This window comes from Hoylesella nanceiensis DSM 19126 = JCM 15639 (assembly GCF_000379965.1).
GTDB lineage: Bacteria > Bacteroidota > Bacteroidia > Bacteroidales > Bacteroidaceae > Prevotella > Prevotella nanceiensis.
This window is the reverse complement of record NZ_KB904328.1, coordinates 173,015-288,357: the sequence shown is the minus strand read 5'-3', so window position 1 is coordinate 288,357 and position 115,343 is coordinate 173,015. Positions and strand designations below refer to the sequence as shown.

The window sequence follows — 115,343 nt, the reverse complement described above, 5'->3', positions numbered from 1 at the left end:
TGCCCAAGTCTCAGTCCCTTTGTTCTAATAGCTTTGTCGCTCTCTTCTGTTCTCTCTTTAAAACGCTCTCACGCCACCAACATTGAAGTACGGGAACCACCAACATTGTCATCGTTTGAATGAGCATTCCACCAAAAGTAGGAATGGCCATAGGCACCATAATGTCTGCTCCTTTACCCGTAGAAGATAGCACTGGCAAGAGAGCTATTAAGGTAGAAGCGGTTGTCATGGCTGCTGGTCGAATGCGTTTAAGACCTGCTTTCACCACTGTTTCAATGATTTCTTGTTTGGTTTGTGGGTTCTCTTCCTCGAAAACCTGATGGATATAGGTTCCCATCAACACGCCATCGTCGGTGGCAATACCAAATAATGCAATGAAACCAACCCACACTGCAACGCTAAGGTTAATGGTGTGGATGTCGAAAAGCGTGCGCATATTCTGTCCAGCGATAGTAAAATCCATGAACCAAGGCTGCGAATAGAGTCCAATGAGAATGAATCCGCCTGCAAATGCCACAAATACTCCCGAGAAATGAATGAGAGATGCGGTGACAGAACGGAACTGAAAATAGAGTATGAGCAAGATAATTAAGAGCGTAATAGGTATTACCCACGCCAAACGTTGTGTGGCATGAGCCTCTTGTTCGTATGTTCCTGTAAACTGATAGGTCACCCCTTTAGGCAGAACAATCTTGCCTTTAGCCACCAAGTCGTCGAGCGTTTGCTTGGCATTGTTCACCACATCTACTTCGGCTACATTGTCTTTCTTGTCGAAAGTGATGTAACCCAGTAAGAAAGTGTTCTCACTCGAAATCATAGTTGCACCCTTTTTAAACTCAATATCGGCAAGTTGTGAGAGCGGAATCTGCGTTCCGTCCGACGCACTTATCAACACATTGCCCAACGATTCGGGCTTATCTCGAAGCTCTCTTGCATACCTTACTCTTATATTAAAGCGTTCTCTGCCTTCAACAGTCGTTCCTTCCGACATGCCACCGATGGCTGTCATGAGGATATCTTGCATGTTTTGAACCTTAATTCCATATCTTGCAAGCTTCTCTCTGTTGAGCTTTATCTCTACATAAGGTGCACCTTCGGTTCTGTCATAGAACACACTTGCATGGTTAATGTTGTCGATGTGCTTCAAAGCTTGCTCGAGTTGAAGACCCGCTTTCTCAATAGATGCAAGGTCGGGGCCATACACTTTGAGTCCCATAGGAGCCTTTAAGCCTGTAGAAAGCATCACCATTCGGGTGGCAATAGGCTGAAGTTTGGGCGAACCAGTGATGCCTGGCAGTGTAGCAGCATTGCTTATTTCGTTCCAAATGTCGTCGGTTGTGTGTATTTCCTTTCTCCATTGGCGGAAATAAGAACCGCTATTGTCGGCAATTAGACTATCTTTAGGAATTATTCTAAAGCCCTTTTCGGGGTCATAAGTACCGCCTCCTTTGAGCATAAAACGTCCCTTTGAGTCGGTTTTAAAGCGTTGTCGCTGTCCCATCTCATTGAGCATGTATTCAGAACGATAGTTAATTGTGGTCTCATACATCTGTATTGGGGCTGGATCTAATGCCGAATTGGCTCTTCCCCACTTACCAACTGCCATCTCAACTTCAGGTATTGCGCTCACACGGCGGTCTATTTGTCGGCAATAGTCAATGTTCATTTGAACTCCCGAGTGTGGCATTGAGGTGGGCATAAGCATAAATGAGCCTTCATCTAACGTGGGCATGAACTCTTTTCCCGTGTTTTTCCAAACCAAAAAGCCTGCAATGAGCGTGGCAACAGGTATCGACATAAACGCCAATCGATGTGCCAAACACCAGCGAAGAATGCGTTCGTAGTAGATAACCAACAGCCATAAAAGGCCCAATATCACACCAACTATCAACGCAACAAACACTACATTCACCACAATTCCACTGTTTGCGCCTAATGGCAACCATGCTTCTGCAAGCAGATAGATGGCTAAAAGCACTGCAATGGCAATCATTATTTGATTGATTGTGATGGTTTTATTGCGCCAAGTGAAGGTGCGTTGAGGTTTTAAACGAATGAGTAGAGCACCCAATTTGCGGGGTGTTTTGAACGAAAAGACCCAATATGCCAATGTAGGAAGCACCAAAACGCCGAGTAAGAGCGATGCCACAAGGGCAATAGTTTTAGTGAATGCCAATGGATGAAACATCTTTCCTTCTTGCGCTTGCATAGCAAACACAGGGAAGAAGCTTATAATTGTGGTTGCCATAGCAGTGAAAACGGCTCCCGAAACCTCGCTAACAGCCTCTAATATCAATGTTTCTAATTCTTTTCCATATATCTCTTTGTGGGCTTTTTGAATGGGTTCGAGTCGCTTTAAGATGTTTTCCATCAACACAACTCCCACATCTACCATCACACCAATAGCGATTGCGATACCCGAAAGCGCCACAATATTGGCCTCGATGTTGGCTAATTTCATGATAATAAAGGTCATTAGCACTGCAAGAGGCAACATACTGGCAATGATTGCCGATGCTCTTAGGTTGAAAACGAGGATTAAAACCACGATAATACATATCAAGATCTCGTGAGAAAGGGCACTTTCCAAGGTTCCAATGGTTTCTTTTATCAGCTGAGTTCTATCATAAAAGGGTACAATAGTAACCTTAGATATGCTTCCATCCTTTAGTTTTTTCTCTGGTAAGCCCACCTTTAGCTCTTCAATCTTAGCCTTAACGTTATTGATAACGTGCATAGGATTACTGCCATAGCGTGCTACTACGACTCCACCTACAGCCTCTTGACCTTCTTTATCGAGTCCTCCTCGGCGGTCTGCAGGGCCAAATGTCACCTTAGCAACGTCCTTAATGCGCACCGAAACGCCATCTTTTGCCGTGATAGCAGCCTCTTCTAAGTCTTTAAGATCTTTGATATAGCCCAGTCCACGAATAAGATATTCCGCCTTATTCACCTCAAAAGTACCAGCACCCACATCTATATTGGCATCTTTCACCGCCTTCATTACAGCTGTAAGGTCTACTCCATACGCCCTCATAGCGTTGGGATCGAGGTCTACTTGATATTCTTTTTCAAATCCACCAATCGACGAAACTTCGGCAACTCCATTGGCAGAGCTAAGCGAATAGCGCACATAAAAGTCTTGAATAGTGCGTAATTCTTCAGGATTCCAACCTCCTGAGGGCTTATTTGTTTTGGTATCACGTCCTTCAAGCGTGTACCAAAACACCTGACCAAGCGCAGTTGCGTCGGGACCTAACGTGGGTTGAACACCCGAAGGCAACAGACCTGGGGGCAAAGAGTTGAGCTTTTCTAATATTCTTGACCTGCTCCAATAGAACTCAACATCATCTTCAAAGATGATATAGATGAACGACATGCCGAACATTGATGTCGAACGAATGGTCTTTACACCAGGAATTCCGAGCAAAGAAGTGGTTAAAGGATAGGTAATTTGCTCTTGAACATCTTTAGGAGAGCGTCCCATCCAGTCGGTTGCAATAATCTGTTGGTTGTCGCCTACATCGGGAATAGCGTCTACTGCCACTGGATTTCGAGGCAAAAAGCTATGCGGCAGCTCGAAGGGAGCAGTGACAACGCCTCCAATGAGGATTGCAATGAGAAGGAGAGCCGTTATTAATCGGTTCTCAATGAAATATTTAATGATTTTATTAAGCATCGTTTTATTGATATAAATGATAAATCTATCAAAGGGATATATGCCCTGTTTGCATCTCTTATAAAGATGAATTGAGGCATAAAAAAACCGTTCGTTATAAACAATTATAACTAAAACACTCGCTTAAAATAAAGGAAGAAAAGGGCATAAAGGGATATTTTTGCCCCTTGCAACATTACACACGAGCAGTGAGGGCACTGCTTGGAGGTGCTCTCAAACCACTATTTCGACTGTAATCTTGGGGGTTATAGGGCGTTCGCCACCGCTGTTTGGGTAGCGTGTTGCCCTCCTCTACAACAATAAGGGGTAGAAGTTTGTTTGCAGGAAGCGCACATATAAAGCCGTTATCTACGCTAATCAGAGGCGCAGTGTGCACCTGTTGACCTTGCATAAACTGAGAAACAACTTTATATTTATGGTGAATGGTTTTGCAATGGCTACATTGATTGTTGTCGTCCATGCAGTTTTCCATTCCCTGCACATCGTTAGTTGTAACGCTAACACCATTCACAATGACACCAACAAACATGTCACCACAATAGTGTACACCAACATTTAAGCCGGTGGTGCTCACCAATAAAAGTGAAATAATGATGTATGTGAATAAGCGTTTCAACCTAAAAACAATTTAAAATATAACGATTACAAAAATAGTAAATATCTTATTATAATATTGTTTTTTCGTTTTTTTTCTTAAAACAGAGAGATGTTTTTGATGTATGTCAAATACGTTCGATGCGAAAAGCAATGATATTGAGATGTAATAGCGTAGCTTTTGAAAGCTAATAGCATTGTTATTGCGAGCTAAAAGCATAGCTCTTGCTTACTGATTGTGTTGTGATTGATAATCAAAGAGTTAGATGAATGTTTGAAACGGATAAGATCTTTTTACTCTGTTGATGATCGAATGGAAATCAATTGAAGGTAGTTTGGAGGTAGATTTCGTCTGAAATCAATATAAAAAAGGTGTGAAGTGAAGTTCTTCTTTCATTGAAAATATTTTTCTTTCGCAGTGCTATAAATAAAAATAAGGACCACTATGCTCACGCACCAAGGTCCCTTTTTAAACTTAAAATATATTTAGTATTGAATAAAAAAATCTGTTCTTCCTTTATAAATTGCACATCCTCAGCCTTTAAAGGCACTTCGACAGCAACTTTAACTACATGTGAAATAAAGCAATCACAACAAAAACAAGAACGTGTTTTGCTGCGTTTTTATTGCATTCAACTCGAAATAAAGACCGATATATTCGCCGTTTTTCGTGGTTTTTTTGGTCAATTTCAACGTAGTAGTCTTATAAGTATATCAAATTAAAAGTAGAAACTACTGAAAAGAAAATGCACTTTTTTATAAAAAAAATAAATTTTCACCAGGTAAGGTCAGTATATGGGTCATAAAAACAGTGCAAAAATGCTATCAAATTGATAAAAAATCAAATCGCATTTTATATCGTTCAAAATTTCATTATTACGTATATTTTTTATATCTTTGCAAAGATATATTTACTGAAAAATAACATGTCAGAAAATCAAAACATAGAAAATAACTATTCAGCGAGTAACATTCAGGTGCTCGAAGGATTAGAAGCAGTTCGTAAACGACCTGCAATGTATATAGGAGACATTAGCGAAAAGGGACTACATCACCTCGTTAATGAAACAGTGGATAACTCTATTGACGAAGCAATGGCAGGTTATTGTACCGATATCGAGGTGACAATAAACGAAGATAACTCGATAACTGTGCAAGATAATGGTAGAGGTATTCCCGTAGATATGCACGAAAAGCTGCATAAGTCAGCGCTTGAAGTAGTTATGACCGTGTTACATGCGGGCGGAAAGTTTGATAAAGGCTCGTATAAAGTAAGTGGTGGACTTCATGGAGTGGGTGTTTCTTGTGTGAATGCCTTATCAACTCACATGAAATCGCAAGTATTCCGTGATGGAAAAATCTATCAACAAGAATACGAACAAGGCAAACCTCTCTACCCAGTAAAGGTAGTTGGCGAGACAACTCTTCGTGGAACACGTCAACAATTCTGGCCAGATCCAAGCATATTCACTACTACTATATATAAATGGGACATCATTTCACGTCGTATGCGTGAGCTTGCTTACTTGAATGCAGGCGTTAGAATTACTCTAACCGACTTGCGTTTAGATGAAGAAGGCAAAACACGTAGAGAGGTATTCTATGCAGAAGACGGCTTGAAAGCATTCGCAAGATATATCGATAGACACAGAACACATCTTTTCGACGATGTTATTTATCTCAAAACAGAAAAGAATAACGTGCCAATCGAAGTGGCTGTGATGTACAATACCGATTATTCTGAGAACATACACTCGTATGTTAACAACATTAATACAATCGAAGGTGGTACTCACCTCACAGGTTTTAGAATGGCTTTGACACGTACTTTGAAAGCATACGCAGACAATGACCCTGTGATTTCAAAGCAAATAGAAAAAGCAAAGATTGAGATTGCAGGCGAAGACTTCAGAGAAGGCCTCACAGCAGTGATCTCTATCAAAGTAGCAGAGCCCCAATTCGAAGGCCAAACCAAAACAAAACTGGGCAATAGTGAGGTCTCTGGCGCTGTACAACAAGCGGTTGGAGAAGCATTAGCCGATTATCTTGAGGAGCATCCAAAGGAAGCTAAGCTTATATGTGATAAGGTTATATTAGCCGCTACCGCACGTATTGCAGCCCGAAAGGCAAGAGAAAGCGTTCAAAGAAAGAACCCAATGACTGGCGGAGGCTTACCTGGTAAGTTGGCAGACTGCTCTAATAAGGATCCAAAAACATCGGAAATCTTCCTCGTTGAGGGTGATTCAGCGGGCGGTTCAGCTAAACAAGGCCGTGATAGATATAGCCAAGCGATCCTACCTTTGCGTGGAAAGATACTTAATGTCGAAAAAGTTATGTGGCATAAGGTATTCGAAAGCGAGTCGGTAATGAACATTATTCAAAGTATTGGTGTTCGTTTCGGAGTAGAAGGAGAAGACGATAAAGAAGCAAATATCGACAAGTTGCGTTACGATAAGATCATTATCATGACCGACGCCGACGTCGATGGATCGCATATCGACACCCTTATCATGACACTTTTCTATCGTTTCATGCCTAAAGTGATACAAGAAGGTCACCTTTATATTGCAACTCCACCTTTATATTTGTGCAGTTACAAGAACAAAGAGAAAGAATATTGCTACACAGAGCAGCAAAGACAGGCCTTTATTGATCGCCATACAGAAGGCAAAGACGACTCAAAGAGCATCCACGTACAACGCTATAAAGGTCTTGGAGAGATGAACCCAGAGCAATTATGGGAAACAACTATGAACCCTCAAACACGACTTTTAAAGCAAGTTACCATTGAGAATGCTGCCGATGCAGATGAAATTTTCTCAATGTTGATGGGAGATGACGTTGAACCACGTCGTGAATTTATAGAACAAAACGCTACTTATGCGAACATAGACGCATAAAAGCACACTATAACATGCCCTCTCTTACCCTCAAAGTACAGAGAGGGCATATTCGTTTCTACACCTCTTTATATAATAGTACTTGCGCCATAGCAATCTAAAAGCATTGCTTTTGCGGTGCAATCTCATTGCTTTTGACGAGTAATATCAATGCTTTTGAAGGGCAATAGCATAGCTTTCTCAGAGCAAGAGAAAAAGTTTTATAAGATAAGACAAAAGAGGATAGACAGCAAGAAAAAAACTTTTAGAAACCTACCTCAACCCTTCAACCTTTCAGTTGGAACAAAGGTGCAGTGAAAACCATCGCTGTTAAGAGTCTAAAGGCAGGTAAAGTAGATGTGAAGTGCAATAGAAAAGTGTATCAATTAACCTTCAAAGGCGCAAGAACTCAAAACATAAAGTTATAAATAACGTTCTTTTTAGAAAGGTATAGGGGCTTTTAACGGGCTTACTTGCACCTTTCTTTCAATCAATTTGTAGTGAAACAGAATTCAACTCGTGTGCAGATGTAAATCATTTGTAATGAGTTGCTTATCTAAATAGATGTAGATAGATGCGTGGTTTCGTTTGTATCATCGTTTTATTGCTCAACTCTTTCGCCCTAAAAGCGCAAGAAGGGGGCATTTATTGGATTACTCCTTCACGACAATGTTTTGCCGAAGAGGTGGTGTTTGTGCGCAATTTACCCATCGAAAGCAAGTCGTTAAAGGCAAAAATAACCATTGCAAGCGAGCAACAATTCACGCTTTTTGTCAATCAGCGCAACGTCTCTACCGCCGTGTTAGAGCCTTATCGCCCCTCGTCTCCATTGAGTGTCAAAGCCGAAAGCTACGACATCACCCACTTTTTGCACCCAGGCAACAACACCATAGCCATCGTTTGCACCCCTCAAAGCAATGCACTTTCGCAGGCAACTATCGCTGTTGATGGTGTAATAACCGACAAATGGAATCGCACCAAGCGTGTTATTAGTAACCAAGAGTGGTATTGTTTGTTTACAGGAGCATTTTGGAACGATAACGATCAATGGGTGATGAGCCAAGGAAATGTGCTTCATTCGCTTTTAGAAGACACCTCTTTTCAAATCCATTGCACGCCTGTTGTAGCCACAAAAGCTGCTTCTGCAGACTGGTTGGTGCCCAGTTGGACTCCAACTCACACCGAAACCCATTATAAAGTGGTGAAAACCCTCATTCCAAGACAGATCTATCACTCGTCAGATACGGCTCATTTCGTGTTCGATAAGCCTTTTAATGGCTTTATAAGAATTACCTTTCGAGACACTAAGTCGGGCGAATGGCTGTGTGCTAACAACGTGTTCTATAAGTGTTTAGGGGTTTACGACGAGCAACTTTCAATCAATAACGAGCGCAAGCAATATCAAGATGTAGTGATTTGGGGCGATAGTTTGTTTGCCACCTCGCAGATAACACGGGTCGAAGGACTTGCTGTTGAGCCTCAAAAGAAGGTTCTTTTTCAGCTCAGAAAGCATTAGTTCATTTGTTAAAACAAACAAAAGAAACACCATTTTTATGGCTCTCATAACGCTAAATTAGTATATTTGTAGAACAAGGGTATTTCAGTTGAAATACATCTACTAAGCCTTAACAAAGTAAGACTTTAAACATTAAGTATCAAAAATAAAGATAATAAGAATGAAATCGAAAGTAATATTGGATAACATCACGGTAGATACTATTCTAGAAAAAGGCCGATGCAGTCATATTGATCGTGACATGGTGATGCTTGAACATATCGACGACATGCCAAAAAGCAACCAACCACGCCGGATGGGTTGCCTTTTCTTAGCCATTTGTTTGCGTGGTTCAGCCTCATATACAGTGGATACCGTTCGCTATGACGTTAAAGCTAACGACCTAATCATCATCAGTGAGGGGCAAATTATCAGCGATTACACCGTCAGTCGTGATTGTATGGGTATGGCATTCATGCTTTCTCACCAGTTTTTTAACGACATAGTGAAAGACATTACCGAATTAACTTCGCTCTTCTTATTCTCAAGAACGCACCCCGTTTGTAACCTTTCATCTAACGAAGTTTATACCATTAACAGCTATTATGGCTTTATAAAGAACAAAACCGATAACACCGACCATCATTTTCGTAAGGACATCGTTCGCTCTTTGTTCACTGCTATGATCTATGACATCAGCAATGCCATTTATAGAATACAGAATTTTGGTAGCAGAAAGTATACAAGAGCCGAGGATATATTCAATAAATTCATTCGACTTGTAGAGCTTCATTTCCGCAGAGAGCGTCGAGTTAGCTGGTATGCAGATAAACTTGACATTACAGCTAAATATCTTTCAGAAAGTGTTAAGCAAGTAAGTAAGCGCACACCGAATGAGTGGATAGATAATTATGTAACCATTGCGCTGCGTGTTTTGTTGCGAAACACAAGCAAAAGTATCAAAGAAATTACCCAAGAAATGAACTTTCCGAACCAGAGTTTCTTAGGAACTTTCTTTAAAGAGCACGTTGGAATGACACCAAGTCAATATCGAAAAGGGCACAGCGAAGAATAGTTTGCAGTGCATTTAACCTTGGGTTAGAACGAAAAAATATAGTAATAGGGCGAGAAGAGCATCGATAAACGATTCTTTTCTCGCTCTCTTTTTGATGTCCTTGCTCTGTCTTTGTGGAACAGGTGGATAGACATTCATTTTCAGTGTGCGAGCCCTTGCGATGCACCTATGCCTTCCTTTTATTTGAAAAGAGGGTGAATAGGTTGTTTTGTTAACTTATTTTATCTTTTAAAGGTGGAAAGGTTGATTGCTGTTTGAAGTTGTTTTTGTGCCATTTTTACTCCTTATTTCTTTTTGTGGAGAGTGAAAAAGGAAGGCGAAAAGGGTGTGAGTGGAAGTAAAAGCGTTGCTTTTTTGAATGTAGAAGGAGAGAGGTTGAAAAGAAATGGAGGTGAGGTGAAAGAACCTTTGATGATAAATAGGCGATCAAAAGACGTAGTTCTTGTGCGATGTAAGGGTGATTTCTGCGTTCTTCTCGATAAATAAAGGTTTTTAGTGGGGTGATTTGAGACAGAAAAGGCAGTGTTTTTGTTATGAAAAAGCATCGTTTTTAGAATCGAAAAGCAATGTTATTGCACGATAAAAGCAATCCTTCTGCATTGTTTTTCGCCCTTTTTCTCTTTCCTCTTACATCGATATTGCCTTGCGCATCTTTTGAAAAATCATTCTCCTTGTTTCTCTTTTTTAAAATAAAAAGACAGAGAGTGTGTCTTGAATAAAATCAAAATTTTACGCTCTCTTTATTCTTCTTGTTTAAAATATATTAACTAATTAATAGAAAATAAGCGTTAAAATATTCTGATTGGTGGCGCAAGTGCAGTCTTGCTGTTTATCTTCTTTTGTCACTTCTTTGTAGTATTTTATAGCAAAATACACCTATTTATTGCAGATTATTCGTTATTTTTGCAATTAATACACGTGTTGTGAGTCTTTTATATCTATAAAAGGCGTGGGCAACATCGAAATAAAAACAACCTTTTTGCAAAGGTTATAAAATCCGAAAGTATGGCAACAGAAATACAAATCATCAATAAAAGCAAACATGCTCTTCCACAATATGCCACCAAACTAAGTGCTGGAATGGACCTAAGAGCCAACATCGACCAACCCATTGTGTTGCGTCCGCTCGAGAGAACCCTTGTTCCTACGGGCTTGTTTATGGCACTTCCCCCAGGAGTTGAGGCGCAAGTGCGTCCAAGAAGTGGCTTGGCTTTGAAGCATGGGATAACTGTTTTGAACACACCAGGAACCATTGATGCCGATTATAGAGGCGAGTTGATGGTGTTGTTGGTGAACTTTTCGAATGAAGATTTCGTGATTAACGACGGCGAACGCATTGCTCAGATGGTGATTGCACAACATTGTACTGCCGAATTTACGCTGGTTGAAGAACTCGATAGCACCGAACGTGGTAGCGGAGGATATGGTCATACAGGCGTGAAATAGTTGCTTTGAAAACATCACAGACACCGTTTTTAAACATAACGAACGATTTAAACCTAAAGGAGTAGCGAGAAATGAAAAAGAAAAACACTGGCTTAAAAACTCTTATTGCATTGGTTGTGCTTTTGGCAACCTGTGCTATTGAAGCGAATGCACAAGACAAAAAGACCTTAAGAAGTGAGGCCGTAGACCCCAATTCGCTATTGACCGAAAGCGAAAAGAATAGTAACTTCTACTTTCTCGACGCCGTTCGATATCATCTTAAAGCACAAGACGACTCGGCACTTGTGGCACTTAGTAAAGCAATTGAGCTGGATAGAAAAAACGAAAACGCTCTTTTTTATCGTGCAAGAATCAATGCAGAGAGCGGAAAAGATAGTCTTGCGCTCATCGATTGCGTTAAGGCTGTTGAGCTAGATCCCAACAATCGAGATTATAAAGACCTGTTGGGCTATTGCTATCTCAAACAACAAAAATTCGATAAAGCCATTCCTTTATACGAAGAAATGGTGAAAAACGATAGAAACAACACACAAACACTCAACCTATTGCTCTATATGTATCGTCAAAAAGAGCGTTACGACGATGTGTTACGCATCTTAACTGAACTCGAAAACATCAGCGGAAAGACCGAAGAATACATGCTTGCAAAGGTTCAGGTGTATGAGTTGCAAGGCAAAAAGAAAGAGGCTTACAACGTATTAAAGAAGTATGCCGAAGAGAATAAGGGCAATATCGACAACCAATTGATGGTTGCTAACTGGCTAATGAACAACGATCGCAAGAACGAAGCCTTTGCTATTTTCTCGCAGTTGTTGAAGAGTCACCCTGAAGATCCAGGCGTGTTAGAGTCGGTTTACGACTATTATGTGGCAACAAACAATGTTGCTAAGGCGCAAGAGATACAAAACGATATCCTTTTAAACGCTCAAACGCCTTATCAAACCAAAGAAAGTATCTTTAAACGCCTTCTTATTGAAAGCGAAAAGAATAAAGCTGATAGCACGGTGATGCTGAATCTGCTCGACAAGATGATTGCCGTTAATCCTAAAGATGCTCAGATTTTAGAGCTAAAGGTGGGCTATATGATTGTAAAACAAATGCCCCAAGACAGCATTAACGCTCTTTTAGAACGGGTGTTAGCCATCAGTCCGGGTAGAGATAACGTGCGTTTCGAGTTGATTAAAGATGCTTGGGATCACCAAAAGTGGGATCGTGTGATCCAATTAGCAAAAGAAGGCTTGACAAAGTCGCCCAGTTTCTTGGCTTATTACTATTTCCTTGGCTTGTCATACATACAGAAAGACCAGCCAAAAGAGGCGCTTCAAACTCTTTTAAAGGGTGTAGAACAAGTGAATAACGAAAGCGAACCAAAGGTAGTTGCAGACTTCTACTCTATCATTGGCGACCTTTATGAAAAGCAAGAGAATAGAGAAAAGGCCTTCGAAGCATACGAGAAGTGTCTTGAATGGAACCCCAATCACATCAATACGCTTAACAACTATGCTTATTTCTTAAGCGAAAAGGGTCAGGATTTGGATAAAGCTGCATCCATGAGTCTAAAGACTGTGATGGCAGAACCAAAGAATTCGACTTACTTAGACACCTATGCTTGGATCTTATTCATGCAGAAACGCTATCCAGAAGCATTGGAATATATCGAAAAAGCCGTTGCAAACGACCCTCAAGAGGGTATTAGTGCGGTGGTATTAGAGCACGCTGGAGACATCGCTTTCATGGCTAATGATGTGCAAAAAGCCCTTGGTTATTGGCAAAAAGCATTGGCAAAAGATGCCAATAACAAGCTACTTCAGCAAAAAATCAAACAAAAGAAATATATAAAAGAATAATAAAAAGAGCATTTCTACAATGGAAACGACCTGCGAAAGAGATGCTATGAAATCCTGATAACACAGGAAACGGATAAAAAAAGAAAGGTAAAGATTATGAAAGGAATAAACAATAAACAACGCAAACAACTGCAATTAAAAGCAATTACGATGTTCTCTGCGGTGTTGTTGCTTAGTGCTTGTGGCGCAAAAAAACAGCTTGTGAAAGACAATAGCACAGTGGTTGCAGTGAGCAACACCACAACTACAAACCAAGTAGCAAAGAAAGAGAACAGCGAAGCATTGCTTAAGCTTGCCTTTATACAGAAAGTTGCCGACACAAAGGTGTTTAGTGATAACATAACTGGATCGATGTCGTTCTCTTTGAACACAGGAAATAAAACCATAAACCTACCTGGTTCGATTAAAATGCGCAAGAATAAGGTTATTCGTTTGCAGCTATTTATTCCTTTATTAGGCACAGAAGTGGGTCGATTAGAGTTCACTCCCGACTACGTTCTCGTTGTAGATCGCTTGCATAGAGAATACATTAAGGGCGATTACTCACAGATAGACTTCCTTAAAGCCAATGGATTAAACTTTTATAGTCTGCAGTCTTTATTCTGGAACCAATTGCTTTTGCCAGGTCAAAACAATGTAACAGAAAGCGATTTAAAGAAGTATGACGTGAAATTAGCAAGCGATAACGCTGCTCAAAACGTTATTACTTTCTCGAAAGACAAATTCAAATACGAATGGAAAGCCGACAAAACAGACGGCAGAATAAGTGATGTTGCAGTGCAATACAATAGTGCCGACCACGGAACATCATTGCTAACATGGAAGTATAACAACTTTAAAAGCGTGGGAGTAAAGGCCTTTCCTGCTGAACAAGAGTTCCAGTTAAGCACCAATGCCATGCAAAAGCAAAAGCAGGCAACCATTAAAATATCGATGAATGAAGTAAAAACAGATAGCGATTGGGAAGAAACCACAACCCTATCAGATAAATATAAGAAGATAGAAGCACAAGACGTGTTGGGCAAAATCATGTCGGCAGGCTTTTAAAGTCAAACCCATTGCAAGGCAGAACCACAGCAACGAGCCCCAAAAATCAGGTTCGTTGGTTTGCAAAAGCCACTTTTTAAAGCACTTCTTCTTTAGATATAATAATGTAAAGACATTATAAATTAAAAATGAAAAAACAACTCTTAGCACTTCTTCTGGTTGTATTTACAATGAGTTTATCGGCGCAAACACGTCGAAAAGCAACCAATTCACGTCAGACAACCACCAAAAAAGTGACGACAAACAATAAGAAACGTACAACAACACCAAAGCGCCCTGCTGGCAAGAAGACAACAACTAAAGGCAAGGCACCCAGCTATTCAACCCCAGCCATTAAGGGGTTGCAAGCCGAACGCAATCAAATTCAACAGAAAATAAGGCAACAAGAGCAGGCATTACGTGCCAATCAAGCCGACGTTAAGAAGAGATTGCAAGACCTTTTAGTGCTCAATACACAGATAGACGAGCGCCAAAAGAACATAGAAGGCATACAAAAGGATATCCATGGCATTGATAATAATATCGGAATCCTCACTGTTCAGCTCCAAAACCTACAGAGTCAGCTCGATCAACATAAGGAAAAGTATATCAAATCGCTACAATATTCTGCCAAACATCATAATGTTCAAGAGAATATGATGTTCATTTTCAGTGCCGAAAGCTTGACACAGCTCTACAGAAGAATGCGCTTTGTGAAAGAATATGCAGCCTATCAAAAGGCACAAGGCGACATTATCAAGATGAAGCAACAGCAAATTGGCGAGAAAAACCAGCAACTAAAGGTGGTGAAAGGGCAGAAAAACACCCTACTTTATAAGGGACAGCAAGAGAAAAAGGCCTTAGAAGGACAGCAAGGCGAGCAAAAGAAGGTGGTAGCCTCATTGCAACAGCAACAAAAGACCATTCAAAGCGTCATTGCAGAACAACGCCAAAAGGACGCAGAACTCAATAAAAAGATTGATGCTCTCATTGCAGAAGAAGTGGCAAAAGCCCGTGCTCGTGCTGCAGCAGAGGCCAAACGACGTGCCGAAGCCGCTGCCGAAGCAAAACGAAAGGCTGAAGAATTGGCTCGAAAAAAGGCGGCTGCCGAAGCTGCTGCACGTGAGAATGCAAGACGAATTGCCGAAGCTAAGGCTCGAGAAGAACGCTTAAAGGCAGAAGCAAGGGCTGCAGAAAGAGCCGCAGATGCCGCTAAACGCAAAGAAGCAGAGCAGCTTGCACGTGAAGCAGAGGCTGCTCGTGTGGCCACAGAACGCAAAGCTCAGGCCGAAGAAGAGCGCAATCAAAGAGACATTTCGAATGCAAGAAAGAGCGTAGAAGATGCTCAACGCATGAATAGTGTCGACAGAATGATGAGCGGAGGCTTTGAAGCTAACAAGGGAAGACTGCCTATGCCGATCACAGGTAGCTACAGAATAGTGAGCCATTTCGGTCAATATAATGTCGAAGGACTTAAGAATGTGACCTTAGATAATAAGGGAATCAACATCTTAGGCAGCCCAGGTTGCCAAGCAAGAGCCATCTATGACGGTGAAGTGAGTGCGGTATTCGGATTCAGTGGCTCAATGGTTGTAATGGTTCGACATGGTGCTTACATCTCAGTTTATTGCAACTTGCGCTCTGTAAACGTATCGAAAGGACAGAAAGTGTCTACCCGTCAAACCTTAGGAGCAGTGGGTGCAGATAACATTTTGCAGTTCCAACTACGCCGAGAAACAGCGAAATTGAACCCCGAAGCATGGCTCGGACACTAAAATAAAAGCGCATTCGTAAAGCAATGGTATTGAGCAGGTTAGCCAAGAGCTGTGCTCATCGAAAATAAAAGCATAGCTATTGCACTGAAAAAGCATCGAGTTTGGCACCTAAAAGCAACGCTATTACAAACCAATAGCACTGCTTTTGCAAAGCTCTTTCACGTCCGTCGCAACACGGGTGCAATCATAACGAAAAATAAAAATAAAGAAATCAACAAATATGAACATAGCATTAATAGGGTATGGAAAGATGGGACACATGATAGAAGATGTGGCTCTGCAACGTGGACATCAAGTAGTTTGCAAGATAGATGTCGACAATCAAAACGATTTTGATAGCGAAGCATTTGCTAAAGCTGATGTAGCAATAGAGTTTACATCGCCCTCTACTGCCTATAATAATGTGAAAAAGGCATTCGAACACAATGTTAAAGTGGTGTCGGGAAGCACTGGTTGGTTCGAAGAACATAGAGATGAGTTAACAACTCTATGCGAAAAAGAAGGAAAAACCTTGTTTTGGGCGTCTAATTTCTCGGTTGGTGTGGCTATATTTGCAGCCCTCAACAAACGTTTAGCGCAACTAATGAACGGCTTTCCACAATACGATTGCGTGATAGAAGAAACACATCACGTTCATAAAAAAGATGCTCCTTCGGGCACAGCCATCACTCTTGCAGAGGAAATTGTGAAGCAATTAGATCGTAAGAAGCAATGGAAAAAGGGCTTATTGATTACCGAAGAGGGTGTAACAGAGCCTGATTACACCTTCACAACAAGCGATTTGCCCATCGATAGTATTCGTTTAGGCGAGGAAAATGGCACACACACCATTGCTTATGATAGCGAAGAAGATTTGATAACCATCACTCACAGTGCTCATTCTCGTAAGGGATTCGCACTCGGAGCGGTGCTTGCAGCTGAATATACTCAGCAAAATACGGGCTTATTGGGTATCAATAACCTTTTTAATTTTTAGAAAATAACACACATTCAACAAGATATTAAAAGAGAAATCATGGTTAGAAGAGAAGATAAAAAATTGAATATGAAGGTGCAATGGACTAAGTTTATTGTCGTTACACTGCTCTATTTGGCCTTTTTATACTGGGTTAAAAGTTGGTTAGGACTCATTATTGTGCCCTTTATCTACGACGCTTACATCTCAAAAAAGATTCGTTGGCAGTGGTGGAAGGATGCAGAAGCACCCGTAAGGTTCGTTATGAGCTGGGTAGATGCATTGGTGTTTGCACTCGTTGCGGTGTATTTTATCAACCAATTCTTCTTCCAAAATTACGTAATTCCTTCTTCTTCGCTCGAGAAGTCATTGCTAACAGGCGATTATCTCTTTGTAAGTAAGTTGAGTTATGGCCCCCGCATTCCTCAAACTCCATTGACTATGCCCCTCACTCAGCACACTCTTCCTTTGTTTGGTTGCAAGAGTTACATCGATGTTCCACACTGGGACTATCGTCGTGTCGATGGTCTTGGACACGTAAAGCTTAACGATATCGTTGTATTTAACTTTCCTGCGGGCGACACAATCATGAATGATTCACGCTGGCAAGCGGCAGATTACTATCAACAAGTGTATAGCTTGGGTAAGGAAATCTATGAACAAACAAGCCCAAACCCTGTTGATATTAACCTATTAAATACCGAACAGCAATATAATTTCTTTAAGGAACTATATGCAATGGGTCGCAATTACATTGCAAATCACCCTTCTGAATACGGCGATATCACTGCTCGTCCTACCGATAGACGTGAGAATTACGTGAAGAGATGTGTGGGATTGCCCGGTCAAACACTGCAAATTAAGAACCGAATTGTATATCTTAACGGTAAACCTATTAAGGAACCAGAGAATGTTCAATATACTTATTATGTGAAATTGAAGCAAACTTTGCCCGAAGAGTTGATCACTCAGCTCGGAATATCTAACGAAGATATTGCTTCTCTCAACACAAATGGTTATCTTCCACTTACCTATAAGGCTGCAAAGGTATTGGCTTCGCAAAAAGATTTGGTTGCAAGTATCCGCTTAAATACCGATACTATCACTGGAGATATCTATCCTTTGAACGCAGTTACAGGCTGGACACGAGATAACTACGGTCCTATTTGGATTCCAAAGAAGGGTTCTAGCGTTGAATTGAATATCAATAACATCGCAATATACGAGCGTCCGATTCGTGTTTACGAAGGAAACGACTTGAAAGTAATCAACGGAAAGATCTATATCAATGGCAAATTGGCTAATAAATACACCTTTAAATTAGACTATTATTGGATGATGGGCGACAATAGACATAACTCTGCAGACTCTCGTTACTGGGGTTTTGTGCCCGAAGATCACGTTGTTGGTAAGCCAATATTTATTTGGTTCTCATCTGATCCCGATAGAAATGGATTCAAAGGAATACGTTGGAACCGTATATTTAACATGGTAGACAATATTAAATAACACCTCTTTAAAATAGAAAGAGAAAAGAACAAAAGTCAGAAAGAAATACTCTTACAAGGGTGTTACACTGCCTTTTTATCATAAACCGCATGATAAACAAGTGCATTCGATTTGCTCTTATCTTTGCAATAGCGCTCTTATTGGTGTTTATTGTACGCAGATGGATGTTCACCCTCTATCTTGTTTCGGTTGAAAAGGGTTCTAAAAGCACCCAAAATACCGAGCTTGTGATGGTGAATAAGCTGCCTCTTGGCACCATTCAGCGTGGAGATAAGGTGTTGATGCACTGCAAAAACAGATATATAGGGCAGATAGTGGCCCTTCCTGGCGACACTATTACCATCGAAAAGCAGCTCTTTGTGGTGCCAGTTCGCCCACAATGTCCATGCAGTTGCTGTGTAAATGGTGGTTATCTCGTGGTGAAATGTAATGGAAAAATGCATGTTGTGTGTCGCCACGACATTGAAGGAAGGGTGAAACACCTATTATTTCTTAACTTATGAGCAAAGCAATATTATCGTCAACATACTTCGGTCCGATTCAATGGTATCAGAAATTAGTTCGCCATTCCGATTGTTTTATAGAGCAACACGAAAGCTTTGTGAAGCAAACTTACCGCAATAGATGTGTCATTGCCTCTGCCAATGGACCCTTATCACTCACCATTCCTGTTGAAAGGGGAGTGCAACCGCAAAGCAATGGCAAAACACTTATGAAAGACATGCGCATTAGTGACCATGCAAACTGGCGTCATGTGCATTGGAATGCCTTAGTTTCGGCTTATAACGACAGTCCTTTCTTTGAGTATTATGCCGACGATTTGCGCCTATTTTTTGAGAAAAAGTATCGTTTTCTCTTTGATTTTAACTGGGAGATCACCACAAAAATGTGCGAACTTCTACAAATTTCGCCCAACATTCAGCCCACAACAAGCTTTATAGAGCCATGCGATGAAAACGACTTTAGAGAGCTTATTCGACCCAAAAACGCCCCTGTTGATCCCGATTTTACATCAAAACCCTATTATCAAGTGTATCAACAGCGACACGGTTTCTTAGAGAATATGAGTATAATCGACCTCCTTTGCAACGAAGGAAACGAGTCAATACTCTACCTTATATAGCAAAACACACATTAATTTATTAAAATTTATCGTTATGGAAAATACATATGAAGAATCAGAACAATCGCTCTTAGGCATCATTTTATCTGCTTTTCTCCTCATTTTAGGCCTTGTTCTCGACGCAACCCACGTTTCTTGGTTTGCAAACACATACGTTCGTTATCTTTGGTACATTGTAGCTTTCATTCCAGTAGGCAAAGATGTGCTTCAAATGGCATTGCATTCGCTGTGGCATCGTGAGTGGATGGGCGAGCAAGTGCTGATGTCTGTGGCTGCAATAGGAGCCTTTGCCATTGGCGAATTGCCTGAAGCTGTGGCCGTGATGCTGCTCTATTGCATTGGAGAAGCATTGCAAGACAAAGCAGTTGACAAGGCAAGAGACCACATTAAGGCAATGCTTACACTGCAAACGCATGCTGTGAGGGTGTTGAAGAACGACGAATGGGTGAGCGAAAAGCCCGAGAATGTAGAGATAGGAGATGTTGTTGAGGTGCTACCAGGAGAGCAATTGGCACTCGATGGTTGTTTGATTACCAAAGAAGCAACATTGAATATGGCTGCTATAACAGGTGAGTCGGTTCCCGTTTTGGTGCAAAGTGGAAAAGAAGTATTTGCAGGTTCGATTGCCACCAACGCCAAGTTACAAGTAAAGGTCACTCGAAAAGCCGATCAATCTGCCATTGCTCGTATTATGAATATGGTGGAAGAGGCTGCCGAACGCAAGGCTCCTACCGATGTGTTTATACGTCGTTTTGCCAATAAATACACCCCAATAGTACTCATTTTGGCTCTCCTCACAGTGCTATTGCCCTTTGTTTATTCGCTCATCTCACCCCAATTCAACTACGAATTCAGTACATGGCTCCATCGTGCGTTCATCTTTTTGGTGATATCTTGCCCCTGCGCACTGGTTATCAGCGTGCCTTTAACCTATTTTGCAGGTATCGGTTCGGCTGCAAAGCGAGGTATATTGTTTAAGGGAAGTAATTTTATTGATGCCCTATCAGAGGTCGATACGGTGGTATTTGATAAGACAGGAACGCTCACAACAGGCTCTTTTAAAGTGAAAGAGTGGAGTTTCGACAATCCCAATCATCTAAAAACTGTGGCTATCATCGAGCAAAATAGCACCCATCCACTGGCAAAAGCTGTGGCAAATGGGGTAGAAACAGGCGATTATAAGGTAGAGGTTGATACCTTAAAAGAGCTTGCTGGCTATGGAATCGAAGCCCTTATTGCAGGCGAAAAGTGGCTCGTTGGAACCACAAAGCTACTCGAAAAGCACGCAATAGCTGTTCCCTCGCATCTCACTTCCTTAGCTTCTACGCTGGTTGTGTGCGCTTATAACAACGAATATGTGGGTCATATCGTGTTAGAAGATGAGTTAAAAGACGACACCGAGCATCTTGTTGAGGCCTTAAATGCCGTTGGAGTGCATAAAACGGTGGTGCTATCGGGCGACAAACAGGCTCTTGTGGAAAACATTGCGCAGAGCATTGGCATTGAAGAAGCGCACGGAAACCTTCTTCCAGAGGGCAAGGTTGCTCACTTAGAACAACTTAAAACCGACGCTAATGCTGTGGCTTTTGTGGGCGATGGCATTAACGATGCACCCGTATTAGCCGTTAGTGACGTGGGAGTTGCTATGGGAGCTATGGGTAGCGACGTTGCTATTGAAACGGCAGATGTGGTTCTTCAAACCGATAAACCAATGCTTTTAGTCACTGCCATTGCGCTAACCAAACGCATAAAGAGCGTTGTTTGGCAAAATGTGTACCTTTCTATTGGTATAAAAGTGGTGGTGATGCTACTCGGCATACTTGGAATTGCCAATATTTGGATGGCTGTTTTTGCCGATACGGGCGTTACTTTGTTAGCGGTTTTGAATGCAAGTAAACTGATTTGGCAAAAGAAATAAAAGAAGAGGGCAGTGTTTTTGCCCTCTTTTTGTTGTATAAAGGGGGCGAATGTCTTACCTTTTAAGAAGCGAGTTTAGATTCTTTTAAATCTATATCTTGTGTTTTTCTCTATCGTCTGCGCCGTTGTTGCAGGGGATTATCTCTCTTTCAATATCTTGATAGGATAGTTATTCTCCATCAATACGGCTCCTTTGTGCTCACTTTTGTGTATGGGGAGTTGGTAAGCATCACCTCTAAATAAAAGCTTTCTCACTTCTCTTGAAAATCCCTCTCAATCCTTCTCGTTTCTAATTCCATTGCTTTTAGTGTGTAAACTCAATGCAATTGGTCTGCAATCTCACTGCTTTTGCATACCAATTCCATTCCTTTTGTACGCCAATGTCTACACCCCTTAATTATAAAGGACTTGTGGGTGGTTTTCAATAGCTAATGTAGCTGACTGAAATTGCAGGGTAAAATGCTAAGAATAGAGGATAAATTGAAGGTGGAGTGATGTGAAAGTAGGCTTATTTTTATTTCCTTTTGCTACACAACTCTATGCTAAGAACATCACAAGAATTTGCGCAATGATGACTCGAACGAACATTCCTAAGGGATAAACAGTGGCATAACTCACCGCAGGAGCATCGCCTTCGATGGTGTCTGTGGCGTAAGTTAGAGCCATTGGGTTAGCCATTGCACCGCAAGTGATACCGCATACCGAGCCAAAGTCGAACTTCTTGAGTTTTAAAGCAATTGCACCTACGATCAAGATAGGCACCATTGTTAATATAGCTCCAAGCAAAAGCCAAAGCAATCCCTCTGGTCTCATCACCGTTTCGAAGAACTCTCCGCCCGCATCTAAGCCCAAACAAGCCAGATATAGCGATAAACCCATTTGTCGAAGCATTAGAGATGCGCTTCGAGTGGTGTAAGAAATGATGTGAAGACGAGAGCAAAGGGTTCCCATTATGATGCCCATTACGATTGGACCGCCTGCTATTCCAAGTCGAACAGGGGCGCTCATACCAGGTAAGTAGATAGGAATGGTTCCCAAAGCGAGTCCCAATATGATTCCAAGGAAGATGGCTCCGAGGTTGGGTTCGTTAAGAGTTTGCACCGCATTACCCACAAATCGCTCTACACGATTAAGCGCTTCGTGTTCTCCAACGATAGTAAGTCGGTCGCCATATTGCAGTCTTAGCTTCGGAGTTGCAAGTAGTTTGATGTCTCCACGTATTACTCTACTAACGTTAACGTCGTATATATTGCGTAAATGAAGACTGCCTAACTTCTTTCCATTCAATGCTCCTCGGGTCAAAACAACGACCTTTGACTCCAATTTTGTATCGATATGGTCCCAATCTATCTTCTCTTTATTCCAATCAGTATTGATCTTTTTGCCGAAAAGAGCAGTAAGAATATCAACGTCTTTGTCTGTTGTTGCCACCAAAACATTGTCTCCTAGCTTCAATTCAACATGCGAACTGGGCACAATGGGGTGTCCATCACGCCATATTCTCGATACAATAAACTTGTTAGGGGTCATTTGTCCAATCTCAATAAGCTTTTTATTGTCTATCTGTTGATTGGTAACTTCGAACTGAGCGATATAAGTATGGTCTTCATCTGCAAGCGAATGGCTTTTGAGATGATGAGGCTTTACGAACCATTTACGAAGGAGAATGAGTCCAAAGATAACGCCAATAACACCGAAAGGATAGGTTACAGCGCAGCTAAGAGCCATGCTTTTACTAGGAAAACCTAAGTGGTCGAGGGCTTGTTGGGCTGCTCCTAGGGCAGGAGTGTTGGTTACTGCACCGCTAAGAATACCCGTCATAGTGCCGATGTGTATTCCTGTTAGCTTCCAAAGCAACACTGTTAGCGCCGTACCAGCAATGATTATGGCAAGACTCCACAAGTTAAGTGACACGCCTTCGTGCCGTAATGAACCCAAAAAGTTAGGTCCTACGTATAAACCGAGTGTGTAAACGAAAAGTACTAAGCCAAAGGTTTCGGCGTAGTTAAGCATCTCTTGATTGATAGAGAGGTTGAAGTTGCCCGCAACAATGCCTGTAAAAAACACAAAGGCAACGCCTAATGATATGCCTCTTATACGTATTTTGCCGAGTATTATGCCCACGCAACAAACCAAAGAGAGCACAACTATTGTTTGAAGTGCAGAGTGTATGGTAAATAAACCATTAAGCCATTCCATTCTATTAGTTATGTATGATTCTGTGCAAAGGTAGCTTAAAGAGGATGAATGACGAAATAAAAAGTGTGATAATATCTAAAAATAGAGTGCAGATATGCTGTTTATAGAGCCAAGTTGTTAAGCAAGTATTGTTAATATCCGTTTATATTTTTGCCTATTGTCGTTCTTTTTGATGGTTGAAAACTTCTTGTTTTGAGTTGAAAAATGCTTCTTTTAAATCCCTTAAACCTTTATTTTGTATTATGATTAGAGCCAAATTGAACGAAAAGAAATGGCAAAGTAACGCTAAATAGTGAAAATATATGATTGTAATTTAAATAATATGTAAACTATAAAATAATGTAAATAAAAATTGTTTCGTATGCTTATTATACCTATCTTTGTAACAATTGATATCGAAAGGACATAAAAAGGCAGTAGAAAATAAGCTAGAGACATCATGAAACACACAGACTCTTACACCAAAAAGAGAGCTATGTGCCTTTTGTTTTAAATAGAATTTGTATACAAAAAAATATTAGTAGAATGCCGAAAGTGGAGCTTTCACCTTTTAAAGAGAGCAAAACTAAGGCGTAAAACACCAATTAAAGAAATGCTTTTGCAAAACTTTTAGTTTTGAGAAAGCCTGTAGAAAGAATAGAACAAAGCATATAATAATGCAAGAAAACCTTTACGTAGACACCGGAAAACGCAATTGTTTATCTTAGCTATTATTGTATTTGTGAGTGAAACAGCTTGCTGTAGCGTCACATCGAATATGTTTTTGTTTCGAAAACAGATTACTCTCATATCGTTGTTTCGCAGTTTTTAGACGCCAACAAGGCGGATCTTAGCTGGTAAAAGACGTTAGGAAAGAAGGCTAAAGCTTCTACTTTAATGAAAAAAAGACATAAGGAAGAAAGATTGTTAAAGGCTCGTAACACACTGTTTTAGCTGGTTTTAGGTTGTGAAAGCTATGCTATCACCAACCAGAACCTATTGAAACGTATTAAAAAAGAAAATTGCTTGAGTTGCAAAACGATAGCAATACTGTGACAAACAGTTTAATTGAAAAACAAAAAAGCAGGTAACCAATCCTGCAACACTTAATAACTCGAGATCTCGATGGCATCGAACTGAAGAGCAATTGCTATCAATGTTGCAAAACAAAGAGGCTTGTTCGCAGGACAACTCGCAAGAGATGAACCCTTAGGTTCGGTGTTCTGAAGGCATTTAACATATCATGTTAAACACCGAAAGCGGCATTTTCCACCTTGGAACTTGTCGCTTTCATCCTTTGAGGGTATGCCAACTGCCTTACCACTTCATTCTTCTTTCGTGGCAATGCTTTTTCTCTTAGGATGTAAACCATTTGTTTCTTTCTTTTGATTGAAGCTTAACCCATCTTCAACCACTTTTTAATTCGCTTAGAAAGTGCGTTTTTGATAGTCGAAAAATTACCTCTTTGCAAGTTCAACCACAATTCTTCTAAGCTGTATTTCACCTTAATTGCAGGGTTGTTCCATGCGTTCATGCGATAAATTCGGTCTTTATATGCAGTGTGCTCAATGATGTATTGGGGGTGATTGTCGAAGCTTTTGGGCTCGAATCGTTGCATGGTGAACATCTTTCTAATGCCCTTTGGCAAGGTGTTAGTTGAGCCTGTGAAGTGCGTTGAGTCGCTTGTTACACCGATGTTGTTCACCAAATTGAAGGTAGGCATAATGGCTAAGCCGTTGTTGAGCAACATAGATGCCCAGAAAATAGTTTCGTAGTGCGCCTTACCTGTTTGCTTATGGCGGTGGCACATGGATAAGAAATCGTTGCGAACATTGCGCTCTTTTACTAAATTGGTGAGCAAAGTAAGAGTCTCTTTGTTGTCTAAAAAGGTGTAATGTTCGTCCCATTGGTCGATAACTCGACGCCAAGAAGCCCAGCCCCAGATAGAGAATACAGACGTAAAGAAATAGTCTTGCGATATATCTTCGGTCTTTTCTTCAGCATTAAAGCCTGCAATCATCCACACTCGAGGGTCGTTCTCATACTTATCGAGCATGCTTTTACAAAAATGAAAGAATGCCAATGAGGGCACATCATCGTCTTCTATCACTATGCATTTGTCTACAAACGAGAACGCCCAACGCTGTGCAATGAACTCAGAAGGGTCGCAACCATAGTTCTTTTCTTGATAAAGTTGGTGCACTTCGCACTCCCAATCAATCTCACTCGCAATGCTTCTGCATGCTTCAATGCCCTCAATGTCGCCCGAATGGCGTGCTCCGTCTTGATAAAGGAACAGCTTTGAGGGCTTGGCTTTCTGCACTTGTGCAAACACTTCTTTAAACTTTTCGGGGCGATTAAAGAAGATGAGTAATACGGCTACGTCGATTTGTGAGCTTTCTTTCATTTCACTTTGAATCTGATTGTTCTATGCAAAGATAGGAATGTTTGCCTAATTATGAAAGGTTTTTCAGTCTCTTTTTGTCCCATCTCTATTGAAATGAAACCGAAGTCGAATTCCCCTGCCAATCAACAATATAGAAACATCGAAATAAAATCAATGTTTTTAGCACGCAATCTCAATGCTATTAAGGTGCAAAAGCAATGCTTTTACCATGCAAAAACATAGCTTTTATTTTGTAGTTTTATGGCACTCTTTTTGTAGATAGATAAAAGTAAAGGCACAAAAAAACAAAAATAGTGATGTTAATAGATGGTGGAACAAATAAAAAGATTAACTTTGCATAGAACTATATGGTGCTATGAAAATAATCAATGCACCGCCTTTTGCGTGCCAAAGTGCACAACGGATATGGCAAAGCCATTGAGGTTGATTTGCAAAGAGTTAGTAAACGAAACAAGAAAACAAATAAATAAAATACGATTTATAAACAATTATGGATAAACTTAGCTATGCTTTAGGCCTTGGAATAGGTCGACAATTGGCTCAAATGGGTGCCGAACAACTTAGTATTGATGATTTTGCACAAGCAATTAAAGATGTTGTGGCAGGTGGACAACTTAAACTAGACGAGGCTGAAGCACAAGTTATCGTTCAGGAATTCTTCCAAAAACAAGAAGAAAAGCAACGTGCTGCAGCTGCAGAAATGGGTAAAAAAGCTAAAGAAGAAGGCGAGAAATACCTTGCAGAAAACGCAAAGAAAGAAGGAGTTGTTACTCTTCCAAGTGGCTTGCAATATCTTGTTATCAAAGAAGGAAACGGCAAACGCCCTAAAGCTACCGACAAAGTGAAGTGCCATTACGAAGGAATGCTTGTTGATGGAACACTCTTTGACAGCTCAGTTCAACGTGGTGAACCTGCTACTTTCCCACTAAATCAAGTGATTGCAGGCTGGACTGAAGGTCTACAATTGATGACAGAAGGTTCTAAATACCGCTTCTTCATTCCTTATACTCTTGGTTATGGAGAGAGAGGTGCAGGCGCTTCTATTCCTCCTTTCGCTGCATTGGTGTTCGATGTAGAGCTTATCGAGGTTCAATAATCGCCCCACTGCTATAAAAGAGCATTTTACAAAGAAAATAAAAGCAATAAACTATAAAAAACAAATAGATCAAAATGAAAAAAATTACATTAGCTGCAGCAGCTGTATTTACAGCCATTGCATTCTCAGCATGTGGTAATTCAACTCCTAAAGCTGACCTTAAAACTGACGTAGACACATTGAGTTACGCTATGGGTGTTGCTCAAACAGGTGACTTTAAGAACGTTCTTTCTGAAAGAATGGGTGTAGATACCACTTATATCAACGAGTTTATTAAGGGTGTTAGCGATGGTGCTAACTCTGGAGACGATAAGAAAAAGGCTGCATATTATGCAGGTTTGCAAGTAGGACAGAACCTTGGTGGACGCTATGTTAAAGACATTAGCAGCCAATTGTTCGGTGGTGATAGCACAAAGACTATCTCTTTGAAGAACTTTATCGCAGGTTTCATCAACGGAGCAACAGGTAAAAACGAAATAATGGACGCTCAACGTGCTGGTGAAGTGGCTGAACGTTTGTTCAAAAAGATCCAAGGCGAAAGCAATGAAAAGCAATTCTCTGCTAACAAAAAGGCTGGTGAAGCTTTCCTTGCAGCTAACAAAAAGAAACCAGGTGTTGTGACTCTTCCTAACGGTTTGCAATATAAAGTGATCAAAGAAGGTAAAGGTGAGCTTCCAACTGATACATCAATGGTTAAGGTTAACTATGAAGGACGCACTATAGATGGTAAGGTTTTTGAAAGCAGTTACGAAAGAAAACAACCAGCAGAGTTCCGTCTTAACCAAGTAATTAAGGGTTGGACAGAAGCTATTAAGCGTATGCCTGTAGGTAGTGTATGGGAAGTTTACATCCCACAAGACTTGGCTTACGGTGGCCAAAACTCTGGTCCTATCCAACCATTCTCTGCTCTTATCTTCAAAATTGAATTGTTAGGAGTTAACGGAAAATAATCAATCATTCAATAAAAGCAATGAAAGGGACGGATACTTTTACATCCGTCCCTCTTTTAAATTATAGAAAGTCGTATAAAAGAGGTGAGCAGTTGCTATTCAAGCTCAATTCTCTTTTATTCTTTATATTTAATATCTTCATTAAAATGAAAAAGACAATTTTAGCTGTTTGTGTACTTCTTGCAGGCTTTGCAACAACAATAAGCGCAGGCAACACTAACAAAACAAATAAAAAGAACAAGACTACTGCAAACGTAGTGAAACTCACTTCTCGTGCCGACTCATTGAGTTATGCGTCTGGTTTGTTCTCAACTGGTCGCCTTATGGAGTATCTTAAGGGCCAATATGGCTTAACTGAAAACGATTTAGCAGCTTTTGTGCAAGGCTTTAAAGATGCTCGTGCAAAGCAAGGCGATAAGGCTTTCAGTGCATATAACGCAGGAGTGGCAGTGTTTAGCACCGTTCAAAACCAAGTAGTTCCCACTACTCGCAACGCATTTAAAGACTCATCAGATAGCCTTTCACTTGATCCTTTCTACCAAGGATTCGTTGCTGGGGTTCTAAAAGATAGTACATTGTTCACCTTCGACAATGCAGAAAAGTACTTTAGTGACTTTTATAAGGCTAATGAAGAGCGCAAAGTGGCTGCCGTTAAGGCCGAAAACGAGAAATGGTTGAAAGACAATGCAACCAAAGAAGGCGTGAAAACAACTGCAAGTGGTTTGCAATACAAAGTGATTACAGAAGGACATGGTGCTATTCCAAAGGCAAACGACATGGTAACAGTGAAGTATGTTGGTCGCACTATCGATGGAACAGAGTTCGATAACTCATACAAGCGCAATCCACAAGAAACCACATTTGGAGCAAGTCAGGTAATTGCTGGTTGGACAGAAGCCCTTACTATGATGCCAGTAGGAAGTAAATGGCAATTGTATATCCCTGCAGAATTGGCTTATAAAGGTAGCTCTCCAACTCCAGCTATTAAGCCTTTCTCTACTCTTATCTTTGATGTTGAATTGGTAAGAATCGAAGATAGCGGTGAAAAGAAAGCGGTTGAGCCAGCTAAAGTGCAACCAAAGAAAAAGAAATAAGAATGGGTTAGCGTTTAACCCCTATAAAAGTCACGACTCACAGTCATTGTAAGTGTTTTGCAAGACACATTGAACTACATGCTTAGTTGCGGCTTTTAAGATAATAAAAGAAAACCTCTACTTACATCAAAGGGTGTAAATAGAGGTTTTTTTGTGTTCCTAATTATTGCTTATTTCTTAATCTTATCGATCAAATCTTTAGGGAACTTGGGCATAGCTCCATGCTGAGTGCAAACAAAGGCACTTGCTTCTACAGCTAATTGGTGCGCCTCTGGAATAGCGATTCCATTGAGAATGGCAGCCGCAAAGGTTCCTGTAAACGAGTCACCAGCGCCTACTGTGTCGGCAACCTCAACCTTAGGAGTCTCTCTAAACGATAAAAGATTGGGCGCAAAGACGTAAGATCCGTTGACACCACATGTGAGAACGAGCATGTCTAAGTTATATTTTCCGAGCAATAACCAGCACTTATTCTCTATATCTAAGCCGGGATAGCCAAATAATCTACCAATCGTCACCAGCTCTTCGTCGTTGATTTTTAAGATATTAGCTTGCTTTAAAGAATTGCATATAATATCTTTTGTGTAGAAGTTTTGACGTAGATTGATGTCAAATATCTTCAAACACGACTCAGGAGTGGCCTCAATAAACTTCTGAATGGTTTGTCTACTCACGCTACTACGTTGAGCAAGCGATCCAAAGCACACGCAACTGCAATTCTTTGCCACTTCTTCTAGCTCAGGAGTAAAAGGAATATTGTCCCAAGCAACGCCTTCTTTGATATCGTATGTGGGTATACCTGCATCGTCAAGTTCCACTTGTACGCTGCCAGTAGGATAGTCTACAAGGGGCATAAGATAGTTAATTCCCTTGCTTTTCAATTCCTCAAGCGTTTCAGTTCCTAAGGAATCTTCTCCAAGAGCACTAACTGCAAGGGTGTTAAGTCCAAACTGTCCGGTGTGATAAGCAAAGTTTGCAGGGGCTCCGCCCAGCTTTTTTCCATCAGGAAGGCAATCCCATAGGGCCTCACCTAAGCCAACAATTACATTCTTCATATTTAGATTTGTATTATTTATTCGATTCTTTTGTTTCCGTATTCTTGCGCCCTTCAAACCCCATAGCAGTGCATAAAGCGTATAGAATGATTGAGGTGGAGAGCAAGAACAATTATTTTAAGGCGTGAATTTTAACCTTACAGCCCTTTGCAACCACGTTGGTATAAGGCGAAGTAGGGAACACAATGTTCGTCATAGCCATCTTTCCGTCTACGTCGAACACCTCAACACTACTCTTATCTACAAAGATTTGCAAGCCACTAATTGCGCCATAGGTGGGCGAAGTGGTAACAGCTTTAAACTCAGAGCTAAACTCTGACACTCCACTTTGGTTCCTATCCATGCTGAAAGTGCCCTTCTTGGCATCGTAAACCATCACAACCTCTTCGTTTTGGTTGTTCTTTAAGGTGATACTTGCGTTGCCTTTGATGTTGGTTACTTCGATATAAGAGGCGGGTTGCAGTTTAGTTGAAGTTTTATTGCTAAATACTGCGAATACTTCGGGCGAGGGTTTTACACTGATATAGCTTTCGCCTTGATAGCTAAAGAGTCCGAGTTCACGAGGAAGACCATTGGCAGAGCGAAACTGAAGCGTTGGAACATGGTTGCCATATTGCCAATTACTCATCCAAGGAATAGCTACAATTCTGCCATTAGGGGCGTTATTGAAAGTGACAGTGGCATATTGATCCTTTCCATAGTCGAGCCATTTGGTTACAGTTGGAGCCGATTCGCAAGTGAATTTGTGTCCATCAAAGTGCCCAACAAAATACTGTGTTGCGCTACCTCCATAGGGTCCGCCAGGGTTAATGTTACAAAGAAGTACCCATTTGTTGCCCATTTTGATTAGATCGGGGCATTCCCACACTCCATCATGATTGCCATAGCCTTCTCCGAAGTGGCTTTCAAAGGTCCAATCCTTTAGATTTTTAGACGAATAGATGCTCATTTGCTGTCCAGCAGCAAGAATTAAGTTCCACAATTGGGTGTCTTCGTTCCAAAAAACTTTAGGATCTCTAAAGTCGGGAACATTACTTGTTACAATGGGGTTGCCTGCATATTTAGTGAAAGTTTTGCCGTTGTCGAGGCTATAAGCAATGCTTTGAGTTTGTGAAGTACCTGCCGATGTGTAAAAAGCAATTACTGCATTCTTGCCAAAGCCAGCTACATTGTCTTTATCTACAACGCAACAGCCGCTATAAATTACGCCAAGTGCATCGGGTTGAATGGGAATTCCCTCGTAAGTCCAATGAATTAGGTCACGAGAAGTGCTGTGTCCCCAGTTCATATTTTCCCATTGAGATCCAAATGGATTATATTGAAAGTACAAATGCCACACTCCATCTTTATAAAAAATGCCGTTAGGGTCGTTCATCCAGCCATAAGGTGGAGTGTGATGGTATAGTGGTCGGTACTTTTCACGATTGGAAGTGTCGAAAGAGTTGGTTTCTTTCAATTCCTTCCAACAAGTGAAATGATGGATAGACCCCGTATTTTTCTTTTCTCCAGTGAATTGAATATCGAGCAAAACATCGCCTCCAAACTCGCTAACATCAAGTGGAACATAATAATCAACCTTGTTCACTGCAAGCTTACAGTTGAATTCTTTCACCACATTATTATCCTTAATGACACGGATATGCGCCAAATTTTCGCTCTCTTCCACAGGAAGTAAAACATACTTATTGGTGGTTTGAATGCGCTTCATTGCTTGAGTGTCGCTTAAAAAGGTTTGAGCATTAGCAAGAGTAGCACTTGAAAGCATGCAGAGTGCTAATGTTTTTAGTCGGTTATCCATACTGATTCTATTTTAAGTTTATTGCTTTGATATTGGCAAAGATAGTTATTTATTACAAACATTATTTATATAAACCATTTTTTATTTATTTTTTTTTGTTGAAAAAGCATTGCTATTGCTTTCTAATTGCATTGCTTTTGTGGTGTAAAAGCATAGCTATTAGGGCGTAAACTCAATGCTTTTAAATAGTGAGGCGGTGACGGCTGTTGTATACGGGTTATTGGGTTGGGAAAGAATAAAAATGCTATAAGTGTTTTACACCTTATATTATATATAGAAGTGGGATAAAAAAACTTGCCCACAAAAAGTGCAATTAGGTTTTGATGTTGCGTTAAGATTCATTGAAAAGGATCGCGATAAATTCAATATAGTTTTTATAATGTAGAGAAGAAGTTAGAAAGAATAGGAGAACAGAAATGCTTTATTGTGAATGTTTTATTGAGAATAATTTATAGAACATAACAAGAAATAAACTATTAGAAAGGTCTTCCACTTATAATATGGTTGTGGGTAGCATTCTTTTTTAGTTCCTTTCGTTTGTATATCTAAAAGCAAATGATTACATTTGCATCACTATCACATTTAAATAACACTGCTTTTACCGCCTAAACTCAATGCTTTTAGAGTGTAATCTCAATGCTTTTGGCATGCAAAAACAGTGCTTTTTAAACCTAAACAAAATATTTTGATGACACCAAAAATCACACACATCGCAACACTTCTTACGCCATGGCTCGGAGCTTTGGTTCCTTCTTCATTGGCATTGGCTCAAAACAAGGCCGATAAAGCACCACAACAAAAATACAATGTGGTGATGATTATGACCGACGACCACACTGCTCAAATGATGAGTTGTTATGACAAGCGTTATGTTAACACCCCTAATCTCGACCGAATTGCCGACAATGGTGTTAAATTCACCAATAGTTTCGTGGCCAATTCGCTATCAGGTCCAAGTAGAGCGTGTATGTTAACAGGTAAACATAGTCACAAAAATGGCTTCTTAAGCAACGAGATGAGCGTGTTTGATGGCACCCAACAGACCTTTCCTAAGCTGCTTCAAAAGGCAGGTTATCAAACAGCTATCGTCGGAAAGTGGCATCTTGAGACCCTTCCAACGGGCTTTGACTATTGGACTATATTCCCTGGACAAGGTAATTACTATAATCCTGACTTCATAACTATGAACAACGACACTGTTCGATATAAGGGATATGTAACCAATATCGTTACAGATCTCGGCTTAAACTGGCTTGAACAGCGTGATAAAGATAAGCCTTTCGTGCTTTTAATGCAACACAAAGCATGCCATAGAAACTGGCTTCCTGAGATGAAATACTTGAATGAGTATGAAGATAAGACCTTCGATATGCCCGATAACTTCGACGATAACTACGAGGGAAGAAAGGCTGCGTCGGCTCAAGAGATGCAAGTTGGCAAGCATATGGATATTATCTACGACACAAAGATGTATCTTCCAGGTCAAAAGTCACGTCTTTCAGATGGCTATGTGGGTATGCTTAGCAGAATGAGCGATGAAGAAAAGGCAGAATACTTCAAGTTATATTCTCCTCTTTCTATCGACTTCTACAGCAAAGAGCATAAAGATACAGTGGAATTGTATAAATATAAGTTCCAACGTTATATGAGAGACTATGCTAAAGTGCTTAAAACTTTCGACGATAACGTAGGTAGAGTGCTCGATTATTTAAAGCAAACAGGTCTCGATAAGAACACTATTGTGATCTATGCGTCCGACCAAGGCTTCTATATGGGAGAGCATGGATGGTTCGATAAGCGCTTTATGTACGAAGAAAGTATGCGTACTCCATTGGTAATGTCTTTGCCAAAAGAATTCAACAAACGTGGAGATGTAACCGAAATGGTGCAAAACATCGACTATGCTCCAACCATTTTGCAGTTAGCAGGCGTGAATGTGCCAAGCGATATACAAGGAGTTTCGTTGCTTCCACTATTAAAAGGACAAAAACAAAAGCACTGGAGAGATGCTCTTTACTATCATTTCCACGAATATCCCGCTGAACATGCAGTGAAAAGACATTATGGAATTAGAACAAAACGCTATAAGTTGATTCATTTCTATAACGACATCGACACTTGGGAACTATACGATTTAGAGAAAGACCCAAAAGAAATGCACAACGCTTACAACGATGCGAACATGCAACAAGTGGTGAAGAAGCTTAAAAAAGAGCTTTGGAAGCTACAAGAACAATACGATGATCCCATTCGTTTTAAGTACCCTTTGAACTAAAAAGAAATGTTGGTTGATGGCGATTACAGCAGATGTTTTTTGCAATATCTGCTCGCCTTCATCATCAGGGCAAAGCTCTTAGGCAAGAACGAACGAGAAACAACGGGCTTATACGCCTGCTTTATCTCGTTATTGAAATACAAAATGAATTTAAAGTCAATAAAATTATGACACACGAAGAACGTGCAAACGACTGGTTTGCTAACATACCCCACGGCAAAGACATCGACTTGCAAACTCGAATGGCCATTTGCGACCGAATAGGAAAGAAGCTTTTAGGAGTGTTCTTTGGTATTGTTGCAATCGAAATTTTTATACTTTATCTCATAGGAGGAGCAGAATTGCTCGAATCTATTGTTGATACTGTGAATGGACTTGGCGATAATATTCATTCAAGAGCCAGTAGAAAGGCCACCACTCTCATATTTGCTGTGATGAGTTTGCCCTTCCTTTTCCTTCCATTCTTTGCCGTATTCAAGTTCAGAAAGAAGTGGCTTATTGCCGAAGCAGAGAAGTTTCACAAGCAAAACCCAAAGTAATAGGGTAAACGCTCCTATTATTTAAGATTGAAAATAACGATTGAACGCTTTCGAAATCCATTGTTGATGGGTGTCGAAGGCGTTTTATTGTTATCTCCACCAACAACCTTTTGGGTGCCAAGTGATGCGTAACGTGTGCTGAATAAATCTATAAAATCTGTCCTTTAGCCTTTCGTTTATATTGAAAAGACTTGTTATTAGACGACTAAAGAAGTGGAACTGATATAAAACAAAAAAGCAAAAACGCTATCAAATCATTGATAATGCCTTTGCTTTTTAGTGATTCCGAAGGGGTTCGAACCCTTGACCCACAGCTTAGAAGGCTGTTGCTCTAATCCAACTGAGCTACGGAACCGCTGCAAAAGTACTAAAATAAAGGGATATAAGGGGCATAGTTTGGGGAAAGATATACGTTTGTTATAATTTTTTAACGAGATATTGTTCCATAATTACCCACTTCCTTGCTTTCATCTGCATTTCTTCTACTTGTTAGAACGAAAAACATTGTAAAATAAAAGCATTGTTATTGGGGTGCAAAAGCATTGAGATTACCTACTAAAAGCACTGCAATTAGATCCTAATTGCAGTGCTTTTGTTTCTATATAGTGCAACACTTGGTTCGCACTATGCCTCACTCTTGTCGATAAGAGCTAAAATTCCTTGTACCAAAGTGGCAGGAGTGTGTTGTATATATTCAGTGAGTTGCTCTCTGTTAGGCTTCAGTTTGCCATTAACCAAACGACTAATAACAGGATTAAAGTTACCATATAAGCCCAACATTCCAGCAATAAGCGTGCGCTTTACCTTTGCATTGGCCAAGAGAAGAGCTAATACTTGTGCCGTTTGACTATCCTTTCTGTTCAAATTCAACACGTCGTGTACAATGTAAATATCGGTTTGTTCTAATCCTTTCAACACCTTATTTACACTCTCTTTAATGGCTTCTACCTCGTTACTTGCCCTCTGTGCCACCTCGTTTTCAAGTTGGAAAGCCTGCTTAGGCACTGCTTTCTCCTTGTTATTGTGAATGACATACTGCCTAATGGTGACATAGTTTTCCATCGAATTGCTCAATTTTTTCAACTCTTCGAGCTGTTCTATCACCTTAGTAATGCGCTTTATGTTCACAAGAACCTGCTCTCTATCGGTGTTTTTGAGCGTTAATTCAATCTCTTTCAGCTCCTTTTCGATTGCTGAAACAATGTTGCTTTGTGGCGAAAGGTCGTTCAATCGCACAAAAAGACCATCTAAATAGTCTACAAGGGCAGGCAAACTCTCTGCTCCCATCAGCCATTCATAGTGCTCACTCAACTGCTTAAAGTAACCGAGAGTGGTGCTCAAAGGCTCTCTAATCAATGCTTTTTCGGTGAGGGTGATATCGTTTTGCACCTCAGTGGTAATGCCGTTGATAGGCGCAACACGTGCCATTGTGCCTTTATAGAGTGCCAATGTTTCGATAATAGCCATGGTTTGTTGAATCCAAGGCTGATTCTTTTGCACCTGATCTTTAATCGTTTCGAGGTTATCCGATGCCAAAGCGTTTTGCGATTCGAGTGTGAGTGTGTTGCGTTCGCAAGCGTTGATGGTGGCTATTTGGTTGATTTGACTTTGCAGTTTCTTAGGTAACAACATCGCAGTGTTGCGGTTTAATTGCATAATGCGTTGCGAAACGGCTGTTAATTGCTTGTTGGCTTTGCGTGCCGACAATGTTATTGCATCGAGATCGTTGCGCAATTGCTCAATATTTCCTCTGTCGCTTCGTTCTAATAGGTCGAACATCGCCTCTAAATCTTTTAGACGTTGCAACAGAATTTCTTTCGATTCGAGGTTTAACTCGGCGCTGTTTTGTCCTCTATTCTTCATGATAATCACCGCAGAAATGAGTGTTAGCAGGGCAAAGGCTGCGATAATGAGGAGAATTCGCATATTGGGTACGCTGCTATCAAAATACAACCACTTTGCATTGTCGCCCGTTTCGGCATCGAGCAACAACACACCTATGGCACTTCCCAACTGCAATTGCTGTTTAGAAACATTGCAGGCAGCGGCCTCGAACTGAATATCTGGATACAAAACATGGTGCACTTTCAAACTATTTCCTTTGCGGGTTAAAGGCAAAATGCCATTGTTCAGCACTGCATAGAATAGCGTGTCGTTCACATACAACAGCTTTTTAATTCCCTTAATGTGCTTTTGTTCATTGCTGTTTTGCATAAACACCAATCTATTGGTGGCTCCAATAAATCGTGGATTGTGCTCATCTGTAACAATAAAGTCACGCAATGCGCCCGTAGAGTCGTTGCTACTGATGGGTACAAACTTGTTATTTGTGCCATAAAACAGGCCATTATTGAGCGTAGCAATATACAAATGTGCATTGTTATCCTTTGAAAGAAAGGCGATAACATATTTGTTTTGGAAGTTATTAAGAGGCTCAATAGTTCCTTTGGGATCGATAATAAAGGCGCTATCTTGCACTCCTAAGTAGAGTTTTGTTTGCTTATCGTCGCTAAAAAGATATGAGGTGGTGATCTTTGCACAGCTTTGATAGAGGGTAGAAGGGCGTACAAAGAGTTGGTTTTTGATGTAACTTGAGCTTAAAGAGATGGTCTTTACCGAGTTGTTAGCAGTGGTATAGAACAGCTGTTTGTGGTTAGAATGAAGCTGAAGAACCGTCTCTGAGGCAGGAAGTGTGTATATTTTCTTAGCCGATAGCTCATTGTTTTTTCTGCAATACACCTCGTTTTGGGCATTGATAAAATAGCTGTTGTTTTCGTCGGAACATGCAGTTGTTATGGCTCCGTTATCATTAAACACGCTAAGATGATGCGGAATGCGCCACAAAGCGTTCTCCGTTACCAGCGTCATAAAGCCGTTTTTCGCCCCAATGGTTAAGATATTACTGCACAAAGTGGGCACTTTTCGACGCAAAGGGATGGTGATAAAGTTGTCAAGATCTTTGCTAATGGCAATGGTTTTGTTGCCTATTAAATAGTGGGTGTTGTCGATTTGTGTGTAAACAGCAGGACTAAAATCGAGCGAAACACTCTTAAATACCTGTCCTTTGATGCCTTCTTTGACGAGAGAATGATTGAGAAGGGTGTATAAAGTGTCGTTCTTAATGTGAATATATTTCACGTCTTGCTGTGCATGAAGTGCCGAAACGTGATTGGTTGGCAGGTCTATTACCAACAAACCGCTTTGCGATGCGGCTACAACAGTGTTGTTGTTATATTGCGCAAGCTTGCGAATAACCTTAGGACCCATGCAACTTGGGTCGGTTTTAGTGGGGTATAAGCGTTGAAGGGCATTGCTTTCGCTGTTAAAAGGCAGGCAGAACAAGCCGTTACTCGTTGCTACTAACAACTTGTTTTGCGTAGAAATGATGTCGTAAACTGAGTAGTTTACACCTTTAAAGGGGATAGGATAACTACTGATATAATGTAGTTTGCCTTGCAATAACTGCCATTTTTGGAGTCCTTTGTTGCGAATTCCAATCCAACAAAGCGTGTCGTTATTGGGCAAGGGCTGTACAACCACTTTGTAAATGCGGTCGTCTGAAATATCAAAATGTTGCTTTGTGTGAGCCGATATGCGCCAAACATCACCCTCAGCACTACCTATCCAGCTCATAGAATCATTCTCTTGAGAGATAGAAACAAGCTGTTCGTCGAACGATTGCTCAATTTCTCCGAGCTGAAGGTTATGGTTTTGTTCGTTACAAGCAATGAAAATTATCGTTAAGAAGAACGATAGAACGACCTTTATTGCACGTCTTTTCAGTTTCGTTGCACCACTTATTTGTTCAACGAAACGTGCTATTGAAGTATAAAGGTTCACGGGTTTCATTCTTGTTACAATGTAGTTGTTTTACTATGGATTCCTTATTTGCTTCGAAAAGCAATTAAAGTACGAGTTGTTTAGCAAACTCCCACACCACAATTCCAGCGGTTACGCTTACGTTTAGCGAGTGTTTGGTGCCCAATTGCGGTATTTCTAAACAGCTATCACTGGCATTTACCACGGCTTGTTCAACGCCTTTCACCTCGTTTCCCAATACAACTGCATAGCGTTTAGAGGCGTCTAAGCTTATTTTAGCCATGTTTTCCGATCCTTCCACCTGCTCAATTGAATACACAAAATAGCCTTGTTGCTTTAGTTCTTCAACCGCATTGAGGGTCGATTCATAGTATTTCCAGCTCACACTGTCCTCTGCTCCGAGTGCAGTTTTATGTATTTCGGCACTGGGTGGGGTAGCCGTTATGCCACATAAGTAAACAGCTTCGATTCGAAAAGCATCACAACTGCGAAACACCGAGCCTACATTATGGAGCGAACGAACATTGTCGAGCACCACAACGAGGGGTAGTTTGCGAGCTGCTTTGAACTCTTCTACCGTTAAACGGTTCATTTCTAATACGTTTAACTTGCGCATTTTATTCTGTAATCTTATGTAAAGTGTTTAGCTTTGAGCATATACTAAGGCATAAGCCTTAATGCGTTTAACCATCGAAAGGAGTCCGTTTGAACGGGTAGGAGATAGGTGTTCTTTCAAACCAATAGCGTCAATAAAGTATAAGTCGCTATCTAATATCTCTTGAGGAGTGTGATTATCGAGTACTCTAATAAGCAAAGCGATGATGCCTTTCACAATTAAAGCGTCGCTATCTGCAGTGAAATGCAATTGTGTTCCGTCGAAATCGCATTGCACCCACACTCTACTTTGACAGCCTTCGATGAGGTTTTCTTCTGTTTTATATTGGTTATCGAGTGGTGAAAGTTCGTTACCTAAGTCGATAAGCATTTGATATTTATCCATCCAATCAGCGAAATCGTTGAACTCTTCGATTACTTCGTCTTGTATTTGATTGATAGTCATACCTTTGAATATTATGCCTCAGAAAGCCTTTTGAGGTGCTTTCTGAGGAGGGTTGTTTGTGAATTATTTTCTAATTATTTTCTTTTTGTGTCGCCCTTCGCAAGTCCTTTGTTTATAAGGCTTTTGCTCTTGGGTTAGAAAAGCATTGACTTTGCAATGTAAAAGCACTGCTTTTAGGGTGTAAGTGCATTGCTTTTGGGGTGCAAACTCATAGCTTTTGCCAGACAATGTGTTATTTGGGGGCTACAGTAACGAGCTTAAACACTTTGTCGTTAGGGCGCACTTTGTCGGTAACGGGGATTGAAACGTTCCAACCTTTCTCTACCTTTTCAACTGGATTGAGGTCGTATCGAATTTCATTTGCATCGAGATACATCACTCCAGTGGTAGGTCCTGTGATCAAAATGCGTTCTCCTTTCTCTATTTCAGAAGCGGTAACAGCAATCTCTGCCACGCCTATTTTAGAGAAATATTTTACTACTTTGCCCACAAGTACTTTCTTTTCGGTGGCTGCACTACCATAGTTTTTGTTCCATTCGCCCAGCTTTTGGCCTTGATAATAGCCGTCCCAGAAGCCACGATTGAACACTTTTGATAGCTCTTCGTCCCACTTATCCTTCTTTTCTTCAGTGAAAGTGCCGTTTAATACGCTCTCAATGGCTTCTTTATAGCATGTAACTACCTTGTAAACATACTCTGGTCCACGTGCACGACCTTCGATTTTGAATACTCTTACACCTGCATCCATCATCTTATCGATGAACCTTAAGGTCTTAAGGTCTTTGGGACTCATGATGTATTGGTTATCTACTTCGAGCTCAGTGCCTGTTTCTTTGTCGGTAACAATATACGAACGACGGCACACTTGACGGCAATCTCCACGATTAGCCGAATGTGCTTCGTTGTCGATACTTAAATAACACTTGCCCGATACCGCCATACATAGTGCGCCATGGCAGAACATTTCAATGCGAACAAGCTCGCCATTAGGGCCACGAACATCGTCTTCTATAATGCGACGGTGTATCTCTGACACTTGTTCCATATTGAGTTCACGAGCCAATACCACTACATCGGCATATTGAGCATAGAACTTTAACGAATCGATATTGGTGATGTTGAGCTGTGTAGACAAGTGAACCTCAACACCAATGCTACGACAATACATAATAACTGCAACGTCGGCGGCAATAACTGCACTTACTTTTGCTTCTTTTGCAGCGTCTACTATGCGGTGCATTGTTTCGATATCACCTCCGTAAATAATAGTGTTCACGGTCAAATAGCTCTTTATTCCGTGTTCAGAACATATCGAAGCTATTTCGTGAAGATCGTCTATTGTGAAGTGATTGGCTGAATGTGAGCGCATATTTAGCTGTCCAATACCAAAGTAAATGGAGTTCGCTCCAGCCTGAATTGCTGCCATTAAGCTCTCTCTTGAGCCCACTGGCGCCATTATTTCATACTTATTTATATCCTGTTCTTTAATCATGATGTTGCAAAGTTACGTAAAACTCTTCAGTAATTGATATTTTATTACATTATTATATATAAGAAACAATGAATTATTTGTACTTTTGTGACCGTTTGAATGCTTTGTATTCGGGACTTAAAATGAAAACATCATCATTTGTTAGGATGTGACTTTAAAATGTAAAGAAATATGATTAAAAATATAATTTTCGACTTCGATGGAACGATTGGCGATTCTACTGCCTTAATTGTGCAATGCTTTCAAGATACACTTTCAGAGCTTAACTTGCGTGTTTGCACTGCTCAAGAGTGCCGAGAAACCATTGGCTTGCCCCTAAGAGCTGCCTTTGTGCAACTTGCAGGCGTTGATAAAGACATGCAAGAGCAATGTGTTGCGACCTATGAAAAGGTGTTTAGGCGTAACAATAAGCCTGGTTGTGTGCCACCTTTCGAGCATGTTATTGATACAATTCACGAGTTGGCACGTCGTGAAATACAAATGACTATCGCCACAAGTCGCCGCTCTTGGTCGGCAAAGGCTTTGCTCGAGGAAATGGAACTCATCGACTTTATGCCCTATATCCTAGGTGCAGACGAGGTTTCGAACCACAAACCGCATCCCGAACCCGTTCTAAAAACGTTAGAGGAACAGCACTTTAAGCCCGAAGAAACAATTGTTGTGGGCGACACTTGGTTTGATATTGAAATGGGAAAAAGGGCTGGTGTGCGCACTGTTGGCGTTACTTTTGGAAACGGAACGAAAGAAAGTTTAGAGCAAGCAGGCGCAACTTGGATTATAGACGACTTTGCTTTGTTGCTCGATATCATTGATAAAGAAGCATAACAAAAGAAGAACAGGCTCCTAAAGGGTCTGTTCTTCTTTTCTATGTGTCTGTTAAATCTCCTCTGTTTTATAGCCTATTAAGGTGTATAAAGCAACTGTCTCTATGTTTTTCACATTTGTTTTCTCATGCTAATAGCATGCTGTGTTTGTGGTATTTCTAACAATATTCTTCGCCTTTCTTCACTTGTACTTCTGTAACATACTTGCGAATGAGAGCCGAAGAGTCTTCTTTTTTGCATATAAGGAGCACATTGTCTTGTTCAGCAACAATGTAATCGTCGAGTCCATTGATAACTGCAAGCTTGCCTTGGGGCAGCTTTACAACGCAATTAGAGCAGTCTTCCATTAGCACATCGCTATCAATTATCACGTTATCTGTGCCGTCGTTGCTCTTTTCTTCATATATACTGTGCCATGTTCCCATATCAGCCCATCCGTAATCACACTTTAATAAATAGGTGTGCGACGCCCTTTCTAAAAGCGTTCTGTCGATAGGTATGTTGGGATATTCATAATAATTGGTTTCAAGAAAAGCCTTTTCTTCTTCTAATGTGGCGTTAGGATTCTGCTCATCTAAGGTCTTTAGCACCGTAGGAAGCAGCTTATAAGTGTTCTTTAGCAATTGTTTTGCCCTTGCAAAGAACATACCTGTGTTCCAATAAAACTCGCCACTGTCTACAAATAGCTGTGCAAATTCACGATTAGGTTTCTCTGTAAACGACTTAACGGTATAGATATCGTGGTCTACATTGTCGCCTCTTTGAATGTAACCATAGCCTGGTTCGGGTCGAGTTGGACGCACTCCCATAGCCACAATAGCCTCCTTTTTCTTCTCAATAAATGACAAAGCTTCGTGCACATTGGCTCTAAATGCGTCTTCATTGCGTATGTCTTGGTCGGAAGGAGTTACCAAAATAGTAGCTTTTTTGTCTAATTTTGTGATGCGATAAGCCGCCCATGCCACAGCAGGAGCAGTGTCTTTGCGAATGGGTTCGTCTAATATTTGATCGTCAGAGATATGAGGTAATTGTTCTTTTACAATTGAAACATATTCTCGGTAAGTGCTGATTATAATGCGATTTGCAGGTACTAAGCGAGCAAGTCGGTCGTATGTTTGTTGCAATTGCGTTCTTCCCACACCAAAGAAATCTATAAATTGCTTTGGATATTCATTCCTACTCGAAGGCCATAAGCGTTTTCCTTTGCCCCCAGCAAGTATCAAACAATATAAATGATCAATCAGTTCCATAGTAATACAAGGTTTTATTAGTGAGCAACTGCCTGTTTTTTCTTTCTTCAAAGATAGTAAAAAAATAGGAAATAGCATACTTTTTAGGGTGATAAAAAGTATAAAATACCTAATAGTTGTGATACTTTCACTTTTTTATTGGCCGTGTTTTGATTTGTTGTTTTCTGTTGATAAACTGCGAATTAGTATACCTTTTAGATCTGTCCAGCCTCTACTTGTCGCACAACTCGTTCGGTTAAGCGATCCACTCCGTTAGGATCATACTTCTTTTTGAGGCTTGCTCCGAACACCCAAGCAAAGGTTTGATAGAATCCCGCACGCACAGGTCCGAGGAAAGCCTGTATCAATCCGTAGGAAGAAGAGTTGCTTTCTCGATATATAAGCTTAATAAGTAGTTTGCCCTGACTATACGAAAGCTTCTTCATTCGAGGCGTATATTCTCGTTTAATGCTCTCTTCTACCACCTTCATGTGGGCATCTTTTGCCTTTTTATTGGGCAAAGTTTCGAGATATTCGTATGTTTCTATAATGATTTTGTTCACCTCTTTGGCAATGGGCAGCACCTTTTTTACGTTCAACACAAGACGATTATAAGCCTCACGTTGCTTTTCATTCTCGAAAACAGGTTGCGGATAAACATAAACATTATTCATTTGAATATACTGAATGCTGTCTTTTCCGTGCAAAACCTTGCCCACTTTAATCATAGGAACAAACACAGGATTGTTTAAGTCGACATCAGTTGGGGGAGGAGTGTTGTCGTCTTGCTCTTCAATTTGTGCCGAGATGGCGGTAGTGAAGAAGATAGTTATCAATAAAAATATAACTCGAAGCCTTGCCATAAACAATCAATTGTGTCTTTTCAAGACCCTTTCCGAGGGTCATTTGCGTGTGGGCAAAGGAACAATATAAATATGAAATGAGCAAATTTTTAATCGTCTTTTTTTGTGTTTTAGCACCATTTCTCGTGCTTCAATCCCCCTTTTTAATCGCATTGCTCCTGCTTTGCAACCCCAACACATAGGCCTTGAAAAAGCAATGTCATTTAGTTCTTGCGTAAAAGCAGTGCAATTGCACCTCAAAAGCATTGTTTTTAGGTTGTAAAAGCAATGTAATTGCAAGCCAAAAGCAGTCCTTTTAAGAATGGATAAGAAAGATGTTGAAAATGAATGAGATACAAAAAAGCTCTCGAATTGTTCGAGAGCTTTATCATATGTAAGGTGTTTTATGCTTCGTTTTTATGCCAAAACTTGGCCCAAAAGATAAAGTAAAAGGCAATTGCAGTGACTAATCCTGCAATAGTGTCAATGGCATAGTGAGCCTGAATATATACTGTTGCCATGCACAAGAAGGCAAAGAAGGGCATAAGTGTCCAAAACAACCAACGGTTTTGCGTGCGCCATGCCAACAACATACACACAGTTGAGATACCAACATGCGAGCTGGGGAAGGCTGCAGTGGGTCGTTCTCCCGCCTCTTTAGCACTCTCTACGAGTTGATAAAATATGCCATTGGGGTATCCCGGACTAGGAAAACAATCGGTATGTGTATTGAAATAGTGTCCAACAGCAGGGAATATGCCTTTTGAAACGCTATCCATTCCGATGGCTTTAAAGTAGAATGTGGGTCCAACCACAGGCAAAAAGTCGTATATTACATAGTAAACCATGAACGAAGCGATGATGACAAAGGCGCAACGTTGAAAGTTTTTGTAATCGTAGAAGAAATAAAATAGAACCAAAAACACCATCATTGGATAGTAAGACACATAGCCTAAATCCATTAATTCGCTAATGATGGGCGACGAAAAGACCTGAGAGAACGACACAGATGGCTGAAAACCGAAGAGCTGTTGCTCGCATGTTGCAAACCAATGGTCGAGGTTTGGGAAGATTCTATTGATCTCATAAGTGTCGGGATACCACCATGCTAAGAGCCCAAATTGCGCTAACACTCGTGCAAGTTGTGTGAGTTTGCATGGCACAAGTCTGTAAACAATCCACAAACCCATTGTCATTGCCACAATTCTAAGGCGTCCCCACAACATAGATTCAGGGTTTTCTAATCGTGTGTAGGTAAATAATATCACCAAAGTGGTGAGCACTAAATAGGCTAACACAGCCCATTCTAAAGCCAAAAGACCTTTTCTTGGCTTTGTTTCTATCTTGAATAAATCTATAATAAAATGCTTCATGAGTGTTGAAACCTATTAAATTTCGCCTCGTTCTCTATACCATTGAATGGTGAGATGAACGCCTTTTTCTAGGTTAAACGATGGATTATAACCCAATTCGTCGACAGTTGGCTCGATATTACATCGCCAATTGCGTTGTTTTAATATGTTGTATTTATCGTTATTGAGCGCAGTTATTTTGCCTGTTATGCGTGAAATGTATTCCGAAACGAATGTAACAATACGCAAAACCCATAGCGGAGCCACTATACGAAGGCACCAAGGCATACCCAATTCCTTGCGAATAAGGTCGCTAAAGTGGCGTGATGAATAAACATGACCATCAGAAATGAAATATGTTCTACCGCTTTTTCCTCGGTCAAAGGCAAGGAAAACCACTTGAACAACGTCTTGAACATACACAAAAGTGAGGTCTTGTTGCTTGTAACCCGCAGCAAAATCGATATGGTTTTTAATGCTTTTGGCCATCATGAAATAGTCTTTTTCACGTGGACCGTATACACCTGTGGGTCTAAGAATAATGTAAGGGAAATTGTTTCCTATTGAGTTGATATACTCTTCAGCGGCAAGTTTGCTTTCAGCATACGCCGTATTGGGGACAGGAACATCTGTTTCACAAATCTCTTTGTAGGGTTGTTGTTCGTGAACAGGACCGTAAACGCTTAGTGAACTGATAAAAATAAAGCGTTTAAGGGGCATCTTCAATGCAATAAGAGCATTGACAAGGTTCTTTGTTCCTTCTGTGTTTACTTTGAAAAAGTCGTCCTTATTGATGCATTTTGTGGCTCCAGCAGCATGTATTACATAGTCGAATGTGTTGTTAGCAAGCTGTTTTTTGAGCGTTTCTTCATTCGAAAGGTCAAGTTCTATAAATCTTATTCTTTCGTCACTAAGGAACTCTTTCGAGCTATTTGGGCGTATTGCAGCCCACGTTTCCATACCACGACGCAGAGATTCTTCAACAATAAAGCTGCCAATAAAGCCGCTTGCGCCTGTGATTAATACTTTCATTCTTTGCTGATTGATTGATATTTGCGGTTGCAAAGATAAACAATAATCTTGATAGAAGCAAAAAACACTGCTTTTGTTGCTTTGTTATCTCGTTCTAAATGGGGGGCTTATCCTCTCCAACCGCCTATCTATTAGGGGTGGATAGCGTTGATATCGATTTTTATTTCGCCCAGTTCTATCATGGCATTAAAGGGAGATAAGAACTCAAATTGATGCAAGTTGTGAGGTGAAATGGGACAACTTGTCAGCTTCTTTTCGTGCAATAAGCGTGTAAGCGTAGTGCCTTTGTGTAGCGGTTGTGCAGGGGTTAGATAGCGATGTCCATCGAATAGAGCCACATTACAATAAGAAGTGTCGGTGATGAGGCCGTTTTTTACAATTAAAACATCGCTTTCTTGTTGTCTCATAGCATAAAGTTCGTTGAGCAACAGTCGGTTAGTTGATTTGTAAGTATAATCTATTTCGTTGTTTTCGATGAGCTTTAGCGAAGTGATAGCACGACGATTATAAGTTTCAAATGATGTTTCTACCACCCCATTGCAATCGTAAACAATGCGTACCTTAATGGGTTCGGCTTGCAAAGGGACGTTGGGTAAGAAGTGCTCGATATGCTCCGACCACACAAGTCCAAACACTTTAGCTTGCGTTTCGATGAAACGAGCATTGTGATAGGGCAAGTTTAGGGCGCAATTGTTCACCACTTTAATCGTTTCTACATATTGGCACATAGGTTTTCTCAATCAATTCGTTATATTCTTCTTGCCATTTGCTTTGCGAAGTGATACCTCCTCCAGCCTTATAGGTCATCTTTCCGTTGTGAATGTCGATGAAACGAATCATCACAGCGCTATCAACTATGCCCTTAGAGTAGGTTCCCATCACCCCAGTATAAAAGCCTCTGTCATAGTTTTCGATGTCTTTTAGAATTTGAACCGTGCGTTCTTTGGGCGCACCCGTTATCGAACCCGCAGGCAACAGCTTAAAGATCACCGTTCCAGGTTTATCGATATAAGGTGGAAGTAGCGTGCCTTTCACCTCAGAACTGGTTTGAATAAGCGCCCCTTTGTTCGTTTTTAGCTTGTCGACATAGCGATATTGGGGCACAGACACATTGTTTGCCACCATACTAAGGTCGTTTCTTATCAGGTCAACAATCGTTGCATGCTCGGCAGTTTCCTTTTTATTGTCGAGCAATTGTTGAATGGCTGCATCGCTATCTCCTTGTATTGTGCCCTTCATAGGATAGCTTTTAATGATGTTATGGTCGATCGTAACAAAGCTTTCGGGCGAGAAACACACCATCATATCATTCACCCAGAGCTTGTATTTAGCTGTAGATGCGTTGTAGATATGCAATAAAGAAAGGTTGGTTTCAATGCCAATGGGTTGCGTGAGATTAGCAAGATAGCTGTTTCCGTGCAGAATTTGCTGTTGAAGTGCCTCCATTTTCGCCTTGTAGTCGCTGGTAGTTGGCGGACAACAGTTCCACACAATATCGTTAAAAGGAATGTTTTTTAGCTCGGTGTCGTTCCCTTTTCCGTTGAAAGAAAAGCGCAAAACAGATCTATCTATCGTGTCGATGGGCAACACAATAGCTTTCGTTGCTTGATAATTGATAACAAACAAAAAATCGATTTGACGCATAGCCAATTCGTCCATGCGCTCAATAGCCTCTTGATTATTAAGGAATTGCAGTTTGGTCGACATCTATTCTCCCTTTAAAAGGAACGTTTCTTCGCCCTTAACAGCCTCGAAGAAAGGTGCTTCTTCACGCAAAGAGATATCGTCGTAGATAAAGTCTGCCACAATAGTGTTATGTCCGTCGGGTAAGATGAGTCCCATTTTGCCGTCTTTTTGAGCAATGACAGGAATGATAGAGAGGTCGTCTGAGAATATATAAGGAGTGCGTAAGAAATCGTAGAGCGGTTGAATAAGAATGTTTCCCTTGTGGTCTTTCATCCCAAACTTGCCGTTCTCTTCGTATATTTCGTGGTATTGAACATACTTACTTTTTATTCTTTTCAAGTAGAAGTCGAACTTTTCTTTGTTCGAAAGCAATTCTTGTAAGAAGCTAAAGGTGTCGCAATAGTTGGCCATAGCACGTGCAAGCACCACTTTAAGGTCAAGTCCACTGAGCACTTTTCTATTAAAGTCGATGTAATATGCAATGGCTTCTTCTTTCTGTTCTACCGTTAAAGCTGACAAATTGTCTTCAAACTTCAGCATCATAGCTTTGCTTCCGTGCATCGCTTTGATGTATCTATGGATTTGACGAGCCATCTCATCGCAAACAAACTTATCGATTCTTTCTTGTTCAATGGGGTCGATGTATAGGTCGTTAAAGTTCTCTTGAGTAATTATCTTTGTCATATTACCTCCTTTTGGTTCAAAGGTAATGATAAAAAATGACAATCCCAAAGCATTTATTGTTTTTTCTTTATTGCTCAAACAGAATGCATTTCTTTTGTTTTAGGCGTGCGACAGCGTGGCGGTGTCAGTGTCGTTGTGTCAGAAGTGAGGTGGAGTGGGCAAGTAAAAGCAATGTTATTAGAGGGTAAAAGCATAGCTTTTGAGGTGCAAAAGGGTTGCTTTTAGCTTGCAAAGTCAATGCTTTTACAAACAAACGTCAAAGTTATTGTGTAGCAAGGAGATAGAGAAAGGTGGGCAATGGATTGAGAAGAGCGTTTGGAAAGGTAAGAAGAAGGACTTAAAAGGGAATGAAATAGGGAGCTGATGTGCAAGATACAGTCTGTGGAAGAGTGAGAAATTCAGTAGAAAAGTGTGAGGAATAGAAACCTCAAAACAAAGGAATTGGATAGAAAAGGATAGACGATAGCAATAAAAGGGGTGCCCTTCTACACTAAGAAAGGGCACCCTCTATCGGATTTATATATATTGTGTGATGAAAAATCTCAGGTTATTTTATTTACCTTTAATCATTATTAGCAGCATTTTAAAGCGCTTATCGGCTCTCAATGCGTGTGGATGATTGGCTGGCATGATGATAGTTTCGCCTGCAGTTACAGTTCTTTCCACTCCGTCAATCTTAATAACTGCCTCGCCATCGAGCACTTGTACAGTTGCATCGAATGGTGCAGAATGTTCTGAAAGTGCTTGTCCTGCGTCGAAAGCAAATAGAGTTAAGCTACCAGCATCGTTGTGTAAGAACTCTTTACTCACGATTCCGCCTTCAGAATAGTCGATCATTTCTTGTGGAATAAACTGTGTTCCTTTTTCAATTTTCTTTTCCATTTGAATGTAATTTTATTGGGTTAATCTTTTAATTAAATGCATATTGCAACCGACAAACACCGTGCCATAAATAAATGTTGATAACAAATGTTACCGTGTTTGCACTAAAACAGATTTTTATTTATATTTGCAAATAATTATGGAGAAGAAAGTTTTGAAGGCTCTTTGCAAGTGCGTGCTCTTCAATGGCATGAGTCCTGAAGAGATAACAGCATTGATTGAGCCTATAGGATATAAGCTTGTAGAATATAGTAAACGTGACATTTACTTATTAGCAGGTATGCCTTGCAAGTATGCCGACATCATTATCGAAGGCGAATTGGTTGCCCGCATGGTTAGTTTGTCGGGTAAATCGGTAGAAGTTAGCCGTCTTTATTCGGGTGATATCATTTCTCCTGCCTTCATTTTCGCTAATGATAAGAGTATGCCTGTGAGCGTTGAGACCGATAGTGCAACGCTTATTTTTAGAATGCAGCCCTCTACTTTAAAATATTTGATAGACAACTACGAGGTGATAAGAATGAACTTTATTCGCTCTTTGTCGAATATTGATGTGTTCTTAACCAAGAAAATGCGCCTATTGAGCCTGTTCACCGTTCGTGAAAAGGTGTCGTATTTCATCTTAGAAGCTGCAGGTAAACAGCAATCAGACGTTATTCGTTTGGATAAGTCACGACAAGAGATTGCCGAGAGCTTTGGAATTCAGAAGTTTTCGCTACTCCGTTGCTTATCAGAATTGGTGGATGCGGGAGCCATTAAGGTAGAAGGCAAGACCATAACCATACTCGATCGCTCTAAGATGTAGTGCTTTTTATGTGCTTTCACCCACTAAACGCCAACGAAGAGTGGCCCACTCTGCTCAATAACCCATTCGATTACACTCCACATCCCTTATGTATTAGGGCTGCAGAGCAGGTTCGTGAGGATATAAAACAACATCAGTTGTGGCACGAAGAGGTGCAAAAAGGCAAGATGTTTGGGGTTTTGTTGGTAGAAAAAGCAGATGGCGAGCGGGGCTATTTGAGTGCCTTTTCGGGTCAAATAGGCGGTTCGGGCAATTGGGAAGGATATGTTCCGCTGGTGTATAACTATTTAGAAGCAGGGCAATATTTTAAGGTTCACGAGGCAGAAATTAGTGAGGTGAATCGTAAAATAGAGGCTCTTGAATCGTCAATCGATTATCTTTCTCTTCTCAACTCACGTTCTTCTATTGAAAAAGAGGCTGAAAAGGCGATAGAAGAGCATTGCAAGCAAATGGCAAAGGCAAAGGCTTTGCGAGACGATTTGCGCCAAACCAACCTCGATTTGTGCGCTCTTGAACGACTATTGAATGAGAGTCGTTTTATGAAAGCAGAGCTAAAACGAATGAAAAAGCATTATAATGAGCGTTTAGAAGAGGTGAACTGCCAGATAAAGGCGGTTGAAAGCGAGATAGAAGTAATGAAAGCGCAACGCAAAAGTATGTCGGACGCCTTGCAAACATGGCTTTTTGAACGCTTTGAAATGCTGAACAGCAAAGGAGAAAAGCGCAATTTGATTGCTATTTTCAACGACTTTGAGCAGAAAATGCCCCCTTCTGGGTCGGGAGAATGCTGTGCTCCAAAGTTATTTCAATATGCTTTTCAACACAATATGCGCCCTTTGGCCATCGCAGAGTTTTGGGTTGGCGACTCACCTCGACAGATTATTCGACACGATGGTTATTTTTATCCTGCTTGTAAACACAAGTGTGAGCCTATATTGAGATATATGTTAGAAGGCGTTTTGATGCAAGAAGGAGCGAGAAAGCACAATGCTGAACTATCTCTTACAACGCTATTTGAGGACGAAAGCATTAGAGTGGTGGTGAAACCCAGTGGAATGCCGAGCGTTGAGGGGCACCATTCGTTGATATCGGTAGAGCAATTGATGCGCAACGAATATCCTTTAGCCGACAGTCCGTTGATTGTTCACCGCTTAGATATGGACACTTCGGGCATTATGATTATTGCTAAAACAAAGCAAGCCCATAAGTGTTTGCAAGAACAATTTGCCTTGCACCAAGTGAAAAAGCGATATATTGCAGTGTTAGAGGGCGTTTTTACGCATCAACCAACATGTGGTTGCATTGCACTTCCTTTGCTTCCGAACGTGAATGAGCGTCCGTTGCAGATGGTAGACGATGTGTATGGAAAGGAAGCAACGACCTATTATCGTGTAATAGGGGTGGAAAAGCAGCGCACAAGGGTGGCTCTTTATCCTCAAACGGGGCGCACGCATCAGCTAAGGGTGCACTGCTCGCATCGTGAAGGCTTGTCTCTTCCTATCGTGGGGGATTGTCTTTACGGAAAAAGCGACACTCGTTTGCATCTTCATGCCGCTGCCATTGCGTTGAAACATCCTGCAAATGGCAAGAGAATGGTGTTTAAATCGGCTCCACCTTTTTAAATATATAGAGAACAAGAGCTTTATTATCTTATTTAACTTTTGCGGGCAAATATCTTCTATAAAAGTGTCCTTATGTCAGAAGTTTTTCCTAATTTTACGCCATTAAACCTAGAATAATTACATCTATAACTAAAAAATAAGTCTAAAGACATGACAAAGAACAAAATGTTACTAGCCCTTTTGGCAGTAGTTTTTTTAGCTCTTCCACAGTCGTTGTGTGCTCAATTTAATTGGAAATACACAGTAGAGAAGGGCAAAATCGTTACAGAAGTTCCTAAACGAGCACCAGGTCAAACCACAGCTCTTGAGTTAAGAACACCCAAAATGCCTGTTGTTAGAGTGGGTTTTGTGGGTCTTGGAATGAGAGGACCAGGCGCAGTTGCACGCTGGATGCACATTCCTGGTATTGAAGTTGTGGCTCTTTGCGACTATGAAGCAAAGAGAGCTGAAGCTTGTCAAAAGATATTGAGAGACAATTCGATGCCTGCTGCTGCTATATATAGTGGTGAAGAGGGTTACAAAGAATTGTGCAAACGCAAGGATATCGACTTGGTTTATATCGCAACAGACTGGGATCACCACTTCCTCGTAGCGAAATGTGCTATGGAAAACGGCAAACATGCTGCTATTGAGGTGCCTTCTGCAATCAATCTTAGAGAGATTTGGACACTTATCGACTTATCTGAAAAGACTCGCTTGCACTGCGTTATGCTTGAGAATTGCTGTTACGACTTCTTCGAACTCAATTCTTTGAACATGGCTCAAAAGGGTGTTTTCGGCGAAGTTATTTATGCTCAAGGTGCTTATAAACACGAACTTTCTGCTTTCTGGAAATACTATTGGAAGAAGAATGCACAAGATAAACTTGGTTGGAGATTGGAATATAACAAGGATTATCGTGGCGACTTGTATGCAACTCACGGCCTTGGTCCTATTGCTCAGGTGTTAAATCTTCACCGTGGAGACCGCATGAGAACCTTAGTTGCTATGGATACTAAGTCTTTCAACGGTAAGAAATTGGTTGAAAAATATACTGGTGAGCCTTGCGAAAAGTTTGAAAATGGTGACCAAACAATGACGCTTATCCGCACTGAACAAGGTAAGGTGATTGAAATTCACCACAATGTGATGACTCCACAGCCATATAATAGAATGTATCAACTTACTGGTACTGAAGGATTTGCAAACAAATATCCTGTTGAAGGCTTCGCTGTTTCTGCTCAGAAGATGGAAGCTGGTGGCGTGAAACCATCTGCTGACAACTTGAGTGGTCACTCTTATTTATCTGAAAAGGATAAAAAAGCGTTGGAAGAAACATACCTTAGTCCAATAATTAAGCGTTATGGCGAGGAAGCTAAAGAGGTTGGAGGTCATGGTGGTATGGACTTTATCATGGACTCTCGTCTTGTTTACTGTCTACAAAACGGTCTTCCTATGGACATCGACGTGTATGATTTGGCTGAATGGTGCTGTCTTGGCGAGCTTGGAGCAATCTCTATGAACAATGATTTCATGCCTGTTGAAGTGCCAGACTTTACTCGTGGCGACTGGAATAAGGTGAAAGGATTCTCTCATGCTTATGCTTCTCCTGCTGATGAGGCTGCTACTATGGCGCAAGCTAAGGCTTTCACTGCTAAATTGAAGGAGAAAGGAAAACGCTATTGGGATGCTTTCGACAAGAAAAATAAGAAGAAGTAGTTTTTTATAAAACACATATTCATTAGTTTTTTAGTGATAAGGTTGCTGCTATTCACCGCAAAGGTGAAGCAGCAGCCTTTCTTTTTTATATTAATGACGCTGTGGCTTGCTTCGGTGTGTTATGGGTTTCGGTTGTAATGGCATTGCTCTTGTGTTGTAAAAGCAATGCTATTGCGCTGTAGAAGGACTGCTATTGCATTGTAAAAGTGGCGCTATTGTGTTTTAAAAGGATTGTTATTACGGGCTGAAAGGATAGCTTTTGCGGTGGAAGGGAATGTTTTCTCTTCTTTAAATATTCTTTCCATTTGTGGAAGAGAATGTCGTGGCGGTGGAAAGCTTTATCTCTTAGGATATAAAGGGTGTGGCTGTATAATTGTTAAGGGAGTCTTTAAAAGGTTTGTTGCGCTTTGATTGGAGTATAAAAGAAAAGGAGTTTGCCGTTTAAAGCAAACTCCTTTATTGTTAAATCAGATGTATTGAAACACCTAATCGTGTCTTCTTTATAGTTGAGGACCAGCTGCTACAAGAGCTTTACCAGCTTCGTTGCCTTCATATTTCTTGAAGTTCTTGATGAAACGAGCTGCTAGGTCTTCTGCCTTCTTAGTCCATTCTGCTGCATCAGCATATGTATCACGAGGATCAAGGATTTCTGTTGCAACACCTTCTAGTTGAGTTGGGATCTCGAAGTCGAAGATAGGAAGCTTCTTAGTTGGTGCAGAGTTGATGTCACCGCTAAGGATTCCGTCGATGATACCACGTGTATCCTTAATAGAAATACGCTTACCTGTACCGTTCCAACCTGTATTTACCAAGTATGCCTTAGCACCGTTCTTCTCCATTTTCTTAACTAGTTCTTCAGCATATTTTGTTGGATGCAATTCAAGGAATGCTTGACCGAAACATGCAGAGAATGTTGGAGTTGGTTCAGTAATACCTCTTTCTGTACCAGCTAGCTTAGCTGTGAAACCTGAAAGGAAGTAATATTTTGTTTGTTCTGGTGTTAAGATTGATACTGGAGGAAGCACTCCGAACGCATCAGCACTTAAGAAGATAACTTGTTTAGCTGCAGGACCTGCTGAAATAGGCTTAACAATGTTATCAATGTGGTTGATAGGATAAGATACACGAGTGTTTTCTGTTGTGCTCTTATCTGTGAAATCGATCTTACCATTAGCGTCAACTGTAACGTTTTCTAGCAATGCATCACGACGGATTGCACGATAGATGTCTGGCTCAGACTCTTTATCTAGGTTGATAACTTTAGCATAGCAACCACCTTCGAAGTTGAATACACCATTGTCATCCCATCCATGTTCGTCGTCACCGATAAGCAAACGTTTAGGATCTGTTGAAAGAGTTGTCTTACCTGTACCTGATAATCCGAAGAAGATAGCTGTGTTCTTGCCTTCCATGTCTGTGTTAGCAGAGCAGTGCATTGATGCAATACCCTTCAAAGGAAGGAAGTAGTTCATCATAGAGAACATACCTTTCTTCATTTCACCACCATACCATGTGTTCAAAATGATTTGTTCTCTTGTTGTAACATTGAATACAACAGCTGTCTCTGAGTTAAGACCTAGCTCCTTATAGTTTTCAACTTTAGCTTTAGAAGCGTTGTAAACGATGAAGTCTGGTTCTTGATCTAGTTCTTCTTGATTAGCTGGTTTGATGAACATATTTGTTACAAAGTGAGCTTGCCAAGCAACTTCCACGATGAAACGAATCTTCATTCTTGTGTCTTTATTAGCACCACAGAAACCATCAACAACGAATAAACGCTTGTTAGAAAGTTCTTTTTTAGCTAAGTCGTTAACAACATTCCAAGCTTCTTGAGATGCTGGATGGTTGTCATTTGGATACTCTGGAGTTGTCCACCATACTGTATCGTGTGATGTTGCGTCATCAACAATGAACTTATCTTTAGGAGAACGACCAGTGTAAACACCAGTTTTAACGTTCACAGCACCAAGTTCTGTCTCTTGGCCTCTTTCAAATCCTACTAAGCTTTCTTTTGTTTCTTCTTCAAACAACACTTCATATGAAGGGTTGTAAACAACTTCTGTTGTACCTGTAATACCGTACTTTTCGAGTACTGACTTGTCAAACTTTGCCATTGTTATAATGTATTTGTTTTAAAATAAAATGTTTCTACTTTGTTATTATTGTGCTACAAAGTTAGCGATTTTACCTAAACGAGCAAAGATAGAAACCATAAAATTACCCTTATTAGGCGTTTTTATTGGTTAAAGAAACTGAAAATTAGTACCTTTGCGCCCTTTTGTAAATTGTACTTGCCAAATTGATGATTTCTAATTTCAATTTATCTCTCATTTGATCTAAATTATTTCATTTTTCTGATGCCTTCATTTTGTGTTCCTAAATATATATAGGTGAAAAAGCAGAAAGATGCACTCATCATTTAAGGGCAGTCAGTCTTGCTCGACAAATGAAAAGAAATAAAAAATAGTAGTTTTCTTTTGTTTATTCTTTTATTTTGTTGTTGCAGTTCAATTTATTTTTTTTAATTTTGCATCCAATTAGGCCTATTGTAAAAAAGGACGGTCTTACCTTTTGCGACAGAATAGATTTTTAGATGATTTAAAAGTGCAAACGTGAGTTTTTGTTGTGTAATTTATGACGTAAGAACTAAGTCCTTGTGTAGCAATACGAAGCCTATCGAAGTGTATAGAAAGATATTTTAAACACCAATAAACATGAAGATAGTTAACTTAAGTGAGCAAAATTCGATCATCAACCAATACATGGCAGAGATGAGAGATGTGGATTATCAAAAGAACCGTTTCCTTTTTAGAAACAACATTCAACGCATTGGCGAGTTCGAAGCTTTTGAAATTTCAAAAACTTTAGATTATGCACCAACCAAAGTAACCACTCCTCTTGGCGAAGCTACAGTGAATTTGCCCACCGACAAGGTTGTCCTTGCAACTATATTTCGTGCTGGTTTACCTTTTCATAACGGCTTTTTAAATGTTTTCGATCATGCAGGAAACGCCTTTGTAAGTGCATATCGTGAATATACCGACGCAGAACATCACAACGTTGGTATTCATGTTGAGTACTTGGCAACACCTGATATCGACGGGAAAACATTGATTATTGCCGATCCAATGCTTGCGACAGGCGGATCGATGGAGATGGGTTACAAAGCAATTTTAACCAAAGGAACTCCTAAATGTGTGCATGTTGCGTGTGTAATTGCATGTCCAGAGGGCATAGAACACATCAGAAAGACTTTCCCCGACGCTGAAACTACCGTGTGGTGTGCAGCTATCGACGAAGGACTTAACGAGCATAAGTATATCGTTCCCGGCTTTGGTGATGCTGGAGACCTATGCTATGGCGGTAAGCTATAATTGCTTTTAGGTAAAAACAGTCGAAAAGTTATTGTGTTGTAGCTTTGTTTTAAGGGCTACAACATACACTTGTTTTTATATGTTTGACCTTCCTTCTTCTTTTATTTTGATAGAGAAAATCAATCTACGAGAAGGACATTGCAAACAAAGATATATCAACAAGCAGGGCATTTATTTCTTTATTTTGGCATGGTGTTTGATGACTTAATGATATAAACAGATTGATAATAAACCAACTAAAAGTTAATTATAAAATAAGTAATGATATGTCGAAAGTAAAGATTACCATATTTACCGACCCCTTGTGCCCTTGGTGTTGGGGAGAAGAACCCTTTTTGCGTAAGTTAGAAACCCATTTCCCACAGCAAATCGAATTCGATAGCATTATGGGAGGATTGGTAGAAGATTTAAATAAAGAGCGTCCCGAATCGCAATCAGTGAGCGATTACTATGCCAACTTTAACAAAGAGGTAGTAGAACACACCGTAGAATCAGAGAAGAAGCATCACATGCCCGTGGATATGAATGGAGTTGAGATCTATTCAGAGCAAAAAGCATCTTCTTTTCTCTCTAATATTGCCTACAAAGCAGCGCAACTTGCCGCTCCAGATCTTGCCGACTTGTTTCTCTATAACTTGCGTGCTGCAGCCTTTGCAGAGCGTAGAGACATCTTAGACGAAGGCGAATTAATGAATATTGCCGACGAAACAGGAATCGACATTGCTGCCTTTTTAGAGCACATGAACGACGGATCGGCTCAAAAGAAGTTCGAAGAAGACTTCCAATTAACCGCTTCGAGCGATATAGAATACTTCCCTACATTCTTCTTTGAATATGAAGGTAAGACCATGAAGTTGAAGAGTTATCGCACATACGAAGAGCTTTCGGCTGTCGTAAAGGCTATTTCTAAAGGCAATCTCACTCCTACAGGGGTGCAATTCACACCCGAGTCGCTCCTCACCTTTATGCAAGAGCACCCCAAGATGGCTGCAGAAGAAATTCGCTTAGCGTTCAATTTGGCAACTATTGAAGAGGTTGAGAAAGCTATTGAGCCCCTTCTTGAGTCGGGATTGTTGCAAAAGAAAACCGCAGGAACAAGCTTTTTCGTTGTTAGACCATCGAAAACTATGTCGTGCGACCTCACCACTGGCGTTTGCACTTTGGGCTAATTAGAATTAAAAAGCACTGCAATTGCAGTGTAAAAGCATTGACTTTGCATGCTAAAAGGATAGTAATTGCATGGAAATAGCAGTCCTTTTGAAATACACATCACTTGCTATGTTGTTATAAAAACAATGTAGCAAGTTTTTTTATGCCCTCTTTTCCCTTTTATTTTCTTGTCGACTGCATTTTAAGAAGAATGTCTTCTAATATATATAATAAGGTAGTTAATGTGTAATTTTTTGTTCCCTTTTTCCTTATTTGTGTTGCGTAAGGTAATTTTAAGGTAAAAAAACGCCTATAATCTTAATATTCTTAAAGTGTAATAATTATAAAGATTATGTTAAAATATTTGATATTAACTCCTTATTGTATTGGTATTGTGCAATTTAGAGTATTTATTCGTTTCTTAATTTCATTTCTTTGATTTACGTCATTCAATAATATTGTTATCTATTTTTAACTATAAAACATTTGGAAGTATTGAGTTTTTTGTTGTAATTTTGCATCGTTTTAAGGATAATTGCCCATAGAGTATGCAATTTTAATAATAAAAACTCCCTGTATAAAGAGGTTTAATGCAAAAAAAAGTAATATTTTGTATGTTTTAATAATATGCATGTAGTGTATTTTATTAAAGGGATAAAACCAGAATATGGATAGATATCAAAAGCAAAACAATATAAGTTATTAATAAAAGAAAACAAAATGAACAAAAAAGCATTTTATGTTGCTCCTACAATTCGTTTTTATGCATTCGAGGAACAACCCTTGTTGGCAGCAACAGGTATCAATGTTGGAACATCAGATCCAGTAGAAGGTTCTGAAATCGAATTCGAAGAACCTGGTAGGTAGTGAATTTTAAATTAAACAATGCCTCATTAGGCATTCAACTCAAAAATCTTATTTTATAAACAATGTAGTTTCTCACTCTTGTGTGGCTCTTTTTATTGCTAATGGCAATGAGTCTAAAGAAGAGAAGTTACTAATTTAAAGTAGAAAGAAAAAATAAACAGGGTATGAATAGAATACTAACATTAGTTGCAACAGCAGCATTCGCATTGTCGTTTGCAAGTTGTTCTGACACTATTAATGACGAAAAAGCAAGCAACAACGGCTTGCCAAAGTACGAATTAACTGTAAACGTAGGCTCACCAGAGACTCGTTCTTTAAAAGTAGACAACAATAAGGTAGTATCTTATTGGGAAGATGGAGAAAATTTCTTAGTTTATCAGGTTACAAACCCTGATACTCGCTTAACATCATATTCATTCTTAAGTCCTTCAGGCTTACCAAGTGGTGCTAAAAGCGCACGCTTAAGAGGTGAAATCGAAGGCTCTTTAGCTAAAGGACAAGAGCTTGCTTTCTTATATCCAGGTAATGCTTTGCAAACAAATATGCAAGGTTCGGTTCGTTCAAGTGTTCGTTCTGAAGATACAGAGGTATATAAAATTATTGAACCAATGGAGAAAGATGGTGACGAATATGTTCCAAGTAAAAAGCCATCTTTGCGTTTAGGTGTTAACATCTCACAACAAGAAGGAACTTTAGAAAGCCTTGGTAAGCTATACGACCTACAATATGGTAGAGCAGCTGTAACAGAATTGAAAGATGGTAAGGCAACTGCGACAGTGAATAGCATGAGCAGAAAGGTGGCTATTTGGGCTATTTCATTCAAAAATAAAGATGCAAACGCTTCTTTCGGTAATATTGATTATGTTGCAATTCTTGGTGTAAAGCCAACTGGTCAGCTTGATCTTAAGACAGGAAACTGGGAAAATAATGGTCAAGAAGGAACAGGAACTGTTACTTTAGCAAAGAAAGATGGAAGCCAAATGAATGGTTCTAACACTTTCTATGCAGCTATTATTCCAGGTAGATACACAGATGTAACTGTGATGGTTGCTGCTAATAACAAGTACTATATCGCAAAAGTTAAGAACGGAAAAGAGTTTAAAGAGGGTGAAATTTACACCAGCAAGTCTGTTCCTGTGTCTGCAAAAGAAACCGATAAGCCTTATGTTAGCGTAGCAGGTGTGCAATGGGCAAAAGGTAACTTCATTCACTATAAGGACAAAGCAACCAACCAAGAGTATTGGGGAATTGCGCCAGCACAATGGTGGATCTCTCGTTATGCAGACAAAGAGCAAAGAGGTGGTGCTTCAGTTGTAGGTTCTCAGTTCTTTGAAGATGGTTATGAAGACAATGTAAATAATACCGACTTGTTTAGATTTGGTGCGATAGAAACAGCTCTTGACTTTACTTCTGATAAGGGAAAGAGTATGCCAATATATAAATCTCTTGCTAAAAAATGGTATGTGAGCGATCGTCTTCTAGCCCGAGAAACTACGGATTATAATGAAGTCAAGGCTGGAGACATAGTTTATTATCATACTTTTAAAAAGCATAACAAGTATCGTATGCCTGAAAAAACCGAGCTTGAAGGCTTGTTAAACGTTAACTCTTGGGCTGCATATTGCTACACTGACAAGGGAAATAAGGTATATGGAATGTATTTCTGCGATGTAAAAGCAGGTCAAACAGCAGTGAAAGCAGCCAACTTGAACTTTAAGAAGAGCTTCTATAACCTTCCTGATGTAACCCAAGAAGTGCGTCTTGGTCATGGATTGTTCTTGCCACTAAATGGTAACCGTAGACGTAATAGTCCTAAAGTTACTTACCGTGACTTATTGGGAAGAAAACTAATTTATCCATATTCGATGTATATGTCGGCAACAGAGTCTGGTGCAAACCTTCGAAATTGGGACTTAGTAATTGGCGGTAGCTTTAATATGGCGGTTGCAGACATACATTATGGAAAAACTATTCGTCCTGTATTTGTAAGCACAGATGATCAAAAAGATACCTTTGCTCCATTCAATGGAATCAGATAAGCAAGATTTTAAGAATCCTTGTTTTATTTATTAAGAATTAAATATAATAGAAACTCTCGCATTAGCAATAGGCTTTTGCGAGAGTTTTTTATTGGTCTTGCACAACATCTTTCGTCTATTTAAAGGGCGAAGAGTTGCGATTTAAAAGTGAAGTTGCAGAAGTTGCAGACTAAACTCAATGCTTTTACCCTCTAATTCCATAGCTTTTGCACTGTAAACTCACTGCTTTTACACCCTAAACGCAATGCTATTTGTGGAGTGATGCACAGAAATGTACAATCAGCTGCAATTTAGTTGATGAAGAAGGATTATGCTTTCCCCCTCCTTGTTGTTGTGCACCGTGACACAAAGGTGACGCACATCGTCTTCAAAAGTCTCAGGATTTAGAGCCGATTTCTTCATTGCCGAGCGATAGTTATAAATGGTTTGAGGCGAATAGAACAGTAGGGTAGCAATCTCAGAACTTTCTTTTATGCCCAAACGAATCAGCGCAAAGATACGCAGTTTGGTGCTCATCGTTCCGTCGCTTTCGAGCGATACCTGCTCAGAAGGTTGCAGAAGTGCCGACAACTCTTCGATGAACGAGGGGTAAAGGGCAAGAAATGCCTTGTCGAAACGAGCCATAAACACAGCAGCATCCTCTTCCGACATACGAGAAGACGATACCTTTGTGAGCAATTCATTCACCCTATTGGCCATAATTTTGCGTTTCACTGTGCTCTGATACTTCGTCAGTTTGTCGATATACTTAGCGCACAAGCCAATGTAAAGCTTTGCCAGTTCCTCTCGTTTGTTGTTGGTTTGTAACAAACGCTCATTCAATTCTTGTAGCAGTTCGTTGTTGCTCGACAGCTCTTTCTTGTTAGTTTTGAGTAGATTATTTTGTCGAATAATAAAGATAAGCGAAATAATCATGCCGATAGAAAGTAGCGTAATGATGGCGATAATAATCAATCGATGCGTGTTTTGCTTGTTAATCACCTCTTTATACGTTGAGGTGATGATAGGAAGTTTGCTCGAAATCTCGAAAGTTCTTAATCGGTTGTTATAAAAACGAGCGTCTTCCATCGAAATATTGATGTATTTTTCAGCCCTTTCAATATTCTTTGGGTTGTTATTGAGCAAGTGTACGGCAAGGTCTTGCAATGCAATATTGTCTTTAGTGGGGCGCACAATGTCACTGATAGCCGCCTTAATAAGATATTCTTCGAACACCGCTTTATTCTCAGTGTTGCAATATGCCACCATGAAAGCAGCCGAAGCGTAAAGCCGATCCGATGGAGTGGAGTGGCGAAGAGCCTCTAAATAGAACTTTTCTGCATGCTCCATGTCTCGCTCTTTGTAGTTGGTATATTCGCCTAACATATAATAATAGGTGGCAGTTTCTTTCTGAACCACCTCAAGAGCATCTTCAATACTCTTAATTTTCAGTGCTTCGTATTGTGAAGCATATTCACTGTCGGTGCAATATTCGCCCCATAAGCCATACACTCTGTATAGGGTGAAGTCGTATTCAAAGCGCAGTTGTGGCTCGAGTGCTTCTCGTTTGATGTCGGCAATACTACTAATGGCTTCGTGATAAAAGCCTCTTGTGCCCAAAAGCAGTGCTTTGTGCAATTGATTGAGTGTGATATAATAGGGGTTGTTGATGGCTTTTGCCAGTTGAAAGCCTTTGTTTACGTAGGTCATAGCAGAGTCGTAAACAAACGAATTATAGTTATCGTAGATCTCGTTGTATAGCTTTAGGCGTTTCATATCATCGTTACAGCTCTTTGCCGACGCCTTTAATAGGTCTAATTGGCGTTCTTTTAGCTCTACATAATATTCTCGTTTCTTTATAAAGCTATCGAGTTGTGCCAAAATATTCTTGTTCCTCGCCTCTAAGGGTAGAGCAATAAAAAGTAATAAGCATATGATGGGTGCGATAACCCACTTGTTTTGACAATTGAAAAGCAAATCTTTTTGCATGTGATAAACTTGTTTTTATGGTGAAAAAGGCTCTTTTAGTCTTCTAAATGCAAAGATAAGAATTCTTTTTAAATAAAATATTCTACTTTAAGTAAAATCTAATTGTTATATAAAGATCTAAATATCAGTATTTTATATCTTTACTTAAAATACATAATTCTACTTTACCTATACTCAATGATGTATTTAACCGATTTATATTTTATATTTGCACTGTATTAAAAGCAATGCGAGTGTATCTGCATTTCGAATGTAGGAAGAACACAAGCACACGGCAAGTCGTCTTCAATATCGTTCGAAGGAACCGACAAGAAGAATGTACTTCGATTCAAAAGAGTTTAGGTTTTAAAAAGAATAGTGAAAATAGATTAGTTTATTAGTTATGACAATGTGGAGAGAGACCTGCTCTTATTCATTTTGAGTGGGTCTCTTTTAAAACAGAAAAACATAGCAATGAATGCAGAATTAAAACGCCTTATCTCTTTAATATGATGAAAAGAAGGATATAAAGGCCGTTTCCTTTCTTTCAAAGAAGACCACGAAAGTAATTGAATAGTAAAAATATCAACCCAAGACAGAGTTAGAATAATAGTTGATTAGTTGTTCTTATGCAATTTACCTTGCTAACAATTAGAGCAAACTTTTATTGCGACTCATAACTAAACAATGCGTATATGAAAATAATATCTTTATGTTTATGTGCATTAATGATGCCTTTGTTGCTCGTTGCACAGCAAGTAAAGTCGCCTAATGGCAATGTAGTGGTGTCGTTTTCATTGGTAGATAACGGCGTTCCTACTTACAAAGTGTCTTATAAAGGCAAACCAGTTATTAAACAATCTCGCTTAGGCTTAGAGTTAACTCCTTCGCAAAACGATGGAATTAAGGCCGAAGACACCAACTTAATGAATGGTTTTAAGGTGAGTAACACAGAGACTTCGTCTTTCAAAGAGGTGTGGAAACCAGTGTGGGGAGAGACCAGTAGCATCTTAAATCACTATAATGAGATGGCTGTTTCGCTAACACAAGAACACCCAAATCGCACTATCATTGTTCGATTCCGTGTGTATAACGATGGTATGGGCTTGCGTTATGAGTTCCCACGTCAAAGCAATTTGGGCTATTTCATTATCAAAGACGAGCACACTCAGTTTGCAATGGCAGGCGATCATACCGCTTGGTGGCTTCCAGGAGACTACGATACACAAGAATATGAGACTGTAACTTCAAAGCTATCTGAGATCCGTTCGAAGATGAAAGCAGCGGTTACAGACAATACTTCGCAAACAACTTTCTCAGAAACAGGCGTTCAAACATCGCTACAAATGAAGAGTTCAGATGGCTTATACATCAATCTTCACGAGGCAGCATGCGTGAACTATCCTACAATGCACCTCAACTTAGACGATAAGAACATGGTGTTCGAATCGTGGTTAACCCCCGATGCACAAGGAAATAAAGCCTATATGCAGGCTCCACGCACCACTCCTTGGCGTACACTCATTGTTAGTGACGACGCAAGAGACATGCTTTCGTCTAACCTTATACTTAATCTTAACGAGCCATGTCAATACGATGACACCTCATGGATTAAGCCAGTGAAGTATTGTGGCGTATGGTGGGAGATGATAGTAGGCAGAAAAAGCTGGAGTTATACAGACGAATTCCCAGCCGTAGAGATTGGAGTTACAGACTTTTCTAAGGCAAAACCAAACGGAAGACATGGCGCAACGACTGCTGAAGTGAAGCGTTATATCGACTTTGCAGCGAAGAATGGGCTCGATCAAGTATTGGTAGAAGGATGGAATATCGGTTGGGAAGACTGGTTTGGACACTCTAAATTCAAGGTATTTGATTTCCAAACACCTTACCCCGACTTTGATATTAAGGCGTTAAATGAATATGCTCACTCTAAAGGAGTGAAGCTACTGATGCACCATGAGACCTCTGCTTCAGCGATGAATTACGAGCGTTACATGGAAGATGCTTATAAATTGATGAATAAGTATGGCTATAATTCAGTGAAAAGTGGCTATGTTGGAAACATTATTCCACGTGGAGAGCATCACTACGGACAAGTAATGAACAACCATTATCTATACGCTGTGACCGAAGCAGCTAAGCATAAGATTATGGTTAACGCACATGAAGCAACCCGACCAACAGGACTTTGCCGTACATATCCTAATCTTATAGGTAATGAAAGTGCACGAGGTACAGAGTATGAAGCATTCGGTGGAAATAACCCCGACCATACAGTTATATTGCCATTCACACGACTTCAGGGTGGACCTATGGACTATACGCCTGGTATTTTCGAAACACAATTGAAGAATTGGAGTAGCAATCAATCGTATGTTCACACCACATTGGCAGGCCAATTGGCTCTTTATCTTGTGATGTATAGCCCACTTCAGATGGCAGCCGACTTGCCCGAGCACTACGAAAAGTATAGCGATGCCTTCCAATTCATTAAAGATGTGGCAGTAGATTGGGACGATTCAAAGTATATCGAGGCAGAACCAGGCGACTATATCACTGTTGCTCGTAAGGCAAAGGGCACTGACAACTGGTTTATTGGTGGCAAATGCGATGAGAACGGTCATAAAGCTGTTATCAAACTCGACTTCTTAGACAAGGGAAAGACATACGAATGTACTATCTATAGCGATGCTGCTGATGCAGATTATGAAAAGAATCCAAAAGCATATAGCATCATTCGCAAGCAAGTTAAGCGTGGAGATGTATTGAAAATCAATGAAGCTCGTGGTGGTGGATTTGGTGTTTCGCTCCTCGTTAAGAAATAAAACGCATTTCACATAAGGCTCTTTCGCTCCTCAAAAGGAAAGAGAGAGCTTATTCAACACATAGAAAAATTGTAGTAATAGATATAATTTCAGAAATCGTTTATTTGTAGTTTATTTAACTCTACCAACTAATTATGTAGAATCTGCATAGAGGCAGTGATGTTTCGAGAGATTTATTGGATGTTTGTTGTGATAGAGTTAGAAGGTGTTTACGATGTGAATCGCAGACACCTTTTATTTTATTTCCGCCTTAGAGTGTAGAGGTCGAAAGCCTATTGCATTGCCCTTGAAAATCAATCATTTAGGTGTTTGTTTAAAAACTCAATGCTTTTACCCTCTAATTCCATAGCTTTTGCACTGCAAACTCATTGCTTTTACACCTCAAAAGTAGTGCTTTTATGAGCCCAAATAAAAAACCTTTCGAGGCAACTTTCAACCCGATATGTTTTAAGCGTCGAATAGTTGCTAATCAACTCTTTTGTATCTCGTTTTAAATCAATATGCAATTTGCTTCAAGATGTTCGTTTGCAATGCTTGTTTTTACTTGGTGATGTGATAAAAAAATACTATTTTTGTAGCCTAAATAATAATTAATCATAAAAAATGAAGAGCATCATTCAACGCCTTGTGCACATTATTTTAGCTCCAATCCAACTAAATTTTGTGTTCTTTATCTTTATGTATTTCCTTGGGTGGCTGTGCTCTTGGGAAACACTTCCTAATGTATGGTGGATGAAGCTGTATAAAAATTTGTATTTAGAGCTATTCATCGACCTTTATTTGGTGTGTGCTTTCTTGGCCATTTTGCCCCTCAAAGTGCGACAGATAGTGCGTTTTCTCTTCTATCTCATAGGCTATTGCATCGCAATTGTCGACGTTTACTGCTTCACTAAGTTCGATTCTACGCTCAATCCAACGATGTTATTGCTGATGTTTGAAACCGATTCACGAGAAGCAGGAGAGTTTCTTCGCTCGTGTTTGTCGGCAGATGTCTTGTTAGGAGGCGTGGGTCACATTCTTCTTCTCATGCTTTTCAACATCATTTTGGCGTTCCATCGCTCATTGCTAAAGCTCTTCTGCAAAAATAAAGCAGTGTGTTCGTTTGTCGAAAAGGTGCGTCATTTCTTCGTAAAACCCCTTACTTCTTATATCACCGCAGGCGTTATAACCCTTTGTTTGGTGTTAGCAGTGGTCACAACAGCGCACAATAAGGGCAAGATCTATAAGCTTTTAACCGCCCAAAACATTGGAGATGCCGAGCATCAGCTAACAGAAAACGAACATGCCGAGTTGTATTTGCCCCTCTATCGATTGGCTTTCAGCTTGTATGCCAATTCACTTGTGTCGCAACAGCTCGACCGTTTGATTGAAGTTTCAAAGAAAGTAGAAGTAGACAGTTGTGAGTTCACCTCGCCAGACATCGTTCTTATCATCGGAGAAAGCTACAACAGACATCACTCTTCGCAGTATGGTTACATCAAACCAACCACTCCTCGACAGATAAAACGACAGAAACAAGGTCGCTTAATACCCTTTACCGATGTAGTAAGTCCATGGAATTTAACCAGTTTTGTGTTCAAACACATGTTTTCTACCTACACTGTTGGCGACAAAGGAGAGTGGTGCGACTATCCACTTTTCCCCGAATTGTTCCGTAAAGCGGGCTATCATGTCACCTTCATCACCAACCAATTCCTACCAAAAGCAGGCGAGGCGGTGTACGATTTAAGTGGAGGTTTCTTCTTAAACAATGCAGAATTGAGTAAAGCACAATTCGATACACGCAACGATAAGCTACATACTTACGACGAAGGACTGCTTCATGAGTATGATTCTTTAAAGGAACAAAGTGGCAAGAACAATCTTTTCATCTTCCATTTAATAGGTCAACACGTTAATTATCGTCAGCGAAGTCCTGACGATAGGAAGAAGTTTAAGGGCGAAGACTATAAAGAAATGAAGCCAAATCACGACAATAGAGAGCGCAGAATATTGTCTGATTACGACAATGCGATATTGTATAACGATTCAATTGTCGACCAAATCATTCGTCGTTTCGAGAAAAAAGAGGCGATAGTGATATATGTTCCCGACCATGGAGAAGAGTGTTTTGAAGGTGATATGCATTTCTTTTGTCGCTTACACTCGGCAAAAATAGATGCACGTTTGGCGCATGCAGAGTTCGATATACCCTTTTGGATCTGGTGTTCAACCAAGTATTCGGTGCGACATCCAGAGATAGTGCGAGCCATTCGCAAAGCTCGTAACCGCAAATATATGACCGATGCGTTGCCACATCTATTGCTTTATTTGGGTGGAATTAAAACAAGTGCCTACAAAGAGGAGCACAATTTGATTTCGCCTAACTACAACGAACATCGCAAGCGTTTATTAAAAGGAACAACCGATTACGACTCTTTGAAATAAAAAGCATTGCTTTTAGCTTGCAATAGCACTGCTTTTAGGTGCTAATAACATTGCTTTTGCATCGCAATAGCATAGCTTTTCAATTACAGCAGCAAAGTTCTTCAATTGTAATAGCATAAAAAGGTCTTTTTAAAGACGATATAACAAGGTTTGAATAACAAAGAAATGAGTGTCGAAAGAATCAATAATAACTCAGAATCGATAGTGAATAGTGGTGCCATTCGAGGTCTTGCAATCCTCGGAATCATTCTTCATAACTATTGTCATTGGCTTAGTGGTATTGTAAGAGAGAACGAATACACCTTCAAAAGCAATAATGTGCAAGGCATGTTGCATGCTTTTGCGTCGCTCGATAGCAACTTTTTGTTGCATATCATATCGTTCTTTGGGCACTATGGCGTGCCTCTTTTCCTCTTTTTGAGTGCTTATGGACTCGAAAAGAAATATGCTTCGCAACCCCTAAGCGTTCCTTTGGCAGGCTTTATGGGTCATCATTTTCGCAAACTTTGGGGCATGATGATAGTGGGTTTTGCTGCTTTCACCATGATAGACCTCATCACTCCAGGCTCATATCACTACACTTTGGGCAATGTTGTGGGGCAAATAACAATGACTAACAACCTCTTTACCAACCCAGATAGAGCCATTTGGCCAGGTCCTTATTGGTTCTTTGGCTTGATGTTACAGCTCTATTTGATTTATCGAGTAGCGATTTTCCGTCGCAGTTCGTGGGTGGTTGTCTTCTTAATTGTGCTTTGTTGGCTTGTGCAAGCCGTGTGTTTGCCCACGTCTGACATGCTCAATCAGTTGCGTTACAATTCTATTGGAGGCATTTTGCCCTTTGGTTTAGGCATACTTTACGCACGATTTGAACCTAAAGTTTCTCTTTCGGCCTGCTATCTCCTTGCCTTTGGCTCGTTGATAGGCATCTTTTTAGGTAGTTTGCACTATCAAACATGGTTCGCAGTGCCTGCTTTTGTGTGCGTTTTTGGACTCACTTTCGTTCGAGTCTTGCCCCAAGTGCTTCAAAATGGCTTAGCTTGGGTAGGCTCAATCTCGGCTGCTTTGTTCGTAAGTCACCCCATAACACGCAAGATATTCATACCCATTAGCCGACAAGGCGATGTGTATTCGGGCTTAGTGCTTTACTTTTTAGCCTCGATAGTCGTTGCCATTGTGTTTAAACGCCTCATTAAATTGGTTTCAGATGAGTTGTTCAAGAAATAGAGATGCACTCACTTCACGTCCTGTTTCGGTTGAGCTAATCAGCAAATATCGCACAGAATTAATGGGAATAGCAATGCTTTTAGTTGTTCTTTTCCATGGTTATGTGCCCCAAACGAGTTGGTTTTATGGCTTAAAACGAATGGGAAACGTGGGAGTTGATGTCTTTTTATTTCTTAGTGGCATTGGTCTTTGGTTCTCATGGCGTAGCTGTCCCAACCTAAAACACTTTTATAAGCAACGCTTTTTGCGTGTTTATCCCACTTGGTTGCTATTGGCTTCGTGCTTTTATGGCTTTCATTTCTACCTCAAAAGTGGCTTTAGTAACGATGTTTTCGACCTCTTAGGCGATGTAATAGTGCACCTCGACTTTTGGTTACACGGCGAGTTAACCTTTTGGTATATACCTGCTTTGATGGCATTATACCTCGTTTCGCCTTTCTATATCCAACTTGTTAACCGCAACAGACTCTACACTTGGCTGACAATAGTGCCCATTGTGTGGTGTTGTGCCGTTGCTTGGATAGCCCCATTGCACCATGCTTTGTGGCATCTAGAAATCTTTTGGAGTCGCATTTCGATATTTCTCATCGGCATTAATATGGCTCCTTACATTCTTCAAAAGAAGACCTTTGCCCCCAACACACGCCCTCTTTTGTGGGTTATCTTCCTCTTTCCCCTTGTCGTAGCTTGCTATTTAGAGCAGTGGGAACATGGACATTACCCCTTATTCATCAACAGAATGTTATATATTCCAATCACTATTTCAGGCGTTTTGATAGCCAGTGAGGCATTGCAACACACCAACAAGGTGGTAAAACAATGTTGGGCGTTCTTAGGTTCGATAAGTCTTGAGTTGTATTTACTACATCTCCACTTTATATTGGTGCCCCTTCAGCGACACCATCTCAATTATTTTGTAACCCTTGTGTTGTGCCTTGCCATCAGTATTCCATTGGCAATGCTTGTTCAACGCATTGTTTCATTCACATTAAAACATATCAATAGATGAAATCAATTGTGCAGTTAACTCGCCCACATCAATGGGTAAAGAACATATTTGTGCTGTTGCCGTTGTTTTTTAGCGGTAGTCTTTTTCACCCAACAGCCCTTTATAGTAGCGTGATAACCATGCTTTCGTTTTGCTTCATTGCCTCTTCTGTTTATTGTTTCAACGACATCTACGATGTAGAGGCAGACCGAAAGCACGACGTGAAGTGTGCTCGTCCTATTGCATCGGGCAGAGTTTCTATCACAACCGCCTATCTTTTAATGGCGTTGATGTTGGCAATTGGTGTGTCGTTAGCCTTTCTTTTGCCCGAAAATAGATATGAAACGCTCGGCATTTTGATGTTTTATTATGGTATGAATCTATGCTATTGCGCCAAACTAAAGCAATATGCCATTATAGACGTGTGCATTGTGGCCTTTGGTTTCGTGTTAAGAATCTTGTCGGGAGGTGTTTCTTCGGGCGTAATGTTAAGTAAATGGATTGTGTTAATGACCTTCCTTTTAACCCTATTCCTTAGCTTTGCCAAGCGAAGAGATGATGTGTTGAGAATGAATGAGACAGGCGAAGCACCTCGAAAGAATACCATTCGATATAACACTACATTCATAAACCAAGCCATTACCATCACTGCTGCTGTGACATTGGTGTGCTATATCATGTACACTGTATCGCCAGAGGTGCTCGAAAGGTTCAATACTGAATACTTATATCTCACTTCAATCTTGGTACTCATCGGCTTGTTGCGCTACATTCAGCTCACTGTTGTAGACAAAAAGAGTGGCGATCCTACCAAAATTCTATTGCACGACCACTTCACTCAAGCTGTTGTTGTGGCGTGGGGAGCATCGTTTGCCATCATTATATATTGTCTATAACTCACCACTTCAATTGAAACAGCTTTGCAAAAGCAATGTATTTGCCCTGTAAAAGCACTGCAATTGCTTGTTAAAAGCAGCTCTTTTACACCCTAAAAGCAATGCTATTGCCACGCAAGGGCGCAACAGCCCATAAACAAAGACTTGTGAGAAGGAAAACGAAAGGATTATGAACGAGAAAAAAAAGCTTATTACCACCGACTTCGACGGAACGCTTACCACGCACGATACCCTGCTTCTTTTCATTCGATATGCTAAAGGAACGAAGGCGTTTTATAAGGGATTTATGGCTCATTTGTGGTTGCTTGTGTTGATGAAGCTGGGTTGGAAGAGCAACGAAAAAGTGAAAGAACAACTCTTTTCCTATTATTTTAAAGGCACAGAGATAAGTAAGTTTAATGAAATATGTTGTAACTTTGCCCACGAAAACTGCTCTATTATGCGCCCCAAAGCCCTCGAAATGTTGCGAGAAGCACAGAAAGAAGAGGCTATTGTGGCGGTGGTTACGGCAAGTATCGATAACTGGGTGAAGCCATTTTTTAGCGAAGTGTGTCCCAATGCCATTGTGGTGGGAACACAAATCGAGGTGAAAGACGGCATTGTTACTGGCTCGTTTGCATCGAAAAATTGCTATGGTGCCGAAAAGGTGAATAGAATTAAAGAGCTGTTTCCAGACCGAGAACAATATCACATCACTGCTTATGGCGATAGTTCGGGCGATAGTGAAATGCTAAAATATGCGGATATTCAACATTATAAACCATTTAGAACCTAATAAACGCAAGGCGCTTGCCGAAATGTTGCGCTTTGTTTTGGTGGGAGGAACAGCCACTGCGTTGCAATATGCTATTTATATTGTGGCATTAAAGGTGATGAATCACAACTTAGCTTTAACGCTGGGCTATGGTATTAGTTTTATATTCAACTTCTTTGCAAGTACTTATTTCACCTTTAAAGTAAAGGCTAACGCCCGCAGAGGCATGGGCTTTGCCTTGTCGCATGTGGTGAACTACTTTATGCAATTGGGTGTTTTAAATGCCTTTTTATATATAGGTGTACCGCAAAAACTGGCTCCTTTGCCTATGTTTGCTGTGTGTGTGCCCATCAACTTTATATTGGTTCGCTTTTTCTTAACTAAGAAATAGTCTACAATTATCTATTGATCGATTTATACAAGTAAAATAATTATACAATGAAAAAAATCTTTTCATTATTCAAAATACAAAAGGAAGAACGCTTATTGGTGCTTTTCTTCCTTGTTGTTTTGGTGGCTTTAAATGGTTTAGTGATCAATCTTTACTATGATAAGTTCACTCCTTTTACCCGATTCTACTGGCCTTTGTTTATCAGAAACTTTCATGTTTCGGGCTTTGATCCCATCACTTACTCGATAATTAGCGACTGGTGGGCGGGCTATAACGTATATCGTCACCCCTTGTTGGCGTTCTTTATGTATCCGTTCTACCTGCTTAACAAACTGTTAATGTATATAACGGGTATCAATTGCGCCATTTTCATTATGCCATTTCTGCAAACTTTCTGCGGAATATACGGCTTTGTGTTCTTCTATCGCATATTGCGTACATCGCTGAAACTACGTCGTTTCGATGCAAGTTTATTAACGATAATGCTCTTTTCGTTTGCTTACATTTTGCTGTCGTGCATCGTTCCCGACCATTTCATCATGTCGTTCTTTATGCTTGTATTCACTTTGTATGTGGCTTCGCAACGAATTGATAAACAACTGTTGCTCACTAAGACGCAAACCATTTTGCTCTTCGTGGTAACGGGAGGTATTTCGCTGAACAATGGCTTAAAAGTTTTCTTGGCATCTCTATTTGTTAACGGCAAAAAGTTCTTCAATTGGCGTCACCTTCTCTTAGCTATTATCTTGCCATCTGCAGTGATGTGGGGTGTAAGTAAGTGGGAATATAAGGCGATGGTGTGGCCCGTTGAAATGCAACGAAAGGCTGATAAACAAAAGAAAGACAAGGCTTTGAAGGCAAAGCAGATTCAACAGAAACTGCAAGAGGAACGAAAGCAGAAGGAAAAAGAAGAGGCTTCGACAAAGGAATTGCTTTCTTTTAACTCGCAAGTGCAGAATAAGCAGGATTCGGTTGCTAAGCCTGTGCAAACTCAAACCAATTCGGTGAAGAAGAAAAAGCAGCCTAAGCAGGGCGCACCTATTAGCGAAGGGCAGTTTATGAGATGGACGGATGTCACTACTTCTCGCACTTCTTCTATCGTAGAAAACCTGTTCGGAGAGGGCATTCAGCTACATCAAGACCACACGTTAGAGGATGTTTTGCGCAATAGACCAATGATTGTGCCTTATAGATACATATTTAATTATGCTATAGAAGGACTTCTTTTGGTGCTGTTCTTGGCGGGTTTGTTCGCTGGTCGCAAACAAAAGCTCATGCAGTTGTGCGCTTCGTGGTGGCTGTTGGATATGGTGTTGCACGTGGGTTTGGGCTTCGGTATCAACGAAGTGTATATCATGACGGCTCATTGGGCATTCGTTATTCCTCTTGCTATCGCTTATCTTTTCAGGGTAATGCAAGGCAAAGCGTTGTCGATAGTGCGTGTCGTGGCTGTGGTTATCACGCTGTTCCTGTTCTTATGGAACGTGAATTGGTTGGTAGTAAACTTGATTTAAAGTGGCTCTTAGATAGATCTTGACGGGTGAAAAGTGGCTTTTTGCGCTTTTACACCTTATATAATATAGGGCAATCTGTCATTCCTTAGAAGGGAATGGTGGGTTGCCTTTCTTTTGATATGTGTGTAATTGGGTTGTTATAACATTCTTATAACGAGCTAATTGCACGATGATACACACTTTGATACACAGCTTTTATGGTGCAACACGCTTGTTGTTGTACTAATTTTGTGGTGCAATCGAGCAACAATTGGTTGCACATTATTCACCAATAACAAATCAAGAAAGGAGGAAAGTATGGTATAATATCATCTAAAAGCAATGCTCATATGAGCCATTAAGAATGAAATCACATTTTAATAACCTTGAAATTGAATGATTATGAAAACAGAAAAAAAGAGTATTTTCGCTATTATTATCAAAGTGTTGATAGCTATTTCAACCGCATTGTTAGGCGTTTTGAATAATAACGAAGCAGAAAGTAACTGAATGAATCATTGTTCTTCGAACGTAAGTGTAAGGAAATAACGATCTAATACACATCGAAATGAAAAGCAATAGAGGTGAGTTCGCACCCCGAAAGATCAGTATTTATGATTGAGGCGATGACCTTTTGCATCGCAAAAACATAAAAGATGGGTAAGCGTAAGGTATCAACTACCGCGCTTACCCTTTTTCGTTGTTTCGTTATTTTATCTCTAGAACAACGAAAACCGACACTAATTTGTGTCCTCTTGAGCCTTGAAAACAATTTATGATTTACCACTGTAAACCCTAACTTCTACCTTAAGAAACTGATTACCTCTTGAATCCTACTATTAATAATACCAGAAAACGTATGCATTTCTAATGTCGTTTAGAACGACTTTCATTGTAATTTATAATCATGATAAGAGATATTCGCTCCTAAGAGCTAAGGAAGGCTGTTTTAATTGTGCTTCTGTTATTTTACAGAACTTATATTTCTTTGTTGCGAATATAGTGATTTTTGTTTTAAGTTATCACTTTTTTGTGAATTAGTTTCATTCAATTAACGTAAATAAGTTCTTTTATATAATAATAATTAAAATAAGATATAACAAAATGTAAATTACTATTGATTTTCAAGAAATATGCGAATGCAATAAAAAAGCAATACTTTCGTTAATTAAAAGAATAGCATTTGATTTGCGCACTATATCGAGTTAAGAGCGAGATGGTATAGAAATGTTTTCTATGTAATGACGCATTAACATTTATATAGCATATAGTTAAAACCTAAACCCATAATGAATAAGAAAGAAACCAGCAGCAGTTATTCGCATATTCTTAAATATACGAGCATCTTTGGAGGTGTTCAAGGCTTGGTTATTCTTATCGGAATGGTTCGAAATAAGCTCATTGCGCTGCTTTTAGGACCACAAGGTATGGGCTTAATGGCGCTTTTTAACTCTACTGTTCGATTGATTTCCGACACCACAGGCTTAGGACTTGGAGTGAGTGCAGTACGTGAATTGTCACGACTTTACGACGAAGAGCATCACGAAGAACTGAAAAGTAGAATAGAGTTAATACGTTCGTGGAGCGTGATAACAGCGTGCTTAGGATTTATTTTGTGCGTTGTTTTGAGTCCATTGATCAACCATTACAGCTTTTCGTGGGGCAATCACACTCTACACTTCATGCTTTTGGCACCTATTATCGCCCTAACTGCTTTGTCAGCAGGCGAATTATCGATTCTAAAAGCCACCCGAAAGCTACGCCGTTTGGCAGAGATTTCGATCTATGGAGTGCTTTGTGCGCTGGTAACCTCAGTGCCATTGTATTACATCTTTGGCGAGTCTGCCATCGTTCCATCGCTCATTATCATTGCATTATCGCAGTTTATCATCACCATTACCTATTCATTTCATTATTATCCCTATCGAATACATTTCGATTCAGCCACCTTTTCAGAGGCAAAGCCAATGCTTCGATTGGGCATTTCCTTTCTTGGTGCAGGCATCATGGGCAGTGGTAGCGACTTTATTGTGCGCTCTTTCTTGAATTATGAGGGCAGTTTAGATGATGTGGGCTTGTATAATGCGGGCTATATGATAACGATGACCTATGCAGGAGTGATTTTTTCGGCAATGGAAACCGATTATTTTCCGAGATTATCGTCGGTTGGTAATAATGTAGAAGAACGTAATTTGCTTGTTAATAGACAGTTAGAAGTGTCGCTATTGCTCATTTCTCCACTTCTAATTCTATTGATGTCGACCCTTCCTATCGCCCTTCCTTTGTTGTATAGTGATGCCTTTTTAGACGTACTTCCTATGGTGAAAGTGGCCATTTTTGCAATGTTTATGCGCTCATTAGAGCTTCCTGTGTCGTATATTGCATTGTCTCGAGGCGACTCTAAGGCCTTTTTCTTACTCGAAGCAACCTACTATCTGCTTTTTATCACCATGTTTTGGTTGGGCTATAAAAATGCTTATCTCTTTGGAATAGGACTCGGTTTGGTGGTAACAGGACTGCTTTTTAACCTCATTCTCTATGCTTTTGCCTATCAAAAGTATAGCTTTTGCATCTCAAAACGAATGCTTTTATACCTTGCAATACAGCTATCTTTGGCAGGTTTGGTATACTTTATTAGCTCCAACTCCAACACATTGCTATCTTGGAGCATACAAGGTGCGAGCATAGTGGCAAGCTCTTGCTTCTCGTTTTATATCCTTCGTAACAGCATAAGCGGAATATTCAAACGAAAATAAGAGAGCAACAACCCAATAATTAAAAAGATGTTAGGGAGAAATAAGAAAACTATGTATTGTTTTCTTTTTTGTATTTAGGTTTGTTTCGTGGGTGATGTTCGATGATAGCTTTGCGCAACGACTCTCTATCTATGTGCGTATAGATCTCTGTTGTGCTTACACTTTCGTGCCCTAACATCGCTTGAATGGCTATTAAGTCTGCGCCTCCACGAAGCAGTTCGGTTGCAAACGAATGGCGAAGGGTGTGTGGCGAGATAGTTTTTTTGATGCCAGCCAACTCCGCTTGCTTTTTAATCATAATCAAAATCATGGTTCGTGTGAGGTGAGCACCACGCCTATTGAGGAACACATAGTCTTGTTCTCCAGGCTTAATGTTCATTGCATAGCGGTCTTTAAACCACATTTCCAACTCGTGAAGCGCTTTATCTGAAATAGGAACCAAGCGTTCTTTCGAGCCTTTACCAATCACTCTGATATAGCGTTCGATGATATAAATATTCGAAATTTTAAGGTTAATGAGCTCAGATACACGCAAACCGCACGAAAAGAGAACTTCTATTATGGCACGATTGCGGTGACCTTCCCATTTAGAAAGGTCGATAGAGTTCTGCAATTGGTCAACTTCTTCAGTCGAAAGTACCTCAGGTAGATGCTCACCAAGTATCGGAGATTCGAGTAATTCAGTGGGATTGTCTTCCAATAAGCCATCAACCACCAGATAACGGTAGAAAGAACGCACCCCACTTAATATCCTTGCTTGCGACGAAGCACCAATTTTTCGCTCGTGAAGGATAAAGGCAAAGTGTTCAAAATCGGCTATTTGCATGCTCAACACGTCCTTATTGTTTTCTTGACAATAAGTAATAAGGTGCTCAAGGTCGTTTTTATACGCCTCGATAGTGTTGGTAGAATAATTGCGTTCGAGTTTTAAATACCTCAAATAGCTTTGAATTATATTCGCAATGGTTTGATTTTCTTTTTCCATTCTTTTTCCATTCTTTTTGTTATCTTTGCAGAAACGTTGCCTAAAAGCATTGCTTTTGCAAGTCCAAAGCAGCGAGATAACATCAGCACAAAGTTATAAAAAATATCTTATAATGAAGATACTTATTATGAATGGGCCCAATTTGAACCTCTTAGGGGTGCGTGAAACGGCCATTTATGGGTCGACATCGTTCGACGATTATTTGCAAACTTTAAAGCAAAAGTACACCGATATAGAGTTGGTTTACTATCAAAGCAACATCGAAGGCGAGCTAATTAACAAGCTACAAGAGGTTGGTTTCTCGTTCGATGGCATCGTTTTGAATGCTGGAGCCTATACACATACCAGTGTTGCGCTATTAGATTGCATTAAAAGCATCACCACTCCAGTGGTTGAAGTGCATATAAGTAACGTGCATGCTCGTGAAGAATTCAGACGACATTCGGTTATTTCGCCAGCTTGCAAGGGTGTTATCGCAGGGTTCGGATTGCATTCTTATCAATTGGCTATCGAAGCATTGATAGCCCAATAAAGCCTTTTAGCAATGTAGAACCATATCATCTTTTTTATAATTCATAATGGACAATCAGCTACTTCATCAATATATACTCGACCATAGCGAGCCAGAAGATCCCTTTTTGTATCAACTTTACAGGGCAACCAACATACACACGGTGCACGGACGCATGGCAAGTGGACACCTACAAGGCGTTCTTTTAAAGATGTTTGTAGAGATGTTGCAACCCAAAAACATACTCGAAGTGGGTACTTTCAGCGGTTATAGCGCCATTGCGATGGCAAAAGGACTGAAAGAAGGTGCACTTATTCATACCTATGAGATCAATGATGAGATGGAAGACCTCACCCGTTCGTGGATAAAACAATCGGGATTAGAAGATAAAATCAACTTTATGATTGGCGATGCCAATGTGCTTGCGCCCCAACAAGGCATTGTTTTCGATATGGCTTTTATCGATGGAGACAAGAGAACCTATATAGAAACCTACGAAATGACCTTGTCTGTGTTGCGAGAAGGAGGCTTTATTTTGGCCGATAACACCCTTTGGGACGGGCATGTTGTCGACACTCAGTATGACAAAGACGCCCAAACGCAAGGCATTAAACGCTTTAACGATTACCTACTTGCCGACAAAAGGGTCGAACAAATTATCCTTCCGTTGCGAGATGGCTTAACCATTATTCGAAAAAAGTAAGCACAAACCATCACCATTCCTTTGCAATTGCCTACCATCTGTTATGGACACCTCTTTTAAACAGCTATATCTTCAATATTATGCGCCTGCAAAACGCTTTGCAAGATTGTATGTAAAGCGAAGCGATGTGGCAGAAGATGTGGTGCAAGATGTGTTTTTAAAGATTTATGAACTGCAGAAACGAGCACCCCAATGCAACTTTTCTATGGCCTATGTAATGACTTCTGTGAAGCATGGTTGCATCTCTTTTTTGCGTGGCGAGCTACTAATTACCGAGTTAGAGGGAAACTATTCGGAGGTAGAACGAAGCGAAATGCAATGGATGTGCAATCAACTTGAAATGTGGGATTTAACCACTTCGGTTACAGAAGACACCATTTCTGAAATATACAAGGCGATAGATGCTTTGCCACCTCAATGTAGAGAGATCTTTTTCCGTAGTAAGATAGAGGGTAAGAAGCATGCCGAAATTGCGCAAGAGCTGAACATTAGCATCAACACTATAGAGAGTCAGATGGCTATTGCCTATCGAAAATTGCGCAAAAGTTTAGAGCGTTTCTTGTTGATTCTTTTGCTTTTCGTCCTCCATTTTTAGTATATTCAAATCTTATTTTTATGCCCTTGTTGGTTGAGGGCAGAGCCGTTGCGGTGCAAAAGAATAGCTTTTGCGCTCTAATAGCAATGCTTTTAGGTGGCAATTGCACTGCTTTTGTGGAGCAATGTCATAGCTATTGCACGATAGAGTTGTCATGCCTTTGCTGCAAAGGAATTGAGGTGGTGTAGAAAAAAGAATTTTGATTGAGATTGAGATGGGAATAGACGAGAGGGAAATGGAGGTGAATTGAAAAGAAAAAGGGGCGGGAATGAAGGTTGAAAAGATTGGAGCCGTTCTCGAGATGGGGAGGAATAAAATTGAAATGGAGAGGTTTTTTTATTGATATAATGGAGGATATTAAGGTGTAAGAGGGCAAAAAGGAGATGAATAGGGGGAGGAGTTGCTATAAAATAAGGATGAAATGAAAAGGGAAAGAGGGGCAAACAAAATAGGATAGTGCCGTGTTTGGGGTAGAGAAGGGGCAAAATGTAAGTAAAACAAGAATACAATTTAAAGAAAGTAAGAGAGCAAATCAAAATAAAAGAGCACCTTAAAGTGCTCTTTCTATCGTTGAATAAAAAATAAGTTACAGTGTTCTCGCTTTTCAATTCACCTCGGCTACGGTCTATTTAAATAAGCCTTTATCACCTCTTGCTGTATCACTTCGGGCACAAGGTGGCTTATATCCTCGTGGTTGCGAATCTTTTGGCGAATCATCGTACTGCTAATGTCAATCAAAGGCGCATCAATCACCTGCACATTAGGGGGAAGAGGCGTTGCGATAGCGTCAGATCCTGGTCGGGGATAGATGGCTATTCGAAAGTTGTTGATGATGTCTTCTGCTCTAAACCACTTGTGAAACACCTGCCAGTTGTCGGCTCCAATCAACAAAGTAAACTCGTTTTGGGGATAAGTGGCAGTGAGTTGGGTGAGTGTGTTGTAGGTGTATGAGGGCTGAGGAAGGGCCAACTCGAAGTCGCTTGCAACCAATCCGCTCATACCTTCAATGCTTTTAGTTACCCATTGATAGCGAATGGCATCGGGAAGAAGGTCGTTTGCGGGTTTAAGAGGATTGTGAGGTGACACAAGTAGCCACACTTCGTCGAACGAAAGCACACGAAGTAGATGTTCTGCAAGCTGAATATGACCTACATGAATGGGGTTATACGAGCCTCCAAGAATACCTATTCGTTTCATTGTGCTGAGTGTTTGTTATTCGTTGATAAAGCTTTTGATAATGTCAAAAGCCTCTTTTGTTGCGGTTTCAATATCGTCGTTCACAATAACAACGTCGTATTGGGGAGCGAACGACAATTCGAATTCGGCCTTTGCAAGGCGGTCTTCGATCACTTCTGGGCTGTCGGTGTCACGAGAAACCAAGCGTTTTTTAAGCTCATCTATCGATGGTGGCTGAATGAAAACACTCAAAGCCTTGTCTTGATAGTGCTTCTTTATGTTGCAACCGCCTTTCACGTCTACATCAAGAACAACATTTTGGCCTTCGTTTAGCTGCTTTTCAACCTGCGAAGTCAATGTACCATAAAAGCGATTAGTGTATACTTCTTCGTATTCGAGGAACTCTCCTGCCTCTATTCGGGCACGAAATTCATCGGGAGAAAGGAAGAAATACTCTACACCATGTTGCTCTTTGCCTCGTGGTTCACGACTTGTGCAACTGATAGAGAATGCCAATTTCAATTCAGGATGTTGCATCAAGCGATTGATAATGGTGCTTTTTCCACTTCCACTTGGTGCTGAAAAAATAATAACTTTAGACATATCGGGTTGAATTATAATATGTTAAGCACTTGTTCTTTTATTTGTTCGAGTTCGTCTTTCATACGAACAACGATGTTTTGCATCTCTGCTTGGTTGCTTTTAGAGCCAGTAGTGTTGATTTCTCTGCCCATTTCTTGTGCAATAAAACCAAGCTTTTTGCCTTGTCCATGACCCTCATTCATCGTGTCAATGAAGTACTTTAGGTGATTAGTTAATCGTTGTTTCTCTTCGTTTATATCTAACTTTTCGATATAATAGATCAGTTCTTGCTCTAAACGATTCTTGTCATAATCCACCTCGGGCAATGTTTTTAAACCGTCGAGAATACGTTGTTTGATCTTTTCAACACGCATTTGCTCGTAGGGTTCGATATCTTTTAGCAATTGAGCAATATTGTTTATCTTTTCAGTAAACTTGTTATAAAGAGCCAATCCCTCTTGTTTTCTGAAGTTAGTGAACTGCTCTAAGGCCAAATCAATAGCGTTTTGAACCGCCTTCCACTCTTCTTCTGTAAGCTCTTCTACCTCTGTTCGGGTCATAACTTCAGGCATACGCAAAAGCAATGAGAACCAATCTTTTGGCTCTTCGATACCCGTTTGTGACGAAATGGCTTTGATTTGCTCGTAATAATTGTTTACAAGTGCAGCATTAATGGGGGTTGCGTCGTTTCCATTTTCTTTCTCAATCCAAATAGAAAAGTCCACTTTTCCACGCTCAATGCTTTTAGAAAGGATGTTACGAATCTCCATTTCACGTTCTCTATACAATGGAGCTATGCGTGCAGAAAGGTCAAAAGCCTTGCTATTTAATGACTTAATTTCTACAGTTATCTTCTTATCTTGGTGCGCTATGGATGCTTTTCCATAGCCAGTCATAGAAAGTATCATATGATTTTCTCGTTAATTTTCTGCAAAAGTACTAATTTTGGCGATAAAAAGCGTAATTTTGTAGCATATTTAAATAAAGAAAAGAGAAGGGGATAATAAACACTTTCGGGCTTGTTAAAATACTATTGCGATAGAAAGGCAAAAAGATAAGCATTTGAAAGCATTTTTATAGCACTCTTCTAACTAAGTAGAAAACTATGTCGTGTATATTAAATATTGAAACAAGTACCAACGTTTGTTCGGTAGCTGTTAGTCAAGACGGGTCTTGTATCTTTAATAAAGAAGACCATGAGGGACCTAATCACGCCGTGATATTAGGCGTGTTTGTGCAAGAAGCATTATCTTTTATCGATAGTCACGCTATTCCTTTAGATGCAGTAGCAGTGAGTTGCGGACCTGGTTCGTACACTGGTTTGCGCATAGGACTATCTATGGCGAAGGGAATTTGCTATGGTAGAGATGTGAAACTCATTGCTATTCCAACCTTAGAGCTGATGTGTGTGCCTCTTCTTCTTGATGAAAAGATCAACGAAGAAAATGCTCTTTTATGCCCAATGATTGACGCTCGCCGTATGGAAGTGTACTCTCAGTTCTTCGATAGAGCCCTAAATGAGGTGCGATCTATCAATGCAGACATCGTAGAAAGCAATACTTATGATGATATTTTGGCACAACAACCAGTGTATTTCTTTGGTAATGGAGCCGAGAAATGCCACGAAGTGCTTACTCATCACAATGCACATATCATCGAAGGAATAGTTCCTTTGGCAAAAAATATGTATCCTTTAGCTGAAAAGAGAATGGCCAACGAGCAGTTTGAAGACGTGGCTTACTTCGTTCCTTTCTATCTAAAAGACTTCGTTGCCAAAGAAGCTAAGAAACTATTGTAATGATAATGAAAAGCAATGGCAAAACAACAGCCTTGCAAGTAGTTACAACCCCGAATTGAAAAGTTATATAACGAGGATAAGAAAAACAAATGAATATAGCAGGATTAGATTATAATACACAACGAGAAAAGCTCATTTTGTCGGAGTATGGACGTGAAATTCAAGAGATGGTGCATTATGCTGTGAACCTAACAGATAAGAATGAGCGTCAAAGATGCGCTGAGACAATTGTGCGAATAATGGCTCGAATGACTCCAAATACAACCGATCCCGAAAGCAAAAAACAAAAGCTTTGGGACCATTTAGCTATTATTAGCAACTTTAAACTTGATATTGATTATCCTGTTGACTTATCAACTGCACGTGAATTAGCAGGAAAGCCAGAACCAATAGCTTATCCTCACAATCGCATACCCGTTCGTCATTACGGCAAAATGGTATTCGATACGCTCAATAAAATAAAGGATATGGAGCCTTCTTCTGAACGAGATGAGCTGATAAGAATCACTGCAAACCATATGAAAAGCTGCTTAGAGCAATATGGACACGGCTCTCTTGACGACGAAAGAATAGCTTCTGACATGGCACATTTTACCGATGGACAAGTGCAACTCGATGTAAATGCAATGCCATTGAAAAAGAATTCTGCCAAAGTAGTTAACGAAAAGAAACGTAAGAAAAGATAGTATGGAAGCATTTTTAATTGAAGGAGGACACCCATTAAAAGGAGTTATTCACCCACAAGGAGCCAAAAACGAGGCTTTGGAGGTTATTTGTGCAGCTCTACTCACTACAGAAGAGGTTGTAATAAAGAATATTCCAGACATCTTAGACGTAAATAATTTAATTCAATTGCTTAAAGATGTTGGTGTAACGGTTAAGCAGTTGAGTCGCAATACCTATTCTTTTAAAGCCGACAACATCAACTTAGACTATTTAGAAAGTGATGAGTTTGTAAAGAAATGTGCCGCTTTAAGAGGTAGTGTGCTGATGATTGGACCGCTATTGGGTCGCTTTCATAAGGCAGTTATCACCAAACCAGGTGGCGATAAGATTGGAAGACGCCGTTTAGATACCCACTTCTTGGGCTTTAAACAATTGGGAGCAGACTTCGTTCACGATCCTTCTCGTAACGTTTATTCCATTAATGCAAAGCACTTGCGTGGCAATTATATGCTACTTGATGAGGCTTCGATAACTGGAACCGCAAATATTATCATGGCAGCAGTGCTTGCAGAGGGTGTAACAACAATCTATAACGCAGCGTGTGAGCCTTATATTCAACAATTATGTAAGCTTTTAAACAGCATGGGAGCACGCATTAGCGGCATAGCTTCAAACCTTTTAACCATTCAAGGCGTTCCTTCTTTGCACGGAGCAACGCACACTATACTTCCAGATATGATTGAAGTAGGGTCGTTTATCGGTCTTGCTGCAATGATTGGCGATGGAATTACCATCAAAAACGTGTCTGTTGAGAATCTTGGAATTATCCCCGACACCTTCAAAAGAATGGGTATTAAGATACAAATAAAGGGAGATGACCTTTATATTCCAAAGCAAGAGCATTACGAAATCGAGTCTTTTATCGATGGAACAATCATGACTTTGAGTGATTCTCCATGGCCCGGACTCACTCCCGACTTGCTTTCTGTGCTCCTTGTTGTGGCTTCTCAGGCTCAAGGTAGCGTGTTGATACATCAAAAGATGTTTGAAAGTAGATTGTTCTTCGTCGACAAGTTAATCGATATGGGAGCCCAAATTATTCTTTGCGACCCTCATAGAGCAGTTGTAGTAGGCCACGATCGCAAGCGAAACTTACGCTCGGGAAACATGTCAAGCCCTGATATTAGAGCCGGAATTGCCCTTCTTATTGCCGCATTATGTGCCGAAGGAACAAGCAGAATATCTAATATTTCACAGATAGACCGTGGATATGAGGATATAGAAAGACGTCTTAACGACCTCGGAGCCAAAATAACTAGAGTGAAAGGATAATCCCCTTAAGAATAAAATGATTAGAGAAGAGAGCGTATATAGAATAGGAGTGATAGGCAAACCGCATGGAGTTAAAGGCGAAGTGTCGATGTCTTTCACTGATGATGCATTCGATAGAGTAGACGCCGACTATCTTGTTTTGAAGATAGAAGGCATCTTTGTGCCCTTTTTTATGGAGGAATATCGATTTAAGAGCAATGAAACAGCATTGATAAAGTTCGAGAATATCGATTCACAAGAGCGTGCAAAAGAACTCACAGGATGCGAAGTTTTCTTCCCAAGAGAATTAGTTCAAGAGTTAACCGATGAGCTTTCTTGGGCTCAAATCATTGGATTTCAGTTGGTTGATGCGCAGTCTTGCAATGTAATAGGCACCATAGTAGATGTTGATGAAACCACCATTAACACCTTATTTGTTGTAGAAGACCATCAAAATAACGAGCTTCTTATTCCTGCTTCCGAAGAGTTTATAAAAGAAGTAGATGCCGATAAGAAGACAATAAAAGTGACCTTGCCACAAGGTATATTAGATTTAGAATAATGAAAAAGCAAATATGCATACTTGGTTCCACTGGTTCTATCGGAACACAAGCGCTTAAAGTGATAGAAGAACATGCCGACTTGTTCGAGGTATATTGCCTAACTGCCAACAATAGAGTAGAAGAGTTGGCGCAACAAGCCCGCAAGTTTCGCCCCGATAGCGTTGTTATTGCTAACGAAGAGCGATATGACGAGCTAAAAGAACTATTGCACGATTGCCCTGAAATAAAGGTTTATGCAGGAAAAGAAGCCATAGATGAGGTGGTGCAAGCAGCGCCAATAGACCTCGTACTCACTGCAATGGTGGGCTTTTCGGGTCTTTCTCCAACCATAAAAGCAATCGAAGCACGCAAAAAGATATGTCTTGCCAACAAAGAAACACTTGTTGTTGCAGGCGAACTTATTGGCGCATTAGCCGCTCAATACAATGTGCCTATCTTGCCAGTAGATAGCGAACACTCTGCAATCTTTCAGTGTTTAGTAGGCGAAGGCAACAATCCTATCAGCAAGATCTTATTAACAGCGAGCGGAGGTCCATTCCGTTTGAAAACAGCCGACGAGCTTTTGCATGTAACAAAGACCGATGCTTTGAAACATCCAACATGGAATATGGGTGCAAAGATCACCATCGACTCGGCTACTATGATGAATAAAGGCTTCGAAGTGATAGAGGCGAAGTGGCTATTTGGGGTAGATGTAGACCAAATAGAAGTGTTAGTGCACCCACAATCTATTGTTCATAGTGCCGTACAGTTCGTTGATGGCTCGGTAAAAGCGCAGCTCGGAGTGCCCGATATGTGCCTTCCAATCCAATATGCCTTTACTTATCCCGACCGAATTACATTGAAAGGCGAAGAATTGAACTTGTTTAATCACTGCTTAGAGTTCTTTCCTGCCGACCAAGAGAAGTTCCGTTGCCTTGCAATGGCATACGAAGCGTCTCGCAAAGGAGGAAATATGCCTTGCATCTTAAATGCTGCTAACGAAATAGTGAACGAGGCATTTAGAAACGATGCCTGCTCTTTCTTGCAGATTGCAGAGGTGATTGAGAAGACAATGAACATCGTTTCGTTCGACGCCAATCCTTCTTATGAAACCTATATTCAAACCGATTTAGAGGCAAGAAGAAAGGCAATAGAATTGCTTTCATTGTAAAAAGCATTGCTTAGGCATAAATTTTGTAGTAGAAATTCACGTTGTTTTCCTGGTAATAACGGTTTGTCACGCCGACAGCCGCCATGCAGGTGCAACGCAACTCAATAACAATTAAAATATTAACGATAAATCAATAAGACATGGAAATATTCCTTATACGACTTTTACAGTTTATGTTCGCCATCTCATTGCTGGTGTTATTGCACGAAGGAGGTCACTTCTTCTTTGCTCGTTTGTTTGGTGTTAAGGTCGAAAAGTTCTATCTTTTCTTCGATCCTTGGTTCCATTTGTTCGAGTTTAAACCCAAAAACAGCGACACCCGCTATGGAGTAGGTTGGTTGCCACTTGGTGGTTACTGCAAAATAGCAGGTATGGTGGATGAGAGTATGGATACCGAACAGTTGCAAAAGCCTGCCGAACCTTGGGAGTTTAGAAGTAAACCCGCTTGGCAACGCCTTCTTATTATGCTTGGAGGAGTGATGGTTAACTTCCTACTTGCATTGTTCATTTATTCAATGATTATGTTTACATGGGGCGATAAGTTTGTGAAAACAAGCGATATGACTCATGGAATGAAGTTCAATAGCGAAGCAAAAGCCTTAGGTTTTCACGATGGTGACATCTTGGTAGGAACCGAATTAGGAGCCTTTAAGAGCCTTGATGCCGACACTTATCGTGCTCTTGCAACAGCAAAACGAGTAGATGTGCTTCGTAATGGTCAAAAGGTTAGCTTGACAATGCCAGGCAATTTAGACCTATTAGATATGATTAAGTCTACACCTCGCTTTGTAGATGTGTTTATTCCCAATACAGTTGACAGCGTAATGTCAGACTCACCAGCAGCTAAAGCGGGAATTAAAGCAGGCGATAAGATTGTGAAGTTCAACGACACTCCAATTGCTTCGTATAACGATTTCGTTGAGGCTACAGGCAGAATTGCCGACGTATTGGCATCAACCAAGAATCCTTCAGATAGCGCAAAGGCTCTAAAAGCAACCATTTCGTTTGTTCATCAAGGTGACACCGCAGTGCAACAAGTGCCCATCACCCTCACAAAAGACGCCAAAGTGGGTATCTTTGCAGGTTCAATTATGCAAACTTATAAAGTAACTCACATTTCTTATGGCTTCTTAGAGAGCTTCCCTGCAGGTGTAAAACACGGCATGAAGGTGCTTTCGGGCTATGTAGGTGATATGAAATACCTATTCTCTGGCGAAGGAGCAAAGAGCATTGGAGGCTTCGGTTCTATTGCATCTATGTTCCCTGCAGAATGGAATTGGTATATGTTTTGGAGCATGACAGCTTTCTTAAGCATCATTCTTGCATTCATGAACATACTTCCTATTCCTGCATTAGATGGTGGACACGTTCTCTTTTTGCTATATGAAATGATCACAGGACGCAAACCTGGGGAGAAATTCCTTATCATAGCAGAGTATATTGGCATAGGACTTCTTCTCTTATTGATGATTGTTGCCAATATGAACGACATTCTTCGCTGGTTGGGATATATGTAAATCAGCTCTTAAAGCGGTGACTATTCGGTAGAAAATCTGAGCAGGTTGCCGTTGATATACCAAGAATTTGCAACAGCAATACATAAAAAGAAACGAGCAAACAACTCAATGTTGTCTGCTCGTTTTTATATTCTATCTACCTAAGTTGTTTTCTTATAGAATGTATCTCTCCCTTCTTTTCAGTTTGAATTCTTTCTTGTTGAGTGTAAAGAGTTATTGGAACGAGAAATTGAAAGAGCTACTTGTTGTGGTTTTACCTTTGTATTCTCCAGAAAGAGTGGTGCCACCATTATTATATATCAGATTGTATTCGATCTTAATGTTGTTCTTGTTGGTGAGTTGAACGTAGAGTTTACTTCCTTTTTCAAACACAGTTCCTGTTCCGTGATCTGCAATTTTGTTGCTATGTTCCACCTTCCAGTCGCCAGCAACAGTGAGATCAATCTCAGTTCCATTACTTGTTTTAGGAATTTCGAAATAATAATAGTCTTTATCTGCTCTGTTCTTGCCCAACTGAATGGTGAAATGATTACCATTAGAACCTACTATTACAGTATCATCATCTTTTGAAAAGCCCTTTAAATCGTCGTTGCTTCCGCAAGAAATAAGCGTTAATGCGAATGCGAAAATAGCGCAAAACGAAAATAAGAGGTATTTAATTGATTGGTACATTTTGTTCATATTTCTTTGTTTTAAATGATTATTCTGTTGTCCTTATGATGTTGAAGCAACGCAAAAAACGTCTTTTTATTGTCTATTCTAAGCGTGCTTTTTCCCTTTTCTCTCCTTTACATCTTGACAGATGTTCTTTTATTGCCAGCTAAAAGCATTGCTTTTAGGTTGTAATTGCATTGCTTTTGAATGGTAAAAGCACTCATTTTGCACTGCAATAGCTATGCTTTTGCGAGACGAGTGATAAGGTGTTGATATAGAGGTGCATTGATGATGAGTTGTGATAGATAAAATTAAACGACCGCACCCCATAACAAGATGCAGCCGTTTTCTTAGAGATTTATTTGAAGTGAAACTTCTTAAATTCGTTTTTTACGATGAATTTGAATCTATTTAGTCCTTAATTGGAAGGATAGGCAAACCAAATTGCATGTTCATAAACAATGGAATACCAGCGTTGTGATATTCAAATGTGTTGTCGGTAGCCAATACCATACATCCGAAGTATGCCAAGTCTTCTGGCTGAACTGATGATTGTTTACGCAAGTAGCGTTCTGCTGTCCAATAAAGACCCTTACCATTCTTTCTATCTTGCAGCTTTTGAAGGTCTGTATGTAATATCTGTAAGTTAGGAGCAAACACCTTTTTGTGGTTGTTTCCATTGTTAACTTTCGTGAACTCTTGCGCCTTTGGCATGTGGAAACCAGCAGGACATGGGTCGTAAACAGTCTTAACTACATTGCCATCAATGAATCCATCGGTTGTATTATTGGTCGACCAAAGATTCAAATAAGTTCTATCTTTATCGGTATCTTTACACCAATCCCAGTTACCTTTAGGCATTGAGTTCTCAAAACGTCTTGCATTAGCCATCAATAGTGGTGCACCCACAGCCTCTTTCAATGTCATTCCTTGGTAATAAGCATTTGGTTGGTATGTAATCTTGCCAAGTACGAATGGATCTTTACGTCCATGTTGATAATAAGGAGCTGTTCCTTGACGGTCTTCGAATGCTGAAATGGTGAAAGACTTAGTGATGATGGTTCCAACTTCGTTCTTAAACTTAAGTGTAATGGTACGAGTTTGGTCGTAACTTGTCTTTTCCCACTTGGTATGTCTGTAGCCTAATGGTTCTAAAGCGAAGTAACTTGTTGATGTATTGATTACATCTTCTGATGTAAACCATAGGTGCCAGCTCCATAAAACCTTGTCGTTATTATCCAATGCACGTATTAAAACGTTACCTTCTTTAAGGTTTGCTTGAGGCACTTTGAATGTAACTTCGCCTGTAGAAGTGCTTCCTTGAAGATCAGTAATAAGTCCTGTTTCATTCAATTCAACCATCTCTACCTTCTTAACTCCATTGATCTTAGGTTGTGATATGTTACCTTTTGAATCTTGGAAGTTGGTTAAAGTAAATCCATTTAGTAAGTTAGTCACCTTGTAAGCGCTCTCATTTTTAACGCCATTCTTTATTGCATTGCCATAAACAAGAGGGAAACTATATGTTCCAGGAGCTGTAATGACATAACAGTTAGCTGTTGATTGTCTTCCATTTTCATCGAGAGAAAGGTCTTTAACGCCTGTAGGTTGGGTTGCTTGACGCATCTGTTCGATTCTCTTAGCTCTCATATCAATAAGTGGATTGTTGATAGTTACAACGCCAGGTTGGTCTGTTACGGCACCAACACCATTCTCTGTAACAGCTGTAATGAAGTTGTCTGTACCCTCATTCCAGCTTAATCCGCCATTAATACTATAGCCAAGGTATTGCCATTTCACTGGAAGATCACGGTCAGTACCGCTATATCCCTTCAAATGACGGAAGCTTTTGATCTTGAAACTGTTTCCTCCTGCATTGTAAGCGATTGCATCATGGTCTACAGATACTTCGAAAGTGTAGTCCCAATCACGCACATCATCATTAGTGATACCATAAGTTTTGGTTGTAGAAGAAGTCCAAACCTTACCTCCAATAGCAGCTGTTAGAGGATCTCTACCTTCGATATAGATCTTAATATTAGCGTCTGCAGGAAGTGTTTGAGGTATCATTAGGAATGTATTTTCACCTCCTGTGATGATAGCACCAATGTTTAAAGCTGTTGAAATAGGTGTGGTTGGGGTAAAAGTGAAGCTTGTTTTGTTGCGATGATTGCTCCAAGTGCCAGTCTTTATGTCGAGATCAGCCTTGCCATACACGTTATTTATTTCGATCTTAGTGATCTTTAAGCTATAACCAAGCTTGTTTCCCACTTTGAAACGAATAGCAGTTGTAGCGTGATTGAAGCTTAAGTCTACGTTTTGAGCTTGTGTTTCGCTAAATGTAAGCACCTTTGTTGTAGCCAACATCAAGTCGGTTTGCTTCTTAATATCGCTGTTTACGGTGAACTCAATGCGTGGAGCTGTACCGTCGTTTGTTGTTGGTTGGAGTACTTGTAGTGGGTTAGAAGCATCTAAAAGTGGATAAACTGCATGGAATTGGAGCTTTCCTGCCTTTCTAGGAGTCCAGTGAATGGCTTGATAAAGCGATCCATTTTTTCTTGCTTTAGCGTTGAACATGAAGTCAGCAGCATTGCCTCCGTCTTTCGAAGCGAATACACTAAAGTCTTTATCTATCGAAGTTTTCAATTCAGCACGAGTACCATTGTCTTGTTGTTGAACAGCGTTTACACCTTCAACAGTAGTTTCTTTGATACAAACATCTAAGCCGTTAGCATTTTGAAATGCGATTCTTTGGGTTTCATATACCGACTTTTCAGATCTTTGAGGTAGTGAAGCTTCTTTCGAAACCTGAATATCTGTAACGGTAAAACGCAATCCTTTAGAAGTATTACCGTCTTCTTTAACGTTGTCTATGTCGCTACATGCAGTTGTAAAGCATAGCGCACCAAGTGCAATAAGAGAAAGAATTCCTTTAGTTAGAATATTTCTTTTCATTTCTTTTTTGTGGGTTTAATTCTGTTTTGTTAGTTCTTTGCGCTCGTGTACCTATTATATAATAAAAGAAAAGGGGTACAAGGCGAATGTAATGAGATATCTATCTTTTTATAACTTTCGAGGCATTGCGCCCTAAAAGCATTCAAAGATTTAAGTAATAGTCATTGTTGGAGATCCAGAATTCATGAAATCAAGATCTTCATCTTCTTCTTTATTAGGATTAACTGATGGATTTGTGTTAACATTTCCGCACGAACTTGCCGCTAAAAGGGTAAGTGGTTCAGTTAATGTGTGTGCCTTTGTGAAAGGCGAAACATAATTTTTTTTCATCACTAAATATAATTTTACGTTTAAAAAGGACCTCAATTTATCCTATAATATATAAATACTAAATATAATCCTGATAGAAATAAATATCCTAAATAGCAGTTTTACTATTCAATCTTTCGTTTATTTGCATTGCAAAGGTACAACCTAAAATGGTTGAGTACTATGGTTTTGGGGTTAATAAAATGCAAAAAACATTGAACAAAAACAACTGAAAATCAACAGTTAAAACCAGTTTTTGTGCGTTTTTAGTGCAATTTTAGATAAAAGATGCAGAGTGCTTGGTAATTGATGTGTCAATAATCCTGAAGAAAAAAAGGTGATTTTTGAGGAAAGTTATTTTCAAAATACTGATAAAAAGGGATTCTTAAGGAAAATAAATAAAACGCTTTGGTTTTCAAGTAACGTAAATTAACCATATAAATGCAAAGAAAACTATAATTCAACCCGGTTTCGTTTAAACGTTAATTAGAATGGTATGAAAAATCATTCGTCGTCTCTTTTTCTTCCAAAATAAAAGCTCTTCAAATCGTCTTTTCGATGCAATTCGATACAAAATGATAGAAAATTTGGAAAATAAGTAAGTTTTAAATAACTTTGTTATCGTAATAACGCATCACAAAAGAAAGGAGACAACAATGAATTATGCAATTATTGTGGCAGGAGGAAAGGGCATTCGAATGGGTAATGACATTCCTAAACAATTTATGTTGTTGTGCAATAAGCCCATATTGATGCGCACTATTGAGCGTTTTAGGGCTTTTGATGCACAGATAAAGATTGTTGTTGTGTTGCCAAAAGAACAGCAACAATATTGGAGTAACTTATGTTCCGACTATCATTTCGACATTGAACACACGGTAGTTGATGGTGGTTCAACTCGTTTTGAGTCCTCTTTAAACGGCTTAAAAGCCATAGATGGCGGTGCAAACGATTATGTTGCCATACACGATGGCGTGCGTCCTTTGGTGTCGAAAGATACCATTCAGCGTTGTTTCGATGCCGTATCAGGTTGCAAAGCCGTTATTCCTGTGGTGAAAGTGGTAGACTCTTTGCGCAAAACCTATAAAGATGGACAAGAAAAGAACGTGGATCGAAGTGCTTATAGCATTGTTCAAACACCCCAAACATTTAGTGTTGAGCTGTTGAAAAAGGCCTATGAGCAACCTTACAATCCTCTTTTCACCGACGATGCATCGGTAGTTGAGCACTTAGGAGAAAAGGTATTCTCGGTAGAAGGCAATCGAGAAAACATCAAAATCACCACTCCTTTCGACATCATTGTGGCTTCGGCAGTATTGAATAACGAACTATAAAAGAACCAATCTCCATCTCTTTTCAAACCAATAAGATAGAAACCTCAAAATAAAAACAGTGCTTTTACCTGCTAAAAGCATTGATATTGCACCCTAAAAGCATTGCTTTTGAAGTGTAATAGGATAGCTTTTGTGAAGCAGTTGATAATCAATAAGATAAAGAACAATAATGAGTAATATTCTAGAACAAGACATTATGTATCTTCAGGGCGTTGGACCTAAGCGCAAAGAGATTCTCAGTAATGAGCTGGGAATAAAGACTTGGGGCGACCTTTTAGAGTATTATCCATACAAATATGTAGACCGAAGTAAGATTTATGCAGTGCACGAGCTAACGGGCGACATGCCTTTCGTGCAGATTAAAGGACGTATTTTGAGCTTTGAAGAGTTCGAAATGGGTCCACGACGCAAACGACTTGTGGCGCATTTTAGGGGCTCAACGGGTGGAGTTGTAGACTTGGTGTGGTTTCAAGGAGCGCAATATATTCGCAAGACCTATAATTTAAACGACGAATATTTGGTGTTTGGGAAGCCCACTTTCTATAATGGACGATACCAATTTACTCACCCTGAGATCGAAAAAGTGGGCGAGGTGCAAATCGAAACCATGCGTATGCAGCCTTATTACATCACCACAGAGAAGATGAAAAAGGCAGGATTGCAGTCGAGAGCCATTGAGAAAATTACCCGAATGTTGGTAGATAAAATTCCAGAAGAGGCCCTTCCAGAGACCCTTCCCGCCTTTATCACCGAGCGTTTGCATCTTGTTTCACGTTATGAAGCATTCCGAAACATTCACTATCCCACTTCTTTAACCGATGTGCAGAATGCTCAATTGCGTCTAAAATTCGAAGAATTGTTCTTCGTTCAGCTCAATATTCTTCGCTATTCAACCGAACATCGTCGCAAATATCGTGGCTATCTCCTTCCAAAGGTTGGTCACTTTTTCAACACATTCTATACCAACAACTTGCCATTTCCGCTCACCAACGCTCAAAAACGAGTGATGAAAGAAATTAGGAGCGATATGATTACGGGCAGACAGATGAACCGTTTGTTGCAAGGCGATGTGGGATCGGGCAAAACTCTCGTTGCTTTGATGACCATGCTCATTGCTATTGACAACGATTTTCAGGCTTGTTTGATGGCTCCTACTGAGATATTGGCAGAGCAACACTTCACAACTATCGCCTCATTCTTAAAGGGCTTAGATGTGCAAGTGGAGTTGTTGACGGGCACTGTGAAAGGAAAAAAGCGACAAGACATTCTTACTCGACTTGAAAAAGGAGAGGTTCAGATTCTCGTTGGTACGCATGCTGTGATCGAAGATAGCGTTCAATTTGCTCGATTAGGTGTGGCTGTGGTAGACGAACAGCATCGTTTTGGAGTGGCTCAAAGAGCTAAAATGTGGGCAAAAAGCGCACAACCGCCTCATGTTTTGGTGATGACTGCAACGCCTATTCCACGCACTTTGGCGATGACTATATACGGAGATCTCGACGTTAGCGTGATAGATGAATTGCCACCAGGTAGAAAACCCATCGAAACCATTCATAAATACGACACTCAAACGGCTTCGCTTTACGACGGAATACGCAAACAAGTGGCGCAAGGAAGGCAAGTTTACATTGTTTTTCCATTGATTAAGGAAAGCGAAAAGACGGACTTACAGAGCTTGGAAACGGGCTTTGAGAACTTGAAAGAGGTGTTTCCAAACTTCAAAATGAGTAAGGTGCACGGCAAAATGAAGCCTAAAGAGAAGGAAGAGGAAATGAATCGGTTTGTAAAAGGCGAGACTCAGATTCTCGTTGCCACAACAGTTATCGAGGTAGGAGTGAATGTTCCTAACGCAACTGTTATGGTTATACTTGAAGCTCAGCGCTTTGGTTTGTCGCAATTGCACCAACTTCGTGGGCGAGTAGGGCGTGGTGGCGACCAATCTTACTGCATTTTGGTGACGAACTACAAACTAAGTGCCGACACAAAGAAACGCATCGACATTATGTGTGCAACCAATGATGGATTCCAAATCGCTGAAGCTGACCTCAAATTGCGTGGTCCTGGCGATTTAGAAGGAACGCAACAAAGTGGAATGGCATTCGATTTGAAGATTGCTAACATTGCTCGTGATGGTCAATTGGTGCAAATGGCACGCAATGAAGCACAACGAGTGGTGGAGAATGACGAGCATTTTGATAAGCCAGAGTATGCGATGTTGTGGCAAAGACTAAAGGAAATGAAGAAAGCTACCATTGATTGGGCGTCGATTAGTTAATGCTTTTGTGAGGTATTTCTTATTGGTTTTCAATGTCTAATCACCGCTTTCTCTATATAATATAGGTGTAAAAAGGAGCAAAAGAGGCTTTTTTGTCCTTTAACTTGCACTAAAAAACGTGTATTATATTATGGTGTTGAAAGCTCAATTTAACGTCTTTTGATTGAATATAGATAGCTCTTGGTGTTGGAAATAATACAATTCGTTACTTTTCGACTTTGAATTTTGCCGAATTGAAACATTTAATTGAAAAACAATAAAAAGTTAAATAAGTAATAAAAAATTCTTGATTAAGAGCAATTTCCAGCTTTTTTCCTTACCTTTGTGCGGTTATCAGTAGACTATTGTGTCTTTTGTGTTGTTGCAATAGTTGATGAACTTGCCTTGAATTCTTTGTTTTTAGGGCATGAAGTATCACTTAAAAGAATAACTATGACTTTAAAAAGAACACTTAAAACTTTAGCTCTTGGAACGTTAATGCTTCTCTCTTCGAACGCAATTCACGCTCAAGATCTACTTGCAAGACAAGCTCCTGTAGATCGAAAGATGAAGGCTGTAGATACACTTGTTATGAAAAGCATTGCAATAAGAGAAAATCTTCAATCGCCTGCAGCGCAACTTTACGATGATTGGAACAACAAATTTGCTCATCGTCAGACTGCACTTCCAGACACTTTCAAAATTAATTTGCGTCATTTCTGTATGCCCACAACCAGTAGAGTCGTTACAAGTAACTTCGGAGCACGTTGGGGTCGTGCGCATAAAGGATTGGATATAAAAGTTTATATCGGTGATACTATCCGCGCAGCGTTTAATGGTAAGGTGCGAATGGTGGCTTATGAAGGGCGTGGTTACGGTAAATATATTGTTATTCGTCACTCAAATGGACTCGAAACAATATACGGTCACCTTTCAAAACAATTGGTTTCAGAGAATCAAGACGTTAAAGCTGGAGACGTAATTGGCCTTGGTGGCAACACAGGTCGTAGTACTGGATCACACTTGCACTTTGAAACTCGCCTCTGTGGGGTGGCACTTAATCCTGCACTTCTATTCGACTTTAAAGCTCAAGACGTAACAGGCGACTACTATGTGTTTAACAAAAGTACTTACAATAGCGAGTCGGAAGAAGCAACTAAGCTAAGAGGTAAGATCGGAAACGGCAGCTATTCGCCTGCAGAAGTACGTGGAGAAATGGCTCAAGCCAAAACAACTGAGAAGAAAGACGATGGAGATCGCAGCTATCACTTTGTGTCTGCAGGAGAAACATTGTACTCAATTGCTCGCCGACGTGGCGTTACTGTTGACAAACTTTGTGAGCTAAACAACCTCAAAAAGAACGAACATTTGCGCCCAGGTCGTGTCCTTCGCTACTCATAAGGGGTGCCAGTTGATTTCAAGAAGGGTGCCTGAGTTTTTAGAAGAGAATGAAATGGCAACTTGAAATGAATGAGAACATACCTTAAAAGAATGTTCTTTCAAAAGTAAGATAGAGACTTTAATGTAAAAATAAAAAGGGGAAAGTCCTTTAGAACGATGTTTCTAAGGGGCTTTTTATTTTGCCTTTTTGTTATCATCAGTCACCTTTTTCGGTGCAACCGCTTAACTTTTCCTTTGCAACCGCATAGCTTTTGAGGCATAATAGCAGTGCTTTTAAGGTGTAATAACATTCCACATGAAGTGCAATCTTATTCTTTTGAAGATGAAATACCAATTCTCATAAGGCATAATACCATAGCTTTTACCCTCGAATATCATTGCTTTTAGCACGTAATAGCAATGCTTTTACAAGCAAAAAACATAGCTTTCACCTTATTATAATATAAAGGACACGAAGAAATAACCACCTTTAAGCAAATAAAAGCAGCGAAAAAGAATAGAAAAAGACCTTGAAAATTAGCGTTTCAACACATTTCTAATAGCGAACCAAAGGTGCATAAAGGTAGTAGTGATGCAGCCATAATGATGACACATCACCCTGAAACGCTCCTTTAATGATGCTCTGTGATTTGCAGTCGTTAGTCCACCGTCCAAGAAGTTCGCAACAATAGCATTCACATTACGCAACGCACGATGCTCCTCTTCACTCTTTTTCATGATACGAATACACCAATCCACGTCAGCAGAAAAGCGATATTGCAAGTCGTAAGGTGTGGTTTTAGCAATCGAAGTGAGTGCATAAAAAGCTTGATGACACACCAACATACCATGTTTAAACGAATTAGAAGTAAGCGTTTGAGGCGTTTGGAGATGGCGTTTACGCAAGAACTTGCCCTCCATATCAACGATATCCGTGTCGCCATACAACACACCTGGCAGCAACTCGCCCTCTTTCACCGACGAAGCAATCGTTTTAAGCGTGTCAATATCCTTGAAAGTGTCGCCCGCATTCATAAAAACAATGTAGTCGTTGCTCGCCAATTGAATCGCTTTATTCATCGCATCGTATAAACCTTTGTCCCTTTCCGACACAATTTTAATGCTATATGGCTCCGAAGAACTACTTATTTTCGCCTCGTAAGCATGTGCCATTGATAGAGTTTCGTCACGAGAAACCCCATCAATAATAAGATGTTCGATGTTTTTATACGTCTGTTGCGCCACACTATCGAGCGTTCTTTGCAACACATCTTGTGCATTAAAAGTGCAAGTGATGATAGAAAAGCTAATCATAGTTTGTAAATTTTTCGAGCAAGAGCCTCATTATATAAGTTGATATAGCGCATAGCGACGCCCTGTTGCGAGTAGTTTTGGTTGACTTTAGCCACCGCTTGGTGTGCCAACTCGTCTTTGTTAGGGTGAGAAAGTACCCAGTGAATGCCCTGAGCAAGACTCTTTGCGCTTTTAGGAAGAGCGATATAGCCGTTCACCTCGTGCGTAATCATCTCAGGAATACCGCCAATATTGAATCCAACGCAAGGAATTCCGCATGCCAAAGCCTCCATAATGGTATTAGGAAGATTGTCTTCTAACGATGGAATAACGAACAAATCGGCAGCATTATAAGCGTTTACGAGCGTTTTGTCATCGCTAATATAACCCAAAGAGAAAGTCTCAACAGGCAATTGCGATGCCACCTCGTCTGCACTTCCGCCCATTAGGGCAACAGCCAGCGTGTCTTTTAGTTGAGGGTGCAGTGCAGTTAGCTCCTTAATAGCGTCGATTAGGTGGTGAACACCCTTTCTTTCGTTTGTAACCTTTTGCGAAACGAACAATAAAATGTGCTTATCTTTAGGCAGAGAAAGAGCCTCTCGAGCCTCATTTTTATTGATAGGGTGAAATATATGTGTGTCTATTGGGTTGGGGATAGATGTAATGCTGTGCCCTTTTAGTAAGCCACTTTGCTTTGCTTGTTGTGCAAGCCAGTTCGAACAGCACACAAAATGAATTCTACCCTTGCTGTAAGTCTTTTGTTTTTGCGCCCAAATGCGAGCCGAAAGGTCGTTCAAAGAGCCGTGATGAGGCAACAATGGACAGCGTTTGCAACTTGTTTTAAACGCAATACACCCACGTGCATAGTGGCAAAGAGCCGTTGCAGGCCACAAATCGTGCATTGTCCACACCACAGGTTTACCGCTTTCGATAATCTTTCTGATGTTTTTAAGCGACAACATACCTTGATTAATCCATTCAAGATGAATGATGTCAGCTTCTAAAAATTCCTTTGTGCGGGTGATGTCGCATCCAGTATTGGCAATATCAATATCGAATAAGCCCTTTTTTGATAAGTGGAGATGAAGAAAAATGCAGAACCTTTCCCACAAAAAGTTCCACTTTTGTTTTAGGGAGTGAGGCAAACTCACAACCGAAAGATTCTCAGTTTCTTTGTTGCGTACCAACATTTTTGCTTTCACTCCGTTGTTGTTCAGAGCCGAAAGCAATCTGTTCGAGGCAACAGCAGCGCCCCCTGTCTTTTCACTTGTATTGATAATAAGAATGCGCATGATATTGCAAAGTTACGATTTGCATCGCAAATACAACGCTTTTAAAGGATTAATTATTCGTATTTTCGATGAATAAATGCAGAAAGAGAACAGCTCTTGTGTTCCTTTCGTTCTGCTTTTTGTTGGTTGTATGTCTGTTTGAGAGTGAGAAAAGCGTTGTTATTAGGAGGAAAAGGGAGAGGTTTGGGTAGAAAATAAGGAGTTTTTTGCTGTTTGGGTGGTGCTTTCTCGTTGGAAAAAGATGGGATTAGAAGTAAAAAAAGAGAATAAAGTAAGATCAAAAAGATATCGCTTTTTAATCGTGTTTGCCTTACTTTTACGTCGAATTATCCTTGAGTTGAAAAGGGAAAGGTGAGGGGTTGGAATATATAAGCTGACGTGTTGTGTTGCAATAGTAGTGCTTTTATGTAGCAATCTCAATGCTTTTGCGGTGTAAAAGGAATGCTTTTACAAACCAATAGCAATGCTTTTGCAAAACGTTCTGTTTGCCTTTGTGTTGCGAAGAGTAAATGATTGAGATCTAATTGCTTTCGGTTAGCGACCTACTTAACCTATATATAAGTGAAAACGCCATTACTCTACACGAGCGATGGCGTTTTTTTATGTTTAACAATTTTAATTTCTTTCTTGATAAATGAAAATCTCTCGACCTCCATTTCTCCTGTTAAACAATCCTGTTTTTACCTTAACTAATAACTAAAAACATAAATCTATTACTACTAACCTAAACAATCTATTAACCTTTTGACGATGCAAAGTTACGACAATGCAATTTTGTTTGCAAGAAAAACACCAAAAAATATTCTTAAAACGTGTATTTATTGACGAAAATCAACCTTGTGTTTGCGCACACAAAACGCAACAAAAGCAAATAGTATTCGTTCTTTTTGTTTGTAAATGCGCTGTAAATGAGGTGTTTAAGTATTTTTATGGTCTTTGAAGAGCGTGTAAGCAGTGTTTCAAGTTCAATACACCTTATTTGCAATAAAAAAGTACCTAAAAATCAATAGAAAAATAGATGCAGAAAAAGAGGAGTAAAAATCGCCCGAAATAGCTTATAAATGTTGTGCAATTGTTTGATTATTATCAAGTTTTTCGTTATCTTTGTAGCTGTTAATCTCATTGCTACCTAAAAATAAGAAGAACGCATTGAATTTGAGATCAACGACTTATTGACGAAGAAATAATAATAAGAATAAAGATAAATAAGAATTATGTTGAAGACGATTTTTAGCTCGTGTGCTTTTGCTTTCGCTCTTTTTGCAGCGGCAGGACATAGCAATGAAGCACAAGCAAGCAACAAACAAGACTGTTATACACAGTGGGTTAACCCCTACATTGGTACTGGTGGGCATGGACATGTGTTCCTTGGAGCTAACGTTCCCTTTGGTTTTGTGCAGTTAGGACCCACTCAAATCACCCGAGGTTGGGACTGGTGTTCTGGCTATCACTACACAGATTCTGTGTTAAGAGGCTTCTCTCACACCCATTTAAGCGGTACAGGTATTGGTGATTTGGGCGATATTTCGTTCCTTCCAACCTATGATCAAGATGCTTATACAGTGAAATTCTCTCACGATGGCGAGTATGTTCGTCCTGGATACTACACTGTTCGCATTGGAGATAGTAAGATTTTGGTAGAATTAACCGCAACAAAGCGTGTGGGAATGCATCGTTACACCTTCCCATTGTCTAACAAAGAGGCTCTTATCAAGATCAACCTTGCACAAGGAATTGGCTGGGATAAGATGACAGAATGTAAGTTCTCACAAGAAAACAATAAGCTTGTAACAGGTTATAGATATTCAACTGGTTGGGCAAAAGACCAAAAAGTGTACTTTGCAGCAGAGTTTTCGCAACCCGTTCAACTTGTAAAAACAGAGCAAGACAGCGTTGGTGTGTTTTCAGTAGGACACAATCCACAGCCATTATTGGTTAAAGTTGGCTTGTCGGCAGTGAGCATCGACAATGCAAAAGCAAACTTAAAGGCTGAAATTCCAGGCTGGAACTTCGACGAAGTGGCTGCAAATGCAGACAAAAGCTGGAATGATGAGCTTTCAAAAATTAATGTATCAACACCTAACGACAATGATAAAACAGTGTTCTATACCTGTCTTTATCACTCAATGTTCTCGCCTTCGACCTTCAGTGACGTTAATGGTGAGTATCGAGGAGCCGACGGAAAGGTGCATAAAGGTGACTTTACCAATTATACTATCTTCTCTCTTTGGGACACATATCGTGCTTGGCACCCACTTGCAACAATCATTCACCCAGAGAAACAAAAAGATATTGCCAAAACATTCATCAGTATTTTCAATGAGCAAGGTAAACTTCCAGTGTGGCATCTCGTTGGAAATGAAACCGATTGTATGATTGGTAACCCTGGTATTCCAGTGTTGGCAGACATCGTTTTGAAAGGTTTTGATGTGGACAAGAAGGCTGCTTACAATGCAATGAAGGCTTCTGCAATGCTCGATGAACGTTCACTTGACAATCTAAAGAAATATGGTTATATCCCCTGGAACAGCGATTCTACCTACGAAACCGTTGCAAAAGGACTCGAATATGCTATTGCCGACGCTTCACTTGCTAAGGTTGCAAAGGCTTTAGGCTATAAAGACGACTTTAACTACTTTGATAAACGAGGCAAATCTTATCACCATTACTTTGATAAGAAAACCAACTTTATGCGTGGAGTGGCTAATGGTAAGTTCAGAGAGCCATTCAATCCATTTGCATCAAGTCACAGAAACGACGATTATACCGAAGGAAATGCATGGCAATATACATGGCTTGTGCCTCAAGATGTGCCTGGTTTAATAAAACTTTTCGGTTCAAAAGATCGCTTTGTTAATAAGCTCGACTCGCTATTTGTGGTAGAAGGCGATTTAGGTAAGGACGCTTCACCCGACATTTCAGGTTTAATTGGCCAGTATGCACACGGAAATGAGCCAAGTCATCACATCCTTTACATGTATGACTTTGTGGGACAGAACTATAAAACCGCAAAAGGTGTTCGTGAAGTGATGCGCACTCAATACACAAATACATTCGATGGATTGAGCGGAAACGAAGATGTTGGACAGATGTCTGCATGGTATATTCTTTCAGCAATGGGTATGTATCAAGTTGATCCCGCTGATGGTCGCTACTGGTTCGGCTCTCCTTTGTTCAACAAAGTAGACGTAAACGTGGGCAATGGCAAAACATTCACCATCATTGCACATAACAATAGCGATAAAAACATTTATATCAAGGGCATAAAACTCAATGGTAAGACCTACAAAAACTGGTATATCGACTACAAAGATATCATGAATGGAGGTACACTTGAATTCTTTATGAGCGATAAAAAATAAACATTCAAAGTGCCGTTGCGCAGTGTTTGCAGTGAGTTGAAGGGCGAATTAGAATGCAAAAATGCTCACTTTAAATAGCAAGTGCAATGTGTGAAATAAAAAGATAATATTTTGTCGTAGTACGAAAGTTTTTTAATTGGGTGGTAAAAGCATTGCTTTTGTCACCCAATTTGTATGCTTTTATGTCTCATTATCAATGCTTTTACAACCTAAAAGCACTGCTTTTGTTGCACAGTAAATATTTTAATAAAAAGCAATGGTTTTGGCTATAACTATAAACAAAAAGCAGTTTAAAATAGAAAGTTATTAATATTTTGCATATAATAATAGTAAATATGCCTATTATTTGCAGATTTCTCATTAAATTTGCAATCTGAATATAATAAGAAACGTAATGAAAAGAATAGCATACCCATTCTTTATGCTGCTTTCGGCAGTAGCTTTTATGACCTCATGTGTGAAAAGTGAGGGTACAGAATTTGAAGGATACGATGACACTGCGATAGTTGGTTTCAGTGTAACTCAAGCTACTGTAACAAAATATACAAAGACAAAGGCAGGTGATAAGGATAGTGTTTACTTTGAACAAATTACCCCTACCAAGATACAATTCAGTATAAATCAGTTAGAAAACACGATTTATAACAACGAAGCGTTGCCTTATGGCACCAATACAAAGAAGCTTTTAGGTAACTTTACTACTCGTTATGGCGGTATTGTGTATCTAAAAGACCTTAAAACAAACGAGCCTGTTTATTATAACTCAACCGATACGCTCGACTTAAGCACTGAGCGTGAGGTGTTGGTATATAGCAGTAATGGCACATACAAGCGTACTTACAAGTTGAAGTTGAATGTGCTAACAGCTCAACCAGACAGCTTTCAATGGAAAAATGAATTGACAAGTAACACCAATTTGGCTGCTTTAACAGGTATGCGAATGGTGAACTTTAATAGCAAAATGATTGTTTTCGGTGTGAACGGCAGTGCTGTGAAAGCCTATTCAACCGCTACAAGCGATGGAAAAACATGGGCAGCCATTTCGCCTAACATCACTTTCGATGCTAACTTTGCACAAAACGTGGTGAAGAAGGGTAACACTCTTTTCTCAATCAATGGCACAATTATCTACAAGAGTAGCGATGCTACCACATGGACTGCAGTTGGTTCAACCTCGGTTACACGTTTGTTTGCGGCTGATAGCAATAATCTTTATGGTTTAAATGCTTCTAACGAAGTGCTAAGAAGTAGCGACAATGGTGCTACATGGACAGCGGAAACACTCGACAGCAATAAGAATAATTTCCCAAGTGTTAACATATTTGGATTTGAAAACAAGATAGCAAGTACCCCAACACTAAGTAGCTTGGTGGTGGTTGGAAACCTATCGAACAATATAGGCGACGGAACTCAAAAGCAAGTGACTTGGAGTAAGGTCGTAGATAGCAGTAATAGCGCATTGAACAACGCATGGTCGTTCTTCGGAATACCCAGTAATAGCAGTAATAGACTACCCGAATTGATCAACATGCAGGTAGCTCAATATGGTCAAGTGCTATTGGCAACAGGCGCAGAAGCTGTTTCAGGCACAAGCAATAAGCAAGTGCAAAGTCTATATGTAAGTAAAGATTTGGGTGCAACATGGTCAAAAAGCACTGATATTCAGCTTGCAAGTCTATCTGCAAACGCTACTTCTCAAGTGGCAATGGCAGTGGATACCGATAACTACTTGTGGCTTGTTTATGGCACAACAGGTAAGGTTTACAAAGGTATTCAAGGAAAATTCGTGAAATAAAAGACATTTAAAAGATAAAACAAACAGGTTGGTCTATGCCTATGAAGATATTCATCGAAAAACGCTTGCTTTGCTTGTTGATGGCGCTTTGTGCCCTAACAGCTTATGCTCAGAGTGATGATGAATATAAAATGGAGATCGGTGCAGGCGTAGGTTTGGTGAGTTATCAAGGCGACTTCAATGGAAGTGTCTTGAAAAACCAACAACCAGCAGCGTCAATCGTTCTGAAAAGGGTGTTAAATCCCTATATGGCATTGGGCGTTCAGGCTACATTTGGAACACTAAAGGGCAGTTCTGAGGGTTTGGCAACATTCTACTCCCCCTATTATAATAATGTGTACACATTCAAAAATAAAGTGTTCGACCTGTCGGCTGTTTACGAATATAATTTCTGGCCCTATGGAACTGGGCAGGATTATCGAGGTGCTCGCAGACTTACACCTTATATATTAGGTGGTCTTGGAGCTACTTATGTGAAATCAAACATCAAGAATGTATTCACGGCTAATATCCCTTTAGGACTTGGATTGAAGTATAAATTGGGCGAAAGAACCAACTTGTCTCTTCAATGGGCAATGCACTTTGCCCTAAGCGATGGGTTAGATGGAGTGAAAGACCCTTATGGCATTGCTTCGTCGGGAATGTTTAAAAACACCGATAGCTATTCAGTTCTGCAAGTAAGTCTCACTTATAGCTTTGCAGCTAAATGCCGAACATGTCATAACGATGATGAATAAAGAATAAAAAGACGTGAGAGTGGTAGAGAATAGAAACGCTCTTTCTTCTCAATAAATAAAAGCAAAAAGATAAAGAATGGAAAGTTTCAACCTTGACAAGCAACGTGTTCCACGCCATATAGCCATTATTATGGATGGAAATGGTCGTTGGGCGACTCAAAAAGGCAAAGATCGAAGCTATGGACATCAAGCAGGTGTTGATACAGTTCGACGCATAACATCAGAGTGTGTGAGGTTAGGTGTTGAATACTTAACCCTTTATACTTTCTCAACTGAGAACTGGAACAGACCTGAAACCGAAGTAGCTGCGTTGATGGGACTTGTGTTATCTTCGTTAGAAGACGAGATCTTTATGAAGAATAACGTTCGCTTTAGAGTAATAGGTGATATGAGTCGTTTGCCAGAGACTGTGCAACAGAAACTGAGAGAAACTGAACTTCATACCGAAAAAAATAGTGCAATGACCATGGTTGTGGCACTTAGCTACTCTTCGAGATGGGAAATTACAGAAGCAACAAAGCGTATTGCAACGAAAGTGCAAAGCGGTGAAATTGCAATAAACGATATTACGGAAGAGATGTTGTCGCAAAATATGGAGACATTCTTTATGCCCGACCCTGAACTTCTTATCAGAACAGGTGGCGAACAACGTATTTCTAACTATCTATTGTGGCAGATTGCTTACTCAGAACTGTATTTCTGCGATACGTTCTGGCCTGACTTTAACGAGGAAGACCTGCATAAAGCCATTGCAGATTATCAAGGAAGACAACGTAGATTCGGTAAAACAGAAGCGCAAGTAGAAAACGAATGTAAGAGCTAAAGGCCTCACTTTCAATCTACTTGATGAACATTGCCAAGAAGAAGCAATCTTCTTACAATTGAATTCAATCAAAAGAATATAAAAAGAGAAAAATATATTAAGATGACTAATATAAGAAAGATAATATTATCGGCACTTACATCGACCCTTGTTGTGGCACGAGCAATGGGTCAAGATGTTGTGGTTAATCCCGAGATTAATTACGCTGGAGCCCCAAGAACACTCGAAATAGGTGGTTTAGTCACTTCGGGTGTCGAAGGTTATGAAGACTATATGCTTACAGGTATATCGGGTTTATCAGTGGGACAGACTATTTCTGTGCCTGGAACAGAGATTACCGATGCTATAAAAAGATATTGGAAACATGGTCTTTTCTCAAATGTTTCGATCTCTGCAGATTCAATTGTTGGTAATAAAGTATTTCTTCATATTCATCTTCAAACACGACCTAGAGTCTCTGTAATTAACTATTATGGCTTGAAAAAGTCAGAAAAAGATGATATGGAGGCGAAATTGGGTCTTCTTAAGGGTGCACAAATCACCCCAAATATGATCGATCGTGCCAAAATATTAGCAAAACGCTACTTTGATGAAAAGGGATTTAAAGATGCTGACGTTGTAATTACACAGCACGACGACCTTTCTAATAAGAATCAGGTGATACTTGACATTACAGTTGACAAGAAAGAGAAAATGAAGGTGCACCAAATTATATTAGAAGGCAATAAAGAAATAAGCGCAAAACGTATTAAAGGTGGATTGTTTACCAAAGGTGCTTTCGCTAAAACTCACGAAGCTGGTAAGCTATCTTCATTCTTAAAGGCTAAGAAATATACCCCTGAAAGATGGGCAAAAGATAAACAAAACCTGATAGCTCTATACAACGAGAAAGGTTATAAAGATGCTTATATCGTGGAAGACAGCGTTTGGAACTACGATTCTAAGCACGTTGACATCGCAATTAAGGTGAATGAAGGTAAGAAATACTACCTTCGTAACATCTCATGGGTGGGTAACTCGGTTTATTCTACTTATCAACTCGAAGCTACTTTGGGTATGAAAAAGGGCGATGTGTATAACCAAAAGCTTTTGAATAAACGTCTAACAGAAGACGAAGATGCTGTGGGTAACCTCTATTGGAACTCTGGTTATATCTTCTATAACCTTCAACCAACAGAGATAAACATTGATGGTGATAGCGTAGATCTAGAGATGCGCATCATAGAAGGTCCCAAAGCGTATATCAACCACGTAAGAATTAATGGTAATGACCGCTTATATGAAAATGTAATTCGTCGTGAGTTGCGTACAAAACCAGGCGACCTTTTCTCTAAAGAAGCATTGATGCGTTCTGCAAGAGAATTGGCTTCAATGGGACATTTCGATCCTGAAAAGGTGTCACCAGACGTTAAACCAGATGGAGAAAACGGTACTGTAGACATCAATTGGAACCTACAACAGAAGTCAAGTGACCAAGTTGAGTTCTCATTAGGATGGGGTCAGACAGGTGTTATCGGTAGAGTGGGACTTAAACTCAACAACTTCTCTATGCGTAACCTCTTTAATAAGAATAAAGAACACCGTGGATTGCTTCCTATTGGTGATGGAGAACAGTTGGCGTTAGGTGCTCAAACCAATGGTAGATATTACCAATCGTATAACGCAAGCTACTCAACTAACTGGTTTGGAGGCAAACGTCCAGTGCAATTTAGCGTGAGTGCGTACTTCTCTAAGCAGACAGATATCGCCAGCAATCAATTTAATAGAAGTTATGCGGATAACTATTACAACTATTTATACGGTTCTTCGGTTTACGGACGCAACTCTTATGAGAGTTTTTATGACCCAGATAAGTATATAACTCTATTCGGTGTGTCACTCGGTTGGGGTCGTCGTTTACGTTGGCCAGATGACTATTTCATGTTGTCTGCACAGCTATCGTACACCCGTTACTCGTTAAAGAACTGGCGATACTTCTTGATGACAAACGGAAATGCAAACAACTTGAATTTCAACTTGTCGTTAAGTCGTACCTCAACAGATAACCAATTGTTCCCAAGACGTGGTTCAGAGTTTACCGCTTCGGTATCTATCACACCACCATGGTCGTCTATCTTCAAGAAAGATTATAAGAATCTTGCTGTGAACTCTAATTCTAAAACATACGAACAAGAGCAACAAGAGAAGTATAGATGGGTGGAATATCACAAGTGGAAGTTTAAGAGTAAGACCTATACAGCCCTTACAAGCGGTACGAAGTGTTTCGTATTGATGACAAGAGTTGAGTTTGGTATCCTCGGAAGCTTCAACAAATACAACAAATCTCCATTCGAAACATTCGAAGTTGGTGGTGATGGTATGAGTGGATATTCAAGCAATTATGCTACAGAAACAGTGGGATTGCGTGGTTATGAGAATGGATCACTCACCCCAGTAGCTGTAGATAACAACCGATCTCGTAGTGGTGCGTATGCATATAACCGCTTAACACTCGAGCTTCGTTATCCATTTATGTTAGGAAACACCACTATCTATGGTCTAGGATTTGTCGAAGGAGGTAATGCTTGGTATGATGCTAAGAAGTTTAATCCATTTAGTTTGAAGCGTTCTGCAGGTCTTGGAGTTCGTATCTTCTTACCAATGGTGGGCTTAATGGGTATCGATTACGCTTATGGTTTCGACAAAGACACTACCGGAAAGAAAGGTGGTGGACAGTTCCACTTCATCTTAGGACAGGAATTCTAAAAGATATTATACTTTAGTTCGTCATCATTAAAAAAGAAAGGAAACGTATAATGAAAAAAATATTGTTATCACTTACATTGCTTGTTATGGCAATTAGTGCTTCAGCACAGAAGTTTGCGCTCATTGATATGGAGTATATTTTAAAGAATGTGCCAGCTTATGAGCGTGCAAACGAGCAGCTAAACCAAGTGAGTAAGAAGTGGCAAGCAGAGGTAGAAGCATTGAATACCGAGGCAGCTACAATGTATAAGAATTATCAAAACGAAGTCGTTTTCTTGTCAGAAGAGCAAAAAAAGACAAAGCAAGATGCGATAATGAAGAAAGAGAAAGAAGCCTCTGAGTTAAAAAGAAAATACTTTGGTCCAGAAGGAGAGCTCTTTAAGAAACGCACAGCGTTAATAGCTCCATTGCAAGAAGAGATATATAATGTAGTAAAAGAAATCTCAGAGCTAAGAGGATACAGTCTTGTTCTCGACAGAGCGTCTGATGCAGGCATTATATTTGCATCGCCAAAGATAGACATTAGCAATGAGGTGCTACAAAAGTTAGGTTACTAAAACGAATTTAATAATAATAAAATAGAAAATTAAAATGAAGAAGATTATTTTGATGTTGGCATTAGTTATGCCTATGACAGTATTCGCACAAAAGTTTGGTCACTGCAATCAGCAAGAGATTTTGTCTGCAATGCCAGAGTTAGCAAAGGTTCGTGGAGAGATTGAAGCAGCAGCTAAGCAATACGAAAACGAATTAACTGCAATGCAAGACGAATTCAAGAAGAAGGTTGAAGAGTATGAAAAGACCAAAGCAACCATGAATGCTACAAAGCAACAAGAAACAGAAACAAGCTTAGGAGCATTGCAACAAAAGCTTCAACAAGCATATACCGACAATCAACAAGCACTTCAAAAGCTTCAACAAGAGAAGATGCAGCCTTTAGTTACAAAGATTCAAAAGGCAATTGAGAATGTAGGTAAGGCAGGAAACTACGTTTATATTATGGACGTTTCTTTAGGAATTCCTTATATTAGCAGCACTCTTAGCACAGACGTAACAGCTGCAATTAAGGCAGAAATGAATAGATTGAAATAATAAATACAGCCAAAAGCAAGGCCGCCGAGGGTGTTTTATTTTAAAGGGCGAACTCTGTTACAGAGCGATACCAATAAGATAGAATTACCGTCGTCGGCTTTCTGCGTATAAAACCGATTTTTATTATGAAGAAAATAATATTCTCATTCATCATGCTTTTATTGCCTTTCGTGGCAAAGGCACAAGAAAGCACATTGCGTTATGGTTACATCAGCTATAAAGAAGCAGTGAAAGCACTTCCAGACTATGAGCAAGCGCAACAAAACATGGCAGCTCTTAAAGCGAAGTACGATGCAGAGATGCAAAGAGTAGAAGACGAGTTCAATAAGAAATACGAAGATTTCTTAGCAGGACAACGTGATTTCGCTCCATCAATCCTTCGTAAGCGCCAAGCAGAGCTACAAGAACTAATGCAAAAGAACGTAGCATTCAAGGCAGAAGCACAACGCTTATTGCAACAAGCAGAGCAAGATTCAAACAACCAACTCTATAACAAGCTCAATGCAACAATAGAGCAATTGGCTGCAGCACGCAATCTTTCATTTGTTCTTAACACCGACAACAACGCCGTACCATTTATCAATAAGGTACAAGCAGAAGATCTTTTACCTCTTGTAAAAGACGCTTTGAAATAAAGAAACATCAATAGTGAGAATGAAAAACGAGCAAAACAACATTGCTGGACCTATAGGAGTGTTCGACTCTGGATATGGAGGTTTAACCATTCTTGAGGCCTTTCGCAAAGAACTACCTCAATATAATTATATTTATTTGGGTGATAATGCACGGGCACCTTATGGTTCTCGCTCGTTTGATGTAGTGTATGAGTTCACCAGACAGGCCGTAATGAAGCTCTTTGAGCTGGGTTGTCGTCTTATTATTCTTGGCTGTAACACAGCGTCTGCCAAGGCTTTAAGAACCATACAACAGCACGACTTGCCACAGATGGATAACTCATTGCGCCGTGTGTTGGGCATCATTCACCCCACAGTAGAGGCCATTGGCGACATCACCCACACCAATCATGTGGGCATATTGGCAACAGAAGGAACCATCAAGAGCAATAGTTATGCTTTAGAAATCAACAAGCTACATCCCAATATCTCTGTAACTGGCGTGTCATGTCCACTTTGGGTGCCCATAATAGAGAACAATGAGGCAGACGGAGAGGGCGCAGATTACTTCGTAAAGAAGCGCATCGACACCATTATGTCGCTCGATAGCCAGATCGATACATTGATATTAGGTTGCACTCACTATCCACTTCTTTTACCAAAGATCAAAAAATACACTCCTAAAGGAGTGCAAGTGGTTGCACAAGGCCAATATGTTGCTAAAAGCTTAGCCAACTATTTGCAGCGACACCCAGACATAGAGCAACTCTGTATCAAACAAGGTGTCACCCAATACTACACCACCGAGAATGCAGAACGATTTAAAGAAAGTGCCAAAATCTTTCTACACGAAGACATATCGGTGCAGCATATCGATTTAGAATAATCGTTGTTCTAACTCTATTTCACGCAGTAGCAACCCTTATGGGCATCTAATCCCATTTCAATAAATAAAAGATAACAATGCAAGAAACAAGACAAAATAAAGTAGCTCGCCTGTTTCAGAAAGAATTGAGCTTAATTTTTCAAAATCAAACACGTGCCATGATGGGCATGATGGTATCGGTAACACGTTGCAAGGTGTCTCCCGATTTAGGTGTATGCACCGCTTATCTCAGCGTATTTCCATCAGAAAAAGGAGATGAAATATTAGAGAATATCCGTGCGAACTATAAAAGTATTCGTTTTGAATTAGGCAAAAAGATAGGCAAGCAAGTGCGAATTGTTCCCGAACTACGTTTCTTTATCGACGACTCACTCGACTACTTAGAGCGTATCGACGAGCTATTGGCAAAATAAAGCATTATTCTTATCGCATAACATTCGTAAAGTTACATTCTTTCCCAACCAATGAATCTACCCTTTTTCATTGCCCGTCGCTATCTTTTTTCAAAGAAAAGCACCGCAGTTATCAATGTTATTTCGGCTATATCAGTAGTAGGTGTAGCCATTGCAACTATGGCTTTAGTGGTGATATTAAGTGTATTCAATGGTTTTCACGATTTAGTTGCTTCTCTATTCACCAACTTCGACCCTCAAATTCAAGTGGTTCCAGCAGTTGGAAAGACCATTCCTGCAGATGCCATCTCTATCGATAAGATAAAGAAAATGCCACAAGTTGCCGTTGCAACAGAGTGTGTAGAGGATATGGCTCTTGCCGTTTATAGAGACAAACAGCTGATGGTGAGAGTGAAAGGAGTGCAAGATAACTTCCCCGAACTAACCAACATACAAAAGATTTTGTATGGAGAAGGCAGCTTTGAAACGCATGCAGGCATTCTACAATACGGTATATTTGGAGTGAGAGCGGCGCAAAGTTTAGGCTTTGGAACACGTTGGGAGGGCTTTCTTCACATCTATGCGCCAATCAAAGAAGGGCAAGTAGACCCTTCAAACCCCACCACTGCGTTTGTGGTAGATTCGCTCTTGTCGCCCGATGTCATTTTTATTGCGAATCAGCAGAAATACGATAAAGACCACGTTGTTACCTCGATAGACTTTGCTCGTAACCTTTTTGGCGAGCAAGGTATGATTTCTTCGCTCGAAATAAAGCTCAAACCAGGAGCCGATATCGATGCTGTGAAAAAAGAAATGCAAAATATTGGAGGAAAAGAGCTAAAGGTGCTCGACCGATTTGAGCAACAAGAAGACACCTTTAAGATTATGCAAGTAGAGAAGATGATTGCTTATATCTTCCTTACTTTCATCGTTATTGTGGCAAGTTTCAACATCATTGGTTCGTTGTCGATGCTTATTCTCGACAAAAAGAACGACGTTGAAACGCTAAGAAAGTTGGGAGCAACCGACAAGCAAATTGTAAGTATCTTTTTATTCGAAGGTCGTTTAATTGCATTCATTGGTGCACTACTGGGCATTTTGCTTGGTTTATTGCTCTGTTGGCTGCAACAAACATTCGGACTTGTTGCCTTGGGCGAAAGCAGTGGCACCTTTATTGTGAACGCTTATCCCGTTAGTGTGCACTACATCGATGTGCTTTTGGTGCTCATCACCGTAATCATTACGGGCTGGTTGTCGGTGTGGTATCCTGTTCGCACCTTGAGTAAGCGATTCTTAAAGTAGGTATTCGCATCGCTCTTTTAGCGATTTGCTTACTGAAAAAATCAACTTTTTCTTTCTATTTCGATAGAGGCAATCACTCAAAAGATCGTCTTTCGATAGCTCGTGCTCCTATATTTCTATTTTAAAACATTACTCTTATTGATGAATATTGTTTGACTTGCACTGCAATGCGCATATTTTGTTGTAGACATTCCTTCCCTTTGATTTGTTTTAGTATAGCTATCTCCTAACAAAAGCATTGTAATTGGTTGCCAAAAGCAATGCAATTGCACCCTAAAAGCAGTGCTGTTGCTTTGTAATATCAGTGTTATTGCAATTGTTATGATAATGAAAGAGTTACGGAATAGAACGGTAGTAGGAGACGATAGGAGGACTTTTACGGGATAAAAGACTATGGGGAAGGACTGAAAAGTGGAGTGGTGGATAGGTTAAAAGCCAATAAAAAACGAGATATTGAACATTATTTCAATACCTCGTTTTGTGCTTTTATAAGTTGAAAATCTTAGAAGTGTTTATTTCTTCTTCCGCTTCTTATATTTAATTTTGGAATTCTTCTTTTTCTTTCAGCTTGCTTTTAATCTTGATAAATGCGTTTTATAAAATAAAAAGCAATGTTTTGAACTGTCTTATTTCCAAGTATAGTTTCCGATATTACCTTTATTGTCTGTAACTTTTACCACTTTTCCTTTATTGTTAAGGGTGTAAGTGTAGGTAATATTTTCGATTTCGTCTGTAGGAGTAGGTATTGGTTTGTTATCAGTGAATGCATTTTCAACTAAATTATTTACAAACTTGCCATAGTAACCCTGCATAAATAAAATTGGATCAACGCCATCTATAGCAGGAATGCAATCTTCTAACTCACTTAAAGCAATGAAGTTTTTAGCAGAGTGATTGGTATAAACAAACTTAGTAATGATACTATAATTCTTAGACTGAGTGCTTAGCTGTGTAATATTACCCTTTTGCCATGAAATATTGGTACTATTGTCTTTTGTTATCACTTTAGTTAGTTGATCATTATTATCGTATATACATTCAACAACATCTGAATCATCACCTTTTAAAGTGCTGTTGGTTATCTTTCCATTCTTTAAATAAAATGTACTTGTAGCCTTTTGGTTCCCTGTAGATTGTGCTTCTATCAAATTTTCAGAATACTTATAGGTAATAATGTTTTTTTCTTTGCCCTCATCCGAATTGGTTTCTAGTGTTACACTCACTAATCTTCCTTGCTTGTCGTATTGGATGTTAGATATAACAGTTCCGTGGTTGTCTGTGAACCCCGCAATTTTTTCGCCAGTAATAATGATATTTCCGCCATTATTATCATCATTTTTGTCTGACGAACATGCGCTGAATAAGCCCACAACACAAACCAATAAGCCTAATAAAACTTTCTTTTTCATTTTGAATAATATTTATAATGTTAATAATCTGTTCTCTTGTTATAGTTGTTTTGTTTTTGATTACTTTTCTAAGTGTATAGATGTTTGTATACAAAGGTACGTTTTTTTGTTACAAATACTCTTCTTTTATGTGAAAAAAGTGAGAAATACTTTATTGTCTTCTTGTCCCCTTTTCCCTTTAAAATCTCTTTTAGTTGTCGTGAAAAAGAAGAAAGGTTGGGCATTATTTGTTTCTTGTTCTTTTAACGTTCTTACGCCTTTAAAATTTAATGTTAATGTC

General features: G+C 40.0%; 88 protein-coding genes and 1 tRNA gene. 58 read left to right on the top strand and 31 right to left on the bottom strand.

The window, feature by feature from the left end; translation table 11 throughout:
• Positions 1 to 10: 10 nt before the first annotated feature.
• Together A3GM_RS0104285 and A3GM_RS0104280 are read right to left on the bottom strand one after the other, a co-directional pair.
• The gene (locus A3GM_RS0104285; RefSeq protein ID WP_018362156.1) at positions 11 to 3,679 is read right to left on the bottom strand and encodes an efflux RND transporter permease subunit; all 3,669 of its coding nucleotides are present in this window, start codon (positions 3,677 to 3,679) and stop codon (positions 11 to 13) included.
• Between the two features lie 175 nt (positions 3,680 to 3,854).
• Positions 3,855 to 4,295, bottom strand: coding sequence for an HYC_CC_PP family protein (locus tag A3GM_RS0104280; RefSeq protein WP_154648088.1), 441 nt, complete (start codon positions 4,293 to 4,295; stop codon positions 3,855 to 3,857).
• 904 nt (positions 4,296 to 5,199) lie between these two features.
• Between A3GM_RS0104280 and gyrB the strand changes: the two genes are divergently transcribed.
• The 12 genes from gyrB to A3GM_RS0104210 all read left to right on the top strand — a co-directional run bounded on the left by gyrB (position 5,200) and on the right by A3GM_RS0104210 (position 21,321).
• Positions 5,200 to 7,173, top strand: a complete 1,974-nt coding sequence (gene gyrB / locus A3GM_RS0104275; RefSeq protein ID WP_018362154.1) for a DNA topoisomerase (ATP-hydrolyzing) subunit B — start codon at positions 5,200 to 5,202, stop codon at positions 7,171 to 7,173.
• A gap of 553 nt (positions 7,174 to 7,726) precedes the next feature.
• The gene (locus A3GM_RS0104260) at positions 7,727 to 8,668 is read left to right on the top strand and encodes a hypothetical protein (protein WP_018362152.1); all 942 of its coding nucleotides are present in this window, start codon (positions 7,727 to 7,729) and stop codon (positions 8,666 to 8,668) included.
• 160 nt (positions 8,669 to 8,828) lie between these two features.
• Positions 8,829 to 9,722 (top strand): helix-turn-helix domain-containing protein, encoded by an 894-nt coding sequence (locus A3GM_RS0104255; protein WP_018362151.1) that lies wholly within the window; start codon positions 8,829 to 8,831, stop codon positions 9,720 to 9,722.
• 1,005 nt (positions 9,723 to 10,727) lie between these two features.
• Positions 10,728 to 11,168, top strand: a complete 441-nt coding sequence (dut, locus tag A3GM_RS0104250; RefSeq protein ID WP_018362150.1) for a dUTP diphosphatase — start codon at positions 10,728 to 10,730, stop codon at positions 11,166 to 11,168.
• A gap of 71 nt (positions 11,169 to 11,239) precedes the next feature.
• Positions 11,240 to 13,015 carry a tetratricopeptide repeat protein gene (locus A3GM_RS0104245; protein ID WP_018362149.1) on the top strand — a complete coding sequence of 592 codons (1,776 nt, stop codon included), beginning with the start codon at positions 11,240 to 11,242 and terminating at the stop codon, positions 13,013 to 13,015.
• Between the two features lie 96 nt (positions 13,016 to 13,111).
• A complete protein-coding gene (gene lolB1, locus A3GM_RS0104240) occupies positions 13,112 to 14,062 on the top strand; it encodes a lipoprotein insertase outer membrane protein LolB1 (protein WP_018362148.1) in 951 nt (316 codons plus the stop codon).
• A 128-nt stretch (positions 14,063 to 14,190) separates the two neighbouring features.
• Positions 14,191 to 15,816: a murein hydrolase activator EnvC family protein gene (locus A3GM_RS0104235; protein WP_018362147.1), complete on the top strand. Its 1,626-nt coding sequence runs from the start codon at positions 14,191 to 14,193 to the stop codon at positions 15,814 to 15,816.
• A 220-nt stretch (positions 15,817 to 16,036) separates the two neighbouring features.
• Entirely contained in the window at positions 16,037 to 16,792 is a 756-nt protein-coding gene (gene dapB / locus A3GM_RS0104230) for a 4-hydroxy-tetrahydrodipicolinate reductase (RefSeq protein WP_018362146.1), read from the top strand.
• 39 nt (positions 16,793 to 16,831) lie between these two features.
• Positions 16,832 to 18,280, top strand: coding sequence for a S26 family signal peptidase (locus A3GM_RS0104225; RefSeq protein WP_018362145.1), 1,449 nt, complete (start codon positions 16,832 to 16,834; stop codon positions 18,278 to 18,280).
• An 89-nt stretch (positions 18,281 to 18,369) separates the two neighbouring features.
• Entirely contained in the window at positions 18,370 to 18,783 is a 414-nt protein-coding gene (locus A3GM_RS0104220; protein WP_018362144.1) for a S26 family signal peptidase, read from the top strand.
• A complete protein-coding gene (locus A3GM_RS0104215; protein WP_018362143.1) occupies positions 18,780 to 19,403 on the top strand; it encodes a WbqC family protein in 624 nt (207 codons plus the stop codon). Before A3GM_RS0104220 ends, A3GM_RS0104215 begins: the two co-directional genes overlap by 4 nt.
• Before the next feature lie 34 nt (positions 19,404 to 19,437).
• Positions 19,438 to 21,321: a heavy metal translocating P-type ATPase gene (locus A3GM_RS0104210; RefSeq protein WP_018362142.1), complete on the top strand. Its 1,884-nt coding sequence runs from the start codon at positions 19,438 to 19,440 to the stop codon at positions 21,319 to 21,321.
• A gap of 536 nt (positions 21,322 to 21,857) precedes the next feature.
• Here A3GM_RS0104210 and A3GM_RS0104205 read toward each other — a convergent pair.
• The gene (locus A3GM_RS0104205; RefSeq protein ID WP_018362141.1) at positions 21,858 to 23,519 is read right to left on the bottom strand and encodes a putative transporter; all 1,662 of its coding nucleotides are present in this window, start codon (positions 23,517 to 23,519) and stop codon (positions 21,858 to 21,860) included.
• Positions 23,520 to 24,894: 1,375 nt separating this feature from the next.
• Complete coding sequence (locus A3GM_RS0104195) at positions 24,895 to 25,905, bottom strand: hypothetical protein (protein ID WP_018362139.1); 1,011 nt, start codon at positions 25,903 to 25,905, stop codon at positions 24,895 to 24,897.
• Between the two features lie 490 nt (positions 25,906 to 26,395).
• Here A3GM_RS0104195 and A3GM_RS0104185 point away from each other — a divergent pair, with 490 nt between their 5' ends.
• The 3 genes from A3GM_RS0104185 to A3GM_RS0104175 all read left to right on the top strand — a co-directional run bounded on the left by A3GM_RS0104185 (position 26,396) and on the right by A3GM_RS0104175 (position 29,045).
• Positions 26,396 to 27,001 (top strand): BamJ family beta-barrel-assembly machinery protein, encoded by a 606-nt coding sequence (locus A3GM_RS0104185; RefSeq protein WP_009228094.1) that lies wholly within the window; start codon positions 26,396 to 26,398, stop codon positions 26,999 to 27,001.
• Between the two features lie 74 nt (positions 27,002 to 27,075).
• Entirely contained in the window at positions 27,076 to 27,951 is an 876-nt protein-coding gene (locus tag A3GM_RS0104180; protein ID WP_018362136.1) for a BamJ family beta-barrel-assembly machinery protein, read from the top strand.
• Between the two features lie 146 nt (positions 27,952 to 28,097).
• On the top strand, positions 28,098 to 29,045 hold the full coding sequence (locus A3GM_RS0104175; RefSeq protein ID WP_025829849.1) for a BamJ family beta-barrel-assembly machinery protein: 948 nt from the start codon (positions 28,098 to 28,100) through the stop codon (positions 29,043 to 29,045).
• A gap of 170 nt (positions 29,046 to 29,215) precedes the next feature.
• On the opposite strand, the gene A3GM_RS0104170 is transcribed toward A3GM_RS0104175, so the two are convergent.
• A complete protein-coding gene (locus tag A3GM_RS0104170) occupies positions 29,216 to 30,100 on the bottom strand; it encodes a carbohydrate kinase family protein (protein WP_018362134.1) in 885 nt (294 codons plus the stop codon).
• Between the two features lie 112 nt (positions 30,101 to 30,212).
• Positions 30,213 to 31,898: a glycoside hydrolase family 32 protein gene (locus tag A3GM_RS0104165; protein WP_026216118.1), complete on the bottom strand. Its 1,686-nt coding sequence runs from the start codon at positions 31,896 to 31,898 to the stop codon at positions 30,213 to 30,215.
• A gap of 688 nt (positions 31,899 to 32,586) precedes the next feature.
• On the opposite strand from A3GM_RS0104165, the gene A3GM_RS0104160 reads away from it, so the two are divergent.
• Complete coding sequence (locus tag A3GM_RS0104160) at positions 32,587 to 34,173, top strand: sulfatase family protein (protein ID WP_018362132.1); 1,587 nt, start codon at positions 32,587 to 32,589, stop codon at positions 34,171 to 34,173.
• 167 nt (positions 34,174 to 34,340) lie between these two features.
• On the top strand, positions 34,341 to 34,712 hold the full coding sequence (locus A3GM_RS0104155; RefSeq protein ID WP_154648086.1) for a hypothetical protein: 372 nt from the start codon (positions 34,341 to 34,343) through the stop codon (positions 34,710 to 34,712).
• Positions 34,713 to 34,992: 280 nt separating this feature from the next.
• Here the strand turns inward: A3GM_RS0104155 and A3GM_RS0104150 are convergent.
• From A3GM_RS0104150 to A3GM_RS0104130, 5 genes are all read right to left on the bottom strand, one after another.
• Positions 34,993 to 35,067: transfer RNA gene (locus tag A3GM_RS0104150), tRNA-Arg, on the bottom strand.
• A 269-nt stretch (positions 35,068 to 35,336) separates the two neighbouring features.
• Entirely contained in the window at positions 35,337 to 38,561 is a 3,225-nt protein-coding gene (locus A3GM_RS0104145) for a ligand-binding sensor domain-containing protein (RefSeq protein ID WP_018362130.1), read from the bottom strand.
• 55 nt (positions 38,562 to 38,616) lie between these two features.
• Positions 38,617 to 39,147, bottom strand: a complete 531-nt coding sequence (locus tag A3GM_RS0104140) for an RNA methyltransferase (protein ID WP_018362129.1) — start codon at positions 39,145 to 39,147, stop codon at positions 38,617 to 38,619.
• Between the two features lie 27 nt (positions 39,148 to 39,174).
• Positions 39,175 to 39,591, bottom strand: coding sequence for a SufE family protein (locus tag A3GM_RS0104135; RefSeq protein WP_009227930.1), 417 nt, complete (start codon positions 39,589 to 39,591; stop codon positions 39,175 to 39,177).
• A gap of 232 nt (positions 39,592 to 39,823) precedes the next feature.
• On the bottom strand, positions 39,824 to 41,083 hold the full coding sequence (locus A3GM_RS0104130; RefSeq protein WP_044124382.1) for a peptidase U32 family protein: 1,260 nt from the start codon (positions 41,081 to 41,083) through the stop codon (positions 39,824 to 39,826).
• Positions 41,084 to 41,254: 171 nt separating this feature from the next.
• Between A3GM_RS0104130 and A3GM_RS0104125 the strand changes: the two genes are divergently transcribed.
• Complete coding sequence (locus A3GM_RS0104125; protein WP_018362127.1) at positions 41,255 to 41,908, top strand: HAD family hydrolase; 654 nt, start codon at positions 41,255 to 41,257, stop codon at positions 41,906 to 41,908.
• Positions 41,909 to 42,065: 157 nt separating this feature from the next.
• On the opposite strand, the gene A3GM_RS0104120 is transcribed toward A3GM_RS0104125, so the two are convergent.
• The 8 genes from A3GM_RS0104120 to A3GM_RS0104075 form a co-directional block, all read right to left on the bottom strand.
• Positions 42,066 to 43,157 carry a mannose-1-phosphate guanylyltransferase gene (locus A3GM_RS0104120; RefSeq protein WP_018362126.1) on the bottom strand — a complete coding sequence of 364 codons (1,092 nt, stop codon included), beginning with the start codon at positions 43,155 to 43,157 and terminating at the stop codon, positions 42,066 to 42,068.
• A 194-nt stretch (positions 43,158 to 43,351) separates the two neighbouring features.
• Entirely contained in the window at positions 43,352 to 43,999 is a 648-nt protein-coding gene (locus A3GM_RS0104115) for a DUF4294 domain-containing protein (RefSeq protein WP_018362125.1), read from the bottom strand.
• A 383-nt stretch (positions 44,000 to 44,382) separates the two neighbouring features.
• A complete protein-coding gene (locus tag A3GM_RS0104110) occupies positions 44,383 to 45,351 on the bottom strand; it encodes a phosphatase PAP2 family protein (protein ID WP_018362123.1) in 969 nt (322 codons plus the stop codon).
• Between the two features lie 15 nt (positions 45,352 to 45,366).
• The gene (locus A3GM_RS0104105; protein ID WP_018362122.1) at positions 45,367 to 46,362 is read right to left on the bottom strand and encodes an NAD-dependent epimerase/dehydratase family protein; all 996 of its coding nucleotides are present in this window, start codon (positions 46,360 to 46,362) and stop codon (positions 45,367 to 45,369) included.
• A gap of 131 nt (positions 46,363 to 46,493) precedes the next feature.
• Positions 46,494 to 47,090: an aminotransferase class IV gene (locus A3GM_RS0104095; protein ID WP_018362121.1), complete on the bottom strand. Its 597-nt coding sequence runs from the start codon at positions 47,088 to 47,090 to the stop codon at positions 46,494 to 46,496.
• Positions 47,065 to 48,069: an aminodeoxychorismate synthase component I gene (locus tag A3GM_RS0104090; RefSeq protein ID WP_018362120.1), complete on the bottom strand. Its 1,005-nt coding sequence runs from the start codon at positions 48,067 to 48,069 to the stop codon at positions 47,065 to 47,067. Before A3GM_RS0104090 ends, A3GM_RS0104095 begins: the two co-directional genes overlap by 26 nt.
• A complete protein-coding gene (locus A3GM_RS0104085) occupies positions 48,070 to 48,732 on the bottom strand; it encodes a WG repeat-containing protein (protein ID WP_025829858.1) in 663 nt (220 codons plus the stop codon).
• A 552-nt stretch (positions 48,733 to 49,284) separates the two neighbouring features.
• A complete protein-coding gene (locus A3GM_RS0104075) occupies positions 49,285 to 49,614 on the bottom strand; it encodes a cupin domain-containing protein (protein ID WP_018362117.1) in 330 nt (109 codons plus the stop codon).
• Positions 49,615 to 49,753: 139 nt separating this feature from the next.
• Here A3GM_RS0104075 and A3GM_RS0104070 point away from each other — a divergent pair, with 139 nt between their 5' ends.
• From A3GM_RS0104070 to A3GM_RS0104060, 3 genes are all read left to right on the top strand, one after another.
• A complete protein-coding gene (locus A3GM_RS0104070) occupies positions 49,754 to 50,419 on the top strand; it encodes a Crp/Fnr family transcriptional regulator (RefSeq protein ID WP_018362116.1) in 666 nt (221 codons plus the stop codon).
• An 8-nt stretch (positions 50,420 to 50,427) separates the two neighbouring features.
• On the top strand, positions 50,428 to 52,041 hold the full coding sequence (locus A3GM_RS0104065) for an RluA family pseudouridine synthase (protein ID WP_018362115.1): 1,614 nt from the start codon (positions 50,428 to 50,430) through the stop codon (positions 52,039 to 52,041).
• Between the two features lie 150 nt (positions 52,042 to 52,191).
• Entirely contained in the window at positions 52,192 to 53,739 is a 1,548-nt protein-coding gene (locus A3GM_RS0104060) for a Gfo/Idh/MocA family protein (protein WP_018362114.1), read from the top strand.
• A gap of 500 nt (positions 53,740 to 54,239) precedes the next feature.
• Here A3GM_RS0104060 and pckA read toward each other — a convergent pair whose 3' ends face one another.
• On the bottom strand, positions 54,240 to 55,853 hold the full coding sequence (pckA, locus tag A3GM_RS0104055) for a phosphoenolpyruvate carboxykinase (ATP) (protein ID WP_018362113.1): 1,614 nt from the start codon (positions 55,851 to 55,853) through the stop codon (positions 54,240 to 54,242).
• A 600-nt stretch (positions 55,854 to 56,453) separates the two neighbouring features.
• Here pckA and upp point away from each other — a divergent pair.
• The 4 genes from upp to A3GM_RS0104035 all read left to right on the top strand — a co-directional run bounded on the left by upp (position 56,454) and on the right by A3GM_RS0104035 (position 61,168).
• Positions 56,454 to 57,113, top strand: coding sequence for a uracil phosphoribosyltransferase (gene upp / locus A3GM_RS0104050; protein WP_018362112.1), 660 nt, complete (start codon positions 56,454 to 56,456; stop codon positions 57,111 to 57,113).
• 266 nt (positions 57,114 to 57,379) lie between these two features.
• Positions 57,380 to 58,282, top strand: a complete 903-nt coding sequence (locus A3GM_RS0104045) for a DsbA family protein (protein WP_018362111.1) — start codon at positions 57,380 to 57,382, stop codon at positions 58,280 to 58,282.
• Positions 58,283 to 58,982: 700 nt separating this feature from the next.
• Positions 58,983 to 59,129 (top strand): hypothetical protein, encoded by a 147-nt coding sequence (locus tag A3GM_RS11505; RefSeq protein ID WP_018362110.1) that lies wholly within the window; start codon positions 58,983 to 58,985, stop codon positions 59,127 to 59,129.
• A gap of 164 nt (positions 59,130 to 59,293) precedes the next feature.
• Positions 59,294 to 61,168 (top strand): fimbrillin family protein, encoded by a 1,875-nt coding sequence (locus A3GM_RS0104035; protein ID WP_018362109.1) that lies wholly within the window; start codon positions 59,294 to 59,296, stop codon positions 61,166 to 61,168.
• 279 nt (positions 61,169 to 61,447) lie between these two features.
• On the opposite strand, the gene A3GM_RS0104030 is transcribed toward A3GM_RS0104035, so the two are convergent.
• Positions 61,448 to 63,028 carry a DUF6377 domain-containing protein gene (locus tag A3GM_RS0104030; protein ID WP_240430784.1) on the bottom strand — a complete coding sequence of 527 codons (1,581 nt, stop codon included), beginning with the start codon at positions 63,026 to 63,028 and terminating at the stop codon, positions 61,448 to 61,450.
• Positions 63,029 to 63,810: 782 nt separating this feature from the next.
• On the opposite strand from A3GM_RS0104030, the gene A3GM_RS0104025 reads away from it, so the two are divergent.
• The 10 genes from A3GM_RS0104025 to A3GM_RS0103975 all read left to right on the top strand — a co-directional run bounded on the left by A3GM_RS0104025 (position 63,811) and on the right by A3GM_RS0103975 (position 76,875).
• A complete protein-coding gene (locus A3GM_RS0104025; RefSeq protein WP_025829862.1) occupies positions 63,811 to 65,943 on the top strand; it encodes a glycoside hydrolase family 97 protein in 2,133 nt (710 codons plus the stop codon).
• Positions 65,944 to 66,546: 603 nt separating this feature from the next.
• Positions 66,547 to 68,370, top strand: coding sequence for a phosphoethanolamine transferase family protein (locus A3GM_RS0104020; protein WP_018362106.1), 1,824 nt, complete (start codon positions 66,547 to 66,549; stop codon positions 68,368 to 68,370).
• A gap of 165 nt (positions 68,371 to 68,535) precedes the next feature.
• Entirely contained in the window at positions 68,536 to 69,597 is a 1,062-nt protein-coding gene (locus tag A3GM_RS0104010; protein WP_018362104.1) for an acyltransferase family protein, read from the top strand.
• Positions 69,578 to 70,606 carry an acyltransferase family protein gene (locus A3GM_RS0104005; RefSeq protein ID WP_018362103.1) on the top strand — a complete coding sequence of 343 codons (1,029 nt, stop codon included), beginning with the start codon at positions 69,578 to 69,580 and terminating at the stop codon, positions 70,604 to 70,606. The genes A3GM_RS0104010 and A3GM_RS0104005 overlap by 20 nt, the downstream gene beginning before the upstream one ends.
• The gene (locus tag A3GM_RS0104000; RefSeq protein ID WP_018362102.1) at positions 70,603 to 71,481 is read left to right on the top strand and encodes a decaprenyl-phosphate phosphoribosyltransferase; all 879 of its coding nucleotides are present in this window, start codon (positions 70,603 to 70,605) and stop codon (positions 71,479 to 71,481) included. Before A3GM_RS0104005 ends, A3GM_RS0104000 begins: the two co-directional genes overlap by 4 nt.
• 169 nt (positions 71,482 to 71,650) lie before the next feature.
• Complete coding sequence (locus A3GM_RS0103995; protein ID WP_018362101.1) at positions 71,651 to 72,256, top strand: HAD family hydrolase; 606 nt, start codon at positions 71,651 to 71,653, stop codon at positions 72,254 to 72,256.
• The gene (locus A3GM_RS11500) at positions 72,219 to 72,626 is read left to right on the top strand and encodes a GtrA family protein (protein ID WP_026216116.1); all 408 of its coding nucleotides are present in this window, start codon (positions 72,219 to 72,221) and stop codon (positions 72,624 to 72,626) included. The genes A3GM_RS0103995 and A3GM_RS11500 overlap by 38 nt, the downstream gene beginning before the upstream one ends.
• A 47-nt stretch (positions 72,627 to 72,673) precedes the next feature.
• On the top strand, positions 72,674 to 74,140 hold the full coding sequence (locus A3GM_RS0103985) for a DUF6080 domain-containing protein (RefSeq protein WP_018362099.1): 1,467 nt from the start codon (positions 72,674 to 72,676) through the stop codon (positions 74,138 to 74,140).
• 381 nt (positions 74,141 to 74,521) lie between these two features.
• Entirely contained in the window at positions 74,522 to 74,629 is a 108-nt protein-coding gene (locus A3GM_RS11745) for a DUF6486 family protein (protein WP_219480830.1), read from the top strand.
• A 779-nt stretch (positions 74,630 to 75,408) separates the two neighbouring features.
• The gene (locus A3GM_RS0103975) at positions 75,409 to 76,875 is read left to right on the top strand and encodes an oligosaccharide flippase family protein (protein WP_018362097.1); all 1,467 of its coding nucleotides are present in this window, start codon (positions 75,409 to 75,411) and stop codon (positions 76,873 to 76,875) included.
• A 49-nt stretch (positions 76,876 to 76,924) separates the two neighbouring features.
• On the opposite strand, the gene xerA is transcribed toward A3GM_RS0103975, so the two are convergent.
• Complete coding sequence (gene xerA / locus A3GM_RS0103970) at positions 76,925 to 77,860, bottom strand: site-specific tyrosine recombinase/integron integrase (protein ID WP_018362096.1); 936 nt, start codon at positions 77,858 to 77,860, stop codon at positions 76,925 to 76,927.
• A 112-nt stretch (positions 77,861 to 77,972) separates the two neighbouring features.
• Here xerA and aroQ point away from each other — a divergent pair, with 112 nt between their 5' ends.
• From aroQ to A3GM_RS0103955, 3 genes are read left to right on the top strand one after another with little or no spacing between them, the layout of a single operon-like run.
• Complete coding sequence (gene aroQ / locus A3GM_RS0103965; RefSeq protein ID WP_018362095.1) at positions 77,973 to 78,392, top strand: type II 3-dehydroquinate dehydratase; 420 nt, start codon at positions 77,973 to 77,975, stop codon at positions 78,390 to 78,392.
• A 46-nt stretch (positions 78,393 to 78,438) separates the two neighbouring features.
• Positions 78,439 to 79,074: an O-methyltransferase gene (locus tag A3GM_RS0103960; protein ID WP_018362094.1), complete on the top strand. Its 636-nt coding sequence runs from the start codon at positions 78,439 to 78,441 to the stop codon at positions 79,072 to 79,074.
• Positions 79,075 to 79,117: 43 nt separating this feature from the next.
• Positions 79,118 to 79,669 (top strand): RNA polymerase sigma-70 factor, encoded by a 552-nt coding sequence (locus A3GM_RS0103955; RefSeq protein ID WP_018362093.1) that lies wholly within the window; start codon positions 79,118 to 79,120, stop codon positions 79,667 to 79,669.
• A gap of 618 nt (positions 79,670 to 80,287) precedes the next feature.
• Here A3GM_RS0103955 and nadD read toward each other — a convergent pair.
• From nadD to A3GM_RS0103940, 3 genes are read right to left on the bottom strand one after another with little or no spacing between them, the layout of a single operon-like run.
• Entirely contained in the window at positions 80,288 to 80,866 is a 579-nt protein-coding gene (gene nadD, locus A3GM_RS0103950; RefSeq protein ID WP_018362092.1) for a nicotinate (nicotinamide) nucleotide adenylyltransferase, read from the bottom strand.
• Between the two features lie 15 nt (positions 80,867 to 80,881).
• Complete coding sequence (gene gmk, locus A3GM_RS0103945; protein WP_018362091.1) at positions 80,882 to 81,448, bottom strand: guanylate kinase; 567 nt, start codon at positions 81,446 to 81,448, stop codon at positions 80,882 to 80,884.
• A gap of 11 nt (positions 81,449 to 81,459) precedes the next feature.
• Complete coding sequence (locus tag A3GM_RS0103940) at positions 81,460 to 82,335, bottom strand: YicC/YloC family endoribonuclease (protein WP_025829868.1); 876 nt, start codon at positions 82,333 to 82,335, stop codon at positions 81,460 to 81,462.
• Positions 82,336 to 82,532: 197 nt separating this feature from the next.
• Between A3GM_RS0103940 and tsaB the strand changes: the two genes are divergently transcribed.
• The 6 genes from tsaB to rseP all read left to right on the top strand — a co-directional run bounded on the left by tsaB (position 82,533) and on the right by rseP (position 88,435).
• Positions 82,533 to 83,225, top strand: coding sequence for a tRNA (adenosine(37)-N6)-threonylcarbamoyltransferase complex dimerization subunit type 1 TsaB (tsaB, locus tag A3GM_RS0103935; protein ID WP_018362089.1), 693 nt, complete (start codon positions 82,533 to 82,535; stop codon positions 83,223 to 83,225).
• Positions 83,226 to 83,314: 89 nt separating this feature from the next.
• Positions 83,315 to 83,911 carry a DUF4290 domain-containing protein gene (locus tag A3GM_RS0103930; protein ID WP_018362088.1) on the top strand — a complete coding sequence of 199 codons (597 nt, stop codon included), beginning with the start codon at positions 83,315 to 83,317 and terminating at the stop codon, positions 83,909 to 83,911.
• A 1-nt stretch (position 83,912) separates the two neighbouring features.
• The gene (murA, locus tag A3GM_RS0103925; RefSeq protein ID WP_018362087.1) at positions 83,913 to 85,223 is read left to right on the top strand and encodes a UDP-N-acetylglucosamine 1-carboxyvinyltransferase; all 1,311 of its coding nucleotides are present in this window, start codon (positions 83,913 to 83,915) and stop codon (positions 85,221 to 85,223) included.
• A gap of 16 nt (positions 85,224 to 85,239) precedes the next feature.
• Positions 85,240 to 85,764: a ribosome maturation factor RimM gene (rimM, locus tag A3GM_RS0103920; protein ID WP_018362086.1), complete on the top strand. Its 525-nt coding sequence runs from the start codon at positions 85,240 to 85,242 to the stop codon at positions 85,762 to 85,764.
• Positions 85,764 to 86,918, top strand: a complete 1,155-nt coding sequence (locus A3GM_RS0103915) for a 1-deoxy-D-xylulose-5-phosphate reductoisomerase (RefSeq protein WP_018362085.1) — start codon at positions 85,764 to 85,766, stop codon at positions 86,916 to 86,918. Before rimM ends, A3GM_RS0103915 begins: the two co-directional genes overlap by 1 nt.
• A 140-nt stretch (positions 86,919 to 87,058) precedes the next feature.
• On the top strand, positions 87,059 to 88,435 hold the full coding sequence (gene rseP, locus A3GM_RS0103910; RefSeq protein WP_026216115.1) for an RIP metalloprotease RseP: 1,377 nt from the start codon (positions 87,059 to 87,061) through the stop codon (positions 88,433 to 88,435).
• 213 nt (positions 88,436 to 88,648) lie between these two features.
• Here rseP and A3GM_RS0103905 read toward each other — a convergent pair whose 3' ends face one another.
• From A3GM_RS0103905 to A3GM_RS0103895, 3 genes are all read right to left on the bottom strand, one after another.
• Entirely contained in the window at positions 88,649 to 89,116 is a 468-nt protein-coding gene (locus A3GM_RS0103905) for a hypothetical protein (protein WP_018362083.1), read from the bottom strand.
• A 384-nt stretch (positions 89,117 to 89,500) separates the two neighbouring features.
• The gene (locus A3GM_RS0103900) at positions 89,501 to 92,044 is read right to left on the bottom strand and encodes a fimbrillin family protein (RefSeq protein WP_018362082.1); all 2,544 of its coding nucleotides are present in this window, start codon (positions 92,042 to 92,044) and stop codon (positions 89,501 to 89,503) included.
• Between the two features lie 150 nt (positions 92,045 to 92,194).
• Positions 92,195 to 92,374, bottom strand: a complete 180-nt coding sequence (locus tag A3GM_RS0103895; protein ID WP_018362081.1) for a hypothetical protein — start codon at positions 92,372 to 92,374, stop codon at positions 92,195 to 92,197.
• Between the two features lie 635 nt (positions 92,375 to 93,009).
• Between A3GM_RS0103895 and A3GM_RS0103890 the strand changes: the two genes are divergently transcribed.
• From A3GM_RS0103890 to A3GM_RS0103880, 3 genes are all read left to right on the top strand, one after another.
• The gene (locus tag A3GM_RS0103890) at positions 93,010 to 93,687 is read left to right on the top strand and encodes a 2-C-methyl-D-erythritol 4-phosphate cytidylyltransferase (protein ID WP_018362080.1); all 678 of its coding nucleotides are present in this window, start codon (positions 93,010 to 93,012) and stop codon (positions 93,685 to 93,687) included.
• A gap of 169 nt (positions 93,688 to 93,856) precedes the next feature.
• Positions 93,857 to 95,962 (top strand): ATP-dependent DNA helicase RecG, encoded by a 2,106-nt coding sequence (gene recG / locus A3GM_RS0103885; RefSeq protein ID WP_018362079.1) that lies wholly within the window; start codon positions 93,857 to 93,859, stop codon positions 95,960 to 95,962.
• A 432-nt stretch (positions 95,963 to 96,394) separates the two neighbouring features.
• Entirely contained in the window at positions 96,395 to 97,342 is a 948-nt protein-coding gene (locus A3GM_RS0103880; RefSeq protein WP_018362078.1) for a peptidoglycan DD-metalloendopeptidase family protein, read from the top strand.
• Between the two features lie 516 nt (positions 97,343 to 97,858).
• Here the strand turns inward: A3GM_RS0103880 and A3GM_RS0103875 are convergent.
• Entirely contained in the window at positions 97,859 to 98,635 is a 777-nt protein-coding gene (locus tag A3GM_RS0103875; RefSeq protein WP_018362077.1) for a glycosyltransferase family 2 protein, read from the bottom strand.
• A complete protein-coding gene (locus A3GM_RS0103870) occupies positions 98,632 to 99,906 on the bottom strand; it encodes a glycosyltransferase family 4 protein (RefSeq protein WP_018362076.1) in 1,275 nt (424 codons plus the stop codon). The genes A3GM_RS0103875 and A3GM_RS0103870 overlap by 4 nt, the downstream gene beginning before the upstream one ends.
• A gap of 1,214 nt (positions 99,907 to 101,120) precedes the next feature.
• Between A3GM_RS0103870 and A3GM_RS0103860 the strand changes: the two genes are divergently transcribed.
• The 11 genes from A3GM_RS0103860 (at position 101,121) to A3GM_RS0103810 (ending at position 113,654) form a co-directional block, all read left to right on the top strand.
• Positions 101,121 to 103,268, top strand: a complete 2,148-nt coding sequence (locus A3GM_RS0103860) for a GH92 family glycosyl hydrolase (RefSeq protein ID WP_018362075.1) — start codon at positions 101,121 to 101,123, stop codon at positions 103,266 to 103,268.
• A gap of 394 nt (positions 103,269 to 103,662) precedes the next feature.
• Positions 103,663 to 105,063: a DUF6242 domain-containing protein gene (locus A3GM_RS0103855; protein WP_238299269.1), complete on the top strand. Its 1,401-nt coding sequence runs from the start codon at positions 103,663 to 103,665 to the stop codon at positions 105,061 to 105,063.
• A gap of 35 nt (positions 105,064 to 105,098) precedes the next feature.
• Positions 105,099 to 105,800 carry a type IX secretion system protein PorG gene (gene porG, locus A3GM_RS0103850; protein ID WP_018362073.1) on the top strand — a complete coding sequence of 234 codons (702 nt, stop codon included), beginning with the start codon at positions 105,099 to 105,101 and terminating at the stop codon, positions 105,798 to 105,800.
• Between the two features lie 76 nt (positions 105,801 to 105,876).
• Entirely contained in the window at positions 105,877 to 106,623 is a 747-nt protein-coding gene (locus A3GM_RS0103845) for an isoprenyl transferase (protein WP_018362072.1), read from the top strand.
• A 102-nt stretch (positions 106,624 to 106,725) separates the two neighbouring features.
• The gene (locus A3GM_RS0103840; RefSeq protein ID WP_018362071.1) at positions 106,726 to 109,368 is read left to right on the top strand and encodes a BamA/OMP85 family outer membrane protein; all 2,643 of its coding nucleotides are present in this window, start codon (positions 106,726 to 106,728) and stop codon (positions 109,366 to 109,368) included.
• A 50-nt stretch (positions 109,369 to 109,418) separates the two neighbouring features.
• The gene (locus tag A3GM_RS0103835; protein WP_018362070.1) at positions 109,419 to 109,925 is read left to right on the top strand and encodes an OmpH/Skp family outer membrane protein; all 507 of its coding nucleotides are present in this window, start codon (positions 109,419 to 109,421) and stop codon (positions 109,923 to 109,925) included.
• Between the two features lie 34 nt (positions 109,926 to 109,959).
• Entirely contained in the window at positions 109,960 to 110,460 is a 501-nt protein-coding gene (locus tag A3GM_RS0103830) for an OmpH/Skp family outer membrane protein (RefSeq protein WP_018362069.1), read from the top strand.
• Between the two features lie 125 nt (positions 110,461 to 110,585).
• Positions 110,586 to 111,095, top strand: coding sequence for an OmpH/Skp family outer membrane protein (locus A3GM_RS0103825; RefSeq protein WP_025829873.1), 510 nt, complete (start codon positions 110,586 to 110,588; stop codon positions 111,093 to 111,095).
• Between the two features lie 19 nt (positions 111,096 to 111,114).
• Positions 111,115 to 111,960: a glutamate racemase gene (gene murI, locus A3GM_RS0103820; RefSeq protein ID WP_018362067.1), complete on the top strand. Its 846-nt coding sequence runs from the start codon at positions 111,115 to 111,117 to the stop codon at positions 111,958 to 111,960.
• A 77-nt stretch (positions 111,961 to 112,037) separates the two neighbouring features.
• Positions 112,038 to 112,373: a 30S ribosome-binding factor RbfA gene (gene rbfA / locus A3GM_RS0103815; protein WP_009227895.1), complete on the top strand. Its 336-nt coding sequence runs from the start codon at positions 112,038 to 112,040 to the stop codon at positions 112,371 to 112,373.
• Positions 112,374 to 112,424: 51 nt separating this feature from the next.
• On the top strand, positions 112,425 to 113,654 hold the full coding sequence (locus tag A3GM_RS0103810) for an FtsX-like permease family protein (RefSeq protein WP_018362066.1): 1,230 nt from the start codon (positions 112,425 to 112,427) through the stop codon (positions 113,652 to 113,654).
• Positions 113,655 to 114,280: 626 nt separating this feature from the next.
• Here A3GM_RS0103810 and A3GM_RS0103805 read toward each other — a convergent pair.
• On the bottom strand, positions 114,281 to 115,063 hold the full coding sequence (locus tag A3GM_RS0103805; protein WP_018362065.1) for a DUF4595 domain-containing protein: 783 nt from the start codon (positions 115,061 to 115,063) through the stop codon (positions 114,281 to 114,283).
• Between the last annotated feature and the right edge of the window lie 280 nt (positions 115,064 to 115,343).

Coding starts and splice junctions, on each gene's coding strand:
- A3GM_RS0104285 (WP_018362156.1), bottom strand. CDS start 3,679: ATGCTTAATAAAATCATTAAATATTTCATTGAGAACCGATTAATAACG.
- gyrB (WP_018362154.1), top strand. CDS start 5,200: ATGTCAGAAAATCAAAACATAGAAAATAACTATTCAGCGAGTAACATT.
- A3GM_RS0104260 (WP_018362152.1), top strand. CDS start 7,727: ATGCGTGGTTTCGTTTGTATCATCGTTTTATTGCTCAACTCTTTCGCC.
- A3GM_RS0104255 (WP_018362151.1), top strand. CDS start 8,829: ATGAAATCGAAAGTAATATTGGATAACATCACGGTAGATACTATTCTA.
- dut (WP_018362150.1), top strand. CDS start 10,728: ATGGCAACAGAAATACAAATCATCAATAAAAGCAAACATGCTCTTCCA.
- A3GM_RS0104245 (WP_018362149.1), top strand. CDS start 11,240: ATGAAAAAGAAAAACACTGGCTTAAAAACTCTTATTGCATTGGTTGTG.
- lolB1 (WP_018362148.1), top strand. CDS start 13,112: ATGAAAGGAATAAACAATAAACAACGCAAACAACTGCAATTAAAAGCA.
- A3GM_RS0104235 (WP_018362147.1), top strand. CDS start 14,191: ATGAAAAAACAACTCTTAGCACTTCTTCTGGTTGTATTTACAATGAGT.
- dapB (WP_018362146.1), top strand. CDS start 16,037: ATGAACATAGCATTAATAGGGTATGGAAAGATGGGACACATGATAGAA.
- A3GM_RS0104225 (WP_018362145.1), top strand. CDS start 16,832: ATGGTTAGAAGAGAAGATAAAAAATTGAATATGAAGGTGCAATGGACT.
- A3GM_RS0104220 (WP_018362144.1), top strand. CDS start 18,370: ATGATAAACAAGTGCATTCGATTTGCTCTTATCTTTGCAATAGCGCTC.
- A3GM_RS0104215 (WP_018362143.1), top strand. CDS start 18,780: ATGAGCAAAGCAATATTATCGTCAACATACTTCGGTCCGATTCAATGG.
- A3GM_RS0104210 (WP_018362142.1), top strand. CDS start 19,438: ATGGAAAATACATATGAAGAATCAGAACAATCGCTCTTAGGCATCATT.
- A3GM_RS0104205 (WP_018362141.1), bottom strand. CDS start 23,519: ATGGAATGGCTTAATGGTTTATTTACCATACACTCTGCACTTCAAACA.
- A3GM_RS0104195 (WP_018362139.1), bottom strand. CDS start 25,905: ATGAAAGAAAGCTCACAAATCGACGTAGCCGTATTACTCATCTTCTTT.
- A3GM_RS0104185 (WP_009228094.1), top strand. CDS start 26,396: ATGGATAAACTTAGCTATGCTTTAGGCCTTGGAATAGGTCGACAATTG.
- A3GM_RS0104180 (WP_018362136.1), top strand. CDS start 27,076: ATGAAAAAAATTACATTAGCTGCAGCAGCTGTATTTACAGCCATTGCA.
- A3GM_RS0104175 (WP_025829849.1), top strand. CDS start 28,098: ATGAAAAAGACAATTTTAGCTGTTTGTGTACTTCTTGCAGGCTTTGCA.
- A3GM_RS0104170 (WP_018362134.1), bottom strand. CDS start 30,100: ATGAAGAATGTAATTGTTGGCTTAGGTGAGGCCCTATGGGATTGCCTT.
- A3GM_RS0104165 (WP_026216118.1), bottom strand. CDS start 31,898: ATGGATAACCGACTAAAAACATTAGCACTCTGCATGCTTTCAAGTGCT.
- A3GM_RS0104160 (WP_018362132.1), top strand. CDS start 32,587: ATGACACCAAAAATCACACACATCGCAACACTTCTTACGCCATGGCTC.
- A3GM_RS0104155 (WP_154648086.1), top strand. CDS start 34,341: ATGACACACGAAGAACGTGCAAACGACTGGTTTGCTAACATACCCCAC.
- A3GM_RS0104145 (WP_018362130.1), bottom strand. CDS start 38,561: ATGAAACCCGTGAACCTTTATACTTCAATAGCACGTTTCGTTGAACAA.
- A3GM_RS0104140 (WP_018362129.1), bottom strand. CDS start 39,147: ATGCGCAAGTTAAACGTATTAGAAATGAACCGTTTAACGGTAGAAGAG.
- A3GM_RS0104135 (WP_009227930.1), bottom strand. CDS start 39,591: ATGACTATCAATCAAATACAAGACGAAGTAATCGAAGAGTTCAACGAT.
- A3GM_RS0104130 (WP_044124382.1), bottom strand. CDS start 41,083: ATGATTAAAGAACAGGATATAAATAAGTATGAAATAATGGCGCCAGTG.
- A3GM_RS0104125 (WP_018362127.1), top strand. CDS start 41,255: ATGATTAAAAATATAATTTTCGACTTCGATGGAACGATTGGCGATTCT.
- A3GM_RS0104120 (WP_018362126.1), bottom strand. CDS start 43,157: ATGGAACTGATTGATCATTTATATTGTTTGATACTTGCTGGGGGCAAA.
- A3GM_RS0104115 (WP_018362125.1), bottom strand. CDS start 43,999: ATGGCAAGGCTTCGAGTTATATTTTTATTGATAACTATCTTCTTCACT.
- A3GM_RS0104110 (WP_018362123.1), bottom strand. CDS start 45,351: ATGAAGCATTTTATTATAGATTTATTCAAGATAGAAACAAAGCCAAGA.
- A3GM_RS0104105 (WP_018362122.1), bottom strand. CDS start 46,362: ATGAAAGTATTAATCACAGGCGCAAGCGGCTTTATTGGCAGCTTTATT.
- A3GM_RS0104095 (WP_018362121.1), bottom strand. CDS start 47,090: ATGTGCCAATATGTAGAAACGATTAAAGTGGTGAACAATTGCGCCCTA.
- A3GM_RS0104090 (WP_018362120.1), bottom strand. CDS start 48,069: ATGTCGACCAAACTGCAATTCCTTAATAATCAAGAGGCTATTGAGCGC.
- A3GM_RS0104085 (WP_025829858.1), bottom strand. CDS start 48,732: ATGACAAAGATAATTACTCAAGAGAACTTTAACGACCTATACATCGAC.
- A3GM_RS0104075 (WP_018362117.1), bottom strand. CDS start 49,614: ATGGAAAAGAAAATTGAAAAAGGAACACAGTTTATTCCACAAGAAATG.
- A3GM_RS0104070 (WP_018362116.1), top strand. CDS start 49,754: ATGGAGAAGAAAGTTTTGAAGGCTCTTTGCAAGTGCGTGCTCTTCAAT.
- A3GM_RS0104065 (WP_018362115.1), top strand. CDS start 50,428: ATGTGCTTTCACCCACTAAACGCCAACGAAGAGTGGCCCACTCTGCTC.
- A3GM_RS0104060 (WP_018362114.1), top strand. CDS start 52,192: ATGACAAAGAACAAAATGTTACTAGCCCTTTTGGCAGTAGTTTTTTTA.
- pckA (WP_018362113.1), bottom strand. CDS start 55,853: ATGGCAAAGTTTGACAAGTCAGTACTCGAAAAGTACGGTATTACAGGT.
- upp (WP_018362112.1), top strand. CDS start 56,454: ATGAAGATAGTTAACTTAAGTGAGCAAAATTCGATCATCAACCAATAC.
- A3GM_RS0104045 (WP_018362111.1), top strand. CDS start 57,380: ATGTCGAAAGTAAAGATTACCATATTTACCGACCCCTTGTGCCCTTGG.
- A3GM_RS11505 (WP_018362110.1), top strand. CDS start 58,983: ATGAACAAAAAAGCATTTTATGTTGCTCCTACAATTCGTTTTTATGCA.
- A3GM_RS0104035 (WP_018362109.1), top strand. CDS start 59,294: ATGAATAGAATACTAACATTAGTTGCAACAGCAGCATTCGCATTGTCG.
- A3GM_RS0104025 (WP_025829862.1), top strand. CDS start 63,811: ATGAAAATAATATCTTTATGTTTATGTGCATTAATGATGCCTTTGTTG.
- A3GM_RS0104020 (WP_018362106.1), top strand. CDS start 66,547: ATGAAGAGCATCATTCAACGCCTTGTGCACATTATTTTAGCTCCAATC.
- A3GM_RS0104010 (WP_018362104.1), top strand. CDS start 68,536: ATGAGTGTCGAAAGAATCAATAATAACTCAGAATCGATAGTGAATAGT.
- A3GM_RS0104005 (WP_018362103.1), top strand. CDS start 69,578: ATGAGTTGTTCAAGAAATAGAGATGCACTCACTTCACGTCCTGTTTCG.
- A3GM_RS0104000 (WP_018362102.1), top strand. CDS start 70,603: ATGAAATCAATTGTGCAGTTAACTCGCCCACATCAATGGGTAAAGAAC.
- A3GM_RS0103995 (WP_018362101.1), top strand. CDS start 71,651: ATGAACGAGAAAAAAAAGCTTATTACCACCGACTTCGACGGAACGCTT.
- A3GM_RS11500 (WP_026216116.1), top strand. CDS start 72,219: ATGCGGATATTCAACATTATAAACCATTTAGAACCTAATAAACGCAAG.
- A3GM_RS0103985 (WP_018362099.1), top strand. CDS start 72,674: ATGAAAAAAATCTTTTCATTATTCAAAATACAAAAGGAAGAACGCTTA.
- A3GM_RS11745 (WP_219480830.1), top strand. CDS start 74,522: ATGAAAACAGAAAAAAAGAGTATTTTCGCTATTATTATCAAAGTGTTG.
- A3GM_RS0103975 (WP_018362097.1), top strand. CDS start 75,409: ATGAATAAGAAAGAAACCAGCAGCAGTTATTCGCATATTCTTAAATAT.
- xerA (WP_018362096.1), bottom strand. CDS start 77,860: ATGGAAAAAGAAAATCAAACCATTGCGAATATAATTCAAAGCTATTTG.
- aroQ (WP_018362095.1), top strand. CDS start 77,973: ATGAAGATACTTATTATGAATGGGCCCAATTTGAACCTCTTAGGGGTG.
- A3GM_RS0103960 (WP_018362094.1), top strand. CDS start 78,439: ATGGACAATCAGCTACTTCATCAATATATACTCGACCATAGCGAGCCA.
- A3GM_RS0103955 (WP_018362093.1), top strand. CDS start 79,118: ATGGACACCTCTTTTAAACAGCTATATCTTCAATATTATGCGCCTGCA.
- nadD (WP_018362092.1), bottom strand. CDS start 80,866: ATGAAACGAATAGGTATTCTTGGAGGCTCGTATAACCCCATTCATGTA.
- gmk (WP_018362091.1), bottom strand. CDS start 81,448: ATGTCTAAAGTTATTATTTTTTCAGCACCAAGTGGAAGTGGAAAAAGC.
- A3GM_RS0103940 (WP_025829868.1), bottom strand. CDS start 82,335: ATGATACTTTCTATGACTGGCTATGGAAAAGCATCCATAGCGCACCAA.
- tsaB (WP_018362089.1), top strand. CDS start 82,533: ATGTCGTGTATATTAAATATTGAAACAAGTACCAACGTTTGTTCGGTA.
- A3GM_RS0103930 (WP_018362088.1), top strand. CDS start 83,315: ATGAATATAGCAGGATTAGATTATAATACACAACGAGAAAAGCTCATT.
- murA (WP_018362087.1), top strand. CDS start 83,913: ATGGAAGCATTTTTAATTGAAGGAGGACACCCATTAAAAGGAGTTATT.
- rimM (WP_018362086.1), top strand. CDS start 85,240: ATGATTAGAGAAGAGAGCGTATATAGAATAGGAGTGATAGGCAAACCG.
- A3GM_RS0103915 (WP_018362085.1), top strand. CDS start 85,764: ATGAAAAAGCAAATATGCATACTTGGTTCCACTGGTTCTATCGGAACA.
- rseP (WP_026216115.1), top strand. CDS start 87,059: ATGGAAATATTCCTTATACGACTTTTACAGTTTATGTTCGCCATCTCA.
- A3GM_RS0103905 (WP_018362083.1), bottom strand. CDS start 89,116: ATGAACAAAATGTACCAATCAATTAAATACCTCTTATTTTCGTTTTGC.
- A3GM_RS0103900 (WP_018362082.1), bottom strand. CDS start 92,044: ATGAAAAGAAATATTCTAACTAAAGGAATTCTTTCTCTTATTGCACTT.
- A3GM_RS0103895 (WP_018362081.1), bottom strand. CDS start 92,374: ATGAAAAAAAATTATGTTTCGCCTTTCACAAAGGCACACACATTAACT.
- A3GM_RS0103890 (WP_018362080.1), top strand. CDS start 93,010: ATGAATTATGCAATTATTGTGGCAGGAGGAAAGGGCATTCGAATGGGT.
- recG (WP_018362079.1), top strand. CDS start 93,857: ATGAGTAATATTCTAGAACAAGACATTATGTATCTTCAGGGCGTTGGA.
- A3GM_RS0103880 (WP_018362078.1), top strand. CDS start 96,395: ATGACTTTAAAAAGAACACTTAAAACTTTAGCTCTTGGAACGTTAATG.
- A3GM_RS0103875 (WP_018362077.1), bottom strand. CDS start 98,635: ATGATTAGCTTTTCTATCATCACTTGCACTTTTAATGCACAAGATGTG.
- A3GM_RS0103870 (WP_018362076.1), bottom strand. CDS start 99,906: ATGCGCATTCTTATTATCAATACAAGTGAAAAGACAGGGGGCGCTGCT.
- A3GM_RS0103860 (WP_018362075.1), top strand. CDS start 101,121: ATGTTGAAGACGATTTTTAGCTCGTGTGCTTTTGCTTTCGCTCTTTTT.
- A3GM_RS0103855 (WP_238299269.1), top strand. CDS start 103,663: ATGAAAAGAATAGCATACCCATTCTTTATGCTGCTTTCGGCAGTAGCT.
- porG (WP_018362073.1), top strand. CDS start 105,099: ATGCCTATGAAGATATTCATCGAAAAACGCTTGCTTTGCTTGTTGATG.
- A3GM_RS0103845 (WP_018362072.1), top strand. CDS start 105,877: ATGGAAAGTTTCAACCTTGACAAGCAACGTGTTCCACGCCATATAGCC.
- A3GM_RS0103840 (WP_018362071.1), top strand. CDS start 106,726: ATGACTAATATAAGAAAGATAATATTATCGGCACTTACATCGACCCTT.
- A3GM_RS0103835 (WP_018362070.1), top strand. CDS start 109,419: ATGAAAAAAATATTGTTATCACTTACATTGCTTGTTATGGCAATTAGT.
- A3GM_RS0103830 (WP_018362069.1), top strand. CDS start 109,960: ATGAAGAAGATTATTTTGATGTTGGCATTAGTTATGCCTATGACAGTA.
- A3GM_RS0103825 (WP_025829873.1), top strand. CDS start 110,586: ATGAAGAAAATAATATTCTCATTCATCATGCTTTTATTGCCTTTCGTG.
- murI (WP_018362067.1), top strand. CDS start 111,115: ATGAAAAACGAGCAAAACAACATTGCTGGACCTATAGGAGTGTTCGAC.
- rbfA (WP_009227895.1), top strand. CDS start 112,038: ATGCAAGAAACAAGACAAAATAAAGTAGCTCGCCTGTTTCAGAAAGAA.
- A3GM_RS0103810 (WP_018362066.1), top strand. CDS start 112,425: ATGAATCTACCCTTTTTCATTGCCCGTCGCTATCTTTTTTCAAAGAAA.
- A3GM_RS0103805 (WP_018362065.1), bottom strand. CDS start 115,063: ATGAAAAAGAAAGTTTTATTAGGCTTATTGGTTTGTGTTGTGGGCTTA.